A 115,343-nucleotide genomic window follows, 5' to 3' on the forward strand; every position below is an offset into this window, starting at 1 on the left:
TTTGTACTGCCTGTTACTGCTTACTTGTTTTGCCTGGTGCGAAGAGAGGGACTTGAACCCTCACGTCCGTAAGAACACTAACACCTGAAGCTAGCGCGTCTACCAATTCCGCCACCTTCGCATGTCCCAGCAAAATCTGGGGTGGCTAATGGGACTCGAACCCACGACAACTGGAATCACAATCCAGGGCTCTACCAACTGAGCTATAGCCACCATAATTCTGGTGCGTAAGCGTAACCGCTTACTCAATACACTGCATAACGCGGTTAAACCAACCACCGAAGCTCTTGCGCACAAACTAAATGGCGCGCCCGACAGGATTCGAACCTGAGACCTCTGCCTCCGGAGGGCAGCGCTCTATCCAGCTGAGCTACGGGCGCGTAGCGCCGTTGCGGATGGGCATACTACGTATTTGACTCCAGGCTGTCCAGTGCTTTTTCATAAAAAAATCGCGTTTGCTTACGCTTTGTGCATTCCGTCGATAAATAACGCAATTTGCCTGCTTAACCTGCCGGAATTACAGCACTATTCCTGCCGCGTTACAGATCACCGCGCCAGTGATAGCGTAAATATTTGAGCAGTTTTAACTGACGACGCCAGCGTGATGGCTGGCGAATCAGGCGATACAGCCACTCCAGCCCTAATTGCTGCCAGATGCGTGGCGCACGCGTGACGTGGCCGGTAAAGACATCATAGGTGCCGCCGACGCCCATATACAGCGCGTGCGGCCAGTGTTCGCGGCAGTCGCGCATCAGCAGCTCCTGGCGCGGCGATCCCTGCGCCACGGTCACAATCTGTGCCCCGCTGGCGGCGATGCGCGCAAATAGCGCCTCACGTTCGGCAGGGGCGAAGTAGCCGTTCTGGCTGCCCACGATGTTGACATTCCACTGACGGCGTAATTTATCGCAGGTTTCCTGCAGCACCTGCTCACGCCCGCCGATTAAAAATACCGGAATACCGCTGCGGCCCGCCTGTTCCATCAGCGCTTCCCACAGATCGGCGCCGGCGATACGGTTCACCGTTAGCTGCGGGTATTTTTTACGCAGCGAACGCACAATGCTGATGCCGTCCGGGTATTTGATCTCCGCGGCGGCGATCAGCGCGCGCAGCTGGGCATCCTCTTCCAGCGTCAGCATCTTTTCGGCGTTGATCGCCACCAGCGTGCCGCTGCGCGGCTTGCCGTCCGGCAGCAGAAAGTGAAGAAAGCTCGCCATATCGGCGAAAGCGTGTAAATCGATGCCGCGCAGGGTATAACGCGGATGATCGGTTTCCATGGTCGGTATTTCCCGTCAGGCCCGGAGGTTAAGCAGAGCGCGATAAAACTGGCTCCGCGCGCGGGCGAATCAGCCCGGCACGCGCTAACAGCCAGAAAAGTAACTTCGCCAGCCCAACACAGGCGGCGAAAATCAGGCAAAAGAACACCACGCGCGAGCCGAAGGCATCCAGCCCTTCGCGCGCCAGCACGATCATATTGAACACCGCGCCAAAGCAGAAGCTTTGCAAAATGGCACCGCTGTAGCGGTTGCCGGCTTCGCGCCCCTGCTGGTAGAGAGAATCAAACCCTTTCATCAACAGCCCGACCGCTATCGCCCCAAGGGGAATAAAACCTGCGCCACCCATGATCAGCAGCGAACCGAGCAACGTAGGTGAAATCGCCAGCCCGGAGTGATTATTCAGCAATTCCCAGGTGAAATAGTTGGCGCTGTTGAGCACCATCGATGGCCGATCCGGCCACAGCCAGCCCGGGATAAACACGTAGAAATCACGCCAGATCGGGGCCAGCCCCTGAAAATCGATTTTGTCGTAATTCTGCAGCAGCAGCGCAAGGTTTTCCCACGGCGAAAAGGTGTCGCGCGTCAGATAGAGAAACGTGTAAAACGCTTCATCGCCCACCACATCCAGATTGTAACGACGCAGCGCCAGCCAGAACATGCCGCCAATCGCCATCACGCCGGCCCCGACCAGCATCCACAGCGTAATCCAGCCGCGCGTAATGCCGATGAACAGGAACAGCGCAAAGGCGATGATGATATTGGCGCGCGTCCCGCCCACCAGCGCATAGGTCAGCAGACCAAACGCCACCGTGATCAGCAAAAACAGCAGCCACTGGCGCTGGGTAGGATTAAGAAAATAGCGGATCAGCATTGCCGGAATGAAGAAGTAGAAGAAACGCTTGAGCGCCACGCCGGACACTTCGCTGGAGAAGATCTGGTTATAGGCCGACAGCCGGAACAGCAGCAGGCCGTTATGCATAAAGAACACCGTGACGGTTCCCACCGCCACCAGCGCCAGCAGCAGGCAGGTCAGATGGGTTTCCACCCGGTTCATCGTCAGCCAGGGTTTGCGCGGCGCCGCCTGCGCAGGCCGCAGCCGCACTTTATAGCTGACGTAATAGATGGCGTAGAAACTGGTAGCGGCCAGCAGTGCCTGCAGCAGATAGTCTGCCGGCACCACGCTGACGTTAAAGCGGAACACCAGCACGCTGGTCAGCGGAAAGCCAAAGTAAAAGGTCAGTAAAAACAGCAGGGTAAAGAACAGGTGGAAATTAAAACGCACCCGTTTAAATTCGCGCCAGGTCAGCGTCAGAATGAAGCCCAGCGAAAACAGATACACCACCAGCAGACCACTAAACTGCAGCAGGCTCATGTTGACTCCCTTTCACTCTCCGCCAGCGCGTGGCGCCATCCCGCCAGATAGCCCGGGGCAAAAAAGGCGATAGCGGAACGATCGCACTGCGCCAGCTGACGCTGCGCCTCCGCCACGCGCGTGCGATCCAGCGCATCAGCGCTAAATAACACCGGCAGCCCCTGCTCGCTCAGGTCACGCCAGAACGGATTCTTACGGTTGACTACAAACGGAATGCCGGCCTGAATCAGCAGGCACAGCGTACCGATGCCCTGCTGACGCTCGAACATAAAATAACCGAGCTGACAGCGACTCAGCAATTGCAGATAGGCAGTGAAGTCGATTTTGTCGCGCAGCAGCGTCACCTGGCCGCGCGGAAACAGGCGCTGCGCGGCAGCATCAATCTCATCGATGTACTCATAGTTGCTGGCCGGATAACCGAGCGGGATCACCACGTTAACCTGCTCACCAAACTGGCGGCGAATCGCCTGCAATCCTTCAATGTGCCGGTTGCTGCGATCGCCCGAGTTGCCGAGCAGAATGGTAAAGCTGTCGCTGGCGGCAGGTGCAGGTATCGCGGCCTCCGGCATACGCGTTGGAAAATAGAGCAGCGAAGTGGGCACGCGCGGATGGCGCTGCTGGAAAAAGTGCAGATCGCCGCGCGTGGCAAACACCTGCGCCATGCGCCCCTGGGCGATACGCCGCAGCAGATAAAACAGGCGGTACTTTAGCCCGGCACCCTCTTCATAGAGATCGGCGCCCCAGACGTGCCAGAACGCCTGCTGTCGCCGCAGCTTGCCGCTGAGCAGCGCCAGCCACAGGCGCGGATTGAACTGGCCGTGAAAGAAGAAGCGCTGACGGCGATCAGCGGCGCGTGCGATCACCGCCTGCGCCAGCGCGCGCTTGCTGGGATACACGTCGATCTGCAGCTGAGGATAGGCCAGCAGGGTATCCGGCGCGGCCGACACCACCATAAACTGACGCGGCGCGTCGGCTGGCGATTCAACGCTCATGACGTCGTTAAAAAAGCGCAGCAGCGTGTGATTGTGATGCGGGATATCGGAGCCCAGCACGTGAAATAGCGTCATTTTTTCCGGCAATAAATCAAGAAAGCGCCACAGCAAAGGGCAAAGTAGAGCACGTAGGTCGCCATGTAAGCCTGCGCCGCGCCCGCCGTTCCGTGCAGTGGGATCAACCAGTGCGCAAAGGCGGTCAGCAGCACAAACTGGCTGATTTCCGTGAGAATATAAAAGCGCAGTGAGGCTTTGGCGATCACCAGGTATCCGAAAACATAGGCGCCTACTTTAAAGACGTCACCGCACAACTGCCAGACAAAAAGATCGCGCATGGCGCTGAACTGCGGGGAAAACAGCAGCCAGATGGCGACATCGCGCAGCAGCCAGACGCAAAAGCTGGCCGCCGCCACCGCCGGCAGCACAAAGCGCAGCGCGCGGCCAATTTCGCGCGCGATGTCGGCTTTATGCTCCAGCCGCGCCAGCGTTGGCAGCAGCCAGACGCTGAACGTGGCGGTGATAAATTGCAGATACGCATCGGAGATGCTGGTGACGCCCTGCCACAGCCCGACCTGCGCCCAGCCCTGCTGCTGCGCCAGCAGATTACGCATCATCACCCAGGCTACCGGCAGGGTCACGGCCGTCATCAGCGCCATCAGGGTAAATTTGGCCAGATTACGCGCCAGCGCCGGCTGCCACTGCGGCATCAGCCAGCGCAGCGGCAGTTCCTCGCGGTGGCGTCGCAGCATCCACAGCGCCGGCCCGACCAGCAGCGCCGGCACCAGCGCCAGCCCGACCAGCGCACCGGCATAGCCACCCAGCCACCAGCACAGCACATAACCCACCACACCGATCAGGCTGCCGGCGATCAGCGCCAGCGCGTTACCGCGCGCATCGCGAAAACCTTTCAGCAGCGCCAGCGTCAGGTTGGCCCAGGCAATACCCAGCTGCAAAAAAGCGACGATGCGCACCACGTTTTGCCAGGCGGCGTGGCCAAACAGCGCCCGGCTGATGGGCTCCGCCGCCAGCAGGAACAGCAGCGCCAGCAGTGTGGAAAACCCCAGCACCATTGCCGACGCGGTGCCGGTCACGGCGCGCAGCTGCGCCGGCTGCTGGCGGAACTGCGCGACATAGGTGGTTACGCCGTTAAAGATACCCGCGCCGGCCAGCACGCCGAGCACGGTAATCAGCTGGCGAAAGTTACCCGCCTGGCCGACACCCTCGGGGCCGAAGCTCACCGCCAGCAGTTTCACCACCAGCAGGCCAGCGACAATTTTTACCAGCGTGGACGAGGCGGTCCACACTGAGGCTCTGGCTAACGACATCAGGCAAAGAAGCTCAGCAGCGAACTGATTACCGTACGCTGGTTGTTGTCCGACAGGTTGTAGAACAGCGGCAGCCGCAGCAGGCGCTCGCTCTCGCGCGTAGTGAACGCATCCGTGCCGTGGAAGCGGCCAAAACGCGTGCCGGCCGGTGAGGAGTGCAGCGGGATATAGTGGAACACGGTGAGGATCTCCGCTTCCTTCATCCAGTTAATCAGCGCCTGGCGATCCTCGCTGTCGCGCAATTTGAGATAGAACATGTGGGCGTTGTGACGGCAGCTGGCCGGCACCGCCGGTAACGCAATGCGCCCGCTGGCCGCCAGCGGCTGCAGCGCGTCGTAATAGTTTTGCCACAGGCGCAGACGCTGCTGGTTGATGCGTTCCGCCGCTTCCAGCTGTGCCCACAGATAAGCCGCCTGCAAATCCGCCATCAGGTAGCTGGAACCAATATCGCGCCAGGTATATTTATCCACCTGTCCACGGAAGAACTGGCTGCGGTTGGTGCCTTTTTCGCGGATGATCTCCGCACGCTCGATCAGTTTCGCCTCGTTGATCAGCGTGGCGCCGCCTTCACCGCCGGCAGTGTAGTTTTTCGTCTCATGGAAGCTAAAGCAGCCAATATGGCCGATGGTGCCCAGCGCGCGCCCTTTGTACTGCGACATCACGCCCTGCGCCGCATCTTCAATCACATACAGCTGATGCTTCGCTGCCAGCGCCATGATGGTATCCATCTCGCACGCCACGCCCGCGTAATGTACCGGCACGATGGCGCGCGTTTTCGGCGTGATTGCCGCTTCAATCTGCGTTTCGTCGATATTCAGCGTATCCGGGCGCACGTCGACGAACACAATGGTGGCGCCGCGCAGCACGAAGGCGTTGGCGGTGGAGACAAAGGTGTAGCTCGGCATGATCACTTCATCGCCGGGCTGGATATCGATCAGCAGCGCGGCCATCTCCAGCGAAGCGGTGCACGAGGGCGTCAGCAGCACTTTTTTGCTGCCAAAATGCTGCTCCATCCACTGCTGACAGAGCCGGGTAAAGCCGCCGTCGCCGCACAGCTTGCCGCTGGCCATCGCCGACTGCATATAGTCAACTTCGGTGCCCACAACCGGGGGCGCATTAAATGGGATCATCAGGCTTTCCTGTAAAACCAGTAGGCGGTGCTTTCCAGCCGGGCACCGCTGCGTAAATAGAGGCGCATCGCCGTAAGATTGCTGAGCTGGGTCGCGACCCGCAGACGCTCGAGCTGGCGCACCCGGCCCCAGTCGGCAGCTGCCAGCAGCAAACGCTGACCGACGCCGTTGCCCTGCGCCGCCGGCAGCACCGCCAGCAGACCGATACGCGCATCACCGGCGACTTCGCGCATGGAGACGAAACCCTGCAGCGCGCCCTGCTCGTCGCAGGCGATCAGACACTGGTGATCAAAAGTGCCGCGCACCGCGTTCTCAATCCACTGTGCGTAGAAGCGGCCGCTGTCTTCAGCGTCAAACCAGGGAGCACGAAAACGGCTCTGGCTAAACGCCTGGGCCGCTGCCGCGCGCAGCTGCGGGATCTGCGCTTCGCGCGCGATGCGCACGCCGGTCTGCCGTTCGGTGCGTTTGATATTGATCGCCAGATCCGCTTCGCCTTCCACCAGCTGAAAACCATACTGGCTCAGCGCATCTATCGCCGCGCTGTCCTGCGCCGGCACCTTAACCTGCCACAGCGTGTAAGGCTGCTGCAGCGCCTCGGCCAGCGGCACATCGCCATCCAGCGTCAGCCGCGCCGTGGCGCAGCGGAAGAAGTCGCTCTCCCACGCGAGAGGATCAATACTGACGAGGACGGGCATGCAGAATATCCAGCAAATACTGGCCGTAGCCGGTTTTGGTCAACGCCTGTGCCGCTGCCAGCAGCTGCTCATCGCTCAGCCAGCCGTTGCGCCAGGCAATCTCTTCAAGGCAGGCAATTTTAAAGCCCTGGCGTTTCTCCACCGTTTGCACGAACACGCTGGCCTCAATCAGGCTGTCGTGGGTGCCGGTGTCCAGCCAGGCAAAGCCGCGCCCCAGCAGCTCCACCGCCAGTTCGCCCTGCTCCAGATACATCTGGTTGATGGCGGTAATTTCCAGCTCGCCGCGCGCCGAGGGCTGCACCTGCTTCGCAAACTCCACCACGCGGTTATCGTAAAAGTAGAGGCCGGTGACTGCCCAGCGCGATTTCGGCTGCTGCGGCTTCTCTTCAATCGACAGCGCGTTGAAGTCGTCATCAAACTCCACCACGCCAAAACGTTCCGGATCCATGACCTGATAGGCAAAAACCGTGGCACCGTGGCTGCGCGCGGCCACCTTTTTCAGTTTCGGACTGAAGCCCTGGCCGAAGTAGAGATTGTCGCCCAGCACCAGACAACAGCTATCGTCGCCAATAAAGGATTCGCCGATGATAAAGGCCTGCGCCAGGCCATCCGGGCTCGGCTGCTCGGCATACTGCAGCTGCAGGCCAAATTCACTGCCATCCCCCAGCAGCCGCTCAAAATGGGCGCGATCGTCCGGCGTGGTAATAATAAGAATGTCGCGAATCCCCGCCAGCATCAGCACCGACAGCGGATAGTAGATCATCGGTTTGTCGTACACCGGCAGCAGCTGCTTGGATATCGCCCGGGTTATCGGGTGCAGGCGCGTGCCCGAGCCACCGGCTAAGATGATACCTTTCATCGTTGCTCCTCCTGCATGCGTGCTTAACGCGGGGTGGCTAAGCCCAGACGCTCGCCGCGATAACTGCCGTTGAGAATCGCCTGCCACCACTGCGGATTGGCCAGATACCACTGCACGGTTTTGCGGATGCCGCTGTCGAATGTTTCCTGCGGCGTCCAGCCCAGTTCACGGGCGATTTTACTGGCATCAATGGCATAGCGCAGGTCGTGGCCGGGACGATCGTGGACAAAGGTGATCAGCTCCCGGTAGCTGCTCAGCCCGGCAGCGCGCTGTTGCGGTGCCAGCTCATCCAGCAAATCACACAGCGTCTCCACCACCTCAATATTGCGCCGCTCATTGTGGCCGCCAATGTTGTAGGTCTCGCCCACTTTGCCGCTGCTGACTACGGTGTACAGCGCGCGGGCGTGATCTTCCACATACAGCCAGTCACGAATCTGGCTGCCGTTGCCGTACACCGGCAGCGGCTTACCGGCCAGCGCATTGATAATGGTGAGGGGAATCAGTTTTTCCGGGAAATGGTAAGGCCCATAGTTGTTGGAACAGTTGGTGACCACCACAGGCAGTCCGTAGGTGCGCAGCCACGCGCGCACCAGATGGTCGCTGCTGGCTTTGGTCGCCGAATAAGGGCTGCTCGGGGCGTACGGCGTGGTTTCGGTAAAGAAATCTTCCGTGCCGTGCAGATCGCCAAACACCTCGTCGGTGGAGATATGGTGCAGGATGAAGCCCTTCTTGCGCTCATCCGTCATGCCGTTCCAGTAATGGCGCGTCGCCTCCAGCAGCTGGTAGGTGCCGACAATGTTGGTTTCGACAAAGGCGATTGGCCCGTCAATCGAGCGGTCCACGTGACTCTCAGCCGCCAGATGCATGATGCAGTCCGGCTGGTACTGCGCCAGCACGCGATCCAGCGCGGCGCGGTCGCAGATATCGACCTGCTCAAAAGCAAAGCGCGCATCCTGCTCAACCGGTGCCAGCGACGCCAGATTGCCGGCATAGCTCAGCTTATCCACCACCACCACCCGGTGGTCGGTATTGGCAATCAGGAAGCGCACCAGCGCGGAGCCAATAAAACCGGCGCCGCCGGTGACTAAAAACTGTTTCATCGCCAGACTCCTTTGGTATCCACAATCCACGGCTGCGTCACCTGTTCAGGGGTGACGGCGCGGAACTGCGCATGATCGACCAGCATCACCAGGATGTCGGCGTGTTGCAGGGCATCAGCCAGCGGCACCAGCGTAGCGCGTTCGGCGAGCTGCGGCGGAATATCCGCCACATGCGGCTCGACCACCCAGGTGCGGCCGCTGTGCCAGCCCGCAATACGCTGCGCCACCGACATCGCCGGGCTTTCACGCAGGTCATCAATATTAGGTTTGAATGCCAGACCGAAACAGGCGATGGTCACGTCCGTGGCACGCTTGCCGCTAGCCGTCAGGCACTCGGCCAGCGCCTGTTTAACCTGATCCAGCACCCAGCCCGGCTTGGCATCGTTAACCTCACGCGCGGTCCGGATCAGCCGTGCCTGCTGCGGGTTTTGCGCCACGATAAACCACGGGTCGACCGCAATGCAGTGGCCGCCAACGCCCGGTCCCGGCTGCAGGATATTGACGCGCGGATGGCGGTTCGCCAGCGCAATCAGTTCCCACACGTTGATCCCCTGTTCGGCGCAGATCAGCGACAGTTCGTTGGCAAACGCGATGTTCACATCGCGGAAACTGTTTTCCGTCAGCTTGCACATCTCTGCGGTGCGCGCGTTAGTTTCCACGCACTCGCCGCGCAGGAAAATGCGATACAGCTCGCTGGCGCGCGCCGAACAGGCCGGCGTCATGCCGCCAATTACGCGGTCATTTTCCAGCAGCTCGACCATTACTTTCCCCGGCAGCACGCGCTCGGGGCAGTAAGCGATAAACACGTCAGGCTGCTCGCCATGCTGCGGGAAGCGCAGATCCGGGCGCGCCGCCGCCAGCCATTGCGCCATCTGTTCAGTAGCGCCCACCGGCGAGGTTGATTCGAGGATCACCAGATCGCCGGCTTTCAGCACCGGCGCAATCGACAGCGCAGCCGCCTGCACGTAGCTGAGATCCGGCTGATGATCGCCGACAAACGGCGTCGGCACGGCAATCAGAAAGGCGTCGGCAGCTTCAGGCTGGGTGGTGGCGCGCAGGTTGCCGTTGTGCACCGCTGCACGTACTACGTCGCCCAGTTCAGGCTCGACGATATGAATTTCGCCGCGATTAATGGTTTCCACCGCGCGCGCATTGATATCCACGCCGATGACCTGTTTCCCGTGCGAAGCAAAAACGGCTGCCGTCGGCAGCCCAATGTAGCCCAGTCCGATAACGGAAATGGTTGAAAAACGCATAGTTAAACTCTGTGTTGTTTAAGTGCCTGCAGGATGCGCGCGCAGGCATGGCCATCGCCATACGGATTGTGCGCACGGCTCATCGCCTGCCACGCCTCGTCGTCCTGCAATAGCAGGCTGACTTCAGCAACAATTTTATTCACGTCGGTGCCGACCAGCTTCACCGTACCGGCCGCGACCGCTTCCGGCCGCTCGGTGGTTTCGCGCATCACCAGCACCGGTTTGCCCAGCGACGGCGCCTCTTCCTGGATGCCACCGGAATCGGTAAGAATCAGCCAGGCGCGATTCATCAGCCAGACAAACGGCAGGTACTCCTGCGGCTCAATCAGAATGATGTTGTTGATACCGCTCAGAATACGGTTCACCGGCTCGCTGACGTTAGGGTTGAGGTGCACCGGATAGACGATTTGCAGCTGCGGATGCTGACGCGCCAGCTGCGCCAGCGCGCTGCAGATGCGTTCAAAGCCTTCGCCAAAGCTTTCGCGCCGATGGCCGGTAACCAGAATCAGCTTTTTACCGGCCTCAAGGAACGGGTAACGCGCCGCCAGGCGGGCATTGAGATCGGCATCATCCAGCACGCGATCGCGTACCCACAGCAGCGCGTCGATCACCGTATTGCCGGTGACGAAAATGCGCGCGTCGGGCAGATTTTCGCGCAGCAGGTTTTGCCGCGAATTTTCTGTCGGCGTGAAGTGATAGCTGGCGAGATGACCGGTCAGGGTGCGGTTGGCCTCCTCCGGCCACGGTGACATCAGGTTACCGGTCCGCAGACCCGCCTCAACGTGGCCCACCGGAATCTGATGGTAAAACGCGGCCAGGCTGGCGGCAAAGGTGGTAGTGGTATCGCCGTGCACCAGCACGACATCCGGCTGGAAGTCTGCCAGCACGGTCTTCATACCCTGCAAAATGCGGCTGGTGATCTCGGTCAGTCCCTGTTCGGGCCGCATAATATTGAGGTCATAGTCGGGCTGCAGCCGGAAAAGGCGCAGTACCTGGTCAAGCATTTCACGATGCTGTGCCGTCACGCACAGGCGCGATTCGAAGGCAGCATCCTGCGCCAGTGCCTGCACCAGCGGAGCCATTTTGATCGCTTCAGGGCGCGTGCCAAATACAGTCAGAACTTTCACGCGGATTCTCTTAGTGACGGTTGGCGAATGTTGCACGCGGACGACGCACCAGCGCTACGCCGGCACCCACCAGCGCACCGATCGCGCCCCACATCACCATCATAAACAGACGACGTGGGCTATCGCGGCTGACCGGCTCTTCCGGCGTGCGCAGGTAACGGTAGGTCTGGAACGGTTTATCCAGGCGCGGTCCGGCCTGCAGTGTGTTGAGCATCGCCCTGTTTTGATCATAGCTTAAATCGTAAGCAGGTCCGCTGGCTTGCAGGGTATCCAGCTGCGCCTGCAGCATCTGCTGCCCCAGCAGGAAGCGATCGCTGTCCGGCAGCGCTTCACCGCTGACCGGCGCGCGGTTCTCTTTAATGCCCTGCTGGCTGGCCACTTTCAGCGCCTGCTCGATGCGCTGGCGACGGCGATCAAACACCGCCTGCGCCACTTCCTGCTGACGACTGACCTGCGCCTGCAGCTGCACGCTGCGCGCCTGCCACGCACCTTTGAGCTCATCGTTGAGATGGCGCGCGGCGCGTTCGCTGGCATAGGCAATGTACTGCCGCAGCAGGTTGTTGGCGTCGCCGGCGGTCTCCGCGATCAGCTTAATGTTATCCAGCGTATTGTGGGTGGCATCGGCCGGGGTGAACTGAATGTTGGTGATCAGATCGTCGAGCAGCGCGGCATCATTGTGCGCATTACCGCTTTTGCGGCTCTTATAGTAATCAGTCTGCAGCCAGAAATCGCGACGCGTATCCCACGACGCCAGCTGCATGGTGAACTCCTGATAGACCTCATCCATCACCGTCGGCGCTGGCGTATTCAGGCTGACGGTCTCGTTGCGCACATCCAGATTATTGAGGAACTGCTGCTGCACAAAGAATGCGCCCAGCATATTCACCGTCGGCCGATCGGTCACCGCCGTGGCGCTCCAGGATTGCTTCATTAACATGGAAGCCAGCCACGCCAGCAGCGCAAACAGCAGCGCCAGGCCAATAATCCAGCCTTTGCCGCGCCACAGCGTGCAGCCGAGGCCGCGTACATCCAGTTCGTTCTCCACAACGACAGAGGTCATAACAAAAGTGTCCTTATCCGGGTACTTATCTGGGTAATTATTTTTTCTCTTCGCCGCTGCTTTGCCAGCGACGTTTGATACGACGGATTTTGCGCGCGACGCGCCATGCATGTTTCAGGCAATAACCGTAAAGGAGGAAAGCAGCGAGGAACAGCGCCAGCATGACCCACTCGGGAATGAATGCCAGATATTCGCCCAGCACGCCAATCCCGGCCAGCAGCGCGGCGGCCACGGTAATCAATAAAAAGGCCTGCCGGGAGGTAAAACCGGCCCGCATGATCAGGTGATGGATATGCTGACGATCGGCCGAGAACGGGCTCATGCCCTTGCGCAGACGACGATACATGATCGCCACCATGTCCATCAGCGGAATAGCAATCAGCCACAGGGCGGTGACTGGCGTGATGGGATGGCTGAGGCCCTGCGTCGTTTCCAGCAGAATCCAGATGATGGTGAAGCCGATCATGGTACTGCCGGCATCACCCATAAACACTTTATAACGGCGGCCTAAAAAGCCGAGATTAAGCAGAATGTAGGGAATGGTGGCGGCGATCATCGCGAAGCACCACATCGCCAGGCTGGTCTGTCCGTCAAAGTAGAGGATGATGCCCATCGCGGCGAAGGTGACGCAGGATAAGCCACCCAGCAGACCATCAATACCGTCCACCATATTGAAAGCATTGATCGCTGCCCATACCGCGAACAGCGTCAGCACATAGCCGAAAGGCCCGACGATCAGCTCGACCGGACCAATGATAAACCCCAGGCTCAGTAAATAGAGTTTTGCCCCGACCATCATCACGATGGCAATCGCCGCCTGAACCACGGCACGGATTTTGACGCTGATATCAAAGCGGTCATCGAGCGCGCCGACCAGCACCAGTACCCCGGCGCAGAAGAGGTACAGTACGGCGTGCGGCAGATAATAATTTGAGATGGCAAAGGCGAAGCAAATCCCCGCATACACGGAGATACCGCCGACTAACGGAATGGCGCCATGGTGTCGTTTTCTGGAATTCGGCGTGTCCACAAGCCCAATTTTTTTAGCCGCTTTACGAGCAAAAAACAGGAACGCTAAAGAAAAAAGAAAAACTAAACCAAGCTCAGTACTCATAGTGAGTAAATTCACGTTAACGCTCTCAGCTAAAATCATGGACAACAATAAGCAATTTTCCCGCCATTGCTGTATATCCCTGGTCTGAATTCTGTCGCAGCGCGTGCGTTTGCTGAAAAAACCGCCGCTTTGCTGCCTCAGTCAATATGTCTGCTTCCTGACAGGCATAATCCTAATGCCCACAAATGAAAAACGCCACGTTAAGACGTGGCGTTAGTCATAAATCCTGGCAATTTGTGCCGTTAGCCGGCTGGCTCAGGCCGTTACCGGCGGCAACAGATTACGAGCGTTTCATCATATCGAAGAATTCGTCGTTGGTTTTGGTCATTGCCAGTTTATTGATGAGGAACTCCATTGCATCAATTTCACCCATCGGATGGATGATTTTGCGCAGGATCCACATCTTCTGCAGCTCTTCCTGAGAGGTGAGCAGCTCTTCTTTACGCGTACCGGAACGGTTGTAATCGATAGCCGGGAACACGCGCTTCTCAGCGATTTTACGTGACAGGTGCAGTTCCATGTTACCTGTACCTTTAAACTCTTCGTAAATCACTTCGTCCATCTTCGAACCGGTATCAACCAGCGCGGTGGCGATGATGGTCAGGCTGCCGCCCTCTTCCACGTTACGTGCCGCACCGAAGAAACGCTTCGGACGATGCAGGGCGTTGGCGTCAACACCACCGGTCAGGACTTTACCCGACGCCGGCACTACGGTGTTGTAGGCGCGCGCCAGACGGGTGATGGAGTCCAGCAGGATGATAACGTCTTTTTTGTGCTCGACCAGGCGCTTAGCCTTCTCGATCACCATCTCTGCAACCTGCACGTGACGCGAGGCCGGTTCGTCAAAGGTAGACGCGATAACTTCGCCTTTCACCAGACGCTGCATTTCGGTTACTTCTTCCGGACGCTCGTCAATCAGCAGCACCATCAGCACGCAGTCAGGGTAGTTATACGCGATGCTCTGCGCGATGTTCTGCAGCAGCATGGTTTTACCGGCTTTCGGCGGTGCGACGATCAGACCACGCTGACCACGACCGATTGGCGATGCCAGATCCAGCACGCGCGCCGTCAGGTCTTCGGTCGAACCGTTACCACGCTCCATGCGCAGACGGTTGTTCGCGTGCAGCGGCGTCAGGTTTTCAAACAGAATCTTGCTACGGGCGTTTTCTGGCTTGTCGTAGTTAACTTCGTTAACTTTCAGCAGCGCAAAATAGCGTTCACCTTCTTTCGGTGGGCGGATTTTGCCAGAAATGGTGTCACCAGTGCGGAGGTTGAAGCGGCGGATTTGGCTGGGAGAAACGTAGATATCATCGGGACCGGCGAGGTAGGAGCTGTCTCCGGAGCGGAGGAAACCAAATCCATCCTGCAGTATCTCCAGCACACCATCACCGAAGATGTCTTCGCCGCTCTTCGCGTGTTGTTTCAGGATGGCGAAAATAATGTCCTGTTTGCGCATACGCGCCAGGTTTTCCAGCCCCATATTTTCGCCGAGAGTAATCAGCTCAGAAACCGGCGTATTCTTTAATTCGGTAAGATTCATAGTGATGGGTTCTTAAACTCGGGGTAATTCTCGAAATGTTTGTCGTGAATGGTATGGCAAAAATTCCATGCCTGTTAATGGCTCTTTTTCAACGCTGCTCGACGGTTATCGTCAGATGTGGCGATAGGAAGCGAGGAGACGGTCGAAAGGTGATGCCGAATGTGCTAGCCGTCAGATTGCCAAACCACGAAAACGTTCAATGCGAGCTGGGTCTGACAAGGGAAAACTTTAGATGCAAACTACAAGGTAAGTGCGTAATGCAGTGAGGTCAACTTAACACGCCTGAAGGGAGACGTCCAGCAGTGGCGAAAAAATTCACCACTGCCGAACAAACACCGCGCCGGGCTTAGGCCAGGTTAGCGTTCAGGAACTCTTTCAGCTGACCTTTAGACAGCGCACCCACTTTGGTCGCCGCCACTTCGCCGTTCTTGAACAGCAGCAGGGTCGGGATACCGCGAATACCGTATTTTGGCGCAGTACCTGGGTTTTCATCAATGTTCAGCTTGGCGATGGTAAGCTTACCGTCGTACTCTTCTGCGACTTCGTCGAGAATCGGGGCGATCATTTTGCAAGGACCACACCATTCAGCCCAGAAATCTACCAGCGTCACACCGTCGGCTTTCAGCACGTCAGTGTCGAAACTGTCATCGGTCAGGTGAACGATTTTATCGCTGCTCATGTTTAACTCCAAAGATTATGCCTGGCGAATTGGCGTAAAATATACCAACGTAGGTTGACTTTATTTCATCGGATACGCTTTCGTAAAGCGATAGTAAGCTGATATTCTACCACACTATGAGCAAAACACACTTAACAGAACAGAAGTTTTCCGACTTCGCCCTGCACCCACAGGTAGTGGAAGCCCTTGATAAAAAAGGCTTTCATAACTGCACGCCGATTCAGGCGCTCGCGTTGCCTTTTGCGCTTTCAGGGCGTGATGTCGCGGGTCAGGCGCAAACCGGTACCGGCAAAACGATGGCGTTCCTGACGTCAACGTTTCATTATCTTCTTTCTCATCCAGCTGCTGAAGGCCGCCAGGTTAATCAGCCACGCGCGCTGATCATGGCACCGACGCGTGAGCTTGCGGTGCAGATTCATGCCGATGCCGAGCCGCTGGCGCAGGCCACCGGTCTGAAGCTGGGCCTGGCCTATGGCGGCGACGGCTATGACAAGCAGCTGAAAGTGCTGGCAGACGGCGTCGATATTCTGGTGGGCACCACCGGACGCCTGATTGACTACGCCAAACAAAATCACATCAACCTCGGCGCCATTCAGGTCGTGGTACTGGATGAAGCGGATCGCATGTTCGATCTCGGCTTCATTAAAGACATTCGCTGGCTGTTCCGCCGCATGCCGCCGGCCACCCAGCGCCTGAGTATGCTGTTCTCGGCCACGCTTTCTTATCGCGTACGTGAACTGGCGTTCGAGCACATGAACAACGCCGAATACGTTGAAGTTGAGCCCGAGCAGAAAACCGGCCACCGCATTAAAGAAGAGCTGTTTTACCCTTCGAACGAAGAGAAGATGCGTCTGCTGCAGACCCTGCTGGAAGAAGAGTGGCCGGACCGCGCCATCGTCTTCGCCAACACCAAGCACCGCTGTGAAGATATCTGGGGCCACCTGGCTGCCGATGGTCACCGCGTGGGCCTGCTGACCGGCGACGTGGCGCAGAAAAAACGCCTGCGCATTCTGGACGACTTCACCAAAGGTGATGTGGATATCCTCGTTGCCACCGACGTCGCCGCGCGCGGCCTGCACATCCCGGCAGTTACGCACGTCTTCAACTACGACCTGCCGGACGATCGCGAAGATTACGTGCACCGCATTGGCCGTACCGGTCGTGCTGGCGCCAGCGGTCACTCCATCAGCCTGGCCTGTGAAGAGTACGCGCTCAACCTGCCGGCGATTGAAGAGTACATCGGTCACGGTATTCCGGTGAGCAAGTACAACAGCGACGCCCTGCTGAGCGACCTGCCGCCACCGAAACGCCTGCAGCGTAACCGCTCGGGCAACGGTCCACGTCGCGGTGGCAACAACAGCAACCGTCGCGGCGGTGCCCCGCGCAACAACAACCGTAAACGTTCGGGTTAAGCACACATGCTAAGCGCATCGTCACTTTATGCTGCGATTGATTTAGGTTCTAACAGCTTTCATATGTTGGTGGTGCGCGAAGTGTCCGGCAGTATTCAGACCGTCGCGCGAATTAAACGCAAGGTGCGTCTGGCGGCAGGTCTTGATGCGGCCAACCATCTCTCGGCTGAGGCGATGCAGCGCGGCTGGCAGTGCCTGCGTCTGTTCTCCGAGCAGTTGCAGGACATTCCCTCGGAACAAATCCGCGTGGTGGCAACCGCCACGCTGCGCATTGCCAGTAACGCGCAGGATTTCCTGACTCAGGCGGAACAGATTCTCGGCTGCGCGGTGAACGTCATCAGCGGTGAGGAAGAAGCGCGCCTGATCTATCAGGGTGTTGCGCACACCACCGGCGGCTCTGACCAGCGGCTGGTGGTCGATATCGGCGGCGGCAGCACCGAGCTGGTGACCGGCGAAGGTGCGCACGCCACTACGCTGTTTAGCCTGTCGATGGGCTGTGTGACCTGGCTGGAGCGCTTCTTCAGCGATCGTCATCTCGCCAAAGAGAACTTTGCCCAGGCCGAACAGGCCGCACGTGAAATGATCCGTCCGATTGCGCCGGCACTGCGAGAGAAAGGCTGGCAGATTTGCGTGGGCGCGTCCGGCACCGTCCAGGCACTGCAGGAGATCATGGTGGCGCAGGGCATGGATGAGCGCATCACTCTGAGCAAACTGCAGCAGCTCAAGCAGCGTGCCATTCAGTGCGGCAAGCTGGAGGAGCTGGAGATTGAAGGGCTGACGCTGGAGCGTGCGCTGGTGTTCCCCAGCGGCCTGTCGATCCTGATCGCCATTTTTCACGAGCTGAGCATTGAGAGCATGACGCTGGCCGGCGGCGCACTGCGCGAAGGGCTGGTGTACGGCATGCTGCATCTGCCGATTGACCGCGATATTCGCAGCCGCACGCTGCAGAACGTTCAGCGTCGTTTCGCCATTGATGTTGAGCAGGTCGGCCGCGTGCGCCAGCTGGCAGAGAGCTTTTTCCGTCAGGTGAGCAGCAGCTGGAAGCTGGATCAGCGATGTCGCGATTTACTCCTCAGCGCCTGTTCAATCCACGAAATTGGCCTGAGCGTCGATTTCCGCCAGGCACCGCAGCACGCCGCGTATCTGATTCGCCATCTCGATCTTCCTGGTTTCACCCCCGCACAGAAAAAAATGCTGGCCTGCCTGCTGCAGAACCAGAGCGGCAGCATTGATCTGGCGCTGCTGACGCAGCAAAACGCCGTGCCGCCGCGCATGGCAGAGCGGCTGAGCCGTCTGCTGCGGCTGGCAATTATCTTCTCCAGCCGGCGGCGCGACGACACGCTGCCGGCGGTGCGTCTGCAGGCGGATGATGATGCGCTGCATCTGACGCTGCCGGCAGGCTGGCTGGCTGCGCATCCGCTGCGCGCCGAGCTGCTGGAGCAGGAGAGCCATTACCAGTCGTATGTGCACTGGCTGCTGACGATTTCCTGATCGAACCTGCTGCTGCTGCGTTGAAAAGCGCCCGGCAACTGCGCCTTTAAGCGAGTAAACTTCGCTTTGCCGGGCGCTTTGCCTCTGCGGCGCGCGCAACAGATTTCGCCACAGGCCAGGCTTGCGGCTGTGACGAAACCATTACCCCTTCTTTGCGTTCTCCAGCATCGCACGTAAGCCGGCGACGCGCGTTTGCCCGGTTTTCACCCGCTCTTCGGCGCTGATGACCTTTTTCTCACGCTCCCACGCCACATCATCCTGCGGCAATTCCAGCAGGAAGCGGCTTGGTTCCGGACGCACCAGCTCGCCGTACTGACGGCGCTCGCGGCACAGGGTAAAAGTCAGCTCTTTCTGCGCGCGGGTGATGCCCACGTAGGCCAGGCGACGCTCCTCTTCGATGTTGTTCTCATCGATACTGCTCTGATGCGGCAGCAGCCCCTCTTCCATGCCCACCAGATAGACATAGGGGAACTCCAGCCCTTTCGAGGCGTGCAGCGTCATCAGCTGGACCTGATCGAGCTCTTCGTCGCTCTCGCCGCGCTCCATCATGTCGCGCAGGGTAAAACGCGTCACCACCTGCGCCAGCGTCATCGGCTCGTTAAGTTCGTCGCCCTCCAGCATTTCGGTCATCCACTGAAACAGCGTATTGACGTTCTTCATGCGCATTTCCGCCGCTTTCGGGCTGGGGGAGGTTTCAAACAGCCAGCTTTCGTAGTCGATGCCGCGAATCAGGTCGCGCACCGCATTCACCGGTTCACGCTCGGTGAGCTGAACGATTTCATTCAGCCAGTGGGTAAAGCGCTGCAGATGCTCCAGCCCGCGCCCGGAAAGCGTCTGTTCCAGCCCCATATCAAAGCTGGCGTTAAACAGGCTTTTGTTGCGCAGATTGGCCCATTCACCCAGCTTCTGCAGCGTCGCGGGGCCGATCTCGCGGCGTGGCGTGTTCACGATGCGCAGAAACGCACTGTCATCTTCCGGATTGGTCAGCACGCGCAGATAGGCCAGCAAGTCCTTAATTTCCGGCCGCGAGAAAAACGACGTGCCGCCGGAGATGCGATAAGGAATACGGTTCTGCATCAGCAGCTTTTCAAACACGCGCGACTGATGGTTACCGCGATAAAGAATCGCGTAATCTTTGTACTGGGTTTTATTAATAAAATGATGGGCAATCAGCTCGCCCGCCACGCGCTCGGCTTCGTGATCTTCGTTGTTGGCGCTCAGCACTTTCAGCTCGCTGCCCTCGCCCAGCTCCGAGAACAGCCGCTTTTCAAACACGTGCGGATTGTTAGCGATGAGGATATTGGCGCATTTAAGAATACGCTGCGTCGAGCGATAGTTCTGCTCCAGCTTCACCACTTCCAGCGCCGGGAAATCCTCTTTCAGCAGCACCAGGTTCTGCGGCCGCGCGCCGCGCCACGAGTATATAGACTGATCGTCATCGCCGACCACGGTAAAGCGCGCCCGGGCACCGACCAGCAACTTCACCAGCTCATACTGGCTGGTGTTGGTGTCCTGATACTCATCCACCAGCAGATAGCGGATGCGCTGTTGCCAGCGTTCGCGCACCTCCTGATTACGCTGCAGCAGCAGGGTCGGCAGCAGAATCAGATCGTCGAAATCCAGCACGTTACAGGCTTTCAGATGCTGATCGTACAGCGCGTAGCAGTGGGCAAAAATCTGGTCGCGCTGTGATTTGGCGAGACCGGCCGCGCCCTGCGGATCGACCAGGTCGTTTTTCCAGTTGGAGATGGTGGAAATCAGCTGCTGCAACAGGGTTTTATCTTCTTCCAGCCACTGCTTGGTCAGGTCCTTAAGCAGCGCCAGCTGATCCTGATCGTCGAACAGCGAGAAGGTCGATTTCATGCCGAGCGCCTTGTACTCACGCTTGATGATCTCCAGGCCCAGCGTGTGGAAGGTTGAGATCATCAGACCGCGCGCCTCTTTGCGTCCCAGCGTTTGCGCCACACGTTCTTTCATCTCGCGCGACGCCTTGTTGGTGAAGGTCACCGCCGCGATATGGCGCGCCTGATAGCCGCATTCACGGATCAGATGGGCGATTTTATTGGTGATCACGCGGGTTTTACCGGAACCCGCACCGGCCAGCACCAGACAGGGACCGGTGACAAATTCGACAGCACGTTGTTGGCCGGGATTAAGACGCATAGAAAAACATCACTCAATTTAATCAGACAGGAAGATTTACATCGCGCCGTAGGGTGCGCATTGATGCGCACCTGAGCGCAAAGGTCGCCATCAATGGCGACCCTACAACTGAAGCGCACTACGCTATAATGCGTCGCACATTATACATAACGGGAACACCATCATGGCGAAAACCGCGGCGGCTTTACATATCCTGGTGAAACAGGAAGCTCAGGCGAAAGCGCTGCTGGCGCAGCTGGAAAAAGGCGCGAATTTTCAGCAACTGGCAAAAAAACACTCGACCTGCCCGTCCGGGCGTAACGGGGGCGATCTGGGAGAGTTTCGCAAAGGGCAGATGGTGCCGGCGTTTGATAAAGCGGTGTTCACCTGCCCGCTGCTGCAACCTTACGGACCGGTGAAAACCGCTTTTGGCTACCACATCATCAAAGTGCTGTGGCGTAACTGATCACTTTTTGCTTTTCATCTGCTGGAGCACGTTGCTGCACTGATTATCATCGGTGTCGCTTGGTGAAATCAACGCCAGCAGTGCGGCCGCCGGCGCGACCACTGCCCCCAGCGCGACGGCTGCGGCACCACGCGCCAGCAGCGGACCGGCTTTGACTCCGGCATCCGGGTTTTTGAAGGTGCCGCGCACATACAGCGGCGAACGCAGCGTAATGATACGAATGCCCTTGCTCTCCGGATTGATCGACAGATCCAGTCGCTCATTAGCAAAGTTAGCGTTGCCGGTAACGTTAATCACCGCGTTCTCGGTATCAAACACGAACAGACGCGGCGTCGCCAGTCCCTGACGGATATTCAGGTCGGTCGCGGCACAGTTGATGCGCACCTCATCGTCGCCAAACAGTTTACCCACCACATAGTTACCGACGTTCAGCCCGGCAATCTCCATCAGGCTGCGACTGATCAGGCCATCGTTCATCAACAGTTTCAGCTCGCCATTGCTGGTGCCCAGCAGGTCGGCCACCGAATTGCCGGTGCCGGTCAGGCTGGCATCCCCGTTGAGCTGGCCGAGACTACGCTGCATGGCGGTGACATCCGGGAACAGCTGACGCAGTTGCAGCTTGCGCGCATGCAGGTCGGCGCGGCCGCGCATCGGTGAGCGATCGCCCTCCAGATGGATGGTCGAATTAATGCTGCCGCCGGCCATGCCGAAGCGCAGCGGATCCAGCAGCAGGTCGCCATTTTTCAGCTGCAGATGGGTATAGAGATCGCTGAGCGGCAGCTTGCTGCTGTGCTCGATACGCTTGCCGCTGAACTTCACGTCAGCGTCCATCACATCCCAGTTTTTGGTATCGAACTTGTCATGTGGCAACACGCGATCCGCCGGCTGGGTGCTGGCCTCACCGCGCTGCGCTTTGGCCTGCGCCGTTTTTTCACTGCCCTTGCCGGAGTTAACCCCAATCAGCGGCCCAAGGTCCGCCATACGCAGCTGGTTCGACGTCAGCTCGCCGCTCAGCGTCGGACGCGGTTTGCCCTGACGATAGCTGAGCGAACCGTGAATATCGCTGTCACCAATATGACCGTTGAATTTTTCGTAGCGGAACAGCGGCCCTTTCTCTTCATTGAAACGCGCAATCAGGTGGCCGTCAGTTTCATATGGTGGCGTGTCCGGCAGCAGCACGCCGGTTAAGCCGTACAGATTTGCCAGCGTGTCGCCGGAGAAACGCAGCCGCACATCCAGCCCGCCGAGATTGAGCGGATCCTGCAGGGTGCCATCCACGCGCACACGTGTGGTGCCGTTGCGTACGTCGAGCTGCAACGGGAACGGCGTGGTTTTGCTGCGCAGCGACAACATACCGCCAATCTTACCGTCACCATCGAGTTTCTGGTTGTTGTAGGTCCCGCTCGCCTGCCAGCCAAACACAAAATCGCCGGCCCCTTTTTGCTGGTCGTTACCGCCCGCGACCTGCGCGTACGGCACCGGTTTACCCAGCGGATTGATCTTCACCGTGACATCGGCTTTGTTGATGGCGTCGCGATAGCGCAGCTGTCCCTGATCGAACAGGATATTATCAAGGCGGAATGACCATGCCGAAGGCGGCGCATTGGGGTCGCTGTTTTCGCTGCTGGCGAGGTTGAAGGTCCAGTTATTTTTCTTATCGGCGGTCTGCACCAGTCGCGCATCCGGCTGCTGCATCTTAATCCACGGCAGGTAAATCTCTTTGTGCAGCAGCGCCAGCGGCGCCAGCGTGGCTTCCACCCGCTGCAAATGCACCATTGTCACTTCCGGCACGCTGGGCGGATTACCGAGCATGACATCGTCAGCGTGTACCTGCGGCCACGGTACCCAGCTGCGCCAGCCTGGTTCTTCGCGATTGCGCACCCAGGCCACGCCAAGATCGCCGCGAATAGCGAACGGTCGGTTCAGTTCTGCCGAGACTTTCTGGTTGATGGTTGGCTTCAGGCGGTTCCAGTCAAAGGTGGCGATAATCACCACGACCACCACAACCAGCAACAATAAAATCCCGACCACCCAGCTAATTATTTTTCCTGTACGCGACATTTTGCCTCCTCCTTGCCCTTTCACGTCTCCTTAAAGATAGTCGAGACGCGGCAGAACGGAATTACGGAAGCTCAAGTACCAGGTTTTCCAGCTGGTTAAACGGCAGCGGACGTGAAAAATAATAGCCCTGTGCGGCCATGGCGGGCGAGTTGCGTACCTGCTGCCACTCCTCCTCGTTTTCCACCCCTTCGACGATCACGCCGTTACAGTAACGATTGATCAGCGCCAGCAGCATGGAGAACAGCGAGCGGCCCTCATCACTGGCGCGCAACAGCATAAACAGCTCGCGCGAAAGCTTGATGTAGTCGTAGCGCAGTTCGGTCAGCGCGGAGAAGTTCGCCATGCCAGACCCAAAGTCATCCAGCCACAGCGGGCCCAGCTCCGGCATCTGCGCCACCATCTCTTCCTGCGGCAGCGCGTGATGCTCGGTCAGTTCGAAGCGCACCCACGGCAGCTGGACGATCAGCGCGCGCACGGGCGCATGCTGCTGAATGGCCAGTAACGTGGGCCCATCAATATTGACGGAGGCCACCAGCTGACGCTGGCTGAAGAAGGAAGCCCACTGTAATAACAGTTCAAGCTGCTCCTGGACGATGTCGAGACGCTGGGCAATGGTCAGCGCCTCGAAATAGTCTTCGGGTGACACGTTTTGCTCAGGTGCGGCGGGATGCACCACGGCGGTAAGCAGTTCAATAGCCAGTAAGCGGCCAGAAACCTGGTAAATCGGCTGGAAAGTGTAGCACCGTTGGCACTGCTGCCAGTAGAGACGGGTTTCCTGTTGTTGCTCAAGTTCGGGAGAAAAAGGCAGCCGATGACTCAAATTCTTCATCACCATGGTGTTTTCCTGGTTGGTATTGAGTGCCTGCAAATAGCATCTCAGCGGCAAGTATCGGCTCTCCCCTGGATAACTTTATTGGTCTGCGCAGCCACACGAGCTGTTGAGTCTAGCAGCGTGTCTGCGGCTTAATCGGCAAAACAACCCCCGGTTTGGCCGCTAAATCGGTGCAGAAGCGCGGTTTTACGCCTTAAGGCAAATTAAAACAGCGTTTTAAAAAGCATTGACGACTGCCATACCAGACGCGAGACTAGAGCGCAGCATTCACTACAGGCCAAACACCATGACGCAGAAAACCATCGCCATTATTGGCGAATGCATGATTGAGCTGTCCGAAAAAGGTGAGAACATCAAACGCGGCTTTGGCGGCGATACGCTGAATACCGCAGTCTATCTGGCACGGCAGAGCGATCCCAGCCAGCTGCGTGTGGAGTATGTCACCGCGCTTGGCACCGACAGCTTCAGCGACCAGATGATCGCGGCCTGGCAGCAGGAGCAGGTGCACACGCAACTGGTGCAGCGCCTGCCGGACAAAATGCCCGGGCTTTACTTCATCGAAACCGATGCCCACGGCGAGCGCACCTTTTGGTACTGGCGCAGCGATGCTGCCGCGCGCTTCTGGCTGGATAGTCCGCAGGCCGGGGCCATCTGTCAGCAGCTGGCGCATTACGACTATCTCTACCTGAGCGGCATCAGCCTGGCGATCCTGCCTGAGGCCAGCCGCGAAAAGCTGATGGCGCTGCTCAGTGCCTGCCGGCAAAACGGTGGCACCGTGATTTTTGACAACAACTACCGGCCGCGTCTGTGGGCGGATAGCGCCAGTGCGCAGCAGGCGTATGCGGCGATGCTACGCCACACCGATATCGCCTTCCTGACGCTGGATGATGAACACCTGCTGTGGGGCGAACAGCCGCTGGCGGACGTGATTGCGCGCACGCGCGCCGCCGGCGTGCAGGAGATTGTGATCAAACGTGGTGCTGACTCCTGCCTGGTGGCGCGCGGCGACGAGCCGCTGCGGGACATTGCGGCCATCAAACTGGCTCCGGCGCAGATTGTCGATACCACCGCCGCAGGTGACTCCTTCAGCGCCGGTTATCTGGCCGTGCGCCTCGCGGGTGGCAGCGTGGAGCAGGCCGCTGCGCGCGGCCATCTCACCGCCAGTACGGTGATCCAGCATCGCGGCGCGATTATTCCGCCCAGCGCGATGCCAAAAACCGTTTAACACCGCACACGATTGTCGCGCCGCGCTGCCTGCTACGCGTCGCGACAATTTCCCCTCTGCCCTGACGGCAAATTGATTATTGCGCTGAAAAATATCACCGCGAAAATTTGGCTTAATGACGCAGATTCACCGGGCAATTTTTACTAATGACGCACGCCATCCAGCCGTCTCTCTGCCTGACGCTCACCACTTAAATGCCGCTAATCAGACTGATTTAAATTCAATGCATTACGACGATAAACCCGACCGCCAGGCATAGTCCGAAACTGGCGACGCCGGCGGTTTTCGGCTGGACGATCGCGCGAAAAAAGACCATGTTTTAATCAACCACAGCAGGAAGCTGTCAGGTCGACCGCGAACACAATAACGACAACATGACTCGCTCAGGACAGATTTATGCACACAGAAATTATCAATATCTGGCCGCACGGCGACGCGCCAGGCGCGAGTGACTCGCGCGCTCAGCCGCAGATCGTCGATTTGGCCAGAGAGTTCGAACCTTACGACCGCGCCGCCACCGGCGTGCGCTGTCCGGAGATGGCGATCTGGCATCCGGAAACCTCAAACGGTATCACCCTGCTGGTGGCACCGGGCGGCGGGTATCAGCGCGTACTGATCGACCGCGAAGGCAGCGCCCTCGCCACCTTTTTCACCTCGATGGGTTACACACTGGCGGTAATGACCTATCGCCTGCCGTACGACGGCCATCATGAAGGACCGGATGCGCCGCTGGCTGATGCCCAGCGTGCGGTGCGCGTGCTGCGCGAGCGCTCACAGCGCGGCCTGAACGGAAAGTACATCGTGATGATGGGCTTTTCGGCCGGCGGGCACGTGGCCGCCAGCCTCGGCACCCGCTTTGGCGAAAAAATCTATCCGCTGCAGGATCAGGCCGACAGCCTGTCACCGCGGCCTGATGCGATGGTACTGCTTTATCCGGTCATTAGCATGCGCGACGGTCTGGCGCATGAAAGTTCACGCACCCGCCTGCTGGGCGCGTGGCCGGATCAGAAAAGCATTGAGGCTTATTCGCTGGAGACGCGCGTGCACGGCCAGACGCCGCCGACGCTGCTGATCCACGCCGCTGACGATGAGACGGTTTCCGTTAATAACAGCATGGTGTTTTTCAGTGCCCTGCGTGAGCACAAGGTACCGGCGGAAATTCACTTTTATCAGAAAGGTGGCCACGGATTTGGGATTCGTGGCGTGGCGGATCTGCCGCTGGCCAGCTGGCCGATGCTGGTGACCGAATGGCTGCGCGCAAAGACCTGATGCCTCTGCTACGTTGAACCGCAGCGGCGCTGGCGGCGCGCGTTCATCCTGGTCGCTTACGTAAGCTCCTGAGGAAGAACACCCGTGCCGCCTTACTGCAGCGCACCTTATTGCGGGGATTCATGCACCCTGTGTTATGACGAGGGTTGAGCCGCATCGGTCGCGGTCGCGCTGCCATTATTTTCGGGTTTAGCTTCGTCCGGGGTAGCAGCGGCGGCAGGCGCATCCGGAACCTTCATCACCTTGTCCCAGCTGTCCTGCAGCATCCTGACGTTGGTTTCGGGCTCACCCTGCGGCTGAATCAGCACCATGGTGAGCTCCTGCGTTAACTGCTGGCGCAACTCCTGGTTGAGCTGGTCTCGCGTTAACTCGCTGAGAAACGCCTGACGCAGTTTCTGGTACTGCTCCGGCGCGATATCCACCACGGAATTCTGCTGCGAGCGCAGACGTTGCCCCATCAGAATATCGGTGTCGGTGCGCGCGTAGGTGGCAAACAGTTTGTTCAGTTCCAGCAGCTTTTGCGCCATCAGCGCATCAAACTCCTCCTGCGGCAGACCTTTATCACGCACGGTGGCCAGCTCACGCGCCACCTGGTTCAGGTTCTGCGCCAGCGACGCGTTAGGCGAATCCATGTTAATGGCGCACTGCGCACGCTGATACAGCACGCGACAGTCGAAGCCAACCTGCACGTTTTGCGCTTTGCTGTCGGCCAGCGCGCGCTGGACGTGCCAGAACAGCGCTTCGCGCGCCAGATCGCTCTGCCAGTAGCGCTGCAGATTCTGCGAGTCGCGGATTGGCTGCCATGGCGTATCCCACACCAGCGACAGGCGATCCTGCATCATGCCGCCGTTAACCAGGTTGATTGGCTGATGCGGCAGCGGCGACAGCGTGGGCAGCGCCGCGGGCGCCACCCGTTTGCCTTGCAGTGGCGAGAACGCTTTGTTGATCTGCTCCGCCATGCTGCGGCTATCCACGTTGCCCACCACGTACAGCGTCATGCCGTCCGGCGTGTACCACTGCTGGTAAAAGGCATTAAGCTGCGCGATATCCACCGGCGCGCGCGGCTGTTCGCCCGGGTCATGCGCCAGCATGGTCGACCCTTTCAGACGATAGCGCCACCACACATCCTGCGTATTGGGCGGCCAGGTCGCGATGGGATCGGTGGCGGTCAGCGCGGTCGACACCACCTGCTCATTGATGGTCATTTTACCGGCGGTGGCCGCCAGCCAGCTGAGCGCCTCTTTCAGCAGCTCCGGCCGGTTGTTCGGCAGGCTGAGATTGTATTGAGTGAAATCATAAGACGAGATGGCCGGCGGCAGCGGTCGCTGTGGATCCATCGCCTGTTGCCACAGTGCGCGCTGCTGATTGGTATCCAGCGCGGTGTTATGTACCATCGCCAGACGCGGTAAAAGATGGCTGAACCCGGTTTGCTGGGCGCTTTCCACCAGCGAACCGGTATTAACTATCAGGCGCAGCTCGATGCGATCGCTCGGACGTTGTGGTGTGGTCAGCAGCTGCCAGCTGAAACCATTGTCCAGTTTGCCTTCCTGCCAGGCGGGATCAGGCTGAAGTGTTTCGGCGTGGACGCCGAAGCCAGATGCCGCAAGCAGCCATCCGCCAACCAAAAGCCGAATTCTGGTGCCCTGCATGTGAACCCCTACTCAAACAGATAAACGCTCGTGCGCGCCATAGGCGGCCGCTTTTCAGCGAACCACGGCGGCAGGCTGCCGCCACGTTTATTCAACGACAGACTCTTTGACCACAGGAAGGCCAGGATGTCGCGCGACGAGGAAAAAAATCGGGAAAAAAATCAATGGGGTTATTATGCAAATGCCCGCTGTCAGGGCAAGCGACAGCGGGCATTTCACGACAAATTAACGCAAATAGAGGATTACGCGCTGGTCTGTGAAGCGTTATTGACCTTTTTCGCTGAAGAAAGCGTCGCTTTCATCTGCGCTTCATCGAGCTGGCCGACCCACTTCGCCACCACCACAGTCGCCACACCGTTACCCACCAGGTTGGTGAGCGCACGGGCTTCCGACATGAAGCGGTCAATGCCGAGAATCAGCGCCAGACCGGCCACCGGCAGATGTCCCACCGCCGACAGCGTAGCCGCCAGCACGATAAAGCCACTGCCGGTCACCCCTGCCGCGCCTTTGGAGGAGAGCAGCAGCACCACTAACAGCGTGATCTGGTGGAAGACATCCATGTGGGCGTTGGTCGCCTGAGCGATAAACACCGCCGCCATGGTCAGGTAAATCGACGTGCCATCGAGGTTGAACGAGTAGCCAGTTGGAATCACCAGCCCGACCACCGATTTCTTACAGCCCAGCTTCTCCATCTTGTCCAGCATGCGCGGCAGCGCCGACTCGGACGAAGACGTTCCCAGTACAATCAGCAGCTCTTCTTTGATGTAGGCAACAAACTTGAAGATGTTGAAGCCGGCCCAGCGGGCAATAATGCCCAGCACAATCACCACGAACAGTACGCAGGTGATGTAGAAGCAGATGATCAGCTGACCGAGCTGCACCAGCGATCCGACACCATATTTACCGATGGTGAACGCCATGGCGCCGAACGCACCAATCGGCGCCAGACGCATGATCATGTTGATCACGCCAAAAATCACCTTCGAGAAGCTCTCGATGACGTTGAACATCACGGTGCCGGCGTTACCGAGGCGATGCAGCGCAAAGCCAAACAGGATAGCGAACAGCAGCACCTGCAGGATGTTACCGCTGGCGAAGGCACCGACCACGCTGTTCGGGATCACGTCCAGCAGGAAGGCAATCACGCCCTGCTGCTCAGCCTGCTGCGCGTAGACCGCAACCGCTTTGGCATCCAGCGTCGCCGGATCGACGTTCATTCCCGCGCCCGGCTGGATCACGTTGACCACCACCAGACCGATAATCAGCGCGATGGTGCTGACAATTTCGAAATAGAGCAGCGCTACTGCGCCGGTCCGTCCAACTGCTTTCATGCTCTCCATGCCGGCAATACCGGTCACCACCGTACAGAAAATCACGGGGGCGATGATCATCTTGATCAGCTTAACGAAGCCATCGCCAAGCGGCTTCATTTGCGCGCCTAACTCAGGGTAGTAGTGGCCTAACAGGACGCCGATGCCGATGGCAACCAGCACCTGAAAGTAGAGGCTTTTGAACAGTTTCATAACAGGTGTCCAGGTATAGACGGCATTCACCGCCATTGTTATGGAGAAACGCATGCGGCAAGCCGCCTGGAAGCGTATGACCTTACCGATGGCGAGGAAAATAACACTCTGTTAACAGGATTAGTATACCCTTACATTCCTTACAAAAGTTACAAAACTCTAACTATGAACTGAAACGCTTCAGCACCCCATAACGGTGCAATTCTGCAAGGAAAATCAATAAATAAGGTGATTATTCAGACGGTGACGAGCTGGCCAGCCAGCGCTGGTTAAACACCGATAACGGCAGGGCTTCAGCATATAAGTAGCCCTGCCCGATGGTAATTCCGCGCGCCAGCAGCCAGTCGCGCTGCTCGGCGGTTTCGACGCCTTCGGCTATCACGTCGAGGTGGATGATATCGGCAATCGCCGCCACGATGCGCACCATGGTGTCATCATCCGGCAGCGCGGCGACAAAGCTGCGATCCATTTTTAGCTTATTGACCGGCAGCGCTTTGAACTGATGCAGGTAGTTGAGATTGGAATAGCCCATGCCGAAATCATCCAGCGCGACCGCCACCCCGGTTTGCTGCAGCGAGCGCAGCAGCGCCATCGCCTGTTCAGCATCGCCAATCTGCGCGGTTTCGGTGATCTCCAGCACGAAGTTACCCGGCGCAATGCGGTGGCGCTCCAGTAGCCCCTGCAGGTGGCTCACCACGCTGGCATCGCGCAGCTGTACTGCGGAGATATTCACGCTGAGCGGCAGATTGATGCCGTGGCGCTGCCAGCCAGCGATAATGCGGCACGCCTCTTCAAAAACCCAGCGGCCGAGCGCGGAGATGACGCCAATCTCTTCGGCGCTGGCGATGAACTCTTCGGATAACCCGTAGCTGCCGTCCGGCATACGCATGCGCAGCAGCGCTTCTGCGCCGGCCAGCTCGCCAGTGGCCATATTGATTTGCGGCTGCAGATAGAGCGCAAACTGGCCATCCTGCAGGCCCTGCAGGATGTCGTGCTCCTGGGTTAAGCGCTTCTGCGCCCGCTCGGTCAGCGCCGGGTCAAAGAACAGAATCTGGTTTTTACCCTGATGGCGCGCCGACATCATCGCCGACGTGGCGCGCGCCAGCTGTTCGCCAGCGGACACGGTGTTGTCATCATGCAGCGCCAGACCAATGCTGGCGTTGGGGCGCAGCTGCAGCTGATACAGGTTCACCGGCTGGTTGATGCGTAGCATCAGGTTGCGCGCCAGCCGCATGGCGCGAAACGGGTTGTGCGCACGCTTCATCAGTAGCGCAAAGTCGCTCGGTCCGGTCTGTGCCAGCAGGGTATGGTCATCAATGGTACTGCGGATTTTTTCCACCAGCGTCAGCATCAGCGTATCGCGCTGCTCATCGCTCAGGACGCCATTGGCTTCCTGCAGGGTTTCGATGCGGATCACCATCAGCCCCCACGGCTGCTGGCTGTGGCGATGGCGGATGTGCTGATCAAGCAGCGCCAGAAACAGCGCGCGGTTGGGCAAATCGGTCACCGCGAAATGGGTGGTCAGCCGGCTCATCTCATCGTGAATCGACTCCAGCACCTGCTGATTGCGGTTGTAGCTGCGAATCAGCATGCCGATCTCATCGTCGCGATGATTGTGCGGCAGCGCCAGCTTATGAGTGAGAATGGCGGGCGGCGGCAGCTCCTGCAGCTCACGCGAAATATTACGCAGCGGATGCACGATCAGCCGGTTGATACACCAGCTGATCGCCACGGACAGAATCAGCGCCAGCAGCATATAGGTGGTGATCATGGTGGACAGCGTGCTGAGCAGGAACTGATAAACGCGCGACGAATCAGCCTGCAGCACCAGATAGGCAATCGGCTTCGGCAGCCCGCTGCGCTCGACCGAATAGAGCGGCAGCGTAATCTGCACCGGCAGTTCGAATAGCCGGGCGACAAAGCGCGGCACCGGTTTCTCCGGCGCGAAGTCGGCGTGCAGCGCCTGGAAGGCGTTCGGCAGCACCACATCGGCGCGCGACAGAATGCCCGCCGGCTTAAGGGTATTCAGAATGCGTTCGGCCTGCGGGATATCGGCTTTGAGCACCGCTTCGGACAGCGGCTGGCGCACGGTATGCGCGACGTTCTCCATCTGCTGGGCGTAATCCACCCTGCGCTGCTGCACAAAATGGAATAACTGGATGACGATAAAAATACAGATGGTGACCAGCGCCACGGCGGACACGGTAGCCATCTGCTTTATCGTTAACGAACGACTGACGCGCAACAAAACCTCTCCTGGCCGCCGGGGGCCGTGACAGTTGCCGGAATGCGCAGCAAGTATATCCCAGGTCAGCATTTTTTTGCGCCGGGATAAAGGCGAAAATCACGCAACTGCCCCGCTTTACGCGCGGTTTCAGCATTTTGTCAGCCATTAGCGGCGCAGAGACAAAACGGTGCGCGCCAGCCCGCACCGTTTGCCGCTCAGGTTTTACTGCGGATAGGCTACCCAGTCGCCGCCGTTAAGGCGAATCCACGGTTTGCCCTGATACATCATCACGACGGCGTTATCATTTTCCGACACCACTGGCGTCTGCGGCAGGTTATCCGCCAGCACCGACATGTTGACATTCGGTGCGTTAAACACCTGACCGTCCACCACCCGCGACACCAGCTCGGAAATTGCCAGCAGGCTGACAGGCGTATCGATGGTCAGCGGCTGGCCCTGATGCGGCGCTTTCATGCCCACAAATTTAATGCCAACCGGCACGTGGGTGATGCCCGGGCTCGGAATGTCGCGCAGCCCGGACATCTGCATTTTATCCCCCTGCAGTGCCGCACCGTGCTCCGGCACCACCAGCACCATCACCCGGCGTCCCGACTTCTCCAGATTGGTCAGGAAGGTATCGAGCTGGTCGAACAGTACCCGTGCGCGCGGCTGCCACTCGGCGGTGCGGGTGCTGCCCAGCTCGCGCGTACCGTCGTGCAGCGGAATCAGGTTGTAGAAGGTGGCGCTGCGCGCATCGCTGCTTTTGCTGCGGTCATCAAGCCAGCGCTGCATCAGCTGCCCATCGTTGTACACCGGCGAACCATCAAAAGACGTCAGCTCCGGCGCAATCCCGGCCTGCGACATCAGCGGCGCCTGCATGTTGCCATCCTCGCGCAGCTCTTTCAGGTAGTTACCGAACACACCGGTATGATCCATCATCAGCTGCTGCTTAAAGCCCAGCTTCGCTAGATTATCAAACAGATAGCAGCGCTGGTCGGTGGCTTTATACAGGTTACTGTGTGAGGTCTGGCCGCAGCTGGCGCGCAGCAGGCGAATACCGGCCGGGCCGCTGTAGCCGGTGGCGGAGTTATAGTTGTTCAGCACGATATCAAAGTGCTTCCACAGCGGATGGTCACGCAGCTGCGCCACATCAATGTCCGACCACGCCAGCGAACAGATGTTGATCACCAGAATATCGAACGGCTGCGAATCGGCGGGCAGCGCATCCGGGAAATGCGTGACGCGCTGGCGTTCGCTGTCGTAAAAGCGATTCAGCCACGCGGTGAGGTTGGCGCTGGTGGGCGGCGCGCTTTGATCGAGTCCCGCCGCGGCCGGGCTGGCGGCCGGTTTGTCGTTCAGCGCCACCGGCGGTGCGGCGGCTTTGCCGGGCAGCAGGCTGACCGCCGGGCCGGCGAGCGTCAGCACGTTCAGCCAGATCAGCGCCAGCGACACCAGCACGGTGACGCGAATCCACTGCGCCACGAACAGGTAAATCACCAGCAGCACAAAGGCCGCGCCGATCATCTCCCAGTTAATAAAGCGCTGCAGCAAATCCAGCAGATAGGCCGGCGAGAATCCCGCCACCTGGCTGCCCTGGCTGAGCAGCGAGTTCAGACCCGGCAGCCAGGTATCGTGCCAAAACAGCGCGAAGCCAATCGGCAGCGAAACCCACTGGCGCAGACGATGCAGCCGCGCTGACGGCAGCGGAAACAGCAGCCACGCCAGAAACACCAGATTACTCAGTGCATGGAAGTTGAGATAGCCGTACCACAACAGACCAAATTTGATCAGAAAGTAAAAGTTCCAGCCGCCGAGGCCGCGCCAGCGCGCCGCGTGCAGCGTCGAAGGTGTGTTATCCATGTTTATCCGTTTTGGTCGATTGGCGTTGCCACTGCCCTTCCGATTTGAGGGCGCGGGCAGGTAACAGGCGCATCAGCAGGCTGGTGCTGCGCTGCGGCAGCCAGCGTCGCCACAGCGATTTCAGGAACAGCAAAATCAGTAACAGCAGGATCGCCACCTGCACACCATCCATCAGCGTCATACGTGCGGCTCCCCGAGATCTATGATGATTGGCTGCGGCGTCTGAGGGCTGCGCGGCGCGGCCGCTGCCGGCGCGGCTGGTTGCGCAGCGGCCGGTACCCTGAGCGGTTCGAACTGCGCCACCGGCGTCAGCTGCCGCACTTTATTCACCTCCGACAAAATCTGATTGTCGGCAAACCACACCATGCGGTTGCTGAACAGCTCGTCGTGCGGCAGGGAAAATATCGATTTCAGGGCAATGTCCAGGTCGTTAAAGCGGCAGGAAGAGAGGAATAAATAGAGCCGATCGTCAACCAGCGTCACCAGGTCGCCAAAACGACGTGGTTTACACAGCGTCAGCACCTGCGGCGGCGACAGCTGCGGCACCGGGCGCAGCGCCACCATCAGCCCTTTGTCGTTTTCCGGCAGCAGCGTATTGTTCATCAACTGCTGTACCGCCGCACAGAAACGCTCCAGCGGCAAATAGCCTTTCTGCTGCAGCGGCTGTAGCGCCTGCACCAGCGCCGGCAGATCGGCCGGCACGTGGCGGGTAAACTGCTGGCCCTGCACGCCTTCCAGCGCGGTCAGCAAGCGCGACAGCGGCGCCGCCGTTGGGACAATGCTGTTAACGCCGCACGCCAGCAGCAAACGTTCATCACTGTAGCGCAGGCTGGTACCGAGTTCCCGCACCACGATTTTCAGCGCGTTGCCGCGCGATCGCCGCAAACCATGGACCATGCTCGCCAGAGTCGGCACATCCTGATTGTGGGCCAGGCTAAAGATGACCGTGGCGGCGTTAGCCTGCTGCCCGCGCGTATACACGCTCTCGTTATCGCTGAACAGTTGCCACTGCGCAGAAAGCGGCGGCGCCCCTTCCAGCACATCCTGCTGGGCCAGAAACTGGTTTTCATCATTGAGGCTCAGCGGCTGCGACGCGGCGGCTTCAGCCTGCGCAATAAACTGATTATCAATACAGTTCAGGCGGATAGCGCGGTCGGCCAGCAATTTATCGGCGGAGTACCACCAGTTAATTCGATATTGCCAGCTATCCTGCTGAAATTCTAAATGAGCGACACCATCAAGCTGACGAAAATAACGCTGCAGATGATTTCGCAGGGGAATAATTGCGGTTCCGCAGGTGATCATTAGCAGCGTCATTTGTTTTTTTAACAGAACCCGGCGCAAGCCTTTTATCCACACGGTCAGTTCATCCGGGGATAATTTGTTCCACAGCGCCGCCTGACTATAAAACATGACCAGACCGCTACGTTTATTCATTACGCGCGCCATATCGCTGGCCAGATGTTGCAGGCTGGCTTTATTGGCAGGCAGCGAAAATAAGGGAATACGTGCCGGACCGCCGGGCGGATCGGGCGTTAACAGCGTCTGCGGGGATGCATCCGCGCTCACCAGCGTGGCCGCCTTTTGCTGGCTAACCACCTGACGTAACAGCGTTCGTGCGTCTTCGGGCCGCTGGCAGGTTATCCAGTAAAATCCCGGCGACTGCAGGGCGATTAATTCCTGTTGTACCTGCTGCAGGCCAAGCGTATAAAGATTTTTCATATTAGCGTCGCGATCTGTACAATCCAGGCTAGTTTAATATAGACGGCAACGATTGGAACTGCTGAAATAAAAAAAGCTGCGCACGCGCCAGACTGTTTGACTTTGCCGGGTCAGAAATCGCTGGCTGCGGTTTTATACGCGACAAGAAAAATATCACCCCTCTTTATCCGTTGTCGTTTCTTTGGTGGCAAAAAGTAATGAAAACTGAAAATGCTTTTTCACTGATCGCTGTCGGCAGCGAAGATCAGGATGATATTAACGCCCTGAGTGACGCCTTTTCACTGAAGGCGTTTCGCTATATTGATATTGCCCGTGAAGCGCGTCTGCAACAGTTGCTGTCGCGCTGGCCGTTGTTGCAGGAATGCACGCAGGGACCGGAGTCACCACGCTAATGCCGGTTCTCGCCTTACAGGGGCTGCGCGGCGGGTGCGGCGCGACGGCACTCAGTGCCGCGCTGGGCTGGGCGCTAAACGCGCTGCAGCAGTCGGTGCTGCTTATCGACCTTTCGCCAGCCAACCAACTGGCGGCCCACTTTAATCTGCCGCTCGACACGCCGCACGGCTGGCTGCGTGCGCAGCTGGATAACCAGCCGTGGCAGCACAGCGCGCTGCGCTATCAGCCGGGGCTGGATTTCCTGCCGTCTGGCACGCTCACGCATCAGCAGACCTTATCCTTAACCGCAGCGACAGCGGAAATTGCACAACCGCTGCTTAAGGCTTTGCCGGCCCTGAAACAGCGCTATCAGTGGATTATTTTCGACCTTCCGGCGGATCTGCTGCCGTGGCAGCAGGCGTTCATCCCGGCCGCCGATCGGCTGCTTCAGCTGTTAACGCTGGATGCCAACTGCCAGCTGCGCCTGCACCGCGCGCACTTTTCGCCGCAGACGCTGTTTCTGATTAACCAGTTCAACGCCAATAGCCAGCTGCAGCAGGATCTGCATCAGCTGTGGCTGCGCTCGCTTAAGAACCTGATTCCACAGATGATTCATCGCGATGAAGCGCTGGCAGAAGCGCTGATGATGAAACAGCCAGTGGGCGCCTGGCGTCCGCATGCGCTGGCCAGTGAAGAGATCAATACGCTGGCCAACTGGCTGCTGCTGCATGTTGCCGGAGGTGGCGCATGAATGCGCTGCGCTGGCTGCTGGTGCCGCAGGCCTCGCAGGCATTGCAGCAGCGCGCGCACCTGGCGCGTCAGCACGGCGCCGGGCGGTTAACGGTCGCGCTGCATCTGCTGTGGTGCGTGCTCGCCTGGTCGCTGCTGCGGCTGGAAACGCCGGCGTGGCGGCGCGTGCTGCAGCAGCGTCAGCGCTACTTCCCGCATATCTCTCCGCTGCGTCCGCGTCCGCTCGATATTGTGCGCTATGCACTCCAGAGCCTGTGGCTGCTTATCATGCTGCCGCTGGACGGCAGCGCGCGCAGCGAGCGTAAACGTTTTAACGCCTTTGGCTCGCTGTTCCGCTGGCGCCAGCAGCTGTATCAATGGCTGGCGCAGCTGCCGGCGCGGCTGGAGCACAGCGGCGTGCCGCAGCGCAGCGAACGCTGGCTGCAGCGCCTGCCACGGCGCGTGCGTCAGCTGCTGTTCATCGTAGTGGCGATCGCCGCCAGCCTGCTGGCGCTGCTGTGCATCTCGCAGCCGTTTGATATCACCACGCAGTTTGTGTTTGTGCTGCTGCTGTGGGCGCTGGCCATGCTGGTGCGCCGTATGCCGGGCCGGCTGGTGACCATCATGCTGATCGTGCTGTCGCTCACCATCTCCTGCCGCTATCTGTGGTGGCGCTATACGGAAACCCTTAACTGGGACGATCCGCTCAGCCTGACGTTTGGCCTGCTGCTGATTGGCGCGGAAACCTACGCGTGGACAGTACTGGTGCTGGGCTATTTCCAGACGCTGTGGCCGCTCAACCGCCAGCCGGTCTCTATGCCGCCGGAGATCGCCAGCTGGCCCAGCGTCGATATTCTGGTGCCGACCTACAACGAGCCGCTCAGCGTGGTCAAACCCACCATCTATGCTGCGCTGGGCATCGACTGGCCGCAGGATAAACTCAACATCTATATTCTTGATGACGGCACGCGCGAGGAGTTCCGCGAGTTTGCTGCCAGCGTAGGCGTCAATTACGTGGTGCGCCCCAGCCACGAACACGCCAAGGCCGGCAACATCAACCATGCGCTGAAAACCACCTGCCGCAGCGAATACGTGGCGATTTTTGACTGCGACCACGTGCCGACGCGCTCGTTCCTGCAGCTCACCATGGGCTGGTTCCTGAAAGATCACCGGCTGGGCATGCTGCAGACGCCGCACCACTTCTTCTCACCGGATCCGTTTGAGCGCAACCTCGGCCGCTTCCGCCAGACGCCGAATGAAGGCTCGCTGTTTTACGGTCTGGTGCAGGATGGTAACGACACCTGGGATGCCGCCTTTTTCTGCGGCTCCTGCGCAGTGCTGCGCCGCAGCGCGCTGGATGAGATTGGCGGTATCGCGGTAGAGACGGTAACCGAAGATGCACACACCTCGCTGCGACTGCACCGCCGCGGATACACCTCGGCCTACATCCGCATTCCTCAGGCTGCCGGGCTGGCGACCGAAAGTCTGTCAGCGCATATTGGCCAGCGCATCCGCTGGGCGCGCGGCATGGTGCAGATCTTCCGTCTCGATAATCCGCTGTTTGGCAAAGGGCTGAAGCTGGTACAGCGGCTGTGTTACGCCAATGCCATGCTGCACTTTCTTGCCGGTATTCCCCGGCTGATCTTTCTGCTGGCGCCGCTGGCGTTTCTGCTGTGCCATGCCTACATCATCTATGCGCCCGCGCTGGCCATCGCCATCTACGTGCTGCCGCACATGGTGCATACCAGCCTGACCAACTCGCGCATCCAGGGGCGCTGGCGCCACTCGTTCTGGAGCGAGGTGTATGAAACCGTGCTCGCCTGGTATATCGCCCGCCCCACCACGGTCGCGCTGTTTAATCCGCACAAAGGCAAATTCAACGTGACCGCCAAAGGGGGCCTGGTAGAAGAGCGTCATCTCGACTGGGTGATCACCAAACCCTACATGCTGCTGGTGCTGCTGAACATTGCCGGTATCGGCATGGGCTTCTGGCGCATGGCGCATGGCCCGGCCAATGAGCTGCTCACCATCTGGGTCAGTCTGGTGTGGGTGGTTTACAACATGATTATTCTCGGCGGCGCGGTGGCCGTGTCGGTGGAAGCGCGTCAAATCCGTGAAGCGCACCGCGTGGAGATCGCCATGCCGGCGGCGCTGGCACGCGCCGATGGTCATATGCTGCCGTGCACGCTGCGCGACTACTCTGACGGCGGCGTGGGCGTCGAACTGCGCGAGCCGGATGCACTGCGCGAGAACGAAAGCGTCTCGCTGCTGCTGCGGCGCGGACAGCAGGAGTTCAGTTTTCCGTGCTAGGTGCAGCGCGTATTTGGCCGCCGCGCAGGTATCCGCCTGCACCAGCTCTCCACCCGCCAGCACATCGAATTTATTCAGTGCACCTTTGCGCGCGCCGATACCTGGGCGCTGTGGCAGGACGGTTTTCCGGAGGATAAACCGGTGCAGAGCCTGGCGGACATTATGCTGCTCGGCTTCAAAGGCTATTTGCGGCTGGCGGAGTATGGTCCGGCACCGCTGCGCCGCCTGTTCCGTGGCCTGACCGCCGGACTGCACTGGCTGGCAACGCTGTTGCCGCATAGCGTCCGTCCGCGACCGGCAACGCTCAACACTGATTTTACCTAAGCTGATGATATGACCATGACGAGAAAACTGAGTTGGTTCACCGCCCTGCTGCTGGGCACGGCATCTCTGGCGCAGGCGGCACTTCCGGCGGCACTTCCTGATGCACCGCCTGCGGCAACCTCTGCGCCGCTGTCCGACGTGAACCAACCGCTCGATGCCAGCGCCCCGCTGCGCGATAGCCAGCTGCTGTTTACCCAGGTGGCACCGCCGCCGGGTAGCATGACGCTGCGCGGCACCGTCCCCACCAGCCAGATTGAGTTCGGCGTGCGCAGCGACGAAGTGGTCACGCGCGCGCTGCTGACGCTCAACTACCGGCCTTCGCCGGCGCTGCTGCCGACGCAGTCGCAGCTCAAGGTGTATCTCAACGATGAACTGGTGGGACTGGTCACCGTCACCGCCGATCAGCTCGGCAAAGAGAACCAGACGCAGCTGGAGATCGACCCGCGCTACATTAGCGACTTCAACCGCATCCGCCTGGAACTGGTCGGCCATTACGCCAACGTGTGTGAAAATCCGGCCAACAGCACCATCTGGCTGGATATCGGTAAAGCGAGCAAACTGGACCTGACGCTGCAGAAGCTGCCGCTGAAAAACGATCTCTCCCATTTCCCGGAGCCATTCTTTGACGCGCGCGACAACCGGCCGCTGCAGCTGCCTATGGTGTTCAGCGGCCAGCCGGATGTGCAGCAACAGCGTGCGGCAGGCCTGCTGGCCTCGTGGTTCGGTAGCCAGGCGCAGTGGCGCGGCCAGTCCTTCCCGGTGCTGTATAACCAGCTGCCGGAAGGGCAGCATGCAGTGGTGTTCGCTACCAACGATCGCCGGCCTGACTTCCTGCAAACGCTGCCGCCGGTGGACAAACCCACCGTGGAAATGGTCAGCCAGCCGGACAATCCCTATCAGAAGATGCTGCTGATTCTCGGCCGCGACGATAACGATCTGATTACTGCAGTAGAGGGCATTGTGCAGGGTGAACTGCTACTGCGCGGCGAGCGCGCCACCATCGACAGCGTGAAACTGCTGGCCCCGCGCCAGCCGTACGATGCGCCAAACTGGGTACGCACCGATCGCCGTACCACCTTTGGTGAACTGACGCAGTATCAGAACCAGCTGCAGGCCGATGGCCTGCAACCCAACCCGATTAGCCTGACGCTCAACCTGCCGCCGGATCTGTTCCTGGTGCGCGCACGCGGCATTGATATGGACCTGATCTATCGCTACACCTCACCGGTGCAGCAGGACGGCTCACGGCTGGCGGTGCATCTCAATAACCAGTTCATGCAGGATTATCCGCTGACCAGTAAAGATGGCGCGGGCCAGCAGCTGATGCGCATTCCGCTGATGCAGGGCCTGCAGGACAACAGCCGTCAGCTGACCATTCCGGCACTGCGTCTCGGTGTGGTGAACCAGCTGCGCTTTGATTTTGACTACGCCAATACCTTTATCGGCGGCACTGCCGATGGCCGCTGTGAAACCGTCACCCCCGTCGCGCATCATGCGGTGATCGACGATCGCTCCAGCATCGATTTCTCCGGCTATCGTCACTACATCGAAATGCCTTCGCTCGGCGCGTTTGCCAGCGCTGGCTTCCCGTTCAGCCGCTTCGCCGATCTGGCGCAAACCCTGGTGCTGGTACCGGCAAAACCGGAGAGCGGCGAAGTCAGTACGCTGCTTGACGCGCTGGGGGCGATCGGCGCCCAGACCGGCTATCCGGCACTGCGCGTGCAGATGAGCGATGACTGGCGCAACGCCAAAGACCACGATGCCGATCTGCTGCTGATCGGCAGCATTCCGCCGGATCTGCAGGCGGACACGGCGATCAATCTGCTGGTGGATCGCACGCGCAGCACCCTCAACATGCCATCGCGCCCGGGCAGCGCGCCCAACGTGCCACTGTCAGCCAGCGAGCGCACTGCCGAAAGCCAGACCGGCATCAGTTCGCGCGGTCCGCTCGGCGCCCTGGTTGGCTTCCAGTCGCCGTTCCACGATCAGCGCAGCGTGGTGGCGCTGCTGGCTGACAGCCCGCGCGGCTGGGATTTGCTGAATGCAGCGCTGCGCGACAGCGGCAAACGCGCGGCGATGTTCGGTTCCGTCAGCATCGTCCGGGAGTCCGGCGTCAACAGCGTGCGCGTGGGCGATACCTACTTTGTCGGGCATCTGCCGTGGTGGGAGCGGCTGTGGAATCTGCTGGCCACCCATCCGGTATGGCTGGCGATATGTGCCGTGCTGGTGGTGATCCTGTTCGCCCTGATGGCCTGGCGCCTGATGCGCATGGTGAGCCGTCGTCGCCTGGCTGAGCTGGATGACGATGAATAAGTTACCGCTTGCGCTGCTGATCGCCAGTGCGCTGGCCGGCAGCGTGGCGGCCGCACCCGGTCCGCAGGTGGCGCCGGTGGCGTGGCTGCTGATGCAGATTCGTACCGGCGAATCCACCAACAAATACGATTTGGTGCAGCAGTCGCTGTACCGGCTGGAAAAAATCGATCCGGATAACCCGCAGGTGCTGGCGGCACGCATTCGTATGGCGCTGCGTCAGGGCGATCAGGCCAAAGCTCAGCAGCTGTTCGATGCACTGCAAAAGGCTGCACCGGATGACGCCGCCACACGCGAATCTGCGGCAGGTTTGCGCCTGATGAGCCCCGAAGGACGTCAGCAGTTGCAGCAGGCGCGGCTGCTGGCCACCGCCGGACGGCTGCCGGAGGCCAAAGCAGCGTGGGATGCGCTGTTTCACGGCGTCTTTCCCGATGTAAACACCGAACTGGAGTACTGGCGACTGGTGGCGCGCCTGCCGGGCCAGCAGCCGCTCGCCTGGCGTCAGTTGCAGGCGCTGGAGCAGCGTTATCCGGGCAATATCGGCGTCGAGCTACAGCTGGCGCGCATGGCGTTTGATAATAATCAGCCGGATCAGGCGGTGACCCAGCTGCGTCAGCTGGCCAACCGCGACGGCGGCCGCGATGCCGCGTCTGAACTGTGGCTGCAGCAGATCCAGAACCAGCCGGTAAGCGAGCGCAGCGTTGCCAGCCTGCAGCAGTATCTGCAGGTGTTCACCAGCGGCGATGCGCAACAGCGCGGAGCGGATGAGCTGGCGCGTCAGCAAAAAATGCTGGCCGATCCGGCCTTCCGCCAGCGCATGCGCGGCCTGGCGCTGGTCGAGGCTGGCGGCGGCGCGGCGGCAATCGGCGCATTACAGGCGGCGCTGAAGGCCAATCCGGACGACGCCGAACTGCTCGGTGCCATGGGCCAGGCGCAGGCGCGTGCCGGTCACCGTTCCGCCGCCATCAGCTGGCTACAGAAAGCGATTCAGGCGGGCCAGGCCAGCACGCAAATCGGCAAGTGGCAGTCCCTGCTACAGACCAATCGTTACTGGCTGGCCATCGACAGCGGCGACGCGGCGCTGAAGCAGGGTGATTTATCCGGCGCTGAGCGGCAGTACCGCAGCGCGCAGGCCATCGACAGCAATGACAGCTGGGCGCTCATCGGCCTCGGTGATGTGGCGCAGGCGCGTAAAAACAGCGCGTTAGCCCGGCAGTACTGGCAGCAGGCGCTGCGCCTTGACCGCAGTAACGGCACGGCGCAGCAGCGCCTGAGCAATTTACGTATTGAGAGCCTGCTGGCCGACGCAGATACGCTGGCGCAGCAGCAGCAATGGCCGCAGGCGGTAGCGAAATACCGTGAGCGGGCTCAGGCGCGACCGGATGATGTCTGGCTGGCCTGGCGGCTGGCCAATGCGCTACGCAGCAGCGGTGACAACCAGGCAGGCGCGGCGGTAATGGCCGCGATGGTGCGCCAGCAGCCGCAGCAGCCAGCCGCGCTGTATGCCACGGCACTGTGGCAGTCATCCGGCGACGACGATGCCGCCGCGCTGGCCACGCTGCACCGTTTACCCACCGCCCGCTGGGACAGCAACATGCATGAACTGGCGGACCGCCTGGCGCAAAACCAGGCGTTCGGGCGTGCCGGGGAGCTACGCGCCCGCGGTGATGAAGCCGCCGCCATCCGCTTGCTGCAACAGCAGCCGGCCTCGCCGCGCCGCGACATTACGCTGGCCGACTGGGCGCTGGAGCGGGGCGATGCCACAACAGCGCTGGCCGGTTATCAGCAGGTGCTGCAGCAGGACGCCAGCAACAACGATGCCGCGCTCGGCCGCATCGAGGCGCTGCTGGCGCTGCAGCGCACCACCGAAGCGCGCGCAGCGCTGCACAGCCTGCCGGACAGCGTGGCGCAGCAGAGCCTGAACAGCGGCCGGCGCGTGGCACTCGCCTGGCAAAACAGCGGCGATACCAGCAAAGCGCAGCAGCTGTTCAGCGCGCTGAAAACCCGCGCCGCCGCCGTCGCGCCGTCACAGGAAAAAGCGCTGGTGCTGCGTGATGCCGCGCGGCTGGAGAGACAGCAGCGCCAGCCCGCGCTGGCACAGCAGGATTACCGCGCGGCGATGGTCGCCAGCGGCATCACCCCTGCGCTGCCAGACGATAACGCCCGCTATACCCGGCTGACGCGCACGCAGGCACAGGACGACTGGCTGAAGCGCAGCATCCGCAGCGACGCCGCTGACCTGTATCGCCAGCAGGACACCACTGTGACGCTGGAACAGGACTACTCGCGCGATAAGGGCAACGGTGGCACCTCTGACTTTACCGCCCATACCACCATGCTGCAGGCGGAAACCCCGCTGGCCGATGGCCGCAGCTTTGTGCGCGTTGATCACGTACAGGTTTCTGCCGGAACATTTTCCACCACTGATGGCAGCCATAGTGAACAGTTCGGCAGCTGTAACGACGCCAACGCCGGGGGCTGCCGGCGCGATTTCACCCAGCGGGACGAAGGCACCGCGCTGGGCGTCGGCTGGCACAACGATCGCTGGTCAGCCGATATCGGCACCACGCCGCTCGGTTTTACCGTCACTAACTGGGTCGGCGGCGTAAGCTGGAAAACTGACATCGACGATCTCGGGGTGACCTTTACCGCTTCACGTCGCCCAATCTCCAGTTCGCTGCTGGCTTACGCCGGCGCGCGCGATCCGGCCACTAACGGCGGCAAAAACTGGGGCGGCGTCGTCGCGACCGGCGGCGGCATCGGCCTGAGTTACGATCGGGGCGGCGCGCACGGGGTGTGGGCCGATCTCAGCGCCCATCAAATCAGCGGTGAAAACGTGGCGGACAACAGCCGCGAACGGCTGATGGCAGGCTATTACTACAAGCTGATCAATAGCGACAACCAGCGCGCCACCATCGGCCTGAACAGTATGCTGTGGCACTATCAGAAAGATTTGAGCGACTACACCTTTGGCCAGGGCGGCTATTACAGCCCGCAGCGCTACTTCTCGCTGGCGGTGCCGCTGACCTGGCGTCAGCGCACGGAAAACTGGTCGTATGAACTCGGCGGCTCGGTGTCGTGGTCACAGTCAACCACCGACGCTCAGGCGCGCTACCCGGTGAATCCCGGCTTTACGCTGGCCAGCAATCCGTCATCGGACAGCAGTTCCGGACGCGGTTTCGGCTATACCTTGCAGGCGTTGATAGAGCGGCGCATCACGCCGCACTGGTCGCTGGGTTTGGCCATGGACATTCAGCAGGCGAAAGATTACACCCCAAGCCACGGGCTGCTGTATGTGCGCTACTCAATGGCCGGCTGGAACGGCGACATGGATATGCCACCACAGCCACTGGAACCGTATGCGGATTTTAAATAAGCACACGAAAATGAAAAGGTCGCCATAAATGGCGACCCTACAAGATAGTTGCGTGGTTTTTACAGGGTGCGCTTTGATGCGCTCCGGTATAAATCCCGACGGGTGCAGGTAGCGTTCGGCTATCGCTTCTCCTGATAAGCCAGCCAGGTCAGCAGTTGCAGGCTGGCGGAGAAATAGTTTTGCTCCGGCGCTAAGCGGTCGCTGAGGTAGCCGGTTTGGTTGAGCGTCAGGTCGCGCACCGCGGTCAGGCCACCTTCCATATTGTAAGGTGCCGGGGTATTGGCCAGCACATCAAACCACGCTGGCGTGGTGTCGCGCGCGTAGCCCTGCCAGACGCGCTGGAAGGGCACCAGCCGCAGGCTTTGCGGATCGTACCACCAGATATTCAGCGGAATACGAATCGCGTCATAGCTGAAGCGGTTGGAATAGCCGACCGCCGGCGCGACGGAGCCATCGGCGTTCAGCGCCACCCAGTCCAGCGGCAGGCCGGTTTTGCCAAACTGCATGTCGCCCAGCAGCGCAAGGCTATCATCAATCAGCGTGTTCCACACGCGCAGATGGCTGTGCTGCGCAAACTCCTGCCATGCGGCGAACAGGAAATAGGAAGGGTTAAGCACCACATAGCTGGTTTTATCGAAGCCCTGCGCGCCCGGCAACATCACCTTGCGGCCGGCGTAGTCGATCACCGTTAGCTTGATGACCGCGCGCTGAATGCGATCCGACGCCTGCTGATAATCACCGCCCCACTTCTGTGCCGCGCGCTGCAGCGCCCAGGCGATCAGCACATCCCCGTCCGAGGCATCATTCTTATCGGCGATGGGATCGGCTGCGCCCGGCGTATAGCGCCAGTAGAACAGGTCATTCTGCGGATTGCGCAGATGGGTACGCGTCCACTGCCACAGCAAATCAAAGGTGGCGCGATCGTTATACGCCACCGCCAGCAGCATGCCGTAGCCCTGACCTTCGGTGTGGCTGACGTTGTTGTTGGCCGTATCGCTGATGCGGCCGTCGCTGCTCATAAAGCGGCTTTTGTAACTGCTCCAGCCATCGGCGGCCGCCTGAGCACTGAAAAATATCACCATGAAACACAGCATCCACTGACGCCAGAACCGCATCACTCTCATCACAGCTTCCTATTGGTATCGATAATGCAGCGTGCCGCCGTCGATTTTTTCCAGCGTCAGCGGTACCGCCGCGCTACCACCCTGCGCACGTAGCCACTGCGCGTACACGCCGGCCAGCACTGCGCTCAGCGCCAGCTGCCAGCGTTCTGCATCAAGCTGGCTGTCGCCCTGCGGCAGGGCATGGTGCTCAAGCATAATCGCGTTCTGCTGCGGCTGCAGCTGAACAAAGCCCCAGTTAAAGCGTGCCAGCTGGAGATTAATTTCGCGCTCCAGATCCTGCACGGTGCGCGCCTCCGGCAAAGGATAGCGCGTTGCCAGCAATTCGCCCACGCCGTTGAGGAAGGCTTCCGCCTCCGCGCCAGCGTTGTCCAGCATGCTCTCAATCATCACGCTGACCAGATCAAACCAGCCCGGCTGATACGGATGGCTGATGCGTGCGCCCGGTTGCTCACTCATTAGTTGTCTCCAAACAGATAACGGAAGTACAGATTGGCTGTGCTTTCGTTGTAATCGCCAAAGGTGTCATAGCCGAGCTGGCCGCCGATGGTGACGTCTTTATTAATCTTATAATCGGCACCGGCGTGCAGGTTATAGCCGATGCCGTTTTTGCTCTCACCGCTGTAGTAGGCGCTTTTGACAAAGCCCTGATCGGCGAGGCTTTGCAGCTGGGACTGCAGCGACGGATCGTTGGGGAAATACGCGCTCTTGTCCTGGCTGTACGACTGATAGCCGACCGAACCGCCAACGTTGACTTTCAGGTCATCAAACTTGCGGCTGAAGTCGACAGGGAACGACACCGCGGCATAATTCTGCGGACTGAAATAGCCGCCCTGACCGTAGCTGAAGTAACTCAGGTTTTTGGAGAAATCCATCCACGACAGGCTCATGCCGACCTTCAGCTCGCGGTCGTCGTAGTGGTAAGGCCGCACGTAAGCGCCCGCCGTGGCCTGCACGCTGTTGTTGCTCGCCACGTTCTCGCCCAGATAGCTGTAAGCGCCGCCGCCGACGTAGAAACCCGCGTCGCCGTTATCGAAGCTCAGCATGGCGTTGCCGCCGTTTTTGGTGACGCGCCCCCAGCGCTTGCCGCTGGTCTTGTCCTCCACGCCAACGTACGACAGCAGGCTGTCGGTCATGGCGCGGCGTTCACCGGTGAGGATCAGCGTCAGGAAATCGGTCAGCTTCGGCGACCACTGCACGCCGCCCACCAGCGTACTGAGATCCTGGCCGAGCGGCGTGCTGCCGAGGTCGATTTTGTAGCTGTCGCCCTTCAGCGCCATATTCAGTTCCACGCCGGTGGCCTTTTGCGAATCGGTCGACGAAGACGGCGTGTCGTCTATTTTCGCCGCGCCGGATGCCACCACATTGCCCTGCACCAGCGCGTTGCTGCCGAAGCGACGCCACGCATCACCGGCCGCACTGCCAGCGGTGAGCGACACCGGCGTCATCGTAAAGTCGAAGCGCGACTCGCCGAACGGCACGGTCGAGAAGGTCAGCGGCGCTTTGGCTTCGGTCAGCTTGCTGAGCCCCGATTCGCCGTCGCGTCCGCGCACCTGCATCTGCCCCTGTACCCAGGTGCCGGTTTTCTCCTGCAGATTGTCCATCATCTCGTCAATCTGGCGCAGCGTCTGGCTCTGCCGGACCTCCGGCGTGGTGCTCGCCAGCGTGACGTCCTGCGCGCTGCTGCTGGTGGCCGGTGCCGTTTGCCACGGCATTACCGTGCCATAGCTGGAAGGCGAACCGGACACCGGCGAGGTGCTGCGGTTGATAAACGGATTGTCCGCCAGCGCCAGACCGCCAACGGTCGGCACGCTGCCGCTCTGTGCGCCCTGCAGACCAATCAGCTGGCCGCGCGCGCTGCGCAGGTAGCTCATCGCCTGACTGTGCTCGCCGTTGGCTTCCGCCACGCGTGCCAGCAGTAACAGGCGATCCGGCGTCTGCTCATTGCGCAGGCCGCGGGTTAAGGTGTTCGCTTTGTCGATGTCGTTCTGCGCCAGCGCCACATCAATAGCGCCAGTGCGCGCATCCTGAGTGGGCGTATCCTGCGTCAGCAGATAGTCATACACCACGCCCGCTTCTTTGTTCATCTTGCCGGACTGATACAGACGCGCCATGGCAAACATCAGATCGCGGTTCTGCGGATCGTGCTGCAGCGCACCCACCAGCTTGTCATAGGCGGCGGCGTACTGCTTCTGCTCGCGCAGGCGATCGACTTCATTGATGAGATAACCGTTGCGGATACCGGCCAGCTGCGTGGGCGTACTGCGCGCCTGCAGCTCCGGACTGCTGAGGAAGCTCTGCGCTTCGGTCGTCAGTCCCGCCTGATTCAGTACCGCCACCTGCGCGGCGTAATCACCGGCGTTGCCCTGCACGCCGCGCTGCATGTTGCCGCGCACCACCGTCACCGCCGTGGTGAGATCGCCGGCTTTGGCCAGTTTCTGCGCCAGATTACCGGCATCGACCGGATTGGCTGGCGGCGTGGCGGCCAGCGCGCGTAGCGTATTGGCCGCCGCCGCGTCAGATCCCTGCGCCAGATAGCGATCGGCGGTGGCCATTTGCAGATTGAAATTCACGCGCTGCGCCAGTTCGCGCATCTCGCTGTTCTTGCTGCCGTTGGGAATGCGCGCCAGCAGCTGGCTGGCCTGCTGCCAGGCACCGCTCTCGCTGGCGTTGAGCGCACCGGCGTACAGCTCGCTGGTGCTGGCACCGCTGCGCAGGGTCGGCTGCATGACGTTGGCAGCCAGTAAACTATCGCCCTGCGCGCGGTAGATGCGCGCCAGATCGAGTCGCAGCCAGCCGTCGCTGGGATAGCGCTGAATGGCGCTGTTCAGCGTGGCGATGGCCGCACTGCGGTTGCCTGCCGCCAGCTCGCGTTTTGCCTGCGCACGCAGCGGATCGCTGCTGTTACCGCGCGGCGCCACGCTCTGGCGCACGCTGTCGGGCAATGATGCCAGCAGGGTATTGGCTTCGGCGCTGCGGTTTTGCTGGCGCAGCACGTAAAACAGCCCCTCTTTGGCGCTGCGGTTATCGGCATCGCTCTGCAGAATGGCCCGGTAGGTTTGCTCCGCCTGCTGCAGCTGATTGCTGCGGCGCAGCACATCAGCGCGGAACAGCTTCGCCGATATACCTTTTTCGCCCTCGGCCTGCGTCAGCGGCTCACTCAGCGCCAGCGCCTGCGCGCTGTCACCGTTTTTCAGCGCCTGCTGGGCATTCGCCAGCTGCGCGTAAAAGCGGGCGTCGGCCGCCTGCTGCTGACGCTGCTGGCTCTGATCGCCGCCCAGCTGTGCGGCGCGCGTCAGATAATCGGCGGCTTCGGCGTAGCGTCCGGCGCGCTGCGCCACGTAGCCCATACCGGCCAGCGCATCGGCGTCCTGCGGGTTGGCCTGCAGCACTTTTTCAAAGTTGTTCTGCGCACCGCTGACGTCGCCGCTGTTCAGCGCGCTAAAGCCCGCGCCCTTCTCCGCGCCGCCGACATTTTTGCGGTAGTAATCCACCACGGCGCTGTCCTGCGGATGGCGCTGCTGCCAGGTCTGGTACAGCGCGGCGTCCGACGCCTGCGGCGCCAGCCACAGCAGCGCCTGACGCAGCGAGCGATCGGCCTCTTTATTACCGTCCGCCATGCTGGCCAGCACATCAATACCCTGGCGGCGCGTCGCTTCCTGATAGGTCAGCGCTTTGCCCAGCGCCAGCTGAGCGCCGGTATCCTGCGGATGATCAGCGGCAAACTGCCGCAGCGCCTCCACCGCCTGGGGCAGCAGCGTGCGGTCGCCGGCCATGGTCAGATAATATTCTGCCGCCACGCTCGGTGGCGGCTCGTTGCCGCTGAAGGTGTTGCGCCAGGTTTGCAGCGCGGCGGCGATGTTACCGCTGCGCGCCTGCTGACGCGCCAGCGACAGCTGCGCCTGCGGTATGCTCTGCAGCTGCCGGGCGTTGTCCAGCTCCGTCAGATGCGGATCGTTGGGCGATACCGCACTCAGGCGGGCGCGCCACTGTGCCGCATCAGCCGCGCTGCCGCTTTGCTGTGAATAGAGCGCCAGCAGATACAGCGCCTGGGTATTGTTCGGCTCCACCATCAGGATTTTTTGCAGCGAGGCTTTCGCCAGATCGTCATGCGCTTTCTGATGCCAGTAGGCCGCCTGGTCGAACAGTGCCTGTAACGCCGGATTGGTGCTCTCCGCCGCCAGCAGCGGCTGTGAGAAGGCCAGCGCGCCGCCCAGCAGGAACGCCTGACGAATACCGGCACTTATCAGCTGTTTTTTCATTATTTTTATCCTTACTTCCGGCCGGAGTGGCTATCGTCTTGCGGGTGGAGACGGCGCCACGCGTGGCGCTTCAGCATCACCCAGGCCGCACTGCCGATCAGCGCCGACAGCAGCAGCGCCGCCAGCGCCATCAGTACCGAGTGCTGGTTGGCATACCACACCACCATCATGTACCACGGCATTTCACCGCTCGGGAACTGCGGCCCGACGCGGAAGCTGCGGATGCCGTTCTCATCGGTGATGATGGCGGTATCACCGCGGATGCCGGCGTTGATGCGCGCCGAATTCAAATCATCGTGCAAACGCAGCAGCTGCTGATCGCTGGTGGCGACCGTCATCACCACCAGACGATCGGCGCTCCACGGTGAGCGATAGCTGACAAAGCCGCGCCACGCTTCATTTGAGGAGAAGTAGCGATCGGCATCCAGCTGCTGGCGAGACCAGTCACCGGTCAGCCAGCCGCGCAGCTTATCGACGGCGGTCGGCTCTTTGACGCCCAGCGTGTTGCCGCTGGTCTGGTAAGCGGTGCCGGCCAGCATCTGCTGCGTGAAGGCGCTGTGCTGCATGGTGCTCACCGCCAGTACATCGCTGTGCTGCAGGCGCGTCAGATTGGTGCCACCGTTCGGCAGACCAAACAACACCTGGTTCTGCACCAGCGGCACGCCGGTAGCGTTACCGGCGCGCGCGGCCATGTCCAGTAACGTGGCGATCTCGGCATCACCCGGCGCCTCCGGCAGCAGCAGCGTGGTCTGCGAAAAATCCGCCAGCCGCGAGAACGGGAACGAAGCACCGACGAAGTACGACAGGTTCGGCAGCATGGTGAAGTGGCGCGTGTGGCTCAGATCGATCCACGAATCCTCTTCGATACGGCTCTTGATGTTGTTGTTGAGCAGCACGCCGCACGGCGCATCCGCCTTTGGCTTGATGTTGAAGTAGAGCGCCAGCTGGTTGTCGCCGTAAATCAGGTATGGCTCCAGCTTAAGCGTGTACTGCTCCTGGCGTGCATCCCCGCCCAGCCGGTGCCAGGCGCTCTCCAGCAGCCCGACTTTGTTCACCGTCAGGTTGCGCAGGAAAGTGCCGTTCAGCGTGACGTTGAGGAACGAATTGTTTTCATCGATCCAGCTTTCGGACGGGAAACGGTAGTGCAGATTGACCGGAATCGCGTCGCCGTCCCACAGGAACAGATCCGGCGCCGCGCGGAAGTTAACCCGCAGCGCATCGTGCCAGATACCGGTGGTGGTCAGGCTCTGATCTTTACGCAGCAGCTCGCTGAGGCGCACCGGGCGGCTGGTGTTGATCCAGCGCGGTGCGTCGTACGGTTTGCGCGTGCCAAGCGGCTGCTGCGGTACGTTCAGGCTGCTGGCATCGGTGGCCAGCGGCTGCGTGGTCAGGCGGTTGGCCGCCTGGCGCAGCTGGGCATCATCTGCACCGACCACCAGCAGCAGTTTGTACACCGGATTGTTGGGGTTATCGATCACCTGCAGCAGCGGACCACGGGCTGCGGGCAGCGTCACGCTGCCGATTTTGTCACCCGGATGGCCGATCAGGATACCGTTGTGCTCGGGCAGATCGCCGCGCACCACCGGGAAACGGATGCCACGGTAATCCGACTGAATGCCGAGCCAGGAAGCCACCAGCGCGGCGGCGCTGACGCTATCCGGCGAAACGTTAGCGGCAAAACCAAAGGTCACGCTGGCGGGCGTCATGCGCTGCACATCAATAAACGGACGCGGGAAGTTGCGCAGGCTGGTGCCGATGTTGAGCTGCTGGCCTTCAAGGCTGAGCGTGGTTTTCGGCAGAATGGTGACCTGATACTGCTGCGCGCTCTCTTTTTCGCACAGCAGCTTGTCGGCATCGTTAATTTTAAAGCTGAGGTTATTACTGGAAACCACCATCGCCGCCGGAATATCCAGCTGATAGTCGCTGACATCGCTGTCGCTGGCACCCAGCGGCAGGGTGCCGAGCGGCTGGCCGTTGAGCATCAGCTGCAGCGACGTGTTGCGCGCCGCCAGCGCGGCAGAGACGCGCAGCGACAGGTTGAGCCGCGCATTAGTGATCACCTCATCGCCCGGCAGGGTAAACAGAATACCGGACTGCAGCTGGCCGCCGGTCAGGGTGATGCCGCGCGGCTGCCCCATCTGCGCCACCGAAATGGTGCTGCTCACCGGCTGGTTTAACAGCGCGCCAGCGGGATCAGCGGCAGCCGGTGCCTCCGCAGCCACCGACGGTATGACGATGTCAGGCGCAGCCGATGCTGCTGGCGTTGCTGCCTCTGCCGGCGGTGCTGACTCTGCCGACTGTGCGGGTGCTGTATTTTCCTGCAGCGGCGCTGCATCGCCCGGCGTGTACGGCGCGTCGCCCGCCGCCTGCTTCAGCTGCGGATCGGCACTGCCATCCAGCCCCTGCGGCGGCGGTACGTCAGAGAGCGCGGCGCTGTCCTGGGTTACCGCCGGCGTCTCTGCCCAGGCAGGGGCGAGCAGCAGCGTGGTGGTCAGCGCGCTGGCCAGCAGCGTGTACGTCAATGTTTTCATGCTGCGCTGTCCTCTTTGGCCGTTGCCTGGCCATCACGCTTGCGCGCCTCACGGCGATCTTTCCAGCTCAGCCAGAACAGCTCAAAGACGGTACGGATGATGGTGCCGAGCGACAACAGCGGATTGTCCTGCTTATATTCCGGCTGGATCCACGCATCGGCCCGCGCCAGCACCACGCGCACCAGTTCACGGCGGCGCGCCAGCGGCATCGCGCCAAAGCGCAGGCGAATGGTCTCCTCATCACCGGAGATCTTGCTCACCGGAATGGTGATGGCACCCGATTTCAGCAACAGATCGATCTCTTCGATTTCATCGTGCTCATGCCGGTTGTCCGGCGCATCCAGCTGCGCGCCGCCCATCGACAGATCGCTGGTTTGCGTGCGCGAAGAGATGCCGCTGGCGTAGTGAATCACCGCCGGGATCTGCACCTCGATACGAATGGTTTTACGCACCTGTTTGGTTTCACGCGCCACGGCAATCGCCGCCATCAGAATAATCAGGCTGAACACCGCCCAGCCGACGTTGAGCGCAATCACATACGGGTCCACCCCGAAGTAATCATGCGCCACGGCACGCACCACGCCGGCCACGATGCCAATCGACAGCAGCGCGGCAACGATGACGTGAGGCCGCACGATGTGGAAGTCAAAGAAGCCCTGGTCCAGCAGGCCGCCTTTATCCGTCACGTTGAATTTGCCGTGCTTTGGCGACAGCAGGGTCAGCAGCGTCGGAATCACCAGGTGGAAGCACATCACGGTTTCGTAGATTTCACCCCAGAAGGTGTAGCGGAATTTGCCATTCATGCGCGAGTTAACGTACAGCGACATCACCAGATGCGGCAGTACGTAAGCGAAGATGAGTGACGCCGACGAGTGGATAATATTCAGGTTAAATAGCAGGTAAGCCAGCGGCGCGGTGAGGAACGCCACGCGCGGCAGGCCAAACTGGAAGTGCAGCATAGCGTTGAGGTAGCACAGACGCTGCTGCCACTTGAGCCCACGGCCCAGCAGCGGATTGTCGACGCGGAAAATCTGCGTCATGCCGCGCGCCCAGCGGGTACGCTGAATCACGTGCAGCCCCAGACGTTCGGTCGCCAGTCCTGCCGCCAGCGGAATTGCCAGGAACGCCGAGCCCCAGCCGAGACGCTGCATTTTCAGCGCGGTATGCGCGTCCTCGGTGACGGTTTCCACCGCGAAGCCGCCAATCTGTTCCAGCGCGCTGCGGCGGATCACCGCACAGGAGCCGCAGAAGAACGTGGCGTTCCAGTTGTCGTTGCCCTGCTGCACCGGGCCGTAAAACAACGAGCCCTCATTCGGGATGCTGCGCGCAGCGCGCAGGTTACGTTCGAACGGATCCGGCGAGTAAAAGTAGTGCGGCGTCTGCAGCAGCGCCAGCTTCGGATCTTTCAGGAACGGACCGACGGTGGCCTGCAGGAACGTGCGCGTCGCCACGTGGTCGCAGTCAAACACGCAAATCAGCTCACCTTTGGTGATTTTCATGGCGTGATTGAGGTTGCCGGCTTTGGCGTGGCGGTTATCGTCGCGCGTGATATAGCCGACGCCAACGTCGGCGGCAAATACCGCGAACTCGCTGCGTTTGCCATCATCCAGCAGGTAAACTTTGATCTTATCGCGCGGGTAGTCGATACACTGCGCCGCCAGCACGGTATCCCGCACCACGTCGAGGCTTTCGTTATAGGTCGGCACGTAGACATCGACCGTCGGCCACAAGCGGGTATCATCCGGCAGCGGTTCGATGGTGCGTTTTAATGGCCAGCTGGTTTGCAGGAAGCCGAGAATTAAGATCAGCCAGACGTACAGCTCGGCCAGATATAAGCCGATACCGAGAATCGCTTCAATCTCGGAATTAAACTGCAGCGTTTCCGTGGTGCGCCACCAGATATATCGGGTCGACATCAGCGCGGAAAGAAAAACCATCACAATGGTTATTTTACGGCTTTTACTGAAGCCCAGTAAAAACATCATGCCAATACTGATCAAACCAAAAATATACTGTTTCTGGCTGTCCATAGGCGTGATGACGATTACCGCAGCGACCGGTGCAAGCACCAGCAGCAGCAGGTAAAACCCGAGTTTACTCATGATTCACCCTGAAAAAGCTGTGTTGTTATTATTTGAACCAGGCCGCTGGCGGCCGGGCTTGTTAATAATGACTGCGGATCGGTGCCTGAACTTCGCCGTTGCCTACGTTGATATTCAGGATATTCGCCACCCGTTTTGCCACCAGTTCAATATCAAACGCCGCTGCCGAAGCCGGGCTGAAATCATAGATTGACTGCTGCGAGGCATTGGCCTCAGCCACGCTTTCATCGCGGTGCACCACGCCGAGTAAATTATCGCCCAGCCGCTGCTGCATAAATGCGGTCACTTCACGGCTGATATTCCGGCGATTATCACTTTGGTTGAGCACGAAATAATGACCGTGCTGATTATTTAATGGCTGGCCAATCATGCGATGGTTTTCAATTTGCGGCAGCAGCGCCACCGAGGCGGTATCCGCCAGCATCACCACTAAATGCATATCGGCCAGCGTCTGCATGGCTTTCAGCGCCGGACCGGGTCCCGGCGGAAAATCCGCAATAATCACCAGACCCGGATAATTCAGAACGGTATCCAGGCCGCGTTTTAAGAAATGGGCATCGTGCGCCAGGTTGTGTTCGAAGCGCTCACGCTGCGCTTCAGTCACTTCACCGTAAGGCATGACAAAGATGTTGCTGCCGGTGGTAAGGATTGACTGACTCCAGTCAGCGTGCTCTTCCGAGCGCGCCACAAAGCCGCGGCTGTCGTGCAGCGGTACGCCAAAATGCAGGCGCAGCGCATTTTGTACGTCAAAATCGATCGCCAGCACTTTGCTGCCGGCACGCGCCAGACTCCAGGCCAGGTTGGCCGCCATGGTGGTTTTTCCTACTCCCCCTTTTGGCGAGCACACACAAACTAATGGCATAGCGCGATCTTCTCCAGTAACGGTTTGAGCAGTGTTTCTTTAGATAAATGAACCGGTTCCGCCGCACGCGAGCGGAACAGTGCGCCAAAGCGCGAGGGCGTAGCAGGCTCCAGCTGCGCCACGGCGGGCGTAGTGGCCGGTGCTGCGGCAGCAGGGACAACCGCCTGTTCAGCAACCGGCGCGCTGATCGGCGGCGGTGGGAACAGTGAAGTGGCCGCCTGACGCGCTACGTGCGTGGCTGCCGGTGCCAGTGACGACACTGACGCGGCAGTGGGCGCGCTGCTTGCTGGCGGGAATAACGCGCTGCGCGGTGTTTCTGTGTCGGGTGCCGGCGCGCTGGCGGCGAGGCTCTGCAGCAGCGATGCCTTTTCACTGCGGGCGACGGGCGCCGGATTGAGAGCCTGCGGCGGCGCGACAAACTCATCGCCGCGAATCGGCTGCGGCTGCGGCAGATCGACGCGCTGGCCGCTACCCAGCTCCGGCTCATCATCCGTCGCCAGCTGACGGATGATCGCCCACTGGCTGTGATCGGCTTCCAGCGATTGCCCGGACATATCCTTAAAAGCAATGTCCAGCGTTTGCGTTTTTTCCTGGAAACGCTGCAGATCGTCGTAGTTCTTCATGATCAGAGCCTGTTAAAGCGGAGGGGTAATTTCCGCGAATATAACACACACGTTAAGACACGGTGAGAGAATTCTGATTATTAAAACCGCAGATTCGACAAAAGAGTTTTATCTGAAAGATTGAAAATATGCAGATGCAAAAAGCATGCACTGATTAATTGAGCAGGATTAATAAAAATCGATTAACGGAAATAGCAGCCAGAAGATAATTAAACTAATGCACTGATAATAAACAACATATCATTGAAATGTGCAGTTATCTCTGGCCGTGACGGCGCTCACACAATGCGGCACGGATTCAGAATTTGCCTTAACCTTTTCGCTATGGTTCAGGACCAGCGATTTAAAGATTCAGTCGCGTAATACATTTCTGCCATCGCAGGCGATTAAGACACGTCAGGTTAATTTTACTCATGTATCAGGCCACCAATAACAAAGGCTCCCGCAGGAGCCTTTCGCACTGACTGGCCGTAATTACGGCGTCGCCACCGGCTGATTCTCATCCTGGTCGACGGCGAAGCAGGCGATTTGCTGCTCACCATACTGCTTCAGTTTCGGCTGCAGCTGCACGCAGGTACCGAAACGGCGGCGGCAGCGTGCGTTAAACGCACAGCCCGGCGGCGGATTCAGCGGGCTCGGCAGCTCACCGGTCAGTTTGATGCGCTCGCGGCGTTCGTCCGGATTGAGGCGTGGCGTGGCCGACAGCAGCGCCTGAGTATACGGATGGCGCGGGTTGCTGAAGATCGCCTCTTTGCTGCCCTTTTCCACACAGCGTCCGAGGTACATCACCATGACTTCGTCGGCGATGTGCTCCACCACCGACAGGTCATGCGAGATGAACACATAGGACAGGCCGAGATCCTGCTGTAAATCCATCATCAGGTTGAGCACCTGAGCTCGCACCGATACGTCGAGCGCCGAGACCGGCTCATCGGCAATCAGCACGTCCGGATCGAGCATCAGGCCGCGCGCGATAGCGATACGCTGGCGCTGACCGCCGGAGAACATATGCGGATAGCGATCGTAGTGCTCGGTTTTCAGGCCCACTTTGGCCATCATCTCCAGCGTTTTTTCCCGCCGTTCCGCTTTGCTCAGCACGGTGTTGATCACCAGCGGCTCTTCCAGAATCTGGCTGATTTTCTTACGCGGATTGAGCGAACCGTACGGGTTCTGGAACACAATCTGGATTTTCTGCCGGCGCAGCTTTTGCGCCTGCGGATCGTGTTTCAGCAGATCCTGCCCGTGCCAGTACAACTCGCCGGCGGTCGGCGTTTCAATCATTGTCAGCAGGCGTCCGAGCGTGGATTTACCGCAGCCGGATTCGCCCACCACCGCCAGCGTTTTGCCACGCTCGAGGTTAAAGGAGACGCCGTCCAGCGCCTTCACCAGGCGCTCCTGGCCGAACAGACTCTTTTTCACCGGATAGTGTTTTTTCAGGTTAATCGCCTGCAGCAGGTAATCCTGCTTCGTGTTATCAAGACTCATAAGTCGGTCTCCCGGCATCATCCAGTGGGAAGTGACATTTGGACTGGCGGCCCGGAATATCGCGCAGCTCAGGTTCTTCAGTACGGCAGCGGTCGGTCACATACGGGCAGCGCGGATTGAGCAGACAGCCGTTAGGGCGGTCATACTTGCCCGGCACCACGCCCGGCAGCGACGCCAGCCGCGCTTTGTCGGCGGCAAACTCCGGCAGCGCACGCAGCAGCGCCTGCGTATACGGGTGACGCGGCGCTTTAAAGATATCCACCGCTTTGCCGCTCTCCACCACCTGACCGGCGTACATCACGATGATGTGCTGCGCCGCTTCGGCCACCAGCGCCAGATCGTGCGTGATCAGGATCAGCGCCATGTTCTCCTGCTTCTGTAACTCCAGCAGCAGTTCGATGATTTGCGCCTGAATGGTCACGTCGAGCGCCGTGGTTGGCTCATCGGCAATCAGCAGCTTCGGCTTACAGGCAATGGCCATGGCGATCATCACGCGCTGGCTCATACCGCCGGACAGCTGATGCGGATAGACATCGAGCCGCGATGCCGGATCGGGAATGCCCACCTGCTCCAGCAGGTCGATGGCACGCTGACGCCGCGTGCGCTTGCTGCCGCCCTGATGCACTTTCAGCGCTTCCATGATCTGGTAGCCCACGGTGTAACACGGGTTGAGGCTGGTCATCGGGTCCTGGAAGATCATCGCCACTTCTGCGCCCACCAGCTGGCGGCGCTCTTTTTCGGAGATGCGCTGCAGGTCGCGCTGATTGAACTCCAGCTTCTCTGCTTTCACGCGACCGGGATAGTCAATCAGCCCCATGATCGCCAGCGAGCTGACCGATTTACCGGAGCCGGACTCGCCGACAATCCCGACGACCTGGCCCTGTTCTACCTGGTAGCTGATGCGGTCAACCGCACGGAACGGTGCCTTTTCGTCGCCGAAATGCACCGACAGTTTTTCTACATTTAATAACGCCATCTCGGTGCCTCTTTACTGCTTGAGTTTCGGGTCGAGTGCATCACGCAAACCATCGCCCATGAGGTTAAAGGCCAGAACCGTCAGCAGGATGACCACTCCGGGGAAGGTCACGACCCACCAGGCACTCTGCGCATACTGCAACACGTCGGAGAGCATGGTGCCCCACTCCGGCGTCGGCGGCTGCGCCCCCATACCGAGAAAGCCCAACGCGGCCATATCCAGGATAGCGTTGGAGAAACCTAACGACGCCTGCACAATCAGCGGTGCCAGGCAGTTAGGCAGAATATTGATGAACATCTGGCGCAGCGTACCGGCACCGGCCACGCTGGAGGCGGTTACGTAGTCGCGATTGACTTCCACCAGCACCGCTGCGCGCGTCAGGCGAATGTAGTGCGGCAGTGCGACGAAGGTGATCGCCAGCGAGGCGTTGACAATCGACGGGCCAAAGATGGCCACCAGCACCAGCGCCAGCAGCAGGCTTGGCAGCGCCAGCATGATATCGACGAGGCGCATGATTACTGCATCCACCACGCCGCCGAGATAACCGGCCATCAGGCCGAAAATCACGCCCAGAATCAGCGACAGCACCACCACCATGCAGCCCACCAGCAGCGACAGGCGCGCACCAAACATCAGGCGCGACAGGATGTCACGGCCGACGTCATCGGTGCCCAGAATAAATTTCCAGCTGCCGCCCTCCTGCCACACCGGCGGGTGCAACAGCGCATCGCGGAACTGCTCAGCCGGGGCATGCGGTGCCAGCGCATCGGCGAAGATGGCGATCAGCAGCATCAGAATGATGTAAACCAGGCCGATAACCGCGCCTTTGTTACGTTTAAAATAGTGCCAGAATTCCTGAATCGGGGTCATCGGCTTCGGTGCAGCGGTGACGCTTGCGGGATCAACAGCAGACATGATTCCCCCTTATTTCTTATGACGGATGCGCGGATTCACCACGCCGTACAACAGATCAACCAGCAGGTTGACCAGAATGATCAGGATTGCCACCAGCAGCACGCCGCCCTGCACCACCGGATAATCACGGCGCTGCAGTGCTTCGATCAGCCAGCGGCCGAGTCCCGGCCAGGAGAAGATGGTTTCGGTGAGGATGGCGCCCGCCAGCAGCGTGCCCACCTGCAGACCGATCACCGTGACCACCGGCAGCATGGCGTTACGCAGCGCATGCACCACGATCACGCGCATGCGCGTCAGGCCTTTGGCGCGCGCGGTACGGATGTAGTCTTCACCCAGCACTTCCAGCATCGAGGAGCGCGTCATACGCACAATCACCGCCAGCGGAATGGTGCCCAGCACGATGGCCGGCAGGATCATGTGCATCACCGCATCTTTGAAGTCGCCCTCTTCGCCCCACAGTAGCGTATCAATCAGCATAAAGCCGGTGAGCGGATGGCTGTCGTCAAGGAAGATGGTGTCGCTGACGCGGCCGGAGACCGGCGTCAGGTTGAGCTGCACCGACACCAGCATGATCAGCATGATGCCCCACCAGAAGATCGGCATTGAGTAGCCGGTCAGCGAGATGCCCACCGCGGTGTGATCGAAAATTGAGCCGCGTTTCACCGCCGCCAGCACGCCGACCGGAATACCCACGGCAACGGCGAAGATCATGGCGCAAATGCCCAGCTCAAGCGTGGCTTTAAAGCGCGGCACGAACTCATCCCACACCGGGATGCGGCTTTTCAGCGAGATGCCGAGGTCGCCATGCAGCACGCCGTTGATGTAAGTGATGTACTGTTTCCACATCGGCTGATCGAGACCAAACTGGGCCATCAGCTGCGCATGACGTTCGGGGGAGATACCGCGTTCACCGGCCATGATCAGCACCGGGTCGCCGGGGATCAGGTGAACGAAGGCAAAGGTCAATAATGTAATACCGATGAACGTCGGGATGACAAGGCCCAGACGTCGGAGTATGAATTGCAGCATAAGCCGGATTCTCAGTCATTTTCCGTGGCGCTAACGCCATGGACTACATTGCTCACAATCCGCAGCCGGCATAGCCGGACGCGACGCAAGAAGCGCTTCAAAATCCCCGTCATACTTCACGCTGCATCAGCGCAAGGTATTGAGGGTTTATAAGAAATTAGCCGGAAATAAAGTGCGGAGTACGGGCGGCGAAGGTGCCGCCCGAGGGCCAGCCATGCTGGCCCTGACCGCGATAATCCGAAAGGTTATTCCTGGATGTCGACGTTTTCGAAGTGATGTTTACCTAATGGATCAACCACATAGCCACTCACTTTCTTGCTCACTGGCTCGTACACGGTTGAGTGCGCGATGATCAGTGCTGGCGCCTGGTCGTGCATTACCACCTGCGCCTGCTTGTAGAGCTCAATACGTTTGTTGTGATCGGCTTCAGCACGCGCTGGCTGGATCAGATCTTCAAACGGCTTGTAGCACCAGCGTGAGTAGTTAGAACCGTCTTTCGCTGCCGCGCAGCTGAACAGGGTGGCGAAGAAGTTATCCGGATCCCCGTTATCACCGGTCCAGCCCATCATCACGGTCTGGTGTTCACCGGCTTTAGCACGCTTCAGGTACTCGCCCCACTCGAAAGTAACGATTTTGGCTTTCACGCCGATTTTCGCCCAGTCAGCCTGAACCATTTCCGCCATACGACGGGCGTTCGGGTTGTACGGACGCTGTACCGGCATCGCCCACAGGTCAATGCTGAAGCCATCCGGCATGCCCGCTTCTTTCAGCAGCTCTTTGGCTTTGGCCGGATCGTAAGCGTAGTCTTTGACGTCATTGTTGTAGCCCCACATGGTTGGTGGGATCAGGTTTTTCGCTGCCTGACCGGCGCCCTGATAGACCGCATCAATGATCGCTTGTTTGTTCACCGCCATGGTCAGTGCCTGACGCACTTTGACGTTATCCAGCGGTTTTTTCTCGGTGTTGAAAGACAGGTAACCGACGTTCAGCCCTGGCTGTTCCATCAGGTTGATTTTGGAGTCTTTCTTCATGCTGGCGATGTCAGCCGGGTTGGGATACGGCATCACCTGACACTCGCCTTTCTGCAGTTTGGCGTAGCGCACCGAAGCATCTGGCGTGATGGAGAATACCAGACGATCGATTTTTGGCTTGGTGCCCCAGAAGTCCGGGTTGGCTTTGTACAGAATACGTGAGTCTTTCTGGTACTGCTGCAGCACGAACGGACCGGTACCCACCGGGTTGAGGTCCAGTTTTTCTGGCGTGCCGGCTTTCAGCATGTTGTCGGCGTACTCTTTCGACAGAATTGACGCGAAGTCCATGCCAAGGTCGGCGAGGAATGGCGCTTCCGGACGGGTCAGCGTGAAGCGTACGGTGTAGTCATCCACTTTTTCGATTTTGGCGATCAGCTTCGGCATGTCCATGCCTTCAAAGTATTCGTAGCTGCCGCCGGAGACACCGTGGTACTTGTTGTTTTTATCGAGCTGGCGCTCGAAGGAGAACACGACGTCATCAGCGTTGAAGGTGCGGGTCGGCTTGAAGTCTTTGGTGGTTTGCCACTTCACGCCCTGACGCAGATGGAAGGTATAGGTTTTACCATCTTCGCTGACGTCCCATTTTTCTGCCAGGCCCGGCTGCAGCTCAGTGGTACCGGTTTTGAACTCAACCAGACGGTTATAGATCGGTACTGAGCTGGCATCGTAAGTGGTGCCGGATGTGAACAGCTGCGGGTTGAAGCCTTCCGGCGAACCTTCTGAACAGTAAACGAGGGTTTTCGCCTGAACGCCCGCGGCCACGGTCATAGCAATCAGGCTAAGACCGACCTTCAGCATCCTGGATTTGGCCAGGGAGTTGATCATGTTTTGCTCCATTGTGATGTGATGTTGTGTGCGTCGCCCGACCTCTGGTTTTTTTATGCGGTTCGGGCAGGTCAGTTATGTAATGACCAAAATGCGAGCGGTTATTGTTGTAGCGCTGACGCCGTGGAACCTGCCAGCGCTGGCCGTCTCTGCATCTTATTGACGCATCAATTTGTCAACAGTTGCAATGAACGTCAATACAACGTGGGGTTATTTACACAGAGTGTGAGTAAGTGCAAGCAACGATAAAAAACAGTGTTTGCACGCTAAGCCAAAATTTAAAAAGGTGATAAAGCGCGCAATGCCGTGTGATTCTCTGGCAATGGCGCCTGATGACAGTGATTATCACCGTTAAAAAACGTCTTAAAGTTGTCGGTAAATGTTGAATATCTGAACGATTCCCCGTGCGTTATGACGTTCAGGCAGCGAAATATGCTGGCGTAATGGCATAAGAAATCAGCAAAAAGCAAAAGCCGGTCATAAGCAGAATGTGTCGCGAATTAAGAGAGGTGCTTTGATGCAGCAAGGGATGAAGAGCGGTGTTGAAGGATAATACCGTTTATCCCGGTGATGATTAATGGAACGCGTAAATTGATGACTTTGCTTGATCGCTGCCGGGATGTGAGTCTGGTTCAGGGAAGGTCATTAGATCGCCATGGATGATCGGCGTGGGTTCCGGCGTGGCCGTCCGGTCGCCATGAATGGCGACCCTACAGGATTATGCACTTTTGTAGGATGCGTATTTATACGCACCTGGGGATGTGCACGGCAGCCAGTAAACCTTCAGCCATCGCCGAAGCCGGATAAAGGGTGGAAGGCGGGGCCGTGGAGTAAAGCGTCACACGCCATGGATGGCGTGTGCCGAGCGATCAGGGACGAGACAGCGTCTTTACGGAGCGGTCCCGTATTTCACCCTGAAACTGCAAAAACGACAGACGAAAAAAAACCTGCTTTTTGCAAAGCAGGTTTCTTGAATGATGGTCGGCGAGAGAGGATTACGCTTCTCTGCGAGAAGCGCCCTGCGGGCCGTTGCTGACGCAACGTTGTCTCGCTGCGCTCGGCTCAAACCTCCTTCGGAGGTTCTCATCCTCTATTTGCCACAGACGAAAAAAAACCTGCTTTTTGCAAAGCAGGTTTCTTAAATGATGGTCGGCGAGAGAGGATTCGAACCTCCGACCCACTGGTCCCAAACCAGTTGCGCTACCAAGCTGCGCTACTCGCCGATGGGGGCGAATATTACTGCCGTGACTTTAGAGCGTCAATCCCTTTTCCCGAAAATCCGCCTGATTGCCTGGAAAGCAAGCAGTGCCTTAAACACCAGCCTGCTCAATAAGATCCAGGCACGAATTACAGCGCTTTCGCACTGCTGGCAGTGGCAGGTGCCTGGCACCAGTTATTCGCTGCTTTAATACCGCCATCCGGCGAGGTATAACCCAGACACCCTAAAATGGTGTCGAACAACTCAACGTGACGATGGGTTTTGCCGACGCGCTGCTGCGCCTGTAACCGCTCAAAGTTGCTGCGGTTAGTCGGGTCCTGCAAATACTTATCAGACGCCCAGACAATCATCGGCACGCGGAACTGCTCCGGCGGTGCCATCTCGCGCGGCGTACCGTGCAGGTGCATATTTTCGCTGATCGACTCACCGTGGTCCGCGGCATAGAACACAATCGCCTTCTTATCACGCAGCTGATCCAGCACGCTGTCCAGCATGGTATCAACATACAGAATCGAGTTGTCGTAGGCGTTAATCAGCTGGGCTTTGCTGCACTTATCGTCCACGCCAATACACTCAGGCTGATAGCGGGCAAACTCGCGCGGATAACGCTGTGAATAGAGATAGTGCGAACCTTTCGTGTGCAACACCACCAGATGCTTGCCTTTCGGGAAGCGCTGCAGTGAAGCCTGTAGCTCTGGCACCAGCAGCATATCGTCCACCGCTTTGCCCTGATTACGCTTCTCAGAACCAATCTGCTCGCGGAACGAGAAGTTATTCACATCGGCGTTGTCGTAGAACCACACTTCGCTCTGCATGGCGAACAGCTCGGAGGTGAAGCCCAGCTCTTTCATCACCGCAAAAATGTTCTGCTCTTTCAGCGTACGGCCAGGGTTATCCATGGTGCCGCCCTCGCGCACAAACATGCAGCGCAGCGACAGCTTGGTGGCGGTATCACAGGATTCACCGCGGAATGCCACCAGATTCTTCTCTTTCGACAGCTTCGGCGTGGTATCGCGGTTATAGCCCAGCATGCCCATGTGATCCCAGCGCGTGGTCTCGCCAATCACAAACACCACATAGGTATCGTCAATGCCAGGCGGCGCTATATAGGTAAACTTCTTCGCCGGATCGAGTAACTCCTGGCTGTCCAGCCTCTCATCCACCTTGGTCCAGGCGAACAGGCCCAGCGCCGCGATCCAGTTCGAAGGCAGATAAGAGTGCGCCACTACGCCGCCATAGCTTGGCAGGTCGATATTGGTGATCTCTTCATTGGCTTTTTGCAGCTTGTCGAAGTAGCGAATCGGCAGCCATACCAGCGCCACGCTCAGCAGCAGGATCACTGTAGGTTTCAGACGCTGACCGGGGGTTTTCAGCTGTTCAATCAGTGTCAGGCTCAGGTTATTGCGCCAGATCAGCAGCAGCGGCAGTGCGCTCACCAGCACCATCCACAATACAAAGTGCAGCCCGATAACCTCTTTAGAGAGATCGACATCGGTGGTCATGACCGACGCCACGATGCCGTAACCGATCACCACGTTAAAGAACGCCATGTAATAGGCGGCGGCCACCGAAATCACCACCAGCAGGCTGGCGATTACGCGATAAAACCATTTGCCACCCAGCGACAGCAGTCGCATCAGGAAGAAGGTCAGCAGTACGGCAGCGGTCACTTCCGCCGCAGCGGATAACCAGTTGGTGACGGTGGATTTCGTTAAGAAGCCGTCAAAACGGCGATAAAAGATTGGCAAATTCAATAAGATGCCAAGATAGAGCGCCAGCAAAAGCGACAACTTTTGCTGCGTTAAACTTTTAATGTAATTCATATAAATTTCTGTTCCCGACCTGGTGTCGATGCTTCAACCGTAAATGTGACTGTGCAAAGAGCGTAAGGTTCGCTTACATAGCAGAAAAGCGTGACCTGGCGAGTAGGATCGGGACGAATCTGAACCCAAATAATTACGATGATGCACGGAGCGCAGCAGTAGAACATTTAACCAATGGTAAGACCAGAAAATTCTTTAGTTCGATGGGATGCGGGATGGTGTTCGTGATAAAAAAGGCTCCCGCAGGAGCCTTTTATGCATGCATCAACTTAGTTGATGATATTCAGCGTCACGTCGATGTTGCCGCGCGTCGCGTTTGAGTACGGACAAACAATGTGTGCCGCATCAACCAGCTTCTGCGCTTCCGCCGCGTCCATCTCTGGCAGATGGATATTCAGTTTTGCTTCAATGCCAAAACCGGTGGGGATAGGGCCAATCCCTACTTCGCCCTCAATCCACGCGTCTTTTGGCATGGCGATTTTGTCGCGGCCGGCGACAAATTTCATCGCGCCGAGGAAGCAGGCAGAGTAGCCGGCAGCAAACAGCTGCTCCGGGTTCGTCACCTCGCCGCCCGCGCCGCCCATCTCTTTTGGCACGCCCAGCTTCACGTCCAGCACGTTATCAGACGAGGTGGCGCGGCCATCGCGGCCACCGGTTGCTTTGGCTTTGGCGGTGTAAATCACTTTTTCTAAAGACATTATAACCTCACTATTCGCTATATAATAGCGTGCTATTTATAAGGCACAAGGGAAACTTCACTCTCAGGATGCCGCCGCAGCGACATCCCTGATGCTCAGGTGGCGCGATTCAGGTTGCCGCGCAGATCGTCCAGCTGCTGTTTCAGCGCCGTCATGGTGTCGGTATCGCAGGCGGTCGCGCACTGTACCGCTTCCGGAATGCTGGCGGCTTTTTCCTGCAGCGCGCGTCCCTGGTCGGTCAGCGTGACCACGACCTGGCGCTCATCCTGACGCGAACGCTGGCGGCGCAGCAGACCAGCGCTCTCCAGTCGTTTCAGCAGTGGCGTCAGGGTGGCCGAATCGAGAAACAGCTTTTCACCAATCTCCGATACCGTCAGATCATCCTGATGCCACAGCACCAGCATCACCAGATATTGCGGATAGGTGATCTCCAGCGCCGCCAGCAGCTGGCGATAGACTTTATGCATCGCCAGGTTCGCCGAATAGAGCGCGAAACACAGATGCTGATCAAGCTGGAGTGGCGCAGGCTTCACTTTTTTGTCATCTTGATTACTGTTCATGCGACTCAATATAAATAGCGCGCTAGATAATTGCAAGCAACTTTTTCCTGGAGTGTGAAGATGCGTGATTCACTGGAAGAGCAGGCGCGCCGTTATGCCACGCAGGCACATGCCGATGCGGGCCAGCGTCGCAAATACACCGACGAACCCTATATTGTGCATCCGGCTGCCGTCGCGGAGCTGGTGCGCAGCGTCAGCGATGACGAAGCGATGATCGCTGCCGCCTGGCTGCACGACACGGTAGAGGACACCGCCAGTACTTTACAGGATATTGAAGAACACTTTGGTGCGCGCGTTGCACACCTGGTGGACATGCTCACCGACAGCGCCCAGCCGCAGGCGAAAAATCGTACCGCCCGTAAGCTGGCACACTTTCGCCACACTGCCGAAGCCTCGCCCGAGGCGCAAACCATCAAGCTGGCCGATATCATCGATAACACCCGTGCCATCGTGCAGTTCGATCCCAACTTTGCCCGGGTTTACCTGGTCGAGAAACAGATTCAGATTCAGCTGTTACAGCAGGGCGATCGGCGTTTATGGCAGCAGGCGAATCACATCATTGAACAGGGCATCGCGCAGCTGGCAAAACCGCCATACAGCGTGCCGGAAAGCTGGTTTGTCAAACAGGCGGCGAAATACGGTGGCTTAAGCTGAAAAAAACCCGCCGTGCAGGCGGGTCACAGAGAACCGATAGTCGGCGTTATTCCAGCAGCTGTCGGCCCAGATACGGATTGGCCTGCAGCAGTTTCATCAGTTTGCGAGCCGTGGCGGATGGGCGCGTACGTTGCGCTTCCCAGCTTTTTACTGACGAGACGCTCACCCCCATCACGCGGGCGAATTCATCCACCTGCATGCCGGTCATCTCGCGTAAACGCTGCGGTTCGGGAACGGAAACGGTATTGAGTGCAATTTCTGATACGGGAGTCTGTGCATCACGTGTCAAAACAATTTGCTCAAGACTGCTGAGTAATTCGACCATTGGATCTTTTATTTCCATAGAGAACTCCTTAAAACTCACTATGAAGCACGTGAAAGTAGAGAGGTAAGCGCCACCAGGCGCTGAAACCGGCCTTATCAGGCTGTATCCCGAAACAGTTTTCCCTTATCAGGGCGAAAATAGTGTTTTAATGAAACCGTTACGGGACACAGCCTGTTGCACACTGCGAAAAGATGTCAGGGCAATGCAACATTGAACCGGGTCTCTAAGTATGGGTCAGATCCCCGGTTTTGCTGCCTGTTTCCTGATTATTTTTTCTTCTTTCTTATACTGCAAACGGATCGATCACCATAAGTAACTGACCCGCCTGCACTTGCTGCCCGGCCTGGCGTTGCAGGCTGTGGATTTTGCCACTGACCGGCGCCACGATCGGGATTTCCATCTTCATGGATTCGAGAATGCCTACCGTGGCACCCGCGGTCACATCACTGCCTTCCGCCACCAGCCATTGCCACACGCTGCCCGCCACCTGGCTCTCCACGCTGTGGCAGCCCGCCGGCACCACCACTTCCTCGCTGCTCTGCGCCTGCAGCTGGCTGTCGAAGGTGAACTGGCCATCGGCGCGCCAGCGTGCCAGCTCGGCGTCAAACGCCTGCTGACGCTGCTGCTGGAATGCGTCAATCTCCGTCGCCTGGGCAGTCAGCAGCGCCTGATAGTCGGCGAGGCGAAATTCTCCGGCTTCCACGCGCAGCGGATAATCGCCCCACGGGAAACGTTCGCGGATTTGCAGCAGTTCGTCGGCACTGACCGGATAAAAACGGATTTGGTCGAAGAAACGCAGCAGCCACGGCTGGGTAAAGGCGCTGGTGCGGCGATCGCGATTCCACATCTGCAGCGTACGTCCAACGAACTGATAGCCGCCCGGCCCTTCCATGCCATAAACACACAGATACGCGCCGCCGATGCCCACCGAGTTTTCCGCCGTCCAGGTGCGCGCCGGATTGTATTTGGTGGTCACCAGGCGGTGTCGCGGATCGAGTGGCGTTGCCACCGGCGCGCCGAGATAGACATCGCCCAGCCCCATCACCAGATACGAGGCGCTGAACACAATCTGTTTCACCGCCTCCACGCTATCGAGCCCGTTAATACGCCGGATAAACTCAATGTTGCTCGGGCACCAGGGCGCATTCGGACGCACCGACTGGCTATAGCGTGTTACGGCTTCGCGGCAGGCGGCATCATCCCAGCTGAGCGGCAGCCACACGGTGCGCGACGGCACAGCCGCGTCGGCGAGGTCGCCCAGCAGATTATCAGCGTGCAAAATTTGCGCCAACAGCTCACTTCTTGCGCACTGCTGCGCATCATAATGCACCTGTAACGAGCGGATGCCGGGCGTCAGCTCCAGTTGACCCGCCAGCGGATGCGCCTCCAGCCACTGCATGAGGGCGTGGACGCGGAAACGCAGCGCGATGTCCAGCGTCAGCGCGCCATACTCCACCAGCAGAAAACGGTCGCCCGCGGCGCGCACGCACAGTGCAGGCCGCCCGGCGGTTGCTGCATGCTGGTGCAAGATCGGATCGATCAGCGGCAGTGCTGGCGCCACGCACACCGCTTCCGGTTGCAGATGCGCGATCTCGTGACGCTGCGCCTGCGCCAGACGATCGGCATCAGCAAGGGCGATCGGCACAAAGCGCAGTCGATCGCCCGCTTTGAGCTGACCCAGCTTCCACAGATCGGCGTCGATCACCGTCGCCGGGCAGACAAAGCCGCCCAGCGAAGGGCCGTCCGGACCAAGGATCACCGGCATATCACCGGTAAAATCCACCGTGCCAAAGGCATAGGCGTTGTCGTGAATATTGGACGGATGCATGCCCGCCTCGCCGCCGTCGCTGCGCGCCCAGTCAGGTTTCGGGCCGATCAGCCGAATCCCGGTGCGGCTGGAGTTGTAGTGCACCTGCCACTCGGCAGCGAAAAATTCGTCGATATCGTCATCGGTAAAGAAGGCAGGTGCGCCGTGCGGACCATAAATAACGCGCAGCTGCCATTCACCGTTAAGCGGCGGCAGCAGCGTCTCGGGCAGGCGCGCCGCCGCAGCCTGACGCGGCGCGGCCAGCTGCAGCACGTCGCCGGCGCGCAGCGCCCGCCCGGCGTGACCGCCAAACTTACCCAGCGTAAAGGTACTGCGGCTGCCCAGATAGCGCGGCGTATCCAGCCCGCCCGCCAGCAGCAGATAGCTGCGGCAGCCGTCGCGCACGTCACCCAGCGTCAGGGTTTGCCCGGCCTGCGCATGCAGCACCTGATGCATCGCCAGCGGCTGGCTGTCGAGGGTGGCTGCCAGCGGCGCGCCGCTCAGCACAAAGCTGCACGCCTGATTAAAGCGCAGCGTCGGACCGCGCAACGTGATTTCCAGCCCGGCCGCCTGGGCCTCGTTACCCAGCAGGCGATTGCCCAGCTGAAAGGCGCGGCTGTCGAACGGCCCGGAAGGCGGTACGCCGACGTGCCAGTAGCCGACGCGGCCCGGCGCATCCTGCACCGTGGTGAGGGTACCGCCGCTGAGGATATCCAGCGTCGGCGGCTGCCACGCCACGCTGCCGAGCGTGGCGGTAATGATGCGTCCCTGCTGCACGTCCGGCAGCGTACAGAGCTGACGCAGCCAGCGCAGGTTGGTCTCGATGCCATACAGCTCACTCTGCGCCAGCGCCGCGATCATGCCGTCGAGCGCGCGCTGGCGATCGGCCGCATGCACGAGGATCTTCGCCAGCATCGGATCGTAAAACGGTGAAACTTCCATGCCGCTCTCTACGCTGCTATCGATGCGCAGCGTGGCGTGATCGAGCGCCGTCGGGAACTGCACGTGGCTGAGCAGTCCGGCGCTCGGCTGAAACTGCTTCGCCGGATCCTCAGCGTACAGCCGCACCTGAATGGCATGGCCCTGCGCCACCGGTTGCAGCGTCGCCAGCGGCGGCAAACGCTGCTGCGCCAGTTCGACCATCCAGCGCACCAGATCCACGCCGTATACCAGTTCAGTGACGCCATGCTCAACCTGCAGGCGGGTATTCACCTCGAGGAACCAGAACTGCTGGCTGACCTCATCGTAAACATACTCCACCGTGCCGGCGCTGCGATAGTTGACGGCGCGCGCCAGCCGTACGGCGGTGGCCTGCAGCTGCGCGCGCACCGCATCGCTCAGCCGCGGCGCGGGCGTCTCCTCCAGCACCTTCTGATTGCGGCGCTGCGCCGAGCAGTCGCGTTCGCCCAGCGCAATCACGTTGCCCTGGCCATCGCCAAAAATCTGCACTTCGATATGGCGCGCCCGGGCGATGAATTTCTCTAAAAACACGCCATCGTCGGCGAAATTATTGCCTGCCAGCCGCTTCACGCGGGTAAAGGCGTCTTCCAGCTCGTCCGCGCTGTTGCAGCGCTGCATCCCAATGCCGCCCCCGCCGGCGGTGCTTTTCAGCATCACCGGATAGCCAATCTGTTGCGCGGCAGCCTGAGCCTGCTGCAATGAGGTCAGCAGGCCGCTGCCCGGCAGCAGCGGCACCGCGTTCTGCTCAGCCAGTTCACGCGCGCGATGTTTCAGGCCAAACGCCAGCATCTGCGCCGCGTCCGGTCCGAGAAAATGCAGGCCTGCTGCTTCGCAGCGCGTGACGAACTCCGGTTTTTCACTGAGAAAGCCATAGCCCGGATGCAGCGCCTGTGCGCCGCTCTGCGCGGCAATCGCCAGCAGTTTGTCCTGGTTGAGATAGGTGTCGCGCACCTGGCCCTTGCCCAGCGACCAGGCTTCATCGGCCAGCCGCACGTGGCGCGCATGGCGGTCGGCTTCGGCATAGACGGCAATCGCCCGGATATTCATGGCCTGCAGGGTACGGATGATACGCACGGCAATCGCGCCACGGTTGGCAATCAATACGCGATCAATCATGACTGAATACTCTTATTGCGGCAGGTCGTCCTGCACCAGCTGTGACGGCGTAAAACGGGTCGTCCCGTTGCGTCAGAGAATCACCACACGCTGACGGCAATCGGCGTCGGGTTGTAACCGTTACAGGGATTGTTGAGCTGCGGACAGTTGGAGATCAGCACCAGAATGTTCATCTGCGCCACCATCTCAACATACTTACCCGGCGCGGAGATGCCATCGGCAAACGTCAGGCCGCCGTCGTGGGTCACCGGCACATTCATAAAGAAGTTAATGTTGTGCGTGATATCGCGGCGCGTCAGGCCAGACTCCGGATGCGCGGCGACCGCCAGCATCCAGCTGTCGCGGCAGGAGTGCATGTGGCGCTTTTCGAGGTCATAACGCACCGTATTGCTCTCGCACGAGCAGGCGCCGCCGAGCGTATCGTGACGGCCACAGGTATCGGCGGTGATGGTCAGCATCGGCCGATCAAGATTAGAACGCAGCACGCTGCCGGCCGTAAGAAACACGTTGTGCTGGCCGCGCAGCGTCTCGCTCATGCTGTAGCGCTCGGCGGTATCGTCGGCGTTGAAAAACAGCGTATCCGCCGCCTGATTGCCTTCCAGATCGGTAATGCGCAGCGTTTCTCCGGCGGCAATGCGCTGCAGCCAGTAATCACCGGCGTCGATCTGCTGCTGCAGACGCGCCTGCGCCGGGTTTCGTTCACTCGCTTTGATCATCACACTTCTTCCTGCAGTTGATAGAGGGCGTTATTGCGCAGGCCGCGCTGGTTTTCCGCGCGCTGCAGACAGATTTCCGGCAGCGGCGCGCGCTGCGCATCCAGCATCAGCTGCAGCGGCTGGCGCGGATAATCGCTCGCCGGGCTGAGCGGGTGCGGACAGGTGTGCAGCAGCACCAGCGTGTCCATGGCGAAACGCAGCCGAACCTGCGCGCCGGCTTCGCCCTGCCGCTCCAGCGTTAAGCGTCCGCTGTCATCGGCGCATACCTGGGCAAACAGGTTGAGGCAGGCCGCCATGTCGCGCTGGCCAAGGCCATATTTCGCCAGCTCGACGAGGAAACTGTCGTAGCCGTTTTGATGGCGCAGGTTGCGCGCCTGCTGATAATCGCTGACCCCATAGCGCGCGGCCGTTTGTGCCGCGTTCAGCGTGCCGCACACGCTCTCGTGCCAGCCGAAACTGTCGTGTTCAATGCCGCAGAAAATGCGCCCCATGTCCGAGTAGAGACAGTGGCCGGCGGTGAGCCGGAAAGTGTGCTGGCATTTGAGCGTATCCGGCGCGTTGTAGCGCTCCAGCAGGTTTTCCGGGTTATAAAACAGCAGGCTGGCGCTGGCGCCGCCCTCCACATCGGTCAGCGTCAGCGCGCTACCGCTGCGCATGACAAAAGACCAGTGCGCCCCGGCGGGCAGCAGGGTTTGGTATGGCTGCATCGTGCTCTCCTTTAAGCCACCTGCGTTGCGGACAGCACTTCAGCGGCGGGCTGAGTGCGATCCAGCGGCAGGTCGTAAGTGATAGTGGCGCCCCAGGCTTGCGGCGCGTGCGGATCGTGGCGCAGCTTGTCGAACACCAGCAGGCGTGACGCGAGGCTGAAACCCTCTTTCAGATCGTGGGTGATCATGAAAATGGTTAGCTGATGCTGCTGCCACAGCTGGGTGATCAGCTGATGCATCTCGCTGCGAATACCGGGATCGAGCGCGCCAAAAGGTTCATCCAGCAGCAGAATGCGCGGCTGTTTCATCAGCGCCTGCGCCAGGGCCAGACGCTGCTGCATGCCGCCCGACAGCTGATGCGGATATTTGCTCTGCGCCTGTTCCAGTCCGACCTGCGCCAGCATTGCCTGCGCGCGCTGGCGAATCGCCTGACGTTTGCGTCCCCAGACGCGTCCCAGCCAGCGTGCGCTGCTGAACTCGTCAGCCAGCATCACGTTGCCGAGCACCGTCAGATGCGGAAAAACCGAGTAGCGCTGAAACACCACGCCGCGATGGGCATCCGGCTCGTCGGGAATCGGTGCGCCATCCAGCAGCAGCTCGCCTTTAGTCGGCGCTTCGGTGCCGAGCAGCATATTCAGAAACGTGGTTTTGCCGCAGCCTGAGGCGCCGACAATCGCCACGAACTCGCCGCGCTCGACCTGCATATTCAGCCGCTCAAGCACCACCTGATCGCCGTAATGTTTTTCCAGATTTTTCAGTTGCAGTAAGGGCATCGCACGCTCCTTATTTGGCGTGATACCACGGCCAGCAGCGTCGGCTGACGAGCCGCAGCAGCAGGTCGAGGGCAAAGGCCAGCAGGGTGATCCACGCCACGTACGGCAGAATCACATCCATGGCCAGATAGCGGCGCATCAGGAAGATGCGATAACCGAGGCCTTCCGTGGCTGCAATCGCTTCGGCAGCAATCAGGAACAGCCACGCCGAACAGAGCGACAGCCGCACCGCATCGCACAGGCGCGGCATCAGCTGCGGCAGAATCACCCGCCACAGAATCTGCGCGCTATGCGCACCCAGCGTCTGCGCCTTGACCAGCTGCTCCTGCGGGATTTTCTGCACCTGCAGCTGCAGATCGCGGGCGATCAGCGGCGTGATGCCGATAACGATCAGCACCACTTTGGAGACTTCGCCAAGGCCAAAGCAGATAAACAGAATGGGCAGAATCGCCAGCGGCGGCACCAGCGCAAACAGCGTCACCAGCGGCGCCAGCACCGCACGCACCACCGGCAGCGCACCGGTGAACAGGCCGATTGCCAGCGCCAGCAGCGCGCTGATAGCAACGCCACTCAGCAAACGCAGCAGGCTGGCGGCGGTATCGCTCCACAGCAGATACTCGCCGGTGCGCGGGCTGGGCTGAAACGCCATCCGGCTGATGGCCTCGCCCATGGCGTTGAATCCCGGCAGCAGCTTGTCTGCCGCGTTCAGGCTGAGGCGCGCATCTGACGCGAACAGATAGACCAGCAGCACCGCCAGCAGCGGCAGAATGCCAAGCAGCAGGCGGCCGAGCGGCAGCGGTTGGTAGTTGATCAATTTACGCATCGGCAGCGCCTCGCTTACAGCTGACCGGCAGCGGCCAGTGTGGTGAAGGTATCGGTAAAGCGCAGTTTGATGTTGCCGGCATCGCCCCAGTTACCGGCCGGGGTAGCGACCCCTACCGCATCGGCCCCCGGCGCGCCTTCACCCAGCAGGCCGTGTTTAAAGGAGAATTCGGCCACCAGTTGCATCGTGGCTTTTAACTGCGGGCTGTCGACAAAATCCAGCGTGGTTTTGGCATCGCTGAACAGGTGTGTTGCGGCAAGCTGCTGATCAAAACCGGCCAGATCGGTACCGGATGCCTGCGCCATCTGCGTGCGCGCCGCTTTGGCACTGTCGCTCTGTCCGGCCATGCTGTGCAGCGTCTCGTACCAGGCACCGGTCAGCGCTTTGCCGAGCTGAGGATATTTGTTGAGCGTGGCGGTGTTGACCACCAGCAGGTCGAGGATTTCGCCCGGGATCTGCGCCGAGGAGAACACCAGATGGCTGCCCGGCTGCTTCTCTGCTTCCGCCAGCAGCGGATTCCACGTGACGATGGCGTTAACGTCAGCAGTGCCAAACGCCGCCACCAGATCGGCATCGGCGGTGTTAACCACCCTGACGTCTTTCTCGCTCATGCCGGATTTCTCCAGCGCGCGCGCCAGCAAATAGTGTGAGACCGAGAGTTCGACGAGGTTGATGGGTTTGCCTTTCAGCGCGCTGACGCTGTCCGCGCCTTTAAGCAGAATGCCGTCGTTACCGTTGGAGTAGTCGCCGACAATCAGCGCGGTGCTGTCGACGCCGCCAGTGGCCGGAATGGTCAGCGCATCCATATTGGTCATGGTGCAGCCGTCAAAGCCACCTGCGGTGTACTGATTGACCGACTCGATATAGTCGTTAACCTGCACAAACTGAATATCGATGCCGTACTTATCGGCCCACTTTTTCACGATGCCGCTTTGCTGGGCGTAATCCCACGGCATCCAGCCAGCGTAGATGGACCAGCAAAGCTTAAAGGAAGGTTTAGCGGCGGCCAGCGACGGAACGCTGAACAGGGCGACGCTGCAAATCAGCAGCAGGCGCAGACAGGCTTTAATCATGATGATTCCTCTGGCGTTAACGGACGAAAATCAGGCAGGAGGCGGCGAGCAACGTTCTCGCTTTCCTCCCGGGCTTTTTTCCCGCCGTGTAACCGTCAGAGGACGGTCGGTCACTCTCGGACCAGCATCTCGCGATCGGAACCCTAGTGACCCATTGCAAATTGTGTGGCGACGTCGGTTGCCCGCGATCGCTCCTGCATCTGCCAGAAAGCAGGCAATATCAATGCCAGGTTGCTATCAGCCTGAATTACATGCGTTATTGCACAGCGCTGCGCTCGCAGGCAGGCTGCGCTGCACAGTTGTGCAGCAGGCACGCACCAGCGTGAAGCACTGCAGACCAGCCGTTGTACAGCCGGGGCCATTGCACTATTCTTTAGGACCTTTCCCAGCGAATCGAATTTAGCCATCGTCACAACAGGAGTTGAATTATGGCGTCAGGAATTTCCCGCATCTGGATGCGTAGCGGCATGCTGCTGACCGGCGTGCTACTTGTGCTGCAGCTTACCGCCTGCGGCGATAAAGAGGGCGATCAGCGCAAAGCCTTTACTGATTTTCTGCAAAACACCGTGATGCGCAGCGGTGAACATCTGCCCAGCCTGAGCGAAAACCAGAAGCAAACCTTCGGTAACTACGCCAGTGATTACGCCATCCTGTATGGCTTCTCGCAGCAGGTGAATCAGGCGGTGGATCAGGGCATGCGCCCGGTGGTTGATGAGCTGGCGGCCATCCGCGTGCCGCAGGATTATCTGACGCGCCGCGACAGCCTGCGCCAGGCGAGCGGCAATCTGAGCGTGCTGACGCAGCAGATTCAGAGCGCCAAGATGCAGGCCGACAGCAGCAAAGCCACGCTGAAGCAGCCGGACGATCTGAAGAAAGTGTACGACAGCGTGTACGCCAAAGTGGTGACGCAGCCAGCCAGCACGCTGATCCCGCTGCTGCCGCAGCTGCAGGCGCTGAGCCAGTCGGCAGTTCAGGCCGGCGATTATCTGCAGTCGCAGGGCGCACGCGTCAGCTTCAATGACGGCGGCGTTCAGTTCCCGACGCAGGAGCAGGCCACGCAGTACAACACGCTGATGAGCAATCTCGCCAGCAACACGCAGGCGCTGACCCAGGCACAAAATGCCGTACAGGGCGGTTTGCAGTAAGCCGTTCAGCGGGCAGTTCTCCACTGCCCGCTTTTCAGATTTTCGTCACTTCCTTACATCGCCTTTTTCTGTCAGCACAGAGTGTGATCTGGCGCATTTTCAACCAAAAATAGTTTGTGATCTCAATCACATTTGTGAAACAAACCGGCCCAGGTGAAAGGTGATTTTTGTCACATTTCTACCGCTGTTGCGCGCATTTTTTCGCCGGCGTTGCTTTCTTACAGGGTATTTTTGTGATCAAAGTCACCTTTAATCCCCCTGCCCACCCCAACTTAGCGTGATATGTATCACACTTTTTCCTGACGCTACGCAGTGTAATCAACTAGTGCTAGAGTCCGCGTGCATACAGTAATGCCACGGCCCCCGCCGTAACGTCTTAACAAAAACAAACGCGCTCTCTTATTGCAGCGCGTCTCAATAAGGGGTGGGTTTATGTCCTCATCAGTCAAGGTCAAGGTTCAGAGCTTTGGTCGCTTTCTGAGTAATATGGTGATGCCAAACATCGGTGCGTTTATCGCCTGGGGTATCATCACAGCACTGTTCATTCCAACCGGATGGATTCCTAACGAAACGCTGGCCAAGCTGGTCGGCCCGATGATTACCTACCTGCTGCCGTTGCTCATCGGCTTCACCGGTGGTCGTCTGGTGGGTGGCGATCGCGGCGGCGTGGTCGGTGCCATCACCACCATGGGCGTGATCGTCGGTGCCGATATGCCGATGTTCCTTGGCTCGATGATTGCCGGTCCGCTGGGCGGCTGGGCGATCAAGTCGTTTGACCGCGCGGTTGACGGCAAAATCAAAAGCGGCTTCGAGATGCTGGTCAACAACTTCTCGGCCGGTATTATCGGTATGCTGCTGGCGCTGCTGGCCTTCCTCGCTATCGGTCCGCTGGTAGAAGGTCTGTCGCACATTCTCGCCGCCGGCGTAAACCTGATGGTGCAGAACAACCTGCTGCCGCTGACCTCAATCTTTGTTGAACCGGCGAAAATCCTGTTCCTCAATAACGCCATCAACCACGGTATCTTCTCGCCGCTGGGTATCCAGCAGGCCAGCGAAGCGGGCAAATCGATCTTCTTCCTGATTGAAGCGAACCCGGGTCCGGGTATGGGCGTACTGGTTGCTTATATGATCTTCGGCCGCGGCAGCGCCAAGCAGTCTGCGGGCGGCGCAGCGATCATCCACTTCCTTGGCGGTATCCACGAAATCTACTTCCCGTACGTGCTGATGGCGCCGCGCCTGCTGCTGGCAGTAATCCTCGGCGGTATGACCGGTGTGTTCACCCTGACGCTGCTGAACGGCGGTCTGGTATCACCGGCCTCACCAGGTTCGATTCTGGCCGTGCTGGCGATGACACCAAAAGGCGCTTACTTCGCTAACATCGCGGCTATCGTTGCGGCTTTCGCCGTCTCCTTCGTGGTCTCCTCGATTCTGCTGAAAACCAGCAAAGTAAAAGAAGAAGACGACATCGAAGCGGCAACCCAGCGCATGAAAGACATGAAAGCGCAGTCAAAAGGCCAGGCCGTTGCCGGTTCACCGGTGGTAGCCGATGCCAGCAGCGTTGACGTCAGCCACGTGCGCAAAATCATCGTCGCCTGTGATGCCGGTATGGGCTCCAGCGCGATGGGCGCAGGCGTGCTGCGCAAGAAGGTGCAGGATGCGGGCCTGAGCAATATCTCGGTGACCAACAGCGCGATTAACTCGCTGCCGGGCGATGTTGATCTGGTGATTACTCACCGCGATCTGACCGAACGTGCGATGCGTCAGGCGCCACAGGCGCAGCACATCTCGCTGAACAACTTCCTCGACAGCGCGCTGTACACCAACCTGACTGAGCGTCTGGTGGCGGCGAACCGCAGCGAAGCCCACCGTGAAACGGTGCAGACCGCGCTGGCAGACAGCTATGACGACGGCAGCGCGCACCTGTTCAAACTGGGCGCTGACAACGTGTTCCTTGGCCTGAGCGCCAGCAATAAAGAGCAGGCGATTCGCTTCGCCGGCGAGCAGCTGGTGAAAGGCGGCTACGTGCAGCCGGAATACGTTGAAGCGATGCTGGCGCGCGAGCAGCTGACGCCAACCTACCTCGGTGAATCCATCGCTGTGCCGCACGGCACCGTCGAAGCCAAAGACCGCGTGCTGAAAACCGGCGTGGTATTCTGCCAGTATCCGGCCGGCGTGCAGTTTGGTGATGAGCCGGACGAAGTCGCGCGACTGGTGATTGGTATTGCCGCACGCAATAACGAACACATTCAGGTGATCACCAGCCTGACCAATGCGCTCGACGACGACAGCGTAATTGAGAAGCTGGCGAACACCACCAGCGTGCAGGACGTGCTGGATCTGCTGTCTGGCAGCACTGCCAACGCGTAATTCGCGGTTTAACTTCCCTGGGGCGGGCAAGCCCGTCCCCACTTTCCGGGGCGGACATGCCCGCCCTTTCGTCATTTGATATGGGTCAAATTTATGAAAGCGTTACATTTTGGAGCAGGTAACATCGGCCGTGGATTTATCGGTAAGCTGCTGGCGGATGCCGGTATCGAACTGGTGTTTGCTGATGTGAATCAGGTGGTGCTTGATGCCCTTAACGCCCGTCATGAGTATCCGGTTCACGTGGTGGGCGAGCAGGCGCAGGTTGAAATCGTTACCGGCGTCAGCGCGGTGAACAGCACCAGCGACGACATCGTCACGCTGATCGCTGAGGTTGATATCGTTACCACGGCGGTTGGTCCGCAGATCCTTGAGCGCATCGCGGGCAGCGTGGCGCAGGGTCTGGCCAAACGCAGTGACAACGGTAATGTCCGTCCGCTGAATATCATCGCCTGTGAAAACATGGTGCGCGGCACCAGCCAGCTGAAGCAGCACGTACTGAAGGCGCTGCCGCAGCAGTATCATGCTTGGGTTGAAGAGCATGTTGGCTTTGTCGATTCGGCAGTTGACCGCATCGTGCCGCCATCTGAAGCCGGCAGCACCGATCCGCTGGAAGTTACCGTAGAAACCTTCAGCGAGTGGATTGTCGACAAAACCCAGTTTAAAGGCGCGCTGCCGGACATTCCTGGCATGGAGCTGACCGATAACCTGATGGCGTTCGTCGAGCGCAAGCTGTTTACCCTCAACACCGGTCACGCCATTACCGCTTATCTCGGCCAGCTCGCCGGTCACGCCACCATTCGCGAAGCCATTCTCGACCAGAAAGTGCGTGCCGTGGTGCAGAGCGCGATGCAGGAGAGCGGCGCTGTGCTGATCGAGCGTTATGGTTTCGATGCGGAGAAACATGCCGCGTATATCCAGAAAATCCTCACGCGTTTCGAAAATCCGTACCTGAAAGATGACGTCGAGCGCGTGGGCCGTCAGCCGCTGCGTAAGCTGAGCGCCGGCGATCGCCTGATTAAACCGACGCTGGGCACGCTGGAGTATCAGCTGCCGCACGCCAGCCTGGTGCAGGGCATTGCCGCCGCGATGCACTATCGCAGCGAAGCCGATCCGCAGGCGCAGGAGCTGGCGTCACTGATTGCGCAGAAAGGCCCACAGGCGGCGCTGGCGGAGATTTCTGGCCTTGATGCCAATAGCGAAGTGGTGAGCTCAGTGGTGAGCGCTTACCACGCTATGGCATAATGCGCGCCCTTTAGTGGTCAATTCGGGCACGGCAGCCGCGTGCCCGTCGACGGTAGCTGAATGATGCAGGCAATAATGGAAGAGAAGCAGGCTTTTGAAAACCGGGTGCTTGAGCGGCTGAACGCCGGTCGTTCGGTGAGAAGCTTCCTGATCGCCGCTGTCGAACTGCTGGCGGAAGCAGTCAATCTGCTGGTGCTGCAGGTCTTTCGCAAAGACGACTACGCGGTGAAATATGCGGTGGAACCGCTGCTGCTGGGCGACGGCCCGCTGGGCGAGCTCTCGGTACGCCTGAAGCTCATCTACGGCCTGGGGGTGATCAATCGCCACGAATACGAAGACTGCGAGCTGCTGCTGGCGCTGCGTGAGGAGCTGAATCACGACACCAGCGACTACCGCTTTACCGACGATGAAATACTCGGCCCGTTCGGCGAACTGCACTGCGTGCTGGCCTGGCCGCCGCAACCCGATTTCACCCGCGACGACGCCGCGCTGCGCGCCATGCAGCAGCAGCGCTACCTGCAGATGGTGCGCTCCACCATGGTGCTGTCGCTGACCGAGCTGATTTCCCGTATCTCGCACAAGCAGGCTTTCAAGAAGCCCGCCGTGTAGCGCTTCCCCTGCGGCGCTGTTGCCACGCGCCGCTGTTCTCTCCGCCGCAGACAAATTATTACGCAGGATATTGATGCAGCGCTTTTTTTGGCGGTTGATGATTTTGCCAACAATCGTCAGATAGCGATATACTTACCGCTCCTGTGGCAAACAGACGACATCCCTATGAAATACGATACATCTGAACTCTGCGACATCTACCATGAAGAAGTGAACGTTGTTGAACCGCTTTTTTCGAACTTTGGTGGGCGCACCTCATTCGGTGGTCAAATTACCACAGTGAAATGTTTCGAAGACAACGGCCTGCTGTATGACCTGCTCGAAGAGAACGGTCGCGGTCGCGTGCTGCTGGTCGATGGCGGCGGCTCGGTGCGGCGCGCGCTGGTTGACGCTCAGTTAGCAAGACTGGCGGCGCAAAACGAGTGGGAAGGCATCGTGGTGTACGGCTCGGTTCGCCAGGTCGATGAACTGGAAGAGCTGGAGATCGGCATTCAGGCGATTGCGGCCATTCCGGCTGGCGCCGCAGGCGAAGGCATCGGCGAGAGCGACGTGCGGGTTAACTTCGGCGGCGTCACCTTCTTCTCCGGCGATCATCTCTACGCCGACAACACCGGCATGATCCTGTCTGAAGACGCGCTCGACATCGAGTAAGCGACAAACAAAAACGGGTGCCGCGGCACCCGTTGGTTTAAGCGCTGAGGCTTAAACTTCTTCCATTTTTCCCAGCAGTGCACGCAGGCGCTCCTGCCATACATGCTGCTCTTCTTTCAGGTGCTGATTTTCACGCGCCAGCGCTTCGTGATTGCCGGATGCCTGGCTCATTTCGTTTTTCAGGTTATTGTTCTGCTCTTTCAGCTCTTCAATTTCCATCTGCAGCAGGGTGATGGTATCAATCGCCTGCTGTACTTTCGCTTCCAGTTTCTCGAATACTTCAAATGACATCTTTCTGACCTCTCCTAAATCGTGCAAGGCGTTGATAGACCGGGCGTGCCTTAAAATAGTGCGTCCAGCCACGATGTCCCGATTGTATGTAGCCACACCCGGCAAGTCCAGCAGCACAAGGCCTGCGAGGGAAGTCTGTAACACTTTTCAGTTTATACCTGGAAAACGCGCAACTTCGCGCATTTTGCGCGCGGTCACACGCGCAGGGTGTAGCGCAGCGGGGGTTTTTGGCCCTAAACACAGGCAAAAGACGCGAAAACGCGCATTTTTATGACACGGCACACAAAATTCGATTTCGCTATTTCTCGTTTATGCTCGTTAACGATAAATTCACATCAACCCTACATTAGAGCTGGGCGACTCAAGGATTGAGAACAAAAACTGATAAAATTTAACCTCGCTTCAGGAATTCCATTATGAGTCAGACAACGAACACACTCAAAGGTCAGTGCATCGCCGAGTTCCTCGGTACCGGTTTGATCATCTTTTTTGGTGCCGGCTGTGTGGCGGCGCTGAAGCTGGCCGGTGCCGCATTCGGCCAGTGGGAAATTTGTATCATCTGGGGTCTTGCTGTCTCCATGGCGGTTTATCTGAGCGCAGGCGTATCCGGCGCTCACCTCAATCCGGCAGTCACGGTTGCCCTGTGCCTGTTCGCCAACTTCGAAGGCCGCAAAGTTTTACCTTATATTGTGTCGCAAATCGCTGGCGCGTTCTGTGCGGCGGCGCTGGTCTACGGTCTTTACTACAATCTGTTCTTTGATTACGAAGCCAGCCACCAGATGGTACGCGGCAGCGTGCAAAGCCTCGATCTGGCCGGTATCTTCTCCACCTATCCGAACCCGCACATCACCGTGGCGCAGGCGTTCCTGGTAGAAATGGTGATTACTGCCGTGCTGATGGCGGTGATCATGGCGCTGACCGACGACGGCAACGGCGTACCGCGTGGCCCGCTGGCGCCGCTACTGATTGGTCTGCTGGTGGCGGTGATTGGCGGTTCCATGGGTCCGCTGACCGGCTTCGCCCTCAACCCGGCGCGTGACTTCGGTCCGAAGCTGTTCGCCTTCTTCGCGGGCTGGGGTAACGTGGCGTTCACCGGTGGTAAAGATATTCCTTACTTCCTGGTGCCGATTTTTGGCCCGCTGGTCGGTGCCTGCCTCGGTGCCTTCGGTTATCGTGCGCTGATTGGCCGTCACCTGCCGGGCAACCTTGCAGAAACCAGTAAAACAGAAAAACCGGTCGCGCGCGCTGAGCAGCGTAAAGCGTAAGTTTCATCGTTAATCATCAGGAAACCATAATGACTACGACTGATAAAAAATATATTGTCGCGCTCGATCAGGGCACAACCAGCTCACGTGCCGTGGTGCTCGATCATGACGCCAACATCGTCGCCGTCTCACAGCGCGAATTCACCCAGATCTACCCGAAAGCCGGCTGGGTTGAACACGATCCGATGGACATCTGGGCCTCACAGAGCTCCACGCTGGTGGAAGTGCTGGCGCACGCTGATATCCGTTCTGACCAGATCGCCGCCATCGGTATCACCAACCAGCGTGAAACCGCGATTGTCTGGGACAAAGAGACCGGCAAACCAATTTACAACGCCATCGTCTGGCAGGATCCGCGTACCGCCGACTACTGTAACAAGCTGAAGAAAGAGGGTCTGGAAGAGTACATCCAGCACACCACCGGTCTGGTGATTAACCCGTACTTCTCCGGCACCAAGGTGAAGTGGATTCTCGACCATGTGGAAGGCGCGCGCGAGCGGGCAAAACGCGGCGAGCTGCTGTTCGGCACCGTCGACACCTGGCTGGTGTGGAAAATGACCCAGGGCCGCGTGCACATCACCGATCACACCAACGCATCGCGTACCATGATGTACAACATCCACAAGCTGGAGTGGGATGCGCGCATGCTGGAGATTCTGGATATTCCGCGTGAAATGCTGCCGGAAGTGAAAGGATCGTCCGAAATCTACGGCCAGACCAACATTGGTGGTAAGGGCGGCACGCGTATTCCTATCGCCGGTATCGCCGGTGACCAGCAGGCTGCGCTGTATGGCCAGCTGTGTGTGCAGCCTGGCATGGCGAAAAACACTTACGGCACCGGCTGCTTTATGCTGATGAACACCGGTACCGAAGCGGTTACTTCGACTCACGGTCTGCTGACCACCATCGCCTGCGGTCCACGCGGCGAGGTGAACTACGCGCTGGAAGGTGCCGTGTTCATCGGTGGTGCGTCCATTCAGTGGCTGCGCGATGAGATGAAGCTGATCAGCGATGCGGGCGACTCCGAATACTTCGCGATGAAAGTCAAAGACACCAATGGCGTGTACATGGTGCCGGCCTTTACCGGTCTCGGCGCACCGTACTGGGACCCGTATGCGCGCGGCGCAATCTTCGGCCTGACCCGTGGTGCCAATGCCAACCACATCATTCGCGCCACGCTGGAGTCCATCGCTTACCAGACGCGTGATGTGCTGGAAGCGATGCAGAACGATGCCGATACCCGCCTGCAGTCGCTGCGCGTGGATGGCGGTGCGGTGGCCAACAACTTCCTGATGCAGTTCCAGTCCGATATTCTCGGCACGCGCGTGGAGCGTCCGGAAGTGCGCGAAGTGACTGCGCTGGGTGCGGCTTACCTCGCCGGTCTGGCGGTCGGTTTCTGGGACGATCTGGAAGAAGTTCGTGCTAAAGCCGTGGTGGAACGCGAATTCCGCCCAAGCATCGAAACCACCGAACGCAACGTGCGCTATGCCGGCTGGAAAAAAGCCGTGGCGCGTGCCAAAGCGTGGGAAGAAGAAGAGTAACACTGTGCTGACCCGCGGCGCCCTGCCGCGGGTTTTTCCCGTCCCCCTGCCCCGCTGTGCTACACTGCCCGCCTGTTTTTTGTCAGGTGCAGACCATGAAACGAGAACTCGCGATTGAATTTTCCCGTGTGACCGAAGCCGCTGCGTTAGCGGGCTATCACTGGTTAGGACGCGGCGACAAGAATGCCGCTGACGGCGCCGCCGTCAACGCCATGCGCATTATGCTCAACACCATCAATATCGACGGCCAGATCGTGATTGGCGAAGGCGAAATCGACGAAGCACCGATGCTCTACATTGGTGAGAAAGTCGGTACCGGCCACGGCGATGCAGTGGACATTGCAGTTGATCCTATCGAAGGCACGCGCATGACTGCGATGGGCCAGGCCAACGCGCTGGCAGTGCTGGCGGTGGGCGATAAAGGCAGTTTCCTGCACGCACCTGATATGTATATGGAAAAGCTGATTGTCGGTCCGGGCGCGCGCGGCGCTATCGATCTCAACCTGCCGCTCGCTACTAATCTGCAGGCGATTGCGCAGGCGCTCAATAAACCGCTCAGCCAGCTGACGGTGTCGATTCTCGCCAAACCGCGTCACGATGCGGTCATCGCGCAGCTGCAGCAGCTGGGCGTGCGCGTGTTTGCTTTTCCGGACGGCGATGTCGCGGCCTCGATTCTTACCTGCATGCCGGACAGCGAAGTGGACGTGCTGTATGGCATCGGCGGCGCGCCGGAAGGCGTGGTGTCAGCGGCGGTGATCCGCGCCATGGATGGCGACATGCAGGCGCGCCTGCTGGCTCGTCATCAGGTCAAAGGGGATTCGGCCGAAAACCGCCGTCTGGGTGAGCAGGAGCTGGCGCGCTGTGCCGAAATGGGTATCAACGCCGGGGAAGTGCTGACGCTGCAACAGATGGCGCGTAACGATAACGTGATTTTCGCGGCGACCGGCATCACCACGGGCGATCTGCTAAAGGGCATCACGCGCCAGGGCAATATCGCCACCAGCGAAACGCTGCTGGTGCGCGGTAAATCGCGCACCATTCGCCGCATTCAGTCGATCCACTATCTGGACCGCAAAGACGCGGCGCTGCACCCTTTTATCCTGTAACCGTCTGTTTGCCGCTCTCAGGATGACGCGAGAGCGGCCACCAGCACAGCAGCATCACCAGCGACGTCACAAACATCAGCATACCGAGGCTCGACTGATCGTGCTGCGGCAGCAGCGCTGAGAGCCACGCCACCACGCCGGAACCCAGATTCTGCAGCCCCCCAATCAACGCACCGGCGCTGCCGGCCAGCCACGCGTAGGGCTCCATCGCACCAGAAGTTGCCAGCGGAAACAGCATGCCCGCGCCGAAGAAGAACAGCGCGGCCGGTACCAGCAGCGTCCAGATGGTCATCACGCCAAACCACGCCGGCAGCCACATCAGCAGTCCCGCCAGCAGGCAGCTGTTCACGCCATACCACATCAGCGTATGCCAGGATTTCTGCTCGCGGCCGGCAAACCAGGCACCAAAAAACGCCGCCGGAATCGGCAGGATGAACAAAATACTCACCGTCAGCCCGTCCAGCCCCAGCACGCCCGCCATCAGTACGCCACAGCTGGCCTCAAATACCGCGATGCCCGCCAGCGCGCCGATCAGCAGTAGCAGATAACGCACAAAGTTGCCGTCGCTGAGCAGCGTGATGTAGCGGCGCAGAAACGGTGTCGCGGGCGCATCCACCGGACGGGTCTCCGGGAGCCAGCGGGCCATCGCCGCCGTTACGCCAACACACAGCAGCAGCAGGAAAGCAAAGCAGGCGTGCCAGCCAAACAGATGGGTCAGCAGCGCGCCGATTACCGGCGCCAGCAGCGGACTGACCAGAATGCCCATGTTGAGCAGGCTGTTGGCCTGGCGCAGCGCAATGCCGGAGTAAAGATCGCGCGGCATGGTGCGCGCCATCACGCCAGCCACGCCGGTGCCCAGTCCCTGCACCGCACTGCCCAGTACCAGCACACTCAGCGACGGCGCAAACAGGGCGATCAGCGCGCCCGCCGCGAAGATCGTCATGCCCGCGAGGATCACCGGCCGCCGGCCAATGCTGTCCGACAGCGGGCCGTAGATCAGCTGCGATCCGCCGTAGGTCATCAGATAGGCCGCCATCACCTGCTGCATGGCGCCGCTGCGTACGTTAAGCGCCTCTGCCATATTCGCCATGGCGGGCACATAGATGGTCTGCGCCATCTGCCCGACCGCCACCAGCACAATCAGCATGATCAGCAGGAAGCGGTTTTGCGTATTACTCATCATCATGGAACAAAATGTCTGCCTGAGAAACAAAGTAATGACAGCACTAAACAGGGCTGCCGGAGAGTTATGGCGGCAAAAATATCAGGAATTGCGCACAAAGCGAGAGGCGGGCGTAAAGCGATAGCTCAGACACTGTCAAGCTTCTGTACCAGGCTGTAACGTGGCCGCTACAGTTGCTGATGTGTGCGGACGATTTGTCGCAGAGAGCCCTTTGCCGGCTGGGGAGCTGGAAATCTGGTGCCGGGCTGACGAAGATAGAAAGAGACCAATTATCAATCATCAGGAGCGAACATGGCAGAGTGGGTCAATGCAGAAGTAAAAGAAGTGAAAAACTGGACCGATGCACTGTTCAGCCTGCGCGTCACGGCACCCATCGACCCTTTTACCGCCGGCCAGTTTGCCAAGCTGGCGCTGGAAGTCGACGGCGAGCGCGTGCAGCGCGCCTACTCCTACGTTAACGCGCCGCAGGATCCGCTGCTGGAGTTCTATCTGGTAACGGTGCCGGAAGGGAAGCTCAGCCCGCGTTTACAGGCGCTGCAGCCTGGCGATCAGGTGATGGTGACCAAAGAGGCGGCCGGTTTCTTTGTGCTGGATGAGATCCCCGACTGCCAGACGCTGTGGATGCTGGCGACCGGCACGGCGATCGGCCCGTATCTGTCGATTTTGCAACAGGGCGAAGGGCTGGAGCGCTTCGACAACATTGTGCTGGTACACGCTGCGCGCTATGCCGCCGACCTGAGTTTTCTGCCGCTGATGCAGCAACTGCAGCAGCGTTATCAGGGCAAGCTGCACATTCAGACGGTGGTCAGCCGCGAGCAGATGCCCGGTTCACTGCATGGCCGCGTACCGCAGCTGATCGAGAGCGGAGAACTGGAAAACGCCGTGGGCCTGCCGATGCTCGCCGACACCAGCCACGTGATGCTGTGCGGTAACCCGCAGATGGTGCGCGATACCCAGCAATTGCTGAAAGAGACCCGCGATATGCGTAAGCATTTCAAACGTAAACCCGGTCACATGACCAGCGAGCATTACTGGTAATCGTGCCGGCAGCAAAATGTCAGATTTTTCCCGGCGCGGGTTTTGACTTTCAGCGGTAAAAACCGTTCTAATCGTGGGCTAAGTGAATGATTTAGGGCCGAAGCAATGAAGAATCTGCCAGTCGCGCTGCTGCTCAGCGTCGCACTGACATTTCCCGCCTGGGCGGAGGACGCGCCCGCGCAGGATCGCAACGATCACCTGCCTGCGGCGCCGTATCTGCTGGCGGGTGCGCCCACCTTTGATATGACCATCGCGCAGTTCCGCGAAAAGTACAACGCTGCCAATCCTGACCTGCCGCTGCAGGAGTATCGCGCCATCGACAACCGCGATGACAAGAGCCACCTGACTCGTGCCGCCAGCAAAATCAGCGAAACGCTGTATGCCTCTACCGCGCTGGAACAGGGCACCGGCAAGATTAAAACGCTGCAGATTACCTGGCTGCCGGTGCCGGGCCCGGATATGAAAGCGGCACAGACACGCGCCATGGATTACATGACTGCGCTACTGCGCTTTTTTGTGCCCGGTTTGTCAGCGGAAGAGGGACACAAGAAGCTCGATGGCCTGCTCAGCGCCGGCAAGGGCGCACGCTATTTTTCCCGCACCGAAGGTGCGCTGCGCTTTGTGGTCGCAGACAACGGCGACAAGGGACTGACCTTCGCCGTTGAGCCCATCAAACTGGCGCTCGCTAGCCCCTGATCTCCCCGGCAAAAATGACGAAAAGCAAAGCCAGCGCCCCATTTGATCTCTATACTGTCTGGCAGACATCGCTGCCCCGATGGCAGCGCTATTTCATGAATCGCGTTATGCGGAGGAAAGAATGCGACATCCACTGGTTATGGGTAACTGGAAACTGAATGGCAGCAAGCACATGGCGGGCGAGCTGATTGAAGGCCTGCGCAAAGAGCTGTCAGGTGTGGAAGGCTGCGGTGTGGCGATTGCTCCGCCGGCGATCTATCTGGATCAGGCCAAACACGCCATTTCCGGCAGCCACATTGCGCTGGGTGCGCAGAACGTTGACGTGAACCTGTCTGGCGCTTTCACCGGTGAAACCTCTGCCGAGATGCTGAAAGACATCGGCGCGAAATACATCATCATCGGCCACTCTGAGCGCCGCACCTACCATAAAGAGAGCGACGAGTTCATCGCGAAGAAATTCGCCGTGCTGAAGGCCGCAGGCCTGGTACCGGTGCTGTGCATCGGTGAGACCGAAGCCGAGAACGAAGCCGGCAAAACTGAAGAAGTGTGCGCACGTCAGATCGACGCCGTGCTGGAAACCCAGGGCGCAGCGGCCTTCGAAGGCGCGGTTATCGCCTATGAGCCAGTCTGGGCCATCGGTACCGGCAAATCAGCGACCCCAGCGCAGGCGCAGGCAGTACACAAATTCATTCGTGATCACATCGCGAAGAAAGATGCCGCTATCGCTGAGCAGGTAATCATTCAGTACGGCGGTTCGGTTAACGACAAAAACGCCGCAGAACTGTTCACTCAGCCGGACATTGACGGCGCGCTGGTGGGCGGTGCGTCACTGAAGGCAGATGCTTTCGCGGTGATCGTCAAAGCCGCTGCGGCAGCCAAAAACGCGTAAGTTTCTCACGCAGAAAAAGGCGGCTGATAAGCCGCCTTTTTTATTGCCTGAGCAGTCGCGATGCCACTCACTCCAGCAAACGGCACTGGTGATCCTGCAGTTCTTCCGCCGAACCGCGATTCAGCTTGAGCCAGTTGCGCTCCAGCGCCAGCAGCGCCAGGCGTCCATCCGGCAGCTGGGCCAGCGCCAGCCCGTATTTGCCCATCTCACCGCGTGCATGCGGCACCTCTTCTGCCAGCCGGATAAACACGCTCTGCTGCGCCAGTTCGGCGGTGCTCAGCGTGCGAATCAGCCAGGTATGCCGCAGCAGCGTTGCCGTCTGCCACTGCGCATTCAGCTTCGGTGCCAGCGTATCCAGCTGCTGGCGCACATCCGGTCGCAGGCAGGAGATATGAATATGCAGCTGATTCTGCGTACGACCATACTGCGCGTTGATGGCCAGCGACAGCACGCGGTCGTCGACAGGCGCACCGCGTTTCTGCGCCAGCAGGCGGCGCTGCTGCCAGGCGGCAGCAAACAGGTTCGGCGTAGTGGGTTCGAGAAGGATTGGGCTCTCCATGCCGGTGATTTTTGCTATCGGCATCAGCAGATATTGCAGCGGGCCATTCAGATCTTTGAGCGTAACGTAACCCTGCGCCAGATTGACCTGCTGACAGGGGGCAGGATTACCGCGTTGCGTCATGTCCGGTACGCACTTTTCGCTGACAATCTGCCACAGCGCGTCGGCGTTTTTATGCAAATGCAGCGCACCGGCGATCAGCCCGGCAATCAGAAGGATGAACGCGATAATCAGCAACGTAACACTACGGCGGCGCGCCTGCATGGCCAGATCCTCTGTGATGAGCTGTCAGCATCCTCACCTGTCGCCAGCGTAAAGTCACGGTTTTTTCCGCGCCGTAAAGCAAAACGGCCAGCGCAGGGCTGACCGTTTCGTCATGATGAAAACGCGGTTACGGTTTCATGACCTGATCGTAGCTGCCGCCGTCGGCAAAGTGTGCTTTCTGCGCTTTGCTCCAGCCGCCAAACTTGTCATCGATGGTGAACAGCTTAACCGGCGCGAAGCTGCTGGCAAACTTCTTCGCCACCTCAGGATCGCGCGGGCGATAGAAGTTTTGCGCCGCGATGGTCTGGCCTTCCGGTGAGTAGAGATATTTCAGGTACTCTTCCGCCACCTTACGCGTGCCCTGCTCATCCACCACTTTATCGACCACGGAGACCGTTGGTTCGGCGAGGATCGATTCGCTCGGCGTAACGATTTCAAACTTGTCTTTGCCCAGCTTATCAACGGCCAGATAGGCTTCGTTTTCCCATGCAATCAGCACATCACCGATACCGCGCTCAACGAAGGTATTAGTCGCGCCACGTGCACCGGAATCCTGCACTTCAACGTTTTTGAACAGCGCCCGGACGTAAGCCAGCGCTTTGGCCTGGTCACCGTGGTTCTGGTCCAGCGCCCAGCCCCAGGCCGCCAGATAGTTCCAGCGTGCGCCGCCGGAGGTTTTCGGATTTGGCGTGATCACGGAAACGCCTGGCTTAATCAGATCTGGCCAGTCATGAATGCCTTTAGGATTGCCTTTGCGTACCAGGAACACGATGGTGGAAGTATAAGGTGCCGAGTTGTCCGGCAGACGCTTGATCCAGTTTTTATCGATACGACCACGGTCAGCAATAGCATCCACGTCGGACTGCAGCGCCAGCGTCACCACATCTGCGCGGATGCCATTGATCACGGACGTCGCCTGCTTACCCGAACCGCCGTGCGACTGGCGGATCACCACGTTATCGCCGGTTTCCTGCTTGTAGTGCGCGCTAAAAGCTTTGTTGTACTGCTCGTACAGCTCACGGGTTGGATCGTAAGAGACGTTTAACAGCTGAATATCCTTTGCCAGAACACTGGTTGAAGCCAGTAACAGGGTGACACCAATACTCCACTTGTTCATTGCTTGCTCTCCCGAGGTCGTTATAGAACAAGACTGACACAAAGCAATCCATGGATTAAAGAATTAAAAATAAGCTGTTATAACTATGGAGAATATAGCAAGGCATAAAAAAGGGCGCGAAAGCGATCGCGCCCGATTTATCGTTGATTAGTAGAGTTTTTTCGCGGTATCCAGCCAGTCGCGCTTGAACGGACGCTTCATGTTTTCGATAGCGTCGATGATGTCATGATGCACCATCTTCTCGTTCTGAATACCCACGCAGCGACCGCCGTAGCCCTGCAGCAGCAGCTCAATTGAATAAGCGCCCATGCGTGATGCCAGAATGCGGTCGTAAGCGCATGGCGCACCGCCGCGCTGGATGTGGCCGAGCACGGTGGCACGGGTTTCACGCTTGGTTTCCGCTTCAATAAAGTGCGCCAGATCGTCGATGTCACAGATATGTTCGGTGATCGCCACGATGGCGTGTTTTTTACCTTTCGCAATGCCAGCCTGGATTTCTGCCACCAGCTCTTCGCGCGTGTAAGGGATTTCAGGCAGCACGATGAACTCACAACCACCGGCGATGGCCGCCGCTAAGGTCAGGTCACCGCAGTAGCGGCCCATCACTTCTACGATGGAAATACGCTGATGCGAAGAAGAGGTATCGCGCAGACGGTCAATCGCTTCAACCACGGTTTCCAGCGCGGTGAAATAACCGATGGTGTAATCGGTACCGGCGACGTCGTTATCGATGGTGCCCGGCAGGCCAATGCACGGGAAACCCATTTCGGTCAGGCGTTTGGCACCCATGTAAGAACCGTCACCGCCAATCACCACCAGCGCATCAATGCCGCGCTTTTTCATGTTTTCGATCGCGACCTGACGCACTTCTTCGTTGCGGAACTCCGGGAAACGCGCCGAGCCGAGGAAGGTGCCGCCGCGGTTAATCATGTCCGACACGCTGTAGCGGTCGAGGTTGATCATGCGGTCTTCGTACAAACCCAGATAGCCGTCATAGATACCAAAAACTTCAAGGCCTTCACTCAGCGCGGAACGGACAACTCCGCGAATGGCTGCGTTCATGCCTGGGGCGTCGCCGCCGCTGGTCAGTACTCCGATTTTTTTGATCATGACAACCTCTGGATTGTTCAAAACTAAGGATTATTCCTGCCTGTCGACCGGTGTGGACCAGCTCGCGATCGCACGGCTTAATAGTTGCAGATAGTATATCAAAGGCTTGATGCTGAATTGATTCAGGTCAGACAAGTTTTCGCTAATTTTTTACAGAGTTGTTAGCGTTACGTCATTTTTTTCACGCAATACTATGTTTTATAACGGCTAAAACTGAAAAAAACCCTGCTGATTTTGCGGCACGACAGAACAGGGGTCCTGATGAATAATCACATCTGAGCCGGGAAATTTTTGCCGTAATGCCTGCTCAATTTGATCGGCCACCTGATGCGCCTGCACCAGCGGGAGATGATCGTCCATCTCCAGATGAAGCTGAATAAACCGCGTCGGGCCAGACTGCCGCGTACGTAACGCATGGGCACCGCGTACGCCGGGCCAGTGGCTTACCAGCGCGATAATCGCCTGTTTTTCCTGCTCCGGCAACGCACGATCGAGCAGCGACTGCACCGCTTCATAGCCCATGCGCAGCGCGTTATAGAGGATATATACGCCGATGCCGAGCGCAAACAGCGCATCCGCACGCTTGAAACCATAACTGCTTAAGCCCAGCGCCACCAGAATGGCACCGTTCATCACCACATCCGACTGATAATGCAGCATGTCCGCGCGTATCGCCTGGCTGCGGGTACGCCGCACCACCCAGCGTTGGAAAGCGACCAGCACCAGCGTGGAGCTGAGGGCGATTAGCGTCACGACTACGCCCACCAGCGGCGCGCGCAGCGTTTCCGGTGTGGCCAGATGCTGCAGCCCGGTAAGAAACAAAAACAGCGCCGATCCGGAGATAAACATGCTTTGCGCCAGTGCCGCCAGCGATTCCGCTTTACCGTGACCAAAGGTGTGATCGTCATCGGCAGGCTGCAATGAATAGCGCACCACCAGCAGATTGGTCAGTGACGCGGCGATATCGACCAGCGAATCCACCAGCGCCGCCAGCACGCTGACCGAACCGGTGTACCACCAGGCGAAAATTTTCACGATCAGCAACAGCGTTGCCAGCGTGGTCGCCGCCAGCGCCGCGCGGTTTACCAGTTTTGCGTAGGAAGGTTCCATACCTTGCCTCGTCAGGCGCTGCAGCACGCCATGCAGTGGAAAATGGCTCAAGTTTATCACCGTCCCGTGCAGACTGCGTGACAGGATAGCGAAACGGATGCAATTTGCCCGCGAATTCAGGGCAAAAAAAACCCCGCCATCATGGCGGGGAAGACAGGGATGGTGTCTATGGCAAGGAAAACAGGGATACTATGTTACTGGTTACTGCTGGTACTACTCACTGCTTGCAGCGGTGATGATGGCTGCAATCCGGAGAGCCGACGCGCTTCATTCAGGCGCCGCTCAAAATTCTTCTGCAATGTCGCTTGCTGTGCAGGCGTTAGCAGGTGATACATCTGATTACGAACCCGGGCCATCTCGATTTGCAGTTCTACCTGCTCGCGGGCCTGTTTCTCTGCCTGCTGGCGGATAGCCGATTCGTTAAATTTGTCTGCAATGACAAGGTCATGCATAGTTTCTATGTCCTGAACGCTTAACACCGGGCGTTCATGGCGCGCTTGCTGCATCAGATCGCGCATCTGTTGCCGCTGTTGTTCAGTCAGCTCAATGCCATCGAACATGTGGCTTTGCGGATTTTGCGTCATACTGCCTGTCGTCAATCCGCCGTTATGATGCATCTCGTCAATCGTCGTCGTGTCTGCTGCTTCTGCGCTGGCGTGACTGAGAACCATCGCTGAGGCAAAGACGACGGCGGTTAAGTAGCGCATCGTTTACTCCCGGTTCGTTCAGTTTTGCGATTCAACGAGAGCTAGTGTACGGCGACAGCTGCAAACATCCGTCAGGGGGTGTAAAACTACGTAAAGCGTTGGATTGCCACTATAGGAACACGGTATTTTGCCTGCGGAGGGCAACAAAAAATGAATAAAATCCTGTTGGTTGATGACGACCGCGAATTGACTTCGCTGCTTAAAGAACTGCTTGAAATGGAAGGTTTTGAGGTGATTGTCGCCAGCGATGGCGAGCAGGCGCTCAATCTGCTGGACAACACCGTCGACCTGCTTTTGCTCGATGTCATGATGCCGAAGAAGAACGGTATCGACACGTTAAAAGAGCTACGCCAGCAACATCAAACCCCTGTCATCATGCTGACCGCCCGCGGTAGCGAGCTGGACCGCGTTCTGGGCCTGGAACTGGGCGCGGATGACTATCTGCCAAAGCCGTTCAACGATCGCGAACTGGTGGCGCGTATCCGTGCGATTCTGCGCCGTTCCAACTGGAGCGAACAGCAGCAACAGCACGATAACAGCTCACCGACGCTGGAAGTGGATTGCCTGCGCCTGAATCCGGGCCGTCAGGAAGCCAGCTTCGACAGCGAAACGCTGGATCTCACCGGCACCGAGTTCACCCTGCTCTACTTACTGGCGCAGCATCTTGGCCAGGTGGTGTCACGCGAGCATCTCAGCCAGGAAGTGCTGGGCAAGCGCCTGACGCCGTTTGACCGCGCTATTGATATGCACATCTCTAACCTGCGTCGTAAGCTGCCGGAACGTCGTGATGGTCATCCGTGGTTCAAAACTCTGCGCGGACGCGGCTATCTGATGGTTTCGGCATCATGATTGGAAGTTTGACCACCCGCATCTTCGCCATCTTCTGGCTCACCCTGGCGCTGGTGTTGATGCTGGTACTGATGGTGCCCAAACTCGATTCGCGCCAGATGACCTCACTGATGGAGAGCGAACAGCGCCAGGGTACCATGATTGAGCAACACGTTGAGGCGGAGCTGTCACAGGATCCGCCCAACGACCTGATGTGGTGGCGCCGGCTGTTTCGCGCCATCGACAAATGGGCACCGCCCGGTCAGCGCCTGCTGCTGGTGACCAGCGAAGGACGGGTGATCGGTGCGCAGCACAATGAAATGCAGGTGATCCGCAACTTTATCGGCCAGTCTGATAATGCCGATCATCCGCAGAAGAAAAAGTATGGCCGCGTCGAGATGGTCGGTCCCTTCGCGGTGCGCGACGGCGAAGACAATTACCAGCTGTATCTGATCCGTCCCGCCACCAGTTCCCAGCTCGATTTCGTCAACCTGCTGTTTGACCGTCCTCTGCTGCTGCTCATCGTCACCATGTTAATCAGCTCACCGCTGCTGCTGTGGCTGGCGTGGAGCCTGGCGCGTCCGGCACGCAAACTAAAACATGCCGCGGATGAAGTGGCGAGCGGGAATTTGCGTCAGCATCCGGAACTGGAATCAGGCCCGCAGGAATTTCTTGCTGCCGGTTCCAGTTTCAACCAGATGGTGAGCGCGCTCGAACGCATGATGACGGCACAGCAGCGTCTGCTGTCGGATATCAGCCATGAATTACGCACGCCGCTGACGCGTCTGCAGCTGGCGACTGCGCTACTGCGCCGGCGTCATGGCGAAGGCAAAGAGCTGGAGCGCATTGAGACCGAAGCGCAGCGTCTGGACGGCATGATCAACGACTTGCTGGTACTGTCGCGCACCCAGCACAAGAACGCGCTGGTGAGCGAAGCGATGAAGGCCAACCAGCTGTGGAATGGCGTGCTGGAAGATGCCAAATTCGAAGCGGAGCAGATGGGTAAAACCATGGACGTACCGTATCCGCCCGGTCCGTGGCCGCTGTACGGTAACCCGCATGCGCTGGAAAGCGCGCTGGAGAACATTGTGCGTAACGCGCTGCGCTATTCGCACACGCACATCAGCGTTAGCTTTGCGGTGGATATTCAGGGCATTACCGTGCACGTCGACGACGACGGTCCCGGCGTCAGCCCGGAAGATCGCGAGCAGATTTTCCGTCCGTTCTACCGCACCGATGAAGCGCGTGACCGTGAATCCGGCGGCACCGGGCTCGGGCTGGCGATTGTCGAAACCGCCGTGCAACAGCACCGCGGCTGGGTGAAAGCCGATGACAGCCCGTTAGGCGGTCTGCGCCTGACGCTGTGGCTGCCGCTGTACTCCGCCCGGCAATAATTTGCTATGCTGCGGCCCTCGTTTCCGGGGGCCTTATGCTAAACATCGTCTTATTTGAACCTGAAATCCCGCCAAATACCGGCAACATCATCCGCCTGTGCGCCAATACCGGCTTTCAGCTGCACCTGATTGAGCCGTTAGGCTTCGCCTGGGATGATAAACGCCTGCGCCGCGCCGGACTGGATTACCATGAATATACCGCGCTGAAAAAGCACGCCAGCTACGCCGCTTTTCTGGCGGCGGAAGCGCCACAGCGCTTACTCGCGCTGACCACCAAAGGCACACCGGCGCACAGCGCCGTCAGCTATCAGCCGGGCGACTATCTGCTGTTTGGCCCGGAGAGCCGTGGCTTACCGCCAGACATTCTTAATGCGTTGCCAGCAGAACAGAAGATCCGCATTCCGATGCGCGCGGAGAGCCGCAGCATGAACCTGTCGAATGCGGTTTCAGTGGTGGTGTATGAGGCGTGGCGCCAGCTGGAATATGCGGGCGCGCTGATCAAAAGCTAGATGCCGTCGCCGTACTCAAACCCGGCGCTGGTGAAGTGCTGATCCATATCCATCGACGGTTTGTCGCTGGCTGGTTTGCCGACAATGCGCGCCGGCACGCCGGCCGCCGTGGTATGGGGCGGCACCGGCTGCAAGACCACCGAACCGGCACCGATTTTGGCACCGCGCCCGACTTCAATATTGCCAAGGATTTTGGCCCCTGCGCCAATCATCACCCCTTCACGGATCTTCGGATGGCGATCGCCGCTGGTTTTACCCGTACCACCCAGCGTGACCGACTGCAGAATGGAGACGTCATTTTCCACCACAGCCGTTTCACCAATCACGATGCCGGTGGCGTGATCCAGCATGATGCCACGCCCGATGCGCGCCGCCGGATGAATATCCACGGCGAATGAGACCGAGATTTCGTTTTGCAGATACACCGCCAGCGCGCGCCGTCCCTCTTTCCACAGCCAGTGGCCAATACGGTACGCCTGCAGCGCGTGGAAGCCCTTCAGATAGAGTAATGGCGTGGAATATTTGTCGACCGCCGGATCGCGCTGACGCACCGCCTGAATATCGTACGCGGCCGAGACAATCATCTCAGGATCCTGACGATACGCTTCTTCAACAATTTCGCGTATGGCGATAGCGGGCATGATCGGGTTAGCGAGCTTGTTAGCCAGCATGTAGCTGAGCGCGCTGCCGAGATTTTCGTGCTTGAGCAAGGTCGCATGGTAAAAACTGGCCAGCATCGGTTCACAATCGGCCAGCGCTCTGGCTTCGGCTTTGATATGGTTCCAGACCAGTTCTAACTCTTCAGACGACATTGCTGTTTGCTCCCGATAAAAAAGCGCCCGATTAGGCGCTACAGGTGATAATGCTTAAGCGTCCTGCTTTAGCTTTGGCTGTTCTCGTCCTTCCTTGTACGACCAAGCAGGCTCAATGCTGCCTCTCGCGCCGATTTTTCGCAATATAATACCTGATAAATTTGCTCGGTTATTGGCATTTCCACGCCCACACGCGCAGCTAACGCTTTGACTTCTTTGGTATTTCTGTAACCTTCTACAACTTGTCCGATAATGCGTTGCGCCTCATCCACGCTTTCGCCCTGCCCCAGCATCATGCCGAAACGGCGGTTGCGCGACTGATTATCGGTACAGGTCAGCACCAGATCGCCAAGACCCGCCATGCCCATAAAGGTCGTCGGATCGGCACCCAGCGCAGCACCAAGACGGCTCATCTCCGCCAGACCGCGGGTGATGAGTGCCGTACGCGCGTTGGCACCAAAGCCAATGCCGTCGGAGATCCCGGCACCAATCGCAATGACGTTTTTCACTGCGCCGCCCAGCTGCACGCCGGTGAAGTCCGGATTGTTGTAAACGCGGAAGCTTTTGCCGCAGTGCAGCTTTTGCTGCAGATCGTCGGCAAACTGCGCGTCAGTGGCCGCCAGCGCAATCGCCGTCGGCAAACCGGCCGCCAGCTCTTTGGCAAAGGTCGGGCCGGAAATCACCGCCAGCGGAATGCTGTCGCCGAGGATTTCGCGCGCCACATCCTGCAGCAGCCGTCCGGTCTCTTTTTCCAGTCCTTTGGTCGCCCAGACAATGCGCGAATCCGCGCGCAGCAGTGGTTTCAGCTGCATCAGCACATCGCCAAATACATGGCTTGGCACCACCACCAGCAGATCGCGGCTGGCGCTGACGACTTGCGCTAAATCGGCTTCAGGAACGAGATTATCAGGGAAAGGAACATCGGGCAGGAAAGCGGTATTGCATCGGTCAGCCTGTAGCTGCGCCACGCTTTGTGGATTGTGGCCCCACAGCAGAACCGGATGGCCATTACGAGCCAGCGTAATGGCCAGAGCGGTGCCGTACGAGCCGGCACCGATGACGCTAATCGAAGCGTTGAGTGTAGTCATCAGGCATCCTGACGTGGCGCTTCGCCTTCACCCTGCTGCTGCAGATAATTCATGAACAGCGCATCAAAGTTGACCGGCGCCAGATTAAGCTGAGGGAAGGTACCGCGTGACACCAGGCTGGTGACACATTCACGCGCATACGGGAAAAGAATGTTCGGGCAGTAAGCGCCGAGGCAATGTGCCATCTGCGTGCCTTCGATACCGCTGATGGTGAAGATACCGGCCTGCTGTACTTCGCACAGGAACGCGGTGTCTTCGCCCACGGTGGCGGTGACAGTAACGCGCAGCACGACTTCATACACTTCATCCGCCAGCTGAGAAGAGGCGGTGTCCAGATCCAGCTTCACTTCCGGTTCCCACTCTTTCTGGAAAACCTGAGGTGCGTTTGGCGCTTCAAATGAGACGTCTTTGGTGTAAACGCGTTGAATCTGGAACTGCATTTCGTTGCTGCTATGCTCTGACATGTTACTGAATCCTTTAAATGAAAATTGTCGGTCGAAAATGTTATGCGCGGAGCAAGGGATCGAGTCCCTGACGCCCGTCCAGCGCGTAGAGATCGTCACAGCCGCCAATGTGCTGCGCGTCAATAAAGATCTGTGGCACCGTGGTGCGGCCGCTGCGTTTGATCATCTCTTCGCGCTTTACCGCGTCCCCATCAATGGGAATCTCCTGGTATGACACGCCTTTTTGATCCAGCAACGCCTTCGCCCGGTGGCAGTAAGGACAGGTCACTTTGGTGTAAATCTCAACATTAGCCATGCGGTGATACCTCAGGAAGTTATTTACCGCGAACCAGCGGCAGGTTTTCGCCACTCCAGCCGCTCACACCATCTTTCAGCACGGTCACTTTGTCAAAACCCGCTGCGCTAAGGGTGGCTGCCGGTTCTGCGGCGCTCTGGCCGGTGGCACATACCACAATTATGGGCTGCGACTTGTGCTTTTCCAGCTCGCCGAAGCTGCCTTTTTTGATATCGGCTGCGGCGATGTTAATAGCCCCTGAAATGTGTCCTTTGCGATAGTCGTCGCGTGAACGAACGTCTACCACCACCGCGTCCTCTTTGTTGATCAGGTGGGTTGCTTCGCCACGGCTGATGGTTTTTACCTTAGAGAACATACCTTTAACGGTGGTTACAATCACCAGAATAAGTAAAGCGACCCATGCCAGACTAAGGATGGGGTGATTGCTTGCAAACTGCATAATTTCTTGCATGAGGGGTAACGACTCCAGACCGGGGCTAATAAGCTAAAACAAGGGTTCTGAGTATACCTGCGCCACTTCGCATGTACAGTCGCGAAGCGGGCAGAGTTACGATTTGTGCGTCATTTTCCAAAAAAAGTGTTCTAATCGCAAAATTGAGACAATCTTTATCCCGGTAAGCTGTGGCCGACATCTTTCGTAAAGCAAAACCCGGCCGGGATAACTGGTAAGCGGCTGTTCATCGTGGAATAATTATCGACTATGAAGGGAAAAGCGACCGTTACACACACAAGGACCCGTTACAACGACCCGGCATCTCCGTTGTCATTTCGCTGGTCCGATATCTCCCTCAGCCTGCTTTGTGCGGGTGCGTTGCTGTTGCCCGTCGCCGCGCATAGCGCCGATGACAGCAAAACGCAGCTAAAGTCCATTCAGCAGGACATCGCCGAAAAAGAGAAAAGCGTTAAAGCGCAGAAGCTGCAGCGCAGTAAGCTGCTCGATCAGCTGCAGAGTCAGGAAAAAGTGATTGCCCAGGCCAGTCGCCAGCTGCGTGAAACCCGCAACAGCCTGAGCGCGCTGAACGGCGAAATCGCCCAAACCACCGCCGCCATTGCCCGGCTGGAAAAGCAGCAGGCGCAGCAGGAAAAACTGCTGGCGCAGCAGCTGGATGCCGCGTTTCGTCAGGGCCAGCACAACGGCGTGCAGCTGCTGCTCGGCGGTGAAGAAGCACAGCGCAGCGAACGCATTCTGGCCTATTTTGGCTACCTCAATGCCGCCCGGCAGAAAAACATCGACGAGCTTAAGCAGACTCAGCAGGAGCTGGCGCAGCAGCGTCAGGCGCTGCAGGGCAAGCAGGAGCAGCAAAAGTCGCTATTAGCGCAGCAGCAGACGCAACAGAACAAACTGGAAACCGCCAGCGCCGCGCGTAAGAAAACGCTGTCCGCACTGGAGAGCGCGCTGGAGAAAGACCAGGCCGATCTGGTCGAGATGCGTCAGAACGAAAGCCGCCTGCAGGACAAAATCGCCAAAGCCGAACGTGAGGCGCGCGAACGGGCGCAACGCGAAGCGCGCGAGGCGGAAAAAGTGCGCCAGCGTCAGGCCCAGGCAAAAGCCAAAGGCTCCAGCTATTCCCCTACGCAAAGCGAGCGCGAGCTGATGGCGCGCACCGGCGGCCTTGGCCGGCCGGGCGGACAGGCCATCTGGCCAGTGCGCGGTCGCATTGAACATCGCTTTGGTGAAGCAATGCAGGGCGAACTGCGCTGGAAAGGTCTGGTGATTGATGCCCCGGAAGGCACTGAAGTCAAAGCCATTGCTGATGGTCGCGTGCTGATGGCCGACTGGCTGCAAGGCTACGGCCTGGTTGTGGTCGTCGAACACGGTAAAGGCGATATGAGCCTTTATGGCTACAATCAGAGCGCGTTGGTGAGCGTCGGTGCGCAGGTGAAGGCAGGACAGCCTATCGCCCTCGTGGGCACCAGCGGCGGCCGCGGCACGCCCTCGCTCTACTTTGAAATTCGTCGTCAGGGACAGGCCGTCAATCCACTGCCGTGGTTAGGAAGATAAGTGTTGTTTCAGTCCCAAAAGCTTAGCGCCGCCCTGTGCGGGCTGTTTTTCACCTTTGCCGCCCATGCGGGAAAACTGGCTATCGTCATTGACGACTTCGGCTACCGCCCGGCTGAAGAGAATAAAGTGCTGCAGATGCCTGCCGCGATTTCTGTGGCGGTGCTACCCAACGCGCCTCATGCGCGTGATATGGCAACCAAAGCGCATCAGGGCGGTCATGAAGTGCTGATTCACCTGCCGATGGCGCCGCTGAGCAAACAGCCGCTGGAGAAGGACACGCTGACGCCGGAGATGAGCAGCGAAGAGATCGCGCGCGTCGTGCGTGACGCCAGCAACAAAGTGCCGTATGCGGTTGGCCTGAACAACCATATGGGCAGCAAAATGACCTCCAGCCTGCCCGGCATGCAGAAAGTGATGCAGGTGCTTAATCACTACAACTACTACTTCCTCGATAGCATGACCATTGGCAACAGCCAGTCGGTCCCGGCCGCGCAGGGCACGCAGGTCAAAGTCCTGAAGCGGCGCGTATTCCTCGACGACAGCCAGAATGAAGCGGCGATTCGCACCCAGTTCACCCGCGCAGTGAAGCTGGCACAGCGTGATGGCTACGCTATCGCCATTGGCCATCCGCATCCCACCACAGTACGGGTGTTGCAGCAGATGTTGCCAACGCTACCGGGCGATATCACCCTCGTCCGCCCCAGCCAGTTGCTCAACGAACCGCTGCGCCAGGGCGCTACGCCGCCGGTCAGCACGCCGGTGAAACCGCGTACCCCGGTGTTCCGTGCGCCTGGCGTGTGTAAGCCGGGCCAGCCGCTGCCAGCCGTACCGCAGAGTCGTGCGGTGGAGGTGCTAGTTGAGAGTATTACCAATAGCCCACTGATTAAGCAGCTACAGCAACTGCTTTGAGGCTCTGTTTGAATATCGTGCAAAATATTCACATCAGCCTCTTTTGAGGCTGATGATTTTTCCGTTATTATAGCTGGATTGTTTTTTTCATATGTTTTCCTATTGAATTGAATTTGAAGGTAATACGTATTAATGAAGAAGCTCTGGAAGATTAATACTATAAATAAAGTACTAAGCCTGCATGCCAGATTGAGCAGGATTGATGCGAATAAAAAGCCGCTTAGTGCAGCTCAGGACTTTAAGCGTATTGTTATTTTCTCCACAACAGCGCTGGGCGATCTGTTATTCAACACACCAGCAATCCGTGCGATAAGAAATCGCTATCCTGCGGCTAAAATCATGCTGGTCTCGAGCTATAAGAACCGCGATTTAGTGCAGGGTAGTACATGGTTTGATGAAGTGGTTATTTGGGACAATAAAGTTAAAAATATATTTAGCGTTATTAAAGCCATGAGGAAATTCAAGGCTGAAATTACATTCATACTTCACTCTCGAATTGGTTATGATATTTTATGCTCACGCCTTGGTGGTTCCAGGTATATTGTGCGAGATAATTTTAGCAGTGACACAACGATTTTTAATCGCTGGATAGACTTATATAGCAAAGAGAAAAACCTTCATATTATTCAGCGAAAATTAAATTTAATTGCACAACTTGGTTGTGATATTACCAATATTTCAATGCAATTTCCAAATGATTATAACACACCAATATCAAGTAATAACAATGCTACTATAGCATTCCAATTAGGTGCATCAGAAAAGCTACGTTGCTGGCCTGTTGAGCACTATTCAAATCTTGCGCAAACTATCATCTCACGCCATCCCAGTACCCATATTGTATTGACGGGTGCAGAACAAGATCTGAAACTTGCCTCAGCCTTCTATGCCGCTCTGCCGGAACAATATCATCCTAACGTTGTATCATATATTGGCAAAACTCGTTTGCCAGAGTTAATAAAGTTAATCTATTCAGTTGATGCTCTCGTTACTGGAGATACCGGTCCGCTTCACATCGCAATCACTGCAAGAACAAGAACTGTTAGTTTATATGTTAGTGCTAATCCTGCCCATACAGGTCCTTATCAGGATCCTCAACTGCACAGGACCATACGAATCGAGCCAGAGAAAAATGACGATCCAATATACCCACTCCGTAAAATAGGAGTTGCTAAAGTATATGAAGCACTGGCTTCAATTCTCGAATAATATTGCCCAGATCATTTACATGAAAGTCTCTGGGCGACATTTGTTAACGGGTTTGACGGTTGGATAAAACAATAGCTAATGGAAGCCAGAAAAGTATCCATGATTCTCCTGGCCCTCCAATAACAAACATACCTTGAGTAATAAAAAACATCAGTGAAAAAAGATAAATTGAAGCTTCCAGACCCGCACCCCGATGAAATTTCTTATAGGCATTGATAAGTCCGGTAATCATTAGCGCTAAAAGGAAGAAAACACCTACAACTCCTCCCTTAAGAAAGGCAGAAAAATAAATACTATGCGTTGTAGTAACATGCTGTCCGATACTGTTTATAAACCTAATTTCTTTATCGAATCCCCAGCCAAATACGGGATGATGAAGACCTTGCTCAAATGCAAATTTCCAGATCCCAAAGCGAATAAAGCTCTGTTGATAAGAAGACAACATACGTTGATAGAATTCATTGCCATAATCTGTGAAAAAGAAGAACAATGATATAATTAAGGAAACTAAAAAAATATATAAAAAATGCCGCAAATGCATATTTTTATATTTTGCAAATAATACTAACAAAGATACAATTAAAGCCAGCAAAGGTCCGCGGCTTTGAGTCAATAATAACCCAATGAAAAGGAAAGCAGCAGGAATGAAAACCCAGAGCTTACCAGACTCACGCGCAACTATTAACCCGCTCAAGATTCCGATAGCAAAATAACCACCTAAATCAATAACATTCTTAGGGGCATAGAGAAACCCTGATTCTAGTCTATTAGTTAAAATTGTGCTCTTATCAACAAAAAGAATTGTTAAAATAAAAAGCGTTATGCACCCCATAAAAATAACGAGATGAACTTTTAGCACCCCATACTTTACGATGCAATGATTAAACATCAGTATAAAGAAGACAAAATACATAGAGTGCTTTAATGTTGACTCAATATTTGATGGGTCAGCACTCCAGAGGTTGGTTAAGCTATAATAAAGCAGAAATATTAAAACAACCCCCAGAGACTTCCCACTCAAGCCATCTTGGTGAAAGATATTATTTCGAGTCAGAAAGATATAAATCATTGCTGAAATAATTGAGATATGAAATAAATTGTTTACTTTCCCTACACCAGTAAATATAGGAAGCAGCAGTAAGAAGCTCATAAAAGAAATTAGAGCCACTGGTTTCAGACTTTCACACCTTTTTAAAAATAACATCTAGCGTTGCCTTCTCAAATATATCTTCGCCTAGACCACTTTTTAAAGAGAGATTATACACCTTTATCTTCTTCCGCTTTAACTCCAAGCTTGCATGATAAAATGCCGGCTGTATAACCTTATTAAAATTCATTTCAAGCTGGCTGGGTTGTTTATTTTCTTCATTCTCATAGAATCTGGGGCTTCCAAAATTATTCATATCAACACCGGCCAATAGAATTCTACCGGCCCCTAACCAAACTGATAATTGCAATGCCCAATATACAACCGTAGCAGCATCAAAAATACCAACTCTTATATCCCAGGAAAATCCAGATGGCGGATCGGTATTGAATAAACTTATTCCTTTTGTTTTATTATATCGACTGGCATATTCGTTAGGCTGAACAATATCGCAGAAGATCTTATAGCTTAAGTCTTCAATTATCGCTAACTTACATTTTATCTTAAGTCCCCCAACTCGCTTAAGAATATCGTTTAAACAATGTAAAGTGGTAAAAAACAATAACTCTGAATCATCAATTATTTCCTCAACCACATCAAACTTCTTATCAATAAAATCCCGATCAACAATAACAAAATATGCAAATTTGATTTTATCACGTAAATGATAAGCACCATTTACGCCGATAACACTGGTTCGTGAAAGATCATGCAGATTTAATGTTTTGATTGATGGTCCGGTTGCCAGAATAGTAAAATCTCCTGATGTAGCAGATCGGAGATTGTTGAGATCCTCAACTTTCACTTCTTCACCGCGGTATGATAGCCGCTGAATATGTCCGGCTTCGTTACGCGAGATTTTAATATGTGGCCAAAAGTTTTCGTTATGCCTCAGCTTTCTTCTGTGAGTATAACGATAAATTTGCTTGAATAATGATGACATTCAGAGCAATTCCCGTAACTTATTCATAACATAATCAGCAGAAATAAACTGCATTGTCCCATTCTCGCTAACAATAGCATGCTGATTCCTGCCATAGCCACCAATCAGTCCCGGGTCAGTCGGGCCGAACAGGGTGATGTTGGGGCGATCCAGCGCGGCGGTCAGATGGCTCAAACCGGTATCCACCGAGACCACTGCACGGGCACCCGCCAGCTGCTGCGCCACCTGCTCCAGCGTTAGCTTCGGCAACACCTCTGCATGATCAAACCCTGCTGCCAGCCGCTGCGCGCGCTGGTGCTCGTGTTCGGCGCCCCACGGCAGCCTGACGCGCAGGCCAGTGGGCTGAACCCGCGCGATGAGCTGGCGCCAGTGATCTTCCGGCCAGTGTTTGTTGTCGCGCGTTGTGGCGTGCAGAAACACCAGGTACGGTTGGCTATCCTGCGGTTGCGCCGCGAGAAAATGACCGGCAATGGCATAGTCGCCCTGCGTGGCCGGTTTTTCATAGCCCAGACTTTTCGCGAACAGTTCGCGCGTGCGTTCCACGGCGTGCTGCTGCTTACCAATCTCATGACGCTTGTCATACCACCAGCTGGCGAACGGTTCACGTGCGCTGCGGCTGTCCTGGCCATGTTTGATGCCTTTAGCCAGGCGCGTCACCAGCGCGGCGCTTTTAATCAGCCCCTGGGCATCAATCACCACGTCGTACTGACGTGACTGCAGCTCGCGTTTGAATTGCACGCGCTCTTCGCGCTGCTGGCTGCCAAACCAGTGTTTGCGCCAGCGACGAATCGCCACCGGCAGGACTTTGTCGACGGCCGGATGCCAGCCAGGAATTTGCGCAAAATTCTCTTCCACCACCCAGTCGAAGCGAATGCCGGGAATCGCCTGCATCGCATCGGTCAGCGCCGGCAACGTGTGCAGCACATCACCCATCGACGAGGTTTTAACAATCAAAACGTGCATGGTTACTCCTGCACCGGATGCAGTAACTCATTGAGTTCCTGATGCACGCGTGCCGGTTGAATATCAATCAGGCTCTGGTGATAGCCCTCTGCGGCATCGCCTTTGCGCACTTTGTGGTAGCCAGTAATCAGGCGAATGATGCGCGCCTGATGGGACAGCGGCGGCGTGAAGTCCGGGCTGCTCGGGCCATACAGCGCCACCAGCGGCCGGTTGAGCGCGGCGGCAATGTGCATCAGTCCGGAATCATTGCTGACGACCGCAGCACAGTGGGCGATCAGAATCACCGCCTGCTCCAGCTGCGTTTCGCCCGCCAGATTGCGGCAGTGCGCGCGTGCCGTGTCCGGCAGCGCCTGCAGGATCGCCTCGCCGGTTTCCCGATCTTTAGCCGAGCCAAACAGCAGCACCTGATAGCCTTCAGCAATCAGCTGTTCTGCCAGCGCGGCGTAGTGATAGTGTGGCCAGCGCTTCGCGGGACCAAATTCGGCACCGGGGCAGAAGCCGATGGCCGGGCGATCGGCCGACAGCGCAAACTGCGCTGCGGTCATGCGTTTTTCATCGTCGTCGACGCGCAGCTGCGGCCACAACAGCGGCTGCGGCAACTGTGCTGCCGCCGCAACCGGCTGGTCATAGCCCAGCGCCACATAGCGCTCCACCATTAAGGGAAACGCGGCTTTGTCCAGCACACGCACGTCATTCAGCACGCCATAGCGCATTTCACCGCGCCAGCCGATGCGGCGTTTGATGCCGGCAAAAAACGGCACCAGCGCCGATTTAAACGAGTTTGGCAGCACATAGGCGCGATCGTAACCGCTGGCCCGCAGCGCTTTGCCCAGGCGACGGCGCTCACCCAGCGCCAGCGCACCGTGGCCAAGCGGCATCGCCAGCGCCTGATTCACTTCCGGCATGCGTGACAGCAGCGGCCGGCACCAGGCCGGCGCCATCACATCAATTACCGCCTCAGGGTGCGCCTGTTTCAGCGTGCGATAGAGACTTTGCGACATCATCATATCGCCGACCCAGGAGGGGCCAATAACCAGAATTTTCATCGCCGGTGCCGGTTTCCTTATGCGTGACGGTTCAGCCAGGCCATGTATTCGCCCACGCCCTGCGCAACGGTTTTAAACGGTTTGTCATAGCCCGCGGCGCGCAGTTTGCTGAGATCCGCCTGCGTAAAGGCCTGGTAGCGCCCTTTCAGTTTGTCCGGGAACGGGATGTATTCGATCTGGCCTTGCTGGTGGAACTTCAGCACCGCATCCGCCACTTCCTGGAAAGATTCGGCGCGGCCGGTACCACAGTTATAGATGCCGGAAACGCCGTTTTCCCAGCACCACAGATTGACTGCCACTACATCATCAACGTGGATGAAGTCACGACGGAAGCTGTCGCTGCCCTCGAACAGCTTAGGATTTTCACCGTTGCTGATTTGCGTATTGAGGTGGAACGCGACGCTCGCCATGCTGCCTTTATGGCCTTCACGCGGCCCGTACACGTTGAAATAGCGGAAGCCGCACACCGGCGAATCCGCTTCCGGCAGAATCTGGCGGACATAGTGGTCGAACAGCATTTTTGAGTAGCCGTACACGTTGAGCGGCTGCTCGTACTGGCGCTCTTCAATGAAGTTCTCGTTACGCCCGCCGTAGGTGGCGGCCGATGAGGCATACAGGAACGGAATTTCACGTTCGAGGCAGAAGTGCAGCAGATCTTTCGAGTACTGATAGTTATTGTCCATCATGTACTTACCGTCCCACTCAGTGGTGGCTGAACAGGCACCTTCATGGAACACCGCTTCAATCGGACCCAGATCTTCACCCGACATGATGTAGGTGAGGAACTCCTCTTTATCCATGTAATCCGCGATGTCCAGATCCGCGAGGTTCACGAATTTGGTGCCATCTTTCAGATTATCCACCACCAGGATATCGGTATGACCGCGATCGTTGAGCGCTTTCACAATGTTGCTGCCAATCATGCCCGCGCCGCCGGTTACGATAATCATATGCTTTGCCTTTAAACAGTTGGGGTGAAACAGGAGGTTTCACGCACGAATACCTAACATCATAACATTTCAGCCCGATGCGGACAGCCAGATGACGCCGATCGCGCTGCACAAATCCTGCGCGCCGCGTGAACTATGCTGCAAAACGGAGATTTCCCTGGCTGAATTGTCGTCCATTCGCTTTTCGATCAGTAATATGTGCCAAAATTTTGCTATCTGAGGAGCAGAATCATGTCCGATCAGTTCTATTCACAAATCCGGCAACAGCTTGAGACAACGCGGCAGGACGGATTGTTCAAACAGGAGCGCACCCTGACCTCGGCGCAGCAGGCGGAAATCAACGTCGCCAATAGACCGCCGGTGATTAACTTCTGCGCCAATAACTATCTCGGCCTTGCGAACCATCCGGCGCTGATTCAGGCCGCCAAAGACGGTATGGATACGCATGGTTTCGGCATGGCGTCGGTGCGTTTTATCTGCGGCACTCAGGACAGCCATCAACTGCTGGAGCGGCGGCTGGCGGAGTTCCTCGGCATGGAAGAGGCCATCCTGTTCTCCTCATGCTTCGACGCCAACGGCGGGCTGTTTGAGACCCTGCTGGGCGCGGAAGACGCGATTATCTCGGATGCGCTCAACCATGCGTCGATCATCGACGGTATCCGCCTGTGCAAAGCCCAGCGCTATCGTTACGCCAACAATGATATGGCTGAGCTGCGCGCGCGCCTGCAGGAGGCCCGCGACAAGGGGGCGCGCCATCTGCTGATTGCCACCGACGGCGTGTTCTCCATGGATGGCGTGATCGCTAACCTGCAGGGCATTTGCGACCTGGCCGATGAGTTTAATGCGCTGGTGATGGTGGATGACTCGCACGCGGTGGGCTTTGTCGGCGCAAGCGGACGCGGCACGCATGAATACTGCGGCGTGATGGATCGCGTGGATATCCTGACCGGCACGCTGGGTAAAGCGCTGGGTGGCGCGTCCGGCGGTTACGTGGCGGCAAAACGCGAGGTGGTTGAATGGCTGCGTCAGCGCTCGCGCCCTTATCTGTTCTCTAACTCGCTGGCACCGGCGATTGTGGCCGCGTCGCTGCGCGTGCTGGATCTGCTGAACGAAGGCGATGGCCTGCGGCAGCGGCTGTGGGAGAACGCCCGCTTCTTCCGGGAAAAAATGACCGCCGCTGGCTTTACGCTGGCCGGTGCCGATCACGCCATCATTCCGGTGATGCTGGGCGATGCCAAAGTGGCGCAGCAGTTTGCCAGCCTGCTCCAGCAGGAAGGCATCTACGTTACCGGCTTCTTCTATCCGGTGGTACCGCAGGGCCAGGCGCGCATTCGCACGCAGATTTCTGCCGGCCACACCCAGGCGCAGCTGGAGCACGCGGTGGCGGCCTTCACGCGCATCGGACACCAATTAGGGGTTATCACTGCAGGAGCCAACGGATGAAAGCACTGGCTAAACTGAAAGCGGAAGAGGGGATCTGGATGGTGCACGACGCACCGGTGCCGGAGCCTGGTCATAACGATCTGCTGATTAAAATCCGCAAAACCGCCATCTGTGGCACCGATGTGCATATCTATAACTGGGATGACTGGTCGCGCAAAACCATTCCGGTGCCAATGATCACCGGCCACGAATACGTGGGCGAAGTGGTCGGTATCGGTCAGGAAGTGAAGGGTTTCGCCATCGGCGATCGCGTATCAGGCGAAGGTCACATCACCTGTGGCCACTGCCGCAACTGTCGCGCCGGCCGTACCCATTTATGCCGTAATACCGTGGGTGTAGGGGTCAATCGTCAGGGCTGCTTCGCCGAATATCTGGTGATCCCGGCGTTTAACGCGTTCAAAATTCCCGACAATATTTCCGACGAGCTGGCGGCGATTTTCGACCCGTTCGGTAACGCGGTGCATACCGCGCTCTCGTTTGATTTGGTAGGTGAAGACGTGCTGATCTCCGGTGCCGGACCGATTGGCATTATGGCGGCAGCGGTGTGTAAACACGTCGGCGCGCGGAATGTGGTGATCACTGACATCAATGAGTACCGCCTCGGGCTGGCGCGTGAAATGGGCGTGACGCGCGCGGTCAACGTGGCGCAGCAGAATCTGCGCGAGGTGATGACGGAACTGGGCATGACCGAAGGCTTTGATGTCGGACTGGAGATGTCCGGCGCGCCGCCGGCGTTTCGTACCCTGCTGGAGACCATGAATCACGGCGGACGCATTGCGCTGCTGGGCATTCCGCCGGGTGAGATGTCGATTGACTGGAATCAGGTCATTTTCAAAGGACTGTTTATCAAGGGGATTTACGGCCGTGAGATGTTTGAAACCTGGTACAAAATGGCCGCGCTGATTCAGTCCGGCCTCGATCTGACGCCGATCATCACGCATCGCTATCACATCGACGACTTCCAGCAGGGCTTCGACGAGATGCGTTCCGGGCGTTCAGGCAAAGTGGTGCTGAGCTGGGATTAAACGATAAAAAGGGAGCTTAGGCTCCCTTCTGTTTAATCGCTTAGTGCAAGATACTGCTTACATATAGCGTCCGTATCAAATCCGGCAAAGTCCGCCGCACTGAATTGTGGTGGTTGCTGATAAATCGCCCGCATGGTCTCTGCCAGCGACTGCGCATTCAGGTCCGCAAGCCCACGCGCCAGATCCCCCTGCAGCAGCCACTTTGGGCCGCCAGGGCAGCGCGTACTAACTACTGGCGTACCACATAGCATCGCTTCAATTAGCACATTTCCAAATCCTTCACTGTCCGAACTGACAATAAGCATCGAGGCCCGACTAATCCAGGCATAAGGATTGGCAGTAAACCCTTTAAAAATAACGCGATCATTAATACCTAATTGCTGCGCCAGCGATTGCAGTGCCGCTTTTCTCTCTGCCGATCCCTGACCAAGCAGCACTAGCGGCAAAGGGATATCACTAAGAGCATATGCCTTAAGTAAGCGATCGTGCCGTTTGGTCTCATGAAAACGTCCTACGTGCAATAGAAAACCGGATGAAGGGACTTCTGCTGGCTCAGCTGCGAGCTGCTGAATTTTTTCAATATCAAAAGGATTGCCGATCACCGCTTCGCGAGCCAGCGTCACATTAAAAGCCCTTTTTAAGTCGTCGAGAACCTCCGGCGACACACCAATAACATTACCACCCTGATAAACATGGTGAATTTTTTGCACCTTTAACCAGCGCGACAGCCCTTTACGGTGTCCCAGATAAGAGGCTGAAAATACGCCGTGCAGGCAGAACCAGGTTTTACTGGACGGTAGTGCACGACAATGGCGCACAATCCGGTCAGTTTTATGTAAATGGGAAATGATTAAATCAAATGCGCCTGAAGTCTGTTCGGCCTGGCGAACTGCACGATCCAGCAAGCAGGCGCGTCGCCTCAGTTCGGTGAGTTTGCGCCACGGACGACGATTATGATCCTCGATAACCTGATAATTAACTCCCGCCGGTAAGGGATAGTCACAAACCTTGCGCAGAGAAAATAGCGACACGCGATGTCCCTGCGCCATCATACCGGTGACGAGTGTGAGCACCACTTTTTCGGCACCGCCGCCTGGCAGGCCATCAATCACCATGAGTATACGTTTTGCCACAGTATCCTTCCTGTCCGAATGGAAAAGCGAAATTAACGCCATAAATATTATCGCAATCAGATGTAAAAACCGACGCTCTGCTGCGCGTTTTTGCCTGCTTAGATTGTTGCCTAAATAGTTTTGCGTCACTGAAGGCCACAGCGTAACATTGCGTTTTTACTGGTCTCAGGCGGCAAACATGACCCGGCATGCATTTCTCATTACCATTGATACCGAAGGCGACAATCTCTGGCGCAACCATCGCACTATTACGACTGAAAACACTCGGTATCTGCCGCGTTTCCAGGCCCTGTGCGAACGCTATGGTTTTAAGCCCACCTGGTTAACCAATTATGAGATGGCGGTGGATCCCGGGTTTGTCGAATTTGGCAAAGATGTAATTGCACGCAATCAGGGCGAGATTGGTATGCATTTACACGCCTGGAATAGCCCACCGGAAGCACCGCTCACTGATGATGACTGGCGCTGGCAGCCGTTTTTGATTGAATATCCAGATGCTGTATTGCGTGACAAAGTGGTGTTCATGACCGATTTGCTGGAAGAAAAGTTCCAGACAAAAATGCGCAGTCATCGTGCCGGACGCTGGGCATTTGACGAGCGCTATGCTGCTGTTCTTACCGGGTTAGGTTATCAGGTGGATTGTTCTGTAACGCCACGCGTCAACTGGGCTTTTACGCGCGGTGCACCGCAGGGTAACGGCGGAACAAATTATACGCATTTCCCGCACCAGCCCTACTTCATTGATCCGCATGATATTTCACGCAGCGGTGACTCTACACTGCTGGAAATTCCGATGAGCATTCAGTATAAATATTCATCAGCAATGAATCGTGTGAAGCAGGGCTTGTATCGCCTGCGCGGCAAACAGAAAAGTCCGGCTGTGCACTGGCTACGCCCGTCAGGTGGCAACCTGGCAGATATGCAACGTGTTGTCGAAATGTCGCTGGCCGAAGGGCAAGACTATGCTGAATTTATGTTGCACAGTTCTGAATTCATGCCGGACGGCAGCCCAACCTTTAAAAATGAACGCGACATCGAACAGCTATATGAAGATCTTGAAGCGCTGTTTACTTGGCTGGCGCCCCGCTTTTTCGGCCAGACACTTGCAGAATATCACGACAGCTTCAAGCAGCGTCACTTAAAGCGCTAAGCTGCTGCCACGCACTCCAGACCGAATCAAGCGATACATCAACGCATTCGCCAGTTGCGCTCTGCATAATCTGATAGGTACCGGACCATGGATGCCATACACTGGCATTAGTATCACCGAAAAAAACCACCTGCTTTTTATGTAAGCCGGCGGCGAGATGCATCTGTCCGCCATCACTGCAAAGAATCTGCTCGCATTGGTCAAAACCGGCTATCAACTCACGCACTGATGCCGTCGGATATGGGACAACACGTGGTGAATTGAGCAACTGCAACAGTTCCCCGGCACGTACCGCGTCGCCAATATCCTGCGGATCTAATGTGCCTTGTGGCGACCAAAAGACCAATACGCGTGCTTGTTCATCTTCCAGTAATTTACTGATAAACGCGGCATAGCGAGCAACCGGCCAACGACGTTTAGGACTACGGCTACTGATGTGCACGCCATAAACCCTCCCCGGGGAAGGAAAAGCCTGAATAATGCGCTTAATGGCCAGTTCTCGCTCCGCTTCTGACAGATAGAGCCTCACTGGCGGTACGGGTGGTGCCTCAGGCGTGAGCGCAGAAAGGTAAGAATAGGTGTGTTCGACCTGATGACTACCATGAAAATCAGCTTTGTGAAACGGACGGTCTACTTGCTCATGGGGTAACGCTGAACCGATGATATTGCGAGCGCCAGCCAGTTTAGCCAGGCGTAAACTATATTTACAGGCACTCGGGTTTGCCAGGATAGTGGCATCGAATCGAGTCTGCCGTAGTGCCAGCATAATCTTCAATCGCTGCCAGTAAAGGCCTATAGCAGTTTCATGTTTACTTCGGTGTTTAGCTTTTTTATAGACAAATAATCGATCGACATGAGGGTTATGCTTAACCACATCCTCTGCAACCTTGTTCACCAGCAATGTCAGCTTTGCCTCCGGGAATACCTGCTTCAGGCCTTCCAGTAACGGCGTTGTACACACCATGTCACCAATGTTATCGCGTCTGATGACGAGTATATTTTTCATGCTAATACCCAGAGTTATAAACGTTGCTGCAGCTCAGCCTGACCTGTAAACGCTGATAGTTACATAAAAGCGAGCATGCTAATAAAGTTTGACCATTAATGTGCAAAAAGTTCTGAAGTGACTGCTAATAATTCAGAGAGGAAATGTCAAATTTTTATTAAATAATGTGGGCCTATGTTACCAGAAGCTCCCTTACTCTCCATCATTGCATCTGTTTACAACGCAGGCGCAATGTTTGAGGTGTTCATTCAGTCGCTGCTGGCGCAAACCCTGACGTCGCTGGAGATCATCATTGTTG

The 115,343-nt window shown here is 58.2% G+C and carries 95 protein-coding genes, 4 tRNA genes, 1 other RNA gene, 1 pseudogene and 1 riboswitch (1 of these 102 cut by a window edge); of the genes and pseudogenes, 32 read left to right on the forward strand and 69 right to left on the reverse strand.

What is annotated here, in order from left to right:
* Positions 1–34: 34 nt before the first annotated feature.
* From H7K56_RS18930 to trxA, 17 genes are all read right to left on the reverse strand, one after another.
* A tRNA-Leu gene (locus H7K56_RS18930) sits at positions 35–121 on the reverse strand.
* 16 nt (positions 122–137) lie between these two features.
* A tRNA-His gene (locus H7K56_RS18935) sits at positions 138–213 on the reverse strand.
* Between the two features lie 90 nt (positions 214–303).
* A tRNA-Arg gene (locus H7K56_RS18940) sits at positions 304–380 on the reverse strand.
* Between the two features lie 159 nt (positions 381–539).
* Positions 540–1,274, reverse strand: coding sequence for a lipopolysaccharide N-acetylmannosaminouronosyltransferase (wecG, locus tag H7K56_RS18945; RefSeq protein WP_021506979.1), 735 nt, complete (start codon positions 1,272–1,274; stop codon positions 540–542).
* 28 nt (positions 1,275–1,302) lie between these two features.
* Entirely contained in the window at positions 1,303–2,646 is a 1,344-nt protein-coding gene (wzyE, locus tag H7K56_RS18950) for an ECA oligosaccharide polymerase (RefSeq protein WP_150361895.1), read from the reverse strand.
* A complete protein-coding gene (gene wecF / locus H7K56_RS18955; RefSeq protein WP_058775511.1) occupies positions 2,643–3,713 on the reverse strand; it encodes a TDP-N-acetylfucosamine:lipid II N-acetylfucosaminyltransferase in 1,071 nt (356 codons plus the stop codon). The genes wzyE and wecF overlap by 4 nt, the downstream gene beginning before the upstream one ends.
* Positions 3,710–4,963 (reverse strand): lipid III flippase WzxE, encoded by a 1,254-nt coding sequence (wzxE, locus tag H7K56_RS18960; RefSeq protein WP_058758104.1) that lies wholly within the window; start codon positions 4,961–4,963, stop codon positions 3,710–3,712. Before wzxE ends, wecF begins: the two co-directional genes overlap by 4 nt.
* Positions 4,963–6,093 carry a dTDP-4-amino-4,6-dideoxygalactose transaminase gene (gene rffA / locus H7K56_RS18965; protein WP_150361818.1) on the reverse strand — a complete coding sequence of 377 codons (1,131 nt, stop codon included), beginning with the start codon at positions 6,091–6,093 and terminating at the stop codon, positions 4,963–4,965. Before rffA ends, wzxE begins: the two co-directional genes overlap by 1 nt.
* Positions 6,093–6,788, reverse strand: coding sequence for a dTDP-4-amino-4,6-dideoxy-D-galactose acyltransferase (gene rffC / locus H7K56_RS18970; RefSeq protein ID WP_150361819.1), 696 nt, complete (start codon positions 6,786–6,788; stop codon positions 6,093–6,095). Before rffC ends, rffA begins: the two co-directional genes overlap by 1 nt.
* The gene (rfbA, locus tag H7K56_RS18975) at positions 6,766–7,647 is read right to left on the reverse strand and encodes a glucose-1-phosphate thymidylyltransferase RfbA (protein WP_021506985.1); all 882 of its coding nucleotides are present in this window, start codon (positions 7,645–7,647) and stop codon (positions 6,766–6,768) included. Before rfbA ends, rffC begins: the two co-directional genes overlap by 23 nt.
* A gap of 23 nt (positions 7,648–7,670) precedes the next feature.
* Complete coding sequence (gene rffG / locus H7K56_RS18980; RefSeq protein WP_021506986.1) at positions 7,671–8,747, reverse strand: dTDP-glucose 4,6-dehydratase; 1,077 nt, start codon at positions 8,745–8,747, stop codon at positions 7,671–7,673.
* Positions 8,744–10,003 (reverse strand): UDP-N-acetyl-D-mannosamine dehydrogenase, encoded by a 1,260-nt coding sequence (gene wecC / locus H7K56_RS18985; protein WP_150361820.1) that lies wholly within the window; start codon positions 10,001–10,003, stop codon positions 8,744–8,746. Before wecC ends, rffG begins: the two co-directional genes overlap by 4 nt.
* Before the next feature lie 2 nt (positions 10,004–10,005).
* Complete coding sequence (gene wecB / locus H7K56_RS18990) at positions 10,006–11,130, reverse strand: non-hydrolyzing UDP-N-acetylglucosamine 2-epimerase (protein ID WP_058758100.1); 1,125 nt, start codon at positions 11,128–11,130, stop codon at positions 10,006–10,008.
* Positions 11,131–11,140: 10 nt separating this feature from the next.
* Entirely contained in the window at positions 11,141–12,190 is a 1,050-nt protein-coding gene (gene wzzE / locus H7K56_RS18995) for an ECA polysaccharide chain length modulation protein (protein ID WP_021506989.1), read from the reverse strand.
* Positions 12,191–12,227: 37 nt separating this feature from the next.
* Positions 12,228–13,304: a UDP-N-acetylglucosamine--undecaprenyl-phosphate N-acetylglucosaminephosphotransferase gene (gene wecA / locus H7K56_RS19000; RefSeq protein WP_021506990.1), complete on the reverse strand. Its 1,077-nt coding sequence runs from the start codon at positions 13,302–13,304 to the stop codon at positions 12,228–12,230.
* Positions 13,305–13,584: 280 nt separating this feature from the next.
* The gene (rho, locus tag H7K56_RS19005; protein WP_021506991.1) at positions 13,585–14,844 is read right to left on the reverse strand and encodes a transcription termination factor Rho; all 1,260 of its coding nucleotides are present in this window, start codon (positions 14,842–14,844) and stop codon (positions 13,585–13,587) included.
* Between the two features lie 346 nt (positions 14,845–15,190).
* Positions 15,191–15,523 (reverse strand): thioredoxin TrxA, encoded by a 333-nt coding sequence (gene trxA / locus H7K56_RS19010; RefSeq protein ID WP_021313352.1) that lies wholly within the window; start codon positions 15,521–15,523, stop codon positions 15,191–15,193.
* A gap of 116 nt (positions 15,524–15,639) precedes the next feature.
* Between trxA and rhlB the strand changes: the two genes are divergently transcribed.
* Together rhlB and gppA are read left to right on the forward strand one after the other, a co-directional pair.
* Positions 15,640–16,935 carry an ATP-dependent RNA helicase RhlB gene (gene rhlB, locus H7K56_RS19015; RefSeq protein WP_031279615.1) on the forward strand — a complete coding sequence of 432 codons (1,296 nt, stop codon included), beginning with the start codon at positions 15,640–15,642 and terminating at the stop codon, positions 16,933–16,935.
* Positions 16,936–16,941: 6 nt separating this feature from the next.
* On the forward strand, positions 16,942–18,426 hold the full coding sequence (gppA, locus tag H7K56_RS19020; protein WP_150361821.1) for a guanosine-5'-triphosphate,3'-diphosphate diphosphatase: 1,485 nt from the start codon (positions 16,942–16,944) through the stop codon (positions 18,424–18,426).
* Positions 18,427–18,567: 141 nt separating this feature from the next.
* On the opposite strand, the gene rep is transcribed toward gppA, so the two are convergent.
* Entirely contained in the window at positions 18,568–20,589 is a 2,022-nt protein-coding gene (gene rep / locus H7K56_RS19025) for a DNA helicase Rep (RefSeq protein WP_058758096.1), read from the reverse strand.
* A 163-nt stretch (positions 20,590–20,752) separates the two neighbouring features.
* On the opposite strand from rep, the gene ppiC reads away from it, so the two are divergent.
* Positions 20,753–21,034, forward strand: a complete 282-nt coding sequence (gene ppiC / locus H7K56_RS19030) for a peptidylprolyl isomerase PpiC (protein ID WP_058758095.1) — start codon at positions 20,753–20,755, stop codon at positions 21,032–21,034.
* Here ppiC and H7K56_RS19035 read toward each other — a convergent pair whose 3' ends face one another.
* Positions 21,035–23,095: an AsmA family protein gene (locus H7K56_RS19035; RefSeq protein WP_058775505.1), complete on the reverse strand. Its 2,061-nt coding sequence runs from the start codon at positions 23,093–23,095 to the stop codon at positions 21,035–21,037.
* A 61-nt stretch (positions 23,096–23,156) separates the two neighbouring features.
* Positions 23,157–23,930 (reverse strand): cyclic-guanylate-specific phosphodiesterase, encoded by a 774-nt coding sequence (gene pdeH / locus H7K56_RS19040; protein WP_021506997.1) that lies wholly within the window; start codon positions 23,928–23,930, stop codon positions 23,157–23,159.
* 283 nt (positions 23,931–24,213) lie between these two features.
* Between pdeH and kdgK the strand changes: the two genes are divergently transcribed.
* Both kdgK and H7K56_RS19050 read left to right on the forward strand, forming a co-directional pair.
* Complete coding sequence (kdgK, locus tag H7K56_RS19045; RefSeq protein ID WP_150361822.1) at positions 24,214–25,152, forward strand: 2-dehydro-3-deoxygluconokinase; 939 nt, start codon at positions 24,214–24,216, stop codon at positions 25,150–25,152.
* A gap of 396 nt (positions 25,153–25,548) precedes the next feature.
* Positions 25,549–26,421 (forward strand): alpha/beta hydrolase, encoded by an 873-nt coding sequence (locus tag H7K56_RS19050; RefSeq protein ID WP_058771051.1) that lies wholly within the window; start codon positions 25,549–25,551, stop codon positions 26,419–26,421.
* 134 nt (positions 26,422–26,555) lie between these two features.
* Here the strand turns inward: H7K56_RS19050 and H7K56_RS19055 are convergent, their stop codons facing one another.
* The 6 genes from H7K56_RS19055 to bcsE all read right to left on the reverse strand — a co-directional run bounded on the left by H7K56_RS19055 (position 26,556) and on the right by bcsE (position 35,402).
* Positions 26,556–28,070, reverse strand: coding sequence for a M16 family metallopeptidase (locus H7K56_RS19055; protein WP_150361823.1), 1,515 nt, complete (start codon positions 28,068–28,070; stop codon positions 26,556–26,558).
* Between the two features lie 242 nt (positions 28,071–28,312).
* Positions 28,313–29,593 carry a dicarboxylate/amino acid:cation symporter gene (locus H7K56_RS19060; protein ID WP_031279619.1) on the reverse strand — a complete coding sequence of 427 codons (1,281 nt, stop codon included), beginning with the start codon at positions 29,591–29,593 and terminating at the stop codon, positions 28,313–28,315.
* A gap of 232 nt (positions 29,594–29,825) precedes the next feature.
* On the reverse strand, positions 29,826–31,838 hold the full coding sequence (hmsP, locus tag H7K56_RS19065) for a biofilm formation regulator HmsP (protein WP_182689043.1): 2,013 nt from the start codon (positions 31,836–31,838) through the stop codon (positions 29,826–29,828).
* Positions 31,839–32,042: 204 nt separating this feature from the next.
* Entirely contained in the window at positions 32,043–33,680 is a 1,638-nt protein-coding gene (bcsG, locus tag H7K56_RS19070; protein WP_182689040.1) for a cellulose biosynthesis protein BcsG, read from the reverse strand.
* On the reverse strand, positions 33,673–33,861 hold the full coding sequence (gene bcsF / locus H7K56_RS19075) for a cellulose biosynthesis protein BcsF (RefSeq protein WP_010617915.1): 189 nt from the start codon (positions 33,859–33,861) through the stop codon (positions 33,673–33,675). Before bcsF ends, bcsG begins: the two co-directional genes overlap by 8 nt.
* The gene (gene bcsE, locus H7K56_RS19080) at positions 33,858–35,402 is read right to left on the reverse strand and encodes a cellulose biosynthesis protein BcsE (RefSeq protein ID WP_150361916.1); all 1,545 of its coding nucleotides are present in this window, start codon (positions 35,400–35,402) and stop codon (positions 33,858–33,860) included. Before bcsE ends, bcsF begins: the two co-directional genes overlap by 4 nt.
* Before the next feature lie 197 nt (positions 35,403–35,599).
* On the opposite strand from bcsE, the gene bcsR reads away from it, so the two are divergent.
* The 5 genes and pseudogenes from bcsR to bcsC all read left to right on the forward strand — a co-directional run bounded on the left by bcsR (position 35,600) and on the right by bcsC (position 44,823).
* On the forward strand, positions 35,600–35,794 hold the full coding sequence (bcsR, locus tag H7K56_RS19085) for a cellulose biosynthesis protein BcsR (RefSeq protein ID WP_021507005.1): 195 nt from the start codon (positions 35,600–35,602) through the stop codon (positions 35,792–35,794).
* The gene (gene bcsQ / locus H7K56_RS19090; RefSeq protein ID WP_150361915.1) at positions 35,794–36,525 is read left to right on the forward strand and encodes a cellulose biosynthesis protein BcsQ; all 732 of its coding nucleotides are present in this window, start codon (positions 35,794–35,796) and stop codon (positions 36,523–36,525) included. The genes bcsR and bcsQ (H7K56_RS19090) overlap by 1 nt, the downstream gene beginning before the upstream one ends.
* Positions 36,522–39,137, forward strand: a pseudogene (gene bcsA, locus H7K56_RS19095) (UDP-forming cellulose synthase catalytic subunit). Before bcsQ (H7K56_RS19090) ends, bcsA (H7K56_RS19095) begins: the two are co-directional and overlap by 4 nt.
* Positions 39,138–39,152: 15 nt before the next feature.
* A complete protein-coding gene (bcsB, locus tag H7K56_RS19100) occupies positions 39,153–41,450 on the forward strand; it encodes a cellulose biosynthesis cyclic di-GMP-binding regulatory protein BcsB (RefSeq protein ID WP_170264779.1) in 2,298 nt (765 codons plus the stop codon).
* Complete coding sequence (bcsC, locus tag H7K56_RS19105; protein ID WP_182689041.1) at positions 41,443–44,823, forward strand: cellulose synthase complex outer membrane protein BcsC; 3,381 nt, start codon at positions 41,443–41,445, stop codon at positions 44,821–44,823. The genes bcsB (H7K56_RS19100) and bcsC overlap by 8 nt, the downstream gene beginning before the upstream one ends.
* Positions 44,824–44,942: 119 nt before the next feature.
* On the opposite strand, the gene H7K56_RS19110 is transcribed toward bcsC, so the two are convergent.
* From H7K56_RS19110 to H7K56_RS19190, 17 genes are all read right to left on the reverse strand, one after another.
* Positions 44,943–45,947 carry a family 8 glycosyl hydrolase gene (locus H7K56_RS19110; RefSeq protein WP_150360976.1) on the reverse strand — a complete coding sequence of 335 codons (1,005 nt, stop codon included), beginning with the start codon at positions 45,945–45,947 and terminating at the stop codon, positions 44,943–44,945.
* Positions 45,948–45,956: 9 nt separating this feature from the next.
* Positions 45,957–46,403: a cellulose biosynthesis protein BcsD gene (gene bcsD, locus H7K56_RS19115; RefSeq protein ID WP_058758083.1), complete on the reverse strand. Its 447-nt coding sequence runs from the start codon at positions 46,401–46,403 to the stop codon at positions 45,957–45,959.
* Positions 46,403–50,206 (reverse strand): cellulose biosynthesis protein BcsC, encoded by a 3,804-nt coding sequence (locus H7K56_RS19120; RefSeq protein ID WP_150360977.1) that lies wholly within the window; start codon positions 50,204–50,206, stop codon positions 46,403–46,405. The genes bcsD and H7K56_RS19120 overlap by 1 nt, the downstream gene beginning before the upstream one ends.
* An 11-nt stretch (positions 50,207–50,217) precedes the next feature.
* Positions 50,218–52,737, reverse strand: a complete 2,520-nt coding sequence (gene bcsB / locus H7K56_RS19125) for a cellulose biosynthesis cyclic di-GMP-binding regulatory protein BcsB (protein WP_150360978.1) — start codon at positions 52,735–52,737, stop codon at positions 50,218–50,220.
* Positions 52,734–54,839: a UDP-forming cellulose synthase catalytic subunit gene (gene bcsA, locus H7K56_RS19130; protein ID WP_150360979.1), complete on the reverse strand. Its 2,106-nt coding sequence runs from the start codon at positions 54,837–54,839 to the stop codon at positions 52,734–52,736. The genes bcsB (H7K56_RS19125) and bcsA (H7K56_RS19130) overlap by 4 nt, the downstream gene beginning before the upstream one ends.
* A 61-nt stretch (positions 54,840–54,900) precedes the next feature.
* The gene (gene bcsQ, locus H7K56_RS19135; RefSeq protein ID WP_150360980.1) at positions 54,901–55,701 is read right to left on the reverse strand and encodes a cellulose biosynthesis protein BcsQ; all 801 of its coding nucleotides are present in this window, start codon (positions 55,699–55,701) and stop codon (positions 54,901–54,903) included.
* The gene (bcsO, locus tag H7K56_RS19140; RefSeq protein WP_150360981.1) at positions 55,692–56,324 is read right to left on the reverse strand and encodes a cellulose biosynthesis protein BcsO; all 633 of its coding nucleotides are present in this window, start codon (positions 56,322–56,324) and stop codon (positions 55,692–55,694) included. The genes bcsQ (H7K56_RS19135) and bcsO overlap by 10 nt, the downstream gene beginning before the upstream one ends.
* Positions 56,325–56,798: 474 nt before the next feature.
* On the reverse strand, positions 56,799–57,809 hold the full coding sequence (gene dppF / locus H7K56_RS19145) for a dipeptide ABC transporter ATP-binding subunit DppF (RefSeq protein WP_150360982.1): 1,011 nt from the start codon (positions 57,807–57,809) through the stop codon (positions 56,799–56,801).
* Entirely contained in the window at positions 57,799–58,785 is a 987-nt protein-coding gene (gene dppD, locus H7K56_RS19150) for a dipeptide ABC transporter ATP-binding protein (RefSeq protein ID WP_021507019.1), read from the reverse strand. Before dppD ends, dppF begins: the two co-directional genes overlap by 11 nt.
* A gap of 12 nt (positions 58,786–58,797) precedes the next feature.
* The gene (gene dppC, locus H7K56_RS19155; RefSeq protein WP_150360983.1) at positions 58,798–59,700 is read right to left on the reverse strand and encodes a dipeptide ABC transporter permease DppC; all 903 of its coding nucleotides are present in this window, start codon (positions 59,698–59,700) and stop codon (positions 58,798–58,800) included.
* A 9-nt stretch (positions 59,701–59,709) separates the two neighbouring features.
* Positions 59,710–60,729 (reverse strand): dipeptide ABC transporter permease DppB, encoded by a 1,020-nt coding sequence (gene dppB, locus H7K56_RS19160; protein ID WP_021507021.1) that lies wholly within the window; start codon positions 60,727–60,729, stop codon positions 59,710–59,712.
* A gap of 245 nt (positions 60,730–60,974) precedes the next feature.
* A complete protein-coding gene (gene dppA, locus H7K56_RS19165; protein WP_058781649.1) occupies positions 60,975–62,585 on the reverse strand; it encodes a dipeptide ABC transporter periplasmic-binding protein DppA in 1,611 nt (536 codons plus the stop codon).
* 978 nt (positions 62,586–63,563) lie between these two features.
* Positions 63,564–63,693: non-coding RNA, RtT sRNA (locus H7K56_RS19170), on the reverse strand.
* Between the two features lie 38 nt (positions 63,694–63,731).
* A tRNA-Pro gene (locus H7K56_RS19175) sits at positions 63,732–63,808 on the reverse strand.
* Positions 63,809–63,932: 124 nt separating this feature from the next.
* Positions 63,933–65,627, reverse strand: coding sequence for a kdo(2)-lipid A phosphoethanolamine 7''-transferase (eptB, locus tag H7K56_RS19180; RefSeq protein ID WP_150360984.1), 1,695 nt, complete (start codon positions 65,625–65,627; stop codon positions 63,933–63,935).
* 269 nt (positions 65,628–65,896) lie between these two features.
* Complete coding sequence (locus H7K56_RS19185) at positions 65,897–66,325, reverse strand: organic hydroperoxide resistance protein (RefSeq protein WP_021507024.1); 429 nt, start codon at positions 66,323–66,325, stop codon at positions 65,897–65,899.
* Between the two features lie 95 nt (positions 66,326–66,420).
* Complete coding sequence (locus H7K56_RS19190; protein WP_150360985.1) at positions 66,421–66,885, reverse strand: MarR family winged helix-turn-helix transcriptional regulator; 465 nt, start codon at positions 66,883–66,885, stop codon at positions 66,421–66,423.
* Between the two features lie 60 nt (positions 66,886–66,945).
* Between H7K56_RS19190 and H7K56_RS19195 the strand changes: the two genes are divergently transcribed.
* Entirely contained in the window at positions 66,946–67,539 is a 594-nt protein-coding gene (locus H7K56_RS19195) for an HD domain-containing protein (protein ID WP_021507025.1), read from the forward strand.
* Between the two features lie 46 nt (positions 67,540–67,585).
* Here H7K56_RS19195 and H7K56_RS19200 read toward each other — a convergent pair whose 3' ends face one another.
* The 7 genes from H7K56_RS19200 to H7K56_RS19230 all read right to left on the reverse strand — a co-directional run bounded on the left by H7K56_RS19200 (position 67,586) and on the right by H7K56_RS19230 (position 75,839).
* On the reverse strand, positions 67,586–67,882 hold the full coding sequence (locus tag H7K56_RS19200; RefSeq protein WP_021507026.1) for an HTH-type transcriptional regulator: 297 nt from the start codon (positions 67,880–67,882) through the stop codon (positions 67,586–67,588).
* Positions 67,883–68,147: 265 nt separating this feature from the next.
* The gene (uca, locus tag H7K56_RS19205; RefSeq protein ID WP_150360986.1) at positions 68,148–71,747 is read right to left on the reverse strand and encodes an urea carboxylase; all 3,600 of its coding nucleotides are present in this window, start codon (positions 71,745–71,747) and stop codon (positions 68,148–68,150) included.
* 80 nt (positions 71,748–71,827) lie between these two features.
* Positions 71,828–72,463, reverse strand: a complete 636-nt coding sequence (locus H7K56_RS19210; protein WP_132466083.1) for an urea amidolyase associated protein UAAP2 — start codon at positions 72,461–72,463, stop codon at positions 71,828–71,830.
* Positions 72,463–73,170 carry an urea amidolyase associated protein UAAP1 gene (locus H7K56_RS19215; RefSeq protein WP_150360987.1) on the reverse strand — a complete coding sequence of 236 codons (708 nt, stop codon included), beginning with the start codon at positions 73,168–73,170 and terminating at the stop codon, positions 72,463–72,465. Before H7K56_RS19215 ends, H7K56_RS19210 begins: the two co-directional genes overlap by 1 nt.
* Before the next feature lie 11 nt (positions 73,171–73,181).
* Positions 73,182–73,943 carry an ABC transporter ATP-binding protein gene (locus H7K56_RS19220; RefSeq protein WP_058758072.1) on the reverse strand — a complete coding sequence of 254 codons (762 nt, stop codon included), beginning with the start codon at positions 73,941–73,943 and terminating at the stop codon, positions 73,182–73,184.
* Between the two features lie 10 nt (positions 73,944–73,953).
* Entirely contained in the window at positions 73,954–74,766 is an 813-nt protein-coding gene (locus H7K56_RS19225) for an ABC transporter permease (protein WP_058771035.1), read from the reverse strand.
* A gap of 14 nt (positions 74,767–74,780) precedes the next feature.
* Positions 74,781–75,839, reverse strand: coding sequence for a putative urea ABC transporter substrate-binding protein (locus H7K56_RS19230; RefSeq protein WP_150360988.1), 1,059 nt, complete (start codon positions 75,837–75,839; stop codon positions 74,781–74,783).
* A gap of 63 nt (positions 75,840–75,902) precedes the next feature.
* Positions 75,903–75,997, reverse strand: a riboswitch (guanidine-I (ykkC/yxkD leader).
* Between the two features lie 270 nt (positions 75,998–76,267).
* On the opposite strand from H7K56_RS19230, the gene H7K56_RS19235 reads away from it, so the two are divergent.
* The 5 genes from H7K56_RS19235 (at position 76,268) to rraA (ending at position 81,853) form a co-directional block, all read left to right on the forward strand.
* Positions 76,268–76,984 (forward strand): DUF3053 domain-containing protein, encoded by a 717-nt coding sequence (locus H7K56_RS19235; RefSeq protein ID WP_010616539.1) that lies wholly within the window; start codon positions 76,268–76,270, stop codon positions 76,982–76,984.
* A gap of 432 nt (positions 76,985–77,416) precedes the next feature.
* The gene (locus H7K56_RS19240) at positions 77,417–79,351 is read left to right on the forward strand and encodes a PTS mannitol transporter subunit IICBA (protein WP_058771034.1); all 1,935 of its coding nucleotides are present in this window, start codon (positions 77,417–77,419) and stop codon (positions 79,349–79,351) included.
* 93 nt (positions 79,352–79,444) lie between these two features.
* Positions 79,445–80,593 (forward strand): mannitol-1-phosphate 5-dehydrogenase, encoded by a 1,149-nt coding sequence (mtlD, locus tag H7K56_RS19245; protein WP_150360989.1) that lies wholly within the window; start codon positions 79,445–79,447, stop codon positions 80,591–80,593.
* 60 nt (positions 80,594–80,653) lie between these two features.
* A complete protein-coding gene (gene mtlR / locus H7K56_RS19250; protein WP_193717991.1) occupies positions 80,654–81,202 on the forward strand; it encodes a mannitol operon repressor MtlR in 549 nt (182 codons plus the stop codon).
* 165 nt (positions 81,203–81,367) lie between these two features.
* Positions 81,368–81,853, forward strand: coding sequence for a ribonuclease E activity regulator RraA (rraA, locus tag H7K56_RS19255; protein WP_021507037.1), 486 nt, complete (start codon positions 81,368–81,370; stop codon positions 81,851–81,853).
* A gap of 51 nt (positions 81,854–81,904) precedes the next feature.
* Here rraA and zapB read toward each other — a convergent pair whose 3' ends face one another.
* Positions 81,905–82,144 carry a cell division protein ZapB gene (gene zapB, locus H7K56_RS19260; protein ID WP_021507038.1) on the reverse strand — a complete coding sequence of 80 codons (240 nt, stop codon included), beginning with the start codon at positions 82,142–82,144 and terminating at the stop codon, positions 81,905–81,907.
* Between the two features lie 416 nt (positions 82,145–82,560).
* Between zapB and H7K56_RS19265 the strand changes: the two genes are divergently transcribed.
* The 3 genes from H7K56_RS19265 (at position 82,561) to glpX (ending at position 86,056) form a co-directional block, all read left to right on the forward strand.
* Positions 82,561–83,409 carry an MIP/aquaporin family protein gene (locus tag H7K56_RS19265; protein WP_021507039.1) on the forward strand — a complete coding sequence of 283 codons (849 nt, stop codon included), beginning with the start codon at positions 82,561–82,563 and terminating at the stop codon, positions 83,407–83,409.
* A 29-nt stretch (positions 83,410–83,438) separates the two neighbouring features.
* The gene (gene glpK, locus H7K56_RS19270; RefSeq protein ID WP_150360990.1) at positions 83,439–84,950 is read left to right on the forward strand and encodes a glycerol kinase GlpK; all 1,512 of its coding nucleotides are present in this window, start codon (positions 83,439–83,441) and stop codon (positions 84,948–84,950) included.
* Between the two features lie 95 nt (positions 84,951–85,045).
* Positions 85,046–86,056: a class II fructose-bisphosphatase gene (gene glpX / locus H7K56_RS19275; RefSeq protein ID WP_021507041.1), complete on the forward strand. Its 1,011-nt coding sequence runs from the start codon at positions 85,046–85,048 to the stop codon at positions 86,054–86,056.
* On the opposite strand, the gene emrD is transcribed toward glpX, so the two are convergent.
* Positions 86,046–87,239 (reverse strand): multidrug efflux MFS transporter EmrD, encoded by a 1,194-nt coding sequence (gene emrD, locus H7K56_RS19280; RefSeq protein WP_282957658.1) that lies wholly within the window; start codon positions 87,237–87,239, stop codon positions 86,046–86,048. The two genes, glpX and emrD, sit on opposite strands and share 11 nt — an antisense overlap.
* A 291-nt stretch (positions 87,240–87,530) precedes the next feature.
* Here emrD and fpr point away from each other — a divergent pair, with 291 nt between their 5' ends.
* The 3 genes from fpr (at position 87,531) to tpiA (ending at position 89,862) form a co-directional block, all read left to right on the forward strand.
* Positions 87,531–88,277, forward strand: a complete 747-nt coding sequence (fpr, locus tag H7K56_RS19285; RefSeq protein WP_021507043.1) for a ferredoxin--NADP(+) reductase — start codon at positions 87,531–87,533, stop codon at positions 88,275–88,277.
* Between the two features lie 105 nt (positions 88,278–88,382).
* A complete protein-coding gene (locus H7K56_RS19290; protein WP_058771031.1) occupies positions 88,383–88,973 on the forward strand; it encodes a YiiQ family protein in 591 nt (196 codons plus the stop codon).
* Positions 88,974–89,094: 121 nt separating this feature from the next.
* Positions 89,095–89,862 carry a triose-phosphate isomerase gene (gene tpiA / locus H7K56_RS19295; protein ID WP_031279624.1) on the forward strand — a complete coding sequence of 256 codons (768 nt, stop codon included), beginning with the start codon at positions 89,095–89,097 and terminating at the stop codon, positions 89,860–89,862.
* Positions 89,863–89,929: 67 nt separating this feature from the next.
* Here the strand turns inward: tpiA and H7K56_RS19300 are convergent, their stop codons facing one another.
* The 5 genes from H7K56_RS19300 to cpxP form a co-directional block, all read right to left on the reverse strand.
* A complete protein-coding gene (locus H7K56_RS19300; RefSeq protein ID WP_021507045.1) occupies positions 89,930–90,685 on the reverse strand; it encodes a CDP-diacylglycerol diphosphatase in 756 nt (251 codons plus the stop codon).
* A gap of 127 nt (positions 90,686–90,812) precedes the next feature.
* Positions 90,813–91,802 (reverse strand): sulfate ABC transporter substrate-binding protein, encoded by a 990-nt coding sequence (locus H7K56_RS19305; RefSeq protein ID WP_021507046.1) that lies wholly within the window; start codon positions 91,800–91,802, stop codon positions 90,813–90,815.
* Positions 91,803–91,949: 147 nt separating this feature from the next.
* Entirely contained in the window at positions 91,950–92,912 is a 963-nt protein-coding gene (pfkA, locus tag H7K56_RS19310) for a 6-phosphofructokinase (RefSeq protein ID WP_021507047.1), read from the reverse strand.
* A 207-nt stretch (positions 92,913–93,119) separates the two neighbouring features.
* The gene (fieF, locus tag H7K56_RS19315; protein WP_058775485.1) at positions 93,120–94,022 is read right to left on the reverse strand and encodes a CDF family cation-efflux transporter FieF; all 903 of its coding nucleotides are present in this window, start codon (positions 94,020–94,022) and stop codon (positions 93,120–93,122) included.
* A gap of 194 nt (positions 94,023–94,216) precedes the next feature.
* Positions 94,217–94,729 (reverse strand): cell-envelope stress modulator CpxP, encoded by a 513-nt coding sequence (cpxP, locus tag H7K56_RS19320; protein WP_021507049.1) that lies wholly within the window; start codon positions 94,727–94,729, stop codon positions 94,217–94,219.
* 150 nt (positions 94,730–94,879) lie between these two features.
* On the opposite strand from cpxP, the gene cpxR reads away from it, so the two are divergent.
* The 3 genes from cpxR to trmL are packed head-to-tail and all read left to right on the forward strand — an operon-like array spanning position 94,880 to position 97,460.
* Complete coding sequence (gene cpxR / locus H7K56_RS19325) at positions 94,880–95,578, forward strand: envelope stress response regulator transcription factor CpxR (RefSeq protein WP_007885339.1); 699 nt, start codon at positions 94,880–94,882, stop codon at positions 95,576–95,578.
* Positions 95,575–96,951: an envelope stress sensor histidine kinase CpxA gene (cpxA, locus tag H7K56_RS19330; RefSeq protein WP_031279625.1), complete on the forward strand. Its 1,377-nt coding sequence runs from the start codon at positions 95,575–95,577 to the stop codon at positions 96,949–96,951. The genes cpxR and cpxA overlap by 4 nt, the downstream gene beginning before the upstream one ends.
* A gap of 35 nt (positions 96,952–96,986) precedes the next feature.
* Positions 96,987–97,460 (forward strand): tRNA (uridine(34)/cytosine(34)/5-carboxymethylaminomethyluridine(34)-2'-O)-methyltransferase TrmL, encoded by a 474-nt coding sequence (trmL, locus tag H7K56_RS19335; protein ID WP_150360992.1) that lies wholly within the window; start codon positions 96,987–96,989, stop codon positions 97,458–97,460.
* On the opposite strand, the gene cysE is transcribed toward trmL, so the two are convergent.
* The 5 genes from cysE to H7K56_RS19360 all read right to left on the reverse strand — a co-directional run bounded on the left by cysE (position 97,457) and on the right by H7K56_RS19360 (position 100,570).
* A complete protein-coding gene (gene cysE, locus H7K56_RS19340; RefSeq protein WP_150360993.1) occupies positions 97,457–98,272 on the reverse strand; it encodes a serine O-acetyltransferase in 816 nt (271 codons plus the stop codon). The two genes, trmL and cysE, sit on opposite strands and share 4 nt — an antisense overlap.
* 68 nt (positions 98,273–98,340) lie before the next feature.
* The gene (gene gpsA, locus H7K56_RS19345) at positions 98,341–99,360 is read right to left on the reverse strand and encodes an NAD(P)H-dependent glycerol-3-phosphate dehydrogenase (RefSeq protein WP_150360994.1); all 1,020 of its coding nucleotides are present in this window, start codon (positions 99,358–99,360) and stop codon (positions 98,341–98,343) included.
* Positions 99,360–99,824, reverse strand: coding sequence for a protein-export chaperone SecB (secB, locus tag H7K56_RS19350; protein ID WP_021507054.1), 465 nt, complete (start codon positions 99,822–99,824; stop codon positions 99,360–99,362). Before secB ends, gpsA begins: the two co-directional genes overlap by 1 nt.
* Before the next feature lie 40 nt (positions 99,825–99,864).
* Positions 99,865–100,119: a glutaredoxin 3 gene (gene grxC, locus H7K56_RS19355; RefSeq protein ID WP_010616518.1), complete on the reverse strand. Its 255-nt coding sequence runs from the start codon at positions 100,117–100,119 to the stop codon at positions 99,865–99,867.
* A 19-nt stretch (positions 100,120–100,138) separates the two neighbouring features.
* Positions 100,139–100,570: a rhodanese-like domain-containing protein gene (locus H7K56_RS19360; RefSeq protein WP_058759412.1), complete on the reverse strand. Its 432-nt coding sequence runs from the start codon at positions 100,568–100,570 to the stop codon at positions 100,139–100,141.
* A gap of 249 nt (positions 100,571–100,819) precedes the next feature.
* Here H7K56_RS19360 and envC point away from each other — a divergent pair, with 249 nt between their 5' ends.
* The 3 genes from envC (at position 100,820) to H7K56_RS19375 (ending at position 104,239) form a co-directional block, all read left to right on the forward strand.
* Positions 100,820–102,121: a murein hydrolase activator EnvC gene (gene envC / locus H7K56_RS19365; protein ID WP_031279626.1), complete on the forward strand. Its 1,302-nt coding sequence runs from the start codon at positions 100,820–100,822 to the stop codon at positions 102,119–102,121.
* A 3-nt stretch (positions 102,122–102,124) separates the two neighbouring features.
* Positions 102,125–103,030 (forward strand): divergent polysaccharide deacetylase family protein, encoded by a 906-nt coding sequence (locus H7K56_RS19370; RefSeq protein WP_150361018.1) that lies wholly within the window; start codon positions 102,125–102,127, stop codon positions 103,028–103,030.
* Positions 103,031–103,162: 132 nt separating this feature from the next.
* A complete protein-coding gene (locus tag H7K56_RS19375; RefSeq protein WP_150360995.1) occupies positions 103,163–104,239 on the forward strand; it encodes a glycosyltransferase family 9 protein in 1,077 nt (358 codons plus the stop codon).
* Between the two features lie 43 nt (positions 104,240–104,282).
* Here H7K56_RS19375 and H7K56_RS19380 read toward each other — a convergent pair whose 3' ends face one another.
* From H7K56_RS19380 to rfaD, 5 genes are read right to left on the reverse strand one after another with little or no spacing between them, the layout of a single operon-like run.
* Positions 104,283–105,443 carry an O-antigen ligase family protein gene (locus H7K56_RS19380; RefSeq protein ID WP_150360996.1) on the reverse strand — a complete coding sequence of 387 codons (1,161 nt, stop codon included), beginning with the start codon at positions 105,441–105,443 and terminating at the stop codon, positions 104,283–104,285.
* On the reverse strand, positions 105,421–106,329 hold the full coding sequence (locus tag H7K56_RS19385) for a WaaZ-like lipopolysaccharide core biosynthesis protein (RefSeq protein WP_150360997.1): 909 nt from the start codon (positions 106,327–106,329) through the stop codon (positions 105,421–105,423). Before H7K56_RS19385 ends, H7K56_RS19380 begins: the two co-directional genes overlap by 23 nt.
* The gene (rfaC, locus tag H7K56_RS19390) at positions 106,330–107,292 is read right to left on the reverse strand and encodes a lipopolysaccharide heptosyltransferase RfaC (RefSeq protein ID WP_150360998.1); all 963 of its coding nucleotides are present in this window, start codon (positions 107,290–107,292) and stop codon (positions 106,330–106,332) included. It abuts the gene before it with no gap.
* Positions 107,293–107,294: 2 nt separating this feature from the next.
* Positions 107,295–108,338, reverse strand: a complete 1,044-nt coding sequence (gene rfaF, locus H7K56_RS19395; RefSeq protein WP_058781669.1) for an ADP-heptose--LPS heptosyltransferase RfaF — start codon at positions 108,336–108,338, stop codon at positions 107,295–107,297.
* Between the two features lie 17 nt (positions 108,339–108,355).
* Complete coding sequence (gene rfaD / locus H7K56_RS19400) at positions 108,356–109,288, reverse strand: ADP-glyceromanno-heptose 6-epimerase (RefSeq protein ID WP_021507062.1); 933 nt, start codon at positions 109,286–109,288, stop codon at positions 108,356–108,358.
* Between the two features lie 231 nt (positions 109,289–109,519).
* Here rfaD and H7K56_RS19405 point away from each other — a divergent pair, with 231 nt between their 5' ends.
* Together H7K56_RS19405 and tdh are read left to right on the forward strand one after the other, a co-directional pair.
* Positions 109,520–110,731 carry a glycine C-acetyltransferase gene (locus H7K56_RS19405; protein ID WP_150360999.1) on the forward strand — a complete coding sequence of 404 codons (1,212 nt, stop codon included), beginning with the start codon at positions 109,520–109,522 and terminating at the stop codon, positions 110,729–110,731.
* Complete coding sequence (gene tdh, locus H7K56_RS19410; RefSeq protein ID WP_058759416.1) at positions 110,728–111,756, forward strand: L-threonine 3-dehydrogenase; 1,029 nt, start codon at positions 110,728–110,730, stop codon at positions 111,754–111,756. Before H7K56_RS19405 ends, tdh begins: the two co-directional genes overlap by 4 nt.
* A 32-nt stretch (positions 111,757–111,788) precedes the next feature.
* Here tdh and H7K56_RS19415 read toward each other — a convergent pair whose 3' ends face one another.
* Complete coding sequence (locus H7K56_RS19415; protein WP_150361019.1) at positions 111,789–112,871, reverse strand: glycosyltransferase; 1,083 nt, start codon at positions 112,869–112,871, stop codon at positions 111,789–111,791.
* A 196-nt stretch (positions 112,872–113,067) separates the two neighbouring features.
* On the opposite strand from H7K56_RS19415, the gene H7K56_RS19420 reads away from it, so the two are divergent.
* On the forward strand, positions 113,068–114,039 hold the full coding sequence (locus tag H7K56_RS19420) for a polysaccharide deacetylase family protein (protein WP_150361000.1): 972 nt from the start codon (positions 113,068–113,070) through the stop codon (positions 114,037–114,039).
* Here the strand turns inward: H7K56_RS19420 and H7K56_RS19425 are convergent.
* Positions 114,014–115,045: a glycosyltransferase family 9 protein gene (locus tag H7K56_RS19425; RefSeq protein ID WP_150361001.1), complete on the reverse strand. Its 1,032-nt coding sequence runs from the start codon at positions 115,043–115,045 to the stop codon at positions 114,014–114,016. The two genes, H7K56_RS19420 and H7K56_RS19425, sit on opposite strands and share 26 nt — an antisense overlap.
* Positions 115,046–115,219: 174 nt before the next feature.
* Between H7K56_RS19425 and H7K56_RS19430 the strand changes: the two genes are divergently transcribed.
* Positions 115,220–115,343: the 5' end (the start) of a glycosyltransferase gene (locus H7K56_RS19430; RefSeq protein WP_150361002.1), read on the forward strand. It continues 866 nt past the right edge of the window; 124 of the gene's 990 nt are visible here — the first part of the coding sequence; the start codon lies at positions 115,220–115,222; its stop codon lies beyond the right edge, outside the window.

It is taken from the genome of Pantoea dispersa, from assembly GCF_014155765.1.
Lineage (GTDB): Bacteria > Pseudomonadota > Gammaproteobacteria > Enterobacterales > Enterobacteriaceae > Pantoea > Pantoea dispersa.

Coding starts and splice junctions, on each gene's coding strand:
- wecG (WP_021506979.1), bottom strand. CDS start 1,274: ATGGAAACCGATCATCCGCGTTATACCCTGCGCGGCATCGATTTACAC.
- wzyE (WP_150361895.1), bottom strand. CDS start 2,646: ATGAGCCTGCTGCAGTTTAGTGGTCTGCTGGTGGTGTATCTGTTTTCG.
- wecF (WP_058775511.1), bottom strand. CDS start 3,713: ATGACGCTATTTCACGTGCTGGGCTCCGATATCCCGCATCACAATCAC.
- wzxE (WP_058758104.1), bottom strand. CDS start 4,963: ATGTCGTTAGCCAGAGCCTCAGTGTGGACCGCCTCGTCCACGCTGGTA.
- rffA (WP_150361818.1), bottom strand. CDS start 6,093: ATGATCCCATTTAATGCGCCCCCGGTTGTGGGCACCGAAGTTGACTAT.
- rffC (WP_150361819.1), bottom strand. CDS start 6,788: ATGCCCGTCCTCGTCAGTATTGATCCTCTCGCGTGGGAGAGCGACTTC.
- rfbA (WP_021506985.1), bottom strand. CDS start 7,647: ATGAAAGGTATCATCTTAGCCGGTGGCTCGGGCACGCGCCTGCACCCG.
- rffG (WP_021506986.1), bottom strand. CDS start 8,747: ATGAAACAGTTTTTAGTCACCGGCGGCGCCGGTTTTATTGGCTCCGCG.
- wecC (WP_150361820.1), bottom strand. CDS start 10,003: ATGCGTTTTTCAACCATTTCCGTTATCGGACTGGGCTACATTGGGCTG.
- wzzE (WP_021506989.1), bottom strand. CDS start 12,190: ATGACCTCTGTCGTTGTGGAGAACGAACTGGATGTACGCGGCCTCGGC.
- wecA (WP_021506990.1), bottom strand. CDS start 13,304: ATGAGTACTGAGCTTGGTTTAGTTTTTCTTTTTTCTTTAGCGTTCCTG.
- rho (WP_021506991.1), bottom strand. CDS start 14,844: ATGAATCTTACCGAATTAAAGAATACGCCGGTTTCTGAGCTGATTACT.
- trxA (WP_021313352.1), bottom strand. CDS start 15,523: ATGAGCAGCGATAAAATCGTTCACCTGACCGATGACAGTTTCGACACT.
- rhlB (WP_031279615.1), top strand. CDS start 15,640: ATGAGCAAAACACACTTAACAGAACAGAAGTTTTCCGACTTCGCCCTG.
- gppA (WP_150361821.1), top strand. CDS start 16,942: ATGCTAAGCGCATCGTCACTTTATGCTGCGATTGATTTAGGTTCTAAC.
- rep (WP_058758096.1), bottom strand. CDS start 20,589: ATGCGTCTTAATCCCGGCCAACAACGTGCTGTCGAATTTGTCACCGGT.
- ppiC (WP_058758095.1), top strand. CDS start 20,753: ATGGCGAAAACCGCGGCGGCTTTACATATCCTGGTGAAACAGGAAGCT.
- H7K56_RS19035 (WP_058775505.1), bottom strand. CDS start 23,095: ATGTCGCGTACAGGAAAAATAATTAGCTGGGTGGTCGGGATTTTATTG.
- pdeH (WP_021506997.1), bottom strand. CDS start 23,930: ATGGTGATGAAGAATTTGAGTCATCGGCTGCCTTTTTCTCCCGAACTT.
- kdgK (WP_150361822.1), top strand. CDS start 24,214: ATGACGCAGAAAACCATCGCCATTATTGGCGAATGCATGATTGAGCTG.
- H7K56_RS19050 (WP_058771051.1), top strand. CDS start 25,549: ATGCACACAGAAATTATCAATATCTGGCCGCACGGCGACGCGCCAGGC.
- H7K56_RS19055 (WP_150361823.1), bottom strand. CDS start 28,070: ATGCAGGGCACCAGAATTCGGCTTTTGGTTGGCGGATGGCTGCTTGCG.
- H7K56_RS19060 (WP_031279619.1), bottom strand. CDS start 29,593: ATGAAACTGTTCAAAAGCCTCTACTTTCAGGTGCTGGTTGCCATCGGC.
- bcsG (WP_182689040.1), bottom strand. CDS start 33,680: ATGGATAACACACCTTCGACGCTGCACGCGGCGCGCTGGCGCGGCCTC.
- bcsF (WP_010617915.1), bottom strand. CDS start 33,861: ATGACGCTGATGGATGGTGTGCAGGTGGCGATCCTGCTGTTACTGATT.
- bcsE (WP_150361916.1), bottom strand. CDS start 35,402: ATGAAAAATCTTTATACGCTTGGCCTGCAGCAGGTACAACAGGAATTA.
- bcsR (WP_021507005.1), top strand. CDS start 35,600: ATGAAAACTGAAAATGCTTTTTCACTGATCGCTGTCGGCAGCGAAGAT.
- bcsQ (WP_150361915.1), top strand. CDS start 35,794: ATGCCGGTTCTCGCCTTACAGGGGCTGCGCGGCGGGTGCGGCGCGACG.
- bcsB (WP_170264779.1), top strand. CDS start 39,153: ATGACGAGAAAACTGAGTTGGTTCACCGCCCTGCTGCTGGGCACGGCA.
- bcsC (WP_182689041.1), top strand. CDS start 41,443: ATGAATAAGTTACCGCTTGCGCTGCTGATCGCCAGTGCGCTGGCCGGC.
- H7K56_RS19110 (WP_150360976.1), bottom strand. CDS start 45,947: ATGAGAGTGATGCGGTTCTGGCGTCAGTGGATGCTGTGTTTCATGGTG.
- bcsD (WP_058758083.1), bottom strand. CDS start 46,403: ATGAGTGAGCAACCGGGCGCACGCATCAGCCATCCGTATCAGCCGGGC.
- H7K56_RS19120 (WP_150360977.1), bottom strand. CDS start 50,206: ATGAAAAAACAGCTGATAAGTGCCGGTATTCGTCAGGCGTTCCTGCTG.
- bcsB (WP_150360978.1), bottom strand. CDS start 52,737: ATGAAAACATTGACGTACACGCTGCTGGCCAGCGCGCTGACCACCACG.
- bcsA (WP_150360979.1), bottom strand. CDS start 54,839: ATGAGTAAACTCGGGTTTTACCTGCTGCTGCTGGTGCTTGCACCGGTC.
- bcsQ (WP_150360980.1), bottom strand. CDS start 55,701: ATGCCATTAGTTTGTGTGTGCTCGCCAAAAGGGGGAGTAGGAAAAACC.
- bcsO (WP_150360981.1), bottom strand. CDS start 56,324: ATGAAGAACTACGACGATCTGCAGCGTTTCCAGGAAAAAACGCAAACG.
- dppF (WP_150360982.1), bottom strand. CDS start 57,809: ATGAGTCTTGATAACACGAAGCAGGATTACCTGCTGCAGGCGATTAAC.
- dppD (WP_021507019.1), bottom strand. CDS start 58,785: ATGGCGTTATTAAATGTAGAAAAACTGTCGGTGCATTTCGGCGACGAA.
- dppC (WP_150360983.1), bottom strand. CDS start 59,700: ATGTCTGCTGTTGATCCCGCAAGCGTCACCGCTGCACCGAAGCCGATG.
- dppB (WP_021507021.1), bottom strand. CDS start 60,729: ATGCTGCAATTCATACTCCGACGTCTGGGCCTTGTCATCCCGACGTTC.
- dppA (WP_058781649.1), bottom strand. CDS start 62,585: ATGATCAACTCCCTGGCCAAATCCAGGATGCTGAAGGTCGGTCTTAGC.
- eptB (WP_150360984.1), bottom strand. CDS start 65,627: ATGAATTACATTAAAAGTTTAACGCAGCAAAAGTTGTCGCTTTTGCTG.
- H7K56_RS19185 (WP_021507024.1), bottom strand. CDS start 66,325: ATGTCTTTAGAAAAAGTGATTTACACCGCCAAAGCCAAAGCAACCGGT.
- H7K56_RS19190 (WP_150360985.1), bottom strand. CDS start 66,885: ATGAACAGTAATCAAGATGACAAAAAAGTGAAGCCTGCGCCACTCCAG.
- H7K56_RS19195 (WP_021507025.1), top strand. CDS start 66,946: ATGCGTGATTCACTGGAAGAGCAGGCGCGCCGTTATGCCACGCAGGCA.
- H7K56_RS19200 (WP_021507026.1), bottom strand. CDS start 67,882: ATGGAAATAAAAGATCCAATGGTCGAATTACTCAGCAGTCTTGAGCAA.
- uca (WP_150360986.1), bottom strand. CDS start 71,747: ATGATTGATCGCGTATTGATTGCCAACCGTGGCGCGATTGCCGTGCGT.
- H7K56_RS19210 (WP_132466083.1), bottom strand. CDS start 72,463: ATGATCAAAGCGAGTGAACGAAACCCGGCGCAGGCGCGTCTGCAGCAG.
- H7K56_RS19215 (WP_150360987.1), bottom strand. CDS start 73,170: ATGCAGCCATACCAAACCCTGCTGCCCGCCGGGGCGCACTGGTCTTTT.
- H7K56_RS19220 (WP_058758072.1), bottom strand. CDS start 73,943: ATGCCCTTACTGCAACTGAAAAATCTGGAAAAACATTACGGCGATCAG.
- H7K56_RS19225 (WP_058771035.1), bottom strand. CDS start 74,766: ATGCGTAAATTGATCAACTACCAACCGCTGCCGCTCGGCCGCCTGCTG.
- H7K56_RS19230 (WP_150360988.1), bottom strand. CDS start 75,839: ATGATTAAAGCCTGTCTGCGCCTGCTGCTGATTTGCAGCGTCGCCCTG.
- H7K56_RS19235 (WP_010616539.1), top strand. CDS start 76,268: ATGGCGTCAGGAATTTCCCGCATCTGGATGCGTAGCGGCATGCTGCTG.
- H7K56_RS19240 (WP_058771034.1), top strand. CDS start 77,417: ATGTCCTCATCAGTCAAGGTCAAGGTTCAGAGCTTTGGTCGCTTTCTG.
- mtlD (WP_150360989.1), top strand. CDS start 79,445: ATGAAAGCGTTACATTTTGGAGCAGGTAACATCGGCCGTGGATTTATC.
- mtlR (WP_193717991.1), top strand. CDS start 80,654: ATGATGCAGGCAATAATGGAAGAGAAGCAGGCTTTTGAAAACCGGGTG.
- rraA (WP_021507037.1), top strand. CDS start 81,368: ATGAAATACGATACATCTGAACTCTGCGACATCTACCATGAAGAAGTG.
- zapB (WP_021507038.1), bottom strand. CDS start 82,144: ATGTCATTTGAAGTATTCGAGAAACTGGAAGCGAAAGTACAGCAGGCG.
- H7K56_RS19265 (WP_021507039.1), top strand. CDS start 82,561: ATGAGTCAGACAACGAACACACTCAAAGGTCAGTGCATCGCCGAGTTC.
- glpK (WP_150360990.1), top strand. CDS start 83,439: ATGACTACGACTGATAAAAAATATATTGTCGCGCTCGATCAGGGCACA.
- glpX (WP_021507041.1), top strand. CDS start 85,046: ATGAAACGAGAACTCGCGATTGAATTTTCCCGTGTGACCGAAGCCGCT.
- emrD (WP_282957658.1), bottom strand. CDS start 87,239: ATGATGAGTAATACGCAAAACCGCTTCCTGCTGATCATGCTGATTGTG.
- fpr (WP_021507043.1), top strand. CDS start 87,531: ATGGCAGAGTGGGTCAATGCAGAAGTAAAAGAAGTGAAAAACTGGACC.
- H7K56_RS19290 (WP_058771031.1), top strand. CDS start 88,383: ATGAAGAATCTGCCAGTCGCGCTGCTGCTCAGCGTCGCACTGACATTT.
- tpiA (WP_031279624.1), top strand. CDS start 89,095: ATGCGACATCCACTGGTTATGGGTAACTGGAAACTGAATGGCAGCAAG.
- H7K56_RS19300 (WP_021507045.1), bottom strand. CDS start 90,685: ATGCAGGCGCGCCGCCGTAGTGTTACGTTGCTGATTATCGCGTTCATC.
- H7K56_RS19305 (WP_021507046.1), bottom strand. CDS start 91,802: ATGAACAAGTGGAGTATTGGTGTCACCCTGTTACTGGCTTCAACCAGT.
- pfkA (WP_021507047.1), bottom strand. CDS start 92,912: ATGATCAAAAAAATCGGAGTACTGACCAGCGGCGGCGACGCCCCAGGC.
- fieF (WP_058775485.1), bottom strand. CDS start 94,022: ATGGAACCTTCCTACGCAAAACTGGTAAACCGCGCGGCGCTGGCGGCG.
- cpxP (WP_021507049.1), bottom strand. CDS start 94,729: ATGCGCTACTTAACCGCCGTCGTCTTTGCCTCAGCGATGGTTCTCAGT.
- cpxR (WP_007885339.1), top strand. CDS start 94,880: ATGAATAAAATCCTGTTGGTTGATGACGACCGCGAATTGACTTCGCTG.
- cpxA (WP_031279625.1), top strand. CDS start 95,575: ATGATTGGAAGTTTGACCACCCGCATCTTCGCCATCTTCTGGCTCACC.
- trmL (WP_150360992.1), top strand. CDS start 96,987: ATGCTAAACATCGTCTTATTTGAACCTGAAATCCCGCCAAATACCGGC.
- cysE (WP_150360993.1), bottom strand. CDS start 98,272: ATGTCGTCTGAAGAGTTAGAACTGGTCTGGAACCATATCAAAGCCGAA.
- gpsA (WP_150360994.1), bottom strand. CDS start 99,360: ATGACTACACTCAACGCTTCGATTAGCGTCATCGGTGCCGGCTCGTAC.
- secB (WP_021507054.1), bottom strand. CDS start 99,824: ATGTCAGAGCATAGCAGCAACGAAATGCAGTTCCAGATTCAACGCGTT.
- grxC (WP_010616518.1), bottom strand. CDS start 100,119: ATGGCTAATGTTGAGATTTACACCAAAGTGACCTGTCCTTACTGCCAC.
- H7K56_RS19360 (WP_058759412.1), bottom strand. CDS start 100,570: ATGCAAGAAATTATGCAGTTTGCAAGCAATCACCCCATCCTTAGTCTG.
- envC (WP_031279626.1), top strand. CDS start 100,820: ATGAAGGGAAAAGCGACCGTTACACACACAAGGACCCGTTACAACGAC.
- H7K56_RS19375 (WP_150360995.1), top strand. CDS start 103,163: ATGAAGAAGCTCTGGAAGATTAATACTATAAATAAAGTACTAAGCCTG.
- H7K56_RS19380 (WP_150360996.1), bottom strand. CDS start 105,443: ATGTTATTTTTAAAAAGGTGTGAAAGTCTGAAACCAGTGGCTCTAATT.
- H7K56_RS19385 (WP_150360997.1), bottom strand. CDS start 106,329: ATGTCATCATTATTCAAGCAAATTTATCGTTATACTCACAGAAGAAAG.
- rfaC (WP_150360998.1), bottom strand. CDS start 107,292: ATGCACGTTTTGATTGTTAAAACCTCGTCGATGGGTGATGTGCTGCAC.
- rfaF (WP_058781669.1), bottom strand. CDS start 108,338: ATGAAAATTCTGGTTATTGGCCCCTCCTGGGTCGGCGATATGATGATG.
- rfaD (WP_021507062.1), bottom strand. CDS start 109,288: ATGATTATCGTAACCGGCGGCGCGGGCATGATTGGCAGCAACATTGTG.
- H7K56_RS19405 (WP_150360999.1), top strand. CDS start 109,520: ATGTCCGATCAGTTCTATTCACAAATCCGGCAACAGCTTGAGACAACG.
- tdh (WP_058759416.1), top strand. CDS start 110,728: ATGAAAGCACTGGCTAAACTGAAAGCGGAAGAGGGGATCTGGATGGTG.
- H7K56_RS19415 (WP_150361019.1), bottom strand. CDS start 112,871: ATGGTGATTGATGGCCTGCCAGGCGGCGGTGCCGAAAAAGTGGTGCTC.
- H7K56_RS19420 (WP_150361000.1), top strand. CDS start 113,068: ATGACCCGGCATGCATTTCTCATTACCATTGATACCGAAGGCGACAAT.
- H7K56_RS19425 (WP_150361001.1), bottom strand. CDS start 115,045: ATGAAAAATATACTCGTCATCAGACGCGATAACATTGGTGACATGGTG.